Source organism: Pseudomonas fluvialis (assembly GCF_002234375.1).
Classification (GTDB): Bacteria; Pseudomonadota; Gammaproteobacteria; order Pseudomonadales; family Pseudomonadaceae; genus Aquipseudomonas; species Aquipseudomonas fluvialis.
In genome coordinates this window covers 1-115343 of the sequence record NZ_NMQV01000003.1, presented here as the reverse complement: position 1 = coordinate 115343, position 115343 = coordinate 1, and the positions used below count along the sequence as shown (strand labels likewise).

At 63.1% G+C, this 115343-nt stretch carries 103 protein-coding genes, 4 pseudogenes and 1 riboswitch (1 of these 108 running past the window's edge); of the genes and pseudogenes, 50 read left to right on the top strand and 57 right to left on the bottom strand.

The genetic code is table 11. The features are described 5' to 3' along the window. Both metF and rhlE2 read left to right on the top strand, forming a co-directional pair. Positions 1-309, top strand: partial view of a methylenetetrahydrofolate reductase [NAD(P)H] gene (gene metF / locus CFY91_RS02120; protein WP_093984690.1) — the 3' end only. The gene continues 540 nt to the left of window position 1, outside the view; only the last 309 of its 849 coding nucleotides appear in the window; its start codon lies beyond the left edge, outside the window; its stop codon occupies positions 307-309. A gap of 196 nt (positions 310-505) precedes the next feature. Continuing rightward, positions 506-2344: an RNA helicase RhlE2 gene (gene rhlE2 / locus CFY91_RS02115; protein ID WP_093984689.1), complete on the top strand. Its 1839-nt coding sequence runs from the start codon at positions 506-508 to the stop codon at positions 2342-2344. A gap of 67 nt (positions 2345-2411) precedes the next feature. On the opposite strand, the gene CFY91_RS02110 is transcribed toward rhlE2, so the two are convergent. Both CFY91_RS02110 and CFY91_RS02105 read right to left on the bottom strand, forming a co-directional pair. After that, a complete protein-coding gene (locus CFY91_RS02110; RefSeq protein WP_093984688.1) occupies positions 2412-2987 on the bottom strand; it encodes a YceI family protein in 576 nt (191 codons plus the stop codon). 65 nt (positions 2988-3052) lie between these two features. Then, positions 3053-3607 carry a cytochrome b gene (locus tag CFY91_RS02105; RefSeq protein ID WP_093984687.1) on the bottom strand — a complete coding sequence of 185 codons (555 nt, stop codon included), beginning with the start codon at positions 3605-3607 and terminating at the stop codon, positions 3053-3055. 202 nt (positions 3608-3809) lie between these two features. Between CFY91_RS02105 and CFY91_RS02100 the strand changes: the two genes are divergently transcribed. Beyond that, positions 3810-5213: an adenosylmethionine--8-amino-7-oxononanoate transaminase gene (locus CFY91_RS02100; protein WP_093984686.1), complete on the top strand. Its 1404-nt coding sequence runs from the start codon at positions 3810-3812 to the stop codon at positions 5211-5213. A 102-nt stretch (positions 5214-5315) separates the two neighbouring features. Continuing rightward, positions 5316-6035 carry a 16S rRNA (uracil(1498)-N(3))-methyltransferase gene (locus CFY91_RS02095; RefSeq protein WP_093984685.1) on the top strand — a complete coding sequence of 240 codons (720 nt, stop codon included), beginning with the start codon at positions 5316-5318 and terminating at the stop codon, positions 6033-6035. Between the two features lie 49 nt (positions 6036-6084). On the opposite strand, the gene cpdA is transcribed toward CFY91_RS02095, so the two are convergent. The 4 genes from cpdA to thiC all read right to left on the bottom strand — a co-directional run bounded on the left by cpdA (position 6085) and on the right by thiC (position 10044). Further along, positions 6085-6912: a 3',5'-cyclic-AMP phosphodiesterase gene (gene cpdA / locus CFY91_RS02090; RefSeq protein ID WP_229727190.1), complete on the bottom strand. Its 828-nt coding sequence runs from the start codon at positions 6910-6912 to the stop codon at positions 6085-6087. A 112-nt stretch (positions 6913-7024) separates the two neighbouring features. Then, the gene (locus tag CFY91_RS02085; protein ID WP_371870532.1) at positions 7025-7471 is read right to left on the bottom strand and encodes a DUF1249 domain-containing protein; all 447 of its coding nucleotides are present in this window, start codon (positions 7469-7471) and stop codon (positions 7025-7027) included. Then, positions 7468-8088 carry an NUDIX domain-containing protein gene (locus tag CFY91_RS02080; protein WP_093984683.1) on the bottom strand — a complete coding sequence of 207 codons (621 nt, stop codon included), beginning with the start codon at positions 8086-8088 and terminating at the stop codon, positions 7468-7470. Before CFY91_RS02080 ends, CFY91_RS02085 begins: the two co-directional genes overlap by 4 nt. A 72-nt stretch (positions 8089-8160) precedes the next feature. Continuing rightward, positions 8161-10044, bottom strand: coding sequence for a phosphomethylpyrimidine synthase ThiC (gene thiC / locus CFY91_RS02075; protein ID WP_093984682.1), 1884 nt, complete (start codon positions 10042-10044; stop codon positions 8161-8163). Between the two features lie 80 nt (positions 10045-10124). Further along, positions 10125-10231, bottom strand: a riboswitch (TPP riboswitch). A gap of 167 nt (positions 10232-10398) precedes the next feature. Between thiC and CFY91_RS02070 the strand changes: the two genes are divergently transcribed. Beyond that, a complete protein-coding gene (locus tag CFY91_RS02070; protein WP_093984681.1) occupies positions 10399-11841 on the top strand; it encodes a TolC family outer membrane protein in 1443 nt (480 codons plus the stop codon). A gap of 87 nt (positions 11842-11928) precedes the next feature. Here CFY91_RS02070 and waaA read toward each other — a convergent pair whose 3' ends face one another. Further along, positions 11929-13206 (bottom strand): lipid IV(A) 3-deoxy-D-manno-octulosonic acid transferase, encoded by a 1278-nt coding sequence (gene waaA / locus CFY91_RS02065; protein ID WP_093984680.1) that lies wholly within the window; start codon positions 13204-13206, stop codon positions 11929-11931. A gap of 46 nt (positions 13207-13252) precedes the next feature. Between waaA and CFY91_RS02060 the strand changes: the two genes are divergently transcribed. The 4 genes from CFY91_RS02060 (at position 13253) to CFY91_RS02045 (ending at position 16567) form a co-directional block, all read left to right on the top strand. Continuing rightward, the gene (locus CFY91_RS02060; protein ID WP_093984813.1) at positions 13253-13585 is read left to right on the top strand and encodes a DMT family transporter; all 333 of its coding nucleotides are present in this window, start codon (positions 13253-13255) and stop codon (positions 13583-13585) included. A 96-nt stretch (positions 13586-13681) separates the two neighbouring features. Continuing rightward, positions 13682-14857: an NAD(P)/FAD-dependent oxidoreductase gene (locus CFY91_RS02055; RefSeq protein ID WP_093984679.1), complete on the top strand. Its 1176-nt coding sequence runs from the start codon at positions 13682-13684 to the stop codon at positions 14855-14857. Beyond that, positions 14854-15678 (top strand): aldo/keto reductase, encoded by an 825-nt coding sequence (locus CFY91_RS02050; protein WP_093984678.1) that lies wholly within the window; start codon positions 14854-14856, stop codon positions 15676-15678. Before CFY91_RS02055 ends, CFY91_RS02050 begins: the two co-directional genes overlap by 4 nt. Before the next feature lie 31 nt (positions 15679-15709). Continuing rightward, positions 15710-16567, top strand: a complete 858-nt coding sequence (locus CFY91_RS02045) for a metal ABC transporter ATPase (RefSeq protein ID WP_093984677.1) — start codon at positions 15710-15712, stop codon at positions 16565-16567. Positions 16568-16641: 74 nt separating this feature from the next. Here the strand turns inward: CFY91_RS02045 and CFY91_RS02040 are convergent, their stop codons facing one another. Further along, complete coding sequence (locus CFY91_RS02040) at positions 16642-17739, bottom strand: peptidoglycan-binding domain-containing protein (protein ID WP_093984676.1); 1098 nt, start codon at positions 17737-17739, stop codon at positions 16642-16644. A gap of 256 nt (positions 17740-17995) precedes the next feature. Next, positions 17996-19420: a bifunctional D-glycero-beta-D-manno-heptose-7-phosphate kinase/D-glycero-beta-D-manno-heptose 1-phosphate adenylyltransferase HldE gene (gene hldE / locus CFY91_RS02035; protein WP_093984675.1), complete on the bottom strand. Its 1425-nt coding sequence runs from the start codon at positions 19418-19420 to the stop codon at positions 17996-17998. Positions 19421-19740: 320 nt separating this feature from the next. Here hldE and CFY91_RS02030 point away from each other — a divergent pair, with 320 nt between their 5' ends. The 6 genes from CFY91_RS02030 (at position 19741) to CFY91_RS15840 (ending at position 29289) form a co-directional block, all read left to right on the top strand. Beyond that, a complete protein-coding gene (locus CFY91_RS02030; RefSeq protein WP_093984674.1) occupies positions 19741-21288 on the top strand; it encodes a calcium-binding protein in 1548 nt (515 codons plus the stop codon). A 65-nt stretch (positions 21289-21353) separates the two neighbouring features. Continuing rightward, positions 21354-23060, top strand: a complete 1707-nt coding sequence (locus CFY91_RS02025) for a type I secretion system permease/ATPase (RefSeq protein WP_229727191.1) — start codon at positions 21354-21356, stop codon at positions 23058-23060. After that, positions 23057-24355, top strand: coding sequence for an HlyD family type I secretion periplasmic adaptor subunit (locus CFY91_RS02020; RefSeq protein WP_093984672.1), 1299 nt, complete (start codon positions 23057-23059; stop codon positions 24353-24355). The genes CFY91_RS02025 and CFY91_RS02020 overlap by 4 nt, the downstream gene beginning before the upstream one ends. 3 nt (positions 24356-24358) lie before the next feature. Next, positions 24359-25669 (top strand): TolC family protein, encoded by a 1311-nt coding sequence (locus CFY91_RS02015; protein WP_093984671.1) that lies wholly within the window; start codon positions 24359-24361, stop codon positions 25667-25669. A gap of 39 nt (positions 25670-25708) precedes the next feature. Next, a complete protein-coding gene (locus CFY91_RS15970) occupies positions 25709-27214 on the top strand; it encodes a calcium-binding protein (RefSeq protein WP_093984670.1) in 1506 nt (501 codons plus the stop codon). A 134-nt stretch (positions 27215-27348) separates the two neighbouring features. After that, positions 27349-29289: a calcium-binding protein gene (locus CFY91_RS15840; protein ID WP_133063654.1), complete on the top strand. Its 1941-nt coding sequence runs from the start codon at positions 27349-27351 to the stop codon at positions 29287-29289. Between the two features lie 28 nt (positions 29290-29317). Here the strand turns inward: CFY91_RS15840 and CFY91_RS02000 are convergent, their stop codons facing one another. From CFY91_RS02000 to msbA, 4 genes are all read right to left on the bottom strand, one after another. After that, entirely contained in the window at positions 29318-30700 is a 1383-nt protein-coding gene (locus CFY91_RS02000) for a PIG-L deacetylase family protein (protein ID WP_093984668.1), read from the bottom strand. Between the two features lie 45 nt (positions 30701-30745). After that, positions 30746-31642 (bottom strand): GNAT family N-acetyltransferase, encoded by an 897-nt coding sequence (locus CFY91_RS01995; RefSeq protein WP_093984667.1) that lies wholly within the window; start codon positions 31640-31642, stop codon positions 30746-30748. Next, the gene (locus CFY91_RS01990; protein WP_229727192.1) at positions 31635-32321 is read right to left on the bottom strand and encodes a lipopolysaccharide kinase InaA family protein; all 687 of its coding nucleotides are present in this window, start codon (positions 32319-32321) and stop codon (positions 31635-31637) included. Before CFY91_RS01990 ends, CFY91_RS01995 begins: the two co-directional genes overlap by 8 nt. Positions 32322-32413: 92 nt before the next feature. Then, positions 32414-34237, bottom strand: a complete 1824-nt coding sequence (msbA, locus tag CFY91_RS01985) for a lipid A export permease/ATP-binding protein MsbA (RefSeq protein ID WP_093984665.1) — start codon at positions 34235-34237, stop codon at positions 32414-32416. A 35-nt stretch (positions 34238-34272) separates the two neighbouring features. Here msbA and CFY91_RS01980 point away from each other — a divergent pair, with 35 nt between their 5' ends. Then, positions 34273-34875, top strand: coding sequence for a phosphotransferase (locus CFY91_RS01980; RefSeq protein WP_093984664.1), 603 nt, complete (start codon positions 34273-34275; stop codon positions 34873-34875). Here the strand turns inward: CFY91_RS01980 and CFY91_RS01975 are convergent. From CFY91_RS01975 to CFY91_RS16155, 5 genes are all read right to left on the bottom strand, one after another. Beyond that, entirely contained in the window at positions 34857-36017 is a 1161-nt protein-coding gene (locus tag CFY91_RS01975; protein WP_093984663.1) for a hypothetical protein, read from the bottom strand. The two genes, CFY91_RS01980 and CFY91_RS01975, sit on opposite strands and share 19 nt — an antisense overlap. Before the next feature lie 10 nt (positions 36018-36027). Continuing rightward, entirely contained in the window at positions 36028-36834 is an 807-nt protein-coding gene (locus CFY91_RS01970) for a polysaccharide pyruvyl transferase family protein (protein WP_229727193.1), read from the bottom strand. Further along, the gene (locus tag CFY91_RS01965) at positions 36831-37802 is read right to left on the bottom strand and encodes a glycosyltransferase family protein (RefSeq protein WP_093984812.1); all 972 of its coding nucleotides are present in this window, start codon (positions 37800-37802) and stop codon (positions 36831-36833) included. Before CFY91_RS01965 ends, CFY91_RS01970 begins: the two co-directional genes overlap by 4 nt. A 400-nt stretch (positions 37803-38202) precedes the next feature. Beyond that, entirely contained in the window at positions 38203-39393 is a 1191-nt protein-coding gene (locus tag CFY91_RS16160; RefSeq protein ID WP_229727194.1) for an acyltransferase family protein, read from the bottom strand. Between the two features lie 6 nt (positions 39394-39399). Next, positions 39400-40179, bottom strand: coding sequence for an acyltransferase family protein (locus tag CFY91_RS16155; protein ID WP_229727195.1), 780 nt, complete (start codon positions 40177-40179; stop codon positions 39400-39402). A gap of 181 nt (positions 40180-40360) precedes the next feature. On the opposite strand from CFY91_RS16155, the gene rfbB reads away from it, so the two are divergent. The 4 genes from rfbB to rfbD are packed head-to-tail and all read left to right on the top strand — an operon-like array spanning position 40361 to position 43762. Then, on the top strand, positions 40361-41425 hold the full coding sequence (rfbB, locus tag CFY91_RS01955) for a dTDP-glucose 4,6-dehydratase (RefSeq protein ID WP_093984661.1): 1065 nt from the start codon (positions 40361-40363) through the stop codon (positions 41423-41425). Then, positions 41422-42300 (top strand): glucose-1-phosphate thymidylyltransferase RfbA, encoded by an 879-nt coding sequence (gene rfbA, locus CFY91_RS01950; RefSeq protein ID WP_093984660.1) that lies wholly within the window; start codon positions 41422-41424, stop codon positions 42298-42300. The genes rfbB and rfbA overlap by 4 nt, the downstream gene beginning before the upstream one ends. Then, the gene (rfbC, locus tag CFY91_RS01945) at positions 42297-42839 is read left to right on the top strand and encodes a dTDP-4-dehydrorhamnose 3,5-epimerase (protein ID WP_093984659.1); all 543 of its coding nucleotides are present in this window, start codon (positions 42297-42299) and stop codon (positions 42837-42839) included. Before rfbA ends, rfbC begins: the two co-directional genes overlap by 4 nt. Beyond that, positions 42836-43762, top strand: coding sequence for a dTDP-4-dehydrorhamnose reductase (rfbD, locus tag CFY91_RS01940; protein ID WP_093984658.1), 927 nt, complete (start codon positions 42836-42838; stop codon positions 43760-43762). Before rfbC ends, rfbD begins: the two co-directional genes overlap by 4 nt. Here the strand turns inward: rfbD and CFY91_RS15835 are convergent. The 16 genes from CFY91_RS15835 to glnE form a co-directional block, all read right to left on the bottom strand. Beyond that, positions 43741-44208 carry a hypothetical protein gene (locus CFY91_RS15835; RefSeq protein WP_165765288.1) on the bottom strand — a complete coding sequence of 156 codons (468 nt, stop codon included), beginning with the start codon at positions 44206-44208 and terminating at the stop codon, positions 43741-43743. The genes rfbD and CFY91_RS15835 overlap by 22 nt on opposite strands. Positions 44209-44431: 223 nt before the next feature. Beyond that, positions 44432-45547: a hypothetical protein gene (locus CFY91_RS15830; protein WP_133063652.1), complete on the bottom strand. Its 1116-nt coding sequence runs from the start codon at positions 45545-45547 to the stop codon at positions 44432-44434. A gap of 54 nt (positions 45548-45601) precedes the next feature. After that, positions 45602-46489, bottom strand: coding sequence for a polysaccharide pyruvyl transferase family protein (locus tag CFY91_RS15825; RefSeq protein ID WP_133063651.1), 888 nt, complete (start codon positions 46487-46489; stop codon positions 45602-45604). Positions 46490-46499: 10 nt separating this feature from the next. Next, positions 46500-47291: a polysaccharide pyruvyl transferase family protein gene (locus CFY91_RS01925; RefSeq protein ID WP_093984655.1), complete on the bottom strand. Its 792-nt coding sequence runs from the start codon at positions 47289-47291 to the stop codon at positions 46500-46502. After that, complete coding sequence (locus tag CFY91_RS01920; protein WP_093984654.1) at positions 47281-48261, bottom strand: glycosyltransferase family protein; 981 nt, start codon at positions 48259-48261, stop codon at positions 47281-47283. The genes CFY91_RS01925 and CFY91_RS01920 overlap by 11 nt, the downstream gene beginning before the upstream one ends. Before the next feature lies 1 nt (position 48262). Then, on the bottom strand, positions 48263-49171 hold the full coding sequence (locus tag CFY91_RS01915) for a glycosyltransferase family 2 protein (RefSeq protein WP_093984653.1): 909 nt from the start codon (positions 49169-49171) through the stop codon (positions 48263-48265). Then, on the bottom strand, positions 49158-50912 hold the full coding sequence (locus CFY91_RS01910) for a carbamoyltransferase family protein (protein ID WP_093984652.1): 1755 nt from the start codon (positions 50910-50912) through the stop codon (positions 49158-49160). The genes CFY91_RS01915 and CFY91_RS01910 overlap by 14 nt, the downstream gene beginning before the upstream one ends. 12 nt (positions 50913-50924) lie before the next feature. Continuing rightward, a complete protein-coding gene (locus CFY91_RS01905; RefSeq protein WP_093984651.1) occupies positions 50925-52370 on the bottom strand; it encodes a lipopolysaccharide kinase InaA family protein in 1446 nt (481 codons plus the stop codon). Continuing rightward, the gene (locus tag CFY91_RS01900) at positions 52370-53116 is read right to left on the bottom strand and encodes a lipopolysaccharide kinase InaA family protein (protein WP_093984650.1); all 747 of its coding nucleotides are present in this window, start codon (positions 53114-53116) and stop codon (positions 52370-52372) included. Before CFY91_RS01900 ends, CFY91_RS01905 begins: the two co-directional genes overlap by 1 nt. A 49-nt stretch (positions 53117-53165) precedes the next feature. Continuing rightward, positions 53166-53900 (bottom strand): lipopolysaccharide kinase InaA family protein, encoded by a 735-nt coding sequence (locus tag CFY91_RS01895; protein ID WP_093984649.1) that lies wholly within the window; start codon positions 53898-53900, stop codon positions 53166-53168. Next, positions 53900-54706 (bottom strand): lipopolysaccharide core heptose(I) kinase RfaP, encoded by an 807-nt coding sequence (rfaP, locus tag CFY91_RS01890; protein WP_093984648.1) that lies wholly within the window; start codon positions 54704-54706, stop codon positions 53900-53902. The genes CFY91_RS01895 and rfaP overlap by 1 nt, the downstream gene beginning before the upstream one ends. Further along, positions 54703-55827 carry a glycosyltransferase family 4 protein gene (locus CFY91_RS01885; RefSeq protein WP_093984647.1) on the bottom strand — a complete coding sequence of 375 codons (1125 nt, stop codon included), beginning with the start codon at positions 55825-55827 and terminating at the stop codon, positions 54703-54705. The genes rfaP and CFY91_RS01885 overlap by 4 nt, the downstream gene beginning before the upstream one ends. Then, positions 55827-56831 carry a lipopolysaccharide heptosyltransferase I gene (waaC, locus tag CFY91_RS01880; protein WP_093984646.1) on the bottom strand — a complete coding sequence of 335 codons (1005 nt, stop codon included), beginning with the start codon at positions 56829-56831 and terminating at the stop codon, positions 55827-55829. The genes CFY91_RS01885 and waaC overlap by 1 nt, the downstream gene beginning before the upstream one ends. A 7-nt stretch (positions 56832-56838) precedes the next feature. Further along, entirely contained in the window at positions 56839-57873 is a 1035-nt protein-coding gene (waaF, locus tag CFY91_RS01875) for a lipopolysaccharide heptosyltransferase II (protein WP_093984645.1), read from the bottom strand. 59 nt (positions 57874-57932) lie between these two features. Next, positions 57933-58856, bottom strand: coding sequence for a branched-chain amino acid transaminase (locus CFY91_RS01870; protein ID WP_093984644.1), 924 nt, complete (start codon positions 58854-58856; stop codon positions 57933-57935). A 60-nt stretch (positions 58857-58916) separates the two neighbouring features. Beyond that, positions 58917-61844, bottom strand: coding sequence for a bifunctional [glutamate--ammonia ligase]-adenylyl-L-tyrosine phosphorylase/[glutamate--ammonia-ligase] adenylyltransferase (gene glnE, locus CFY91_RS01865; protein WP_093984643.1), 2928 nt, complete (start codon positions 61842-61844; stop codon positions 58917-58919). Between the two features lie 234 nt (positions 61845-62078). On the opposite strand from glnE, the gene aceE reads away from it, so the two are divergent. Beyond that, the gene (aceE, locus tag CFY91_RS01860) at positions 62079-64724 is read left to right on the top strand and encodes a pyruvate dehydrogenase (acetyl-transferring), homodimeric type (protein ID WP_093984642.1); all 2646 of its coding nucleotides are present in this window, start codon (positions 62079-62081) and stop codon (positions 64722-64724) included. Between the two features lie 107 nt (positions 64725-64831). After that, positions 64832-66475, top strand: a complete 1644-nt coding sequence (gene aceF / locus CFY91_RS01855) for a dihydrolipoyllysine-residue acetyltransferase (RefSeq protein ID WP_093984641.1) — start codon at positions 64832-64834, stop codon at positions 66473-66475. A 17-nt stretch (positions 66476-66492) separates the two neighbouring features. On the opposite strand, the gene CFY91_RS01850 is transcribed toward aceF, so the two are convergent. Next, positions 66493-67014, bottom strand: coding sequence for a hypothetical protein (locus tag CFY91_RS01850; protein WP_229727196.1), 522 nt, complete (start codon positions 67012-67014; stop codon positions 66493-66495). Between the two features lie 75 nt (positions 67015-67089). On the opposite strand from CFY91_RS01850, the gene CFY91_RS01845 reads away from it, so the two are divergent. Beyond that, positions 67090-69165 carry a putative bifunctional diguanylate cyclase/phosphodiesterase gene (locus tag CFY91_RS01845; RefSeq protein WP_093984640.1) on the top strand — a complete coding sequence of 692 codons (2076 nt, stop codon included), beginning with the start codon at positions 67090-67092 and terminating at the stop codon, positions 69163-69165. A 42-nt stretch (positions 69166-69207) separates the two neighbouring features. Then, positions 69208-69765 (top strand): annotated as a pseudogene (gene msrA / locus CFY91_RS01840) (peptide-methionine (S)-S-oxide reductase MsrA); the annotation flags it as partial. A 6-nt stretch (positions 69766-69771) separates the two neighbouring features. Here msrA and serB read toward each other — a convergent pair. After that, entirely contained in the window at positions 69772-70986 is a 1215-nt protein-coding gene (gene serB / locus CFY91_RS01835; protein ID WP_093984638.1) for a phosphoserine phosphatase SerB, read from the bottom strand. A gap of 207 nt (positions 70987-71193) precedes the next feature. Between serB and CFY91_RS01830 the strand changes: the two genes are divergently transcribed. Then, positions 71194-72678, top strand: coding sequence for a HAMP domain-containing protein (locus CFY91_RS01830; protein WP_093984637.1), 1485 nt, complete (start codon positions 71194-71196; stop codon positions 72676-72678). Between the two features lie 6 nt (positions 72679-72684). Here the strand turns inward: CFY91_RS01830 and CFY91_RS01825 are convergent, their stop codons facing one another. Next, complete coding sequence (locus tag CFY91_RS01825; RefSeq protein WP_093984636.1) at positions 72685-73173, bottom strand: 2-thiouracil desulfurase family protein; 489 nt, start codon at positions 73171-73173, stop codon at positions 72685-72687. A 96-nt stretch (positions 73174-73269) separates the two neighbouring features. On the opposite strand from CFY91_RS01825, the gene CFY91_RS01820 reads away from it, so the two are divergent. Beyond that, positions 73270-74022: a hypothetical protein gene (locus CFY91_RS01820; RefSeq protein WP_093984635.1), complete on the top strand. Its 753-nt coding sequence runs from the start codon at positions 73270-73272 to the stop codon at positions 74020-74022. On the opposite strand, the gene bipL is transcribed toward CFY91_RS01820, so the two are convergent. Then, a complete protein-coding gene (gene bipL / locus CFY91_RS01815) occupies positions 73979-74944 on the bottom strand; it encodes a phospholipase BipL (RefSeq protein ID WP_093984634.1) in 966 nt (321 codons plus the stop codon). The genes CFY91_RS01820 and bipL overlap by 44 nt on opposite strands. 112 nt (positions 74945-75056) lie before the next feature. On the opposite strand from bipL, the gene CFY91_RS01810 reads away from it, so the two are divergent. Then, the gene (locus tag CFY91_RS01810) at positions 75057-75614 is read left to right on the top strand and encodes a DUF6436 domain-containing protein (RefSeq protein ID WP_093984633.1); all 558 of its coding nucleotides are present in this window, start codon (positions 75057-75059) and stop codon (positions 75612-75614) included. 78 nt (positions 75615-75692) lie between these two features. Here the strand turns inward: CFY91_RS01810 and CFY91_RS01805 are convergent, their stop codons facing one another. The 3 genes from CFY91_RS01805 to rpmE all read right to left on the bottom strand — a co-directional run bounded on the left by CFY91_RS01805 (position 75693) and on the right by rpmE (position 78104). Beyond that, positions 75693-76961 (bottom strand): malic enzyme-like NAD(P)-binding protein, encoded by a 1269-nt coding sequence (locus CFY91_RS01805; RefSeq protein ID WP_093984632.1) that lies wholly within the window; start codon positions 76959-76961, stop codon positions 75693-75695. A 112-nt stretch (positions 76962-77073) separates the two neighbouring features. Continuing rightward, the gene (locus tag CFY91_RS01800) at positions 77074-77862 is read right to left on the bottom strand and encodes a thermonuclease family protein (protein ID WP_093984631.1); all 789 of its coding nucleotides are present in this window, start codon (positions 77860-77862) and stop codon (positions 77074-77076) included. A gap of 29 nt (positions 77863-77891) precedes the next feature. Continuing rightward, positions 77892-78104, bottom strand: coding sequence for a 50S ribosomal protein L31 (rpmE, locus tag CFY91_RS01795; protein ID WP_093984630.1), 213 nt, complete (start codon positions 78102-78104; stop codon positions 77892-77894). 163 nt (positions 78105-78267) lie between these two features. Between rpmE and CFY91_RS01790 the strand changes: the two genes are divergently transcribed. The 10 genes from CFY91_RS01790 to CFY91_RS01740 all read left to right on the top strand — a co-directional run bounded on the left by CFY91_RS01790 (position 78268) and on the right by CFY91_RS01740 (position 90851). After that, complete coding sequence (locus CFY91_RS01790; protein ID WP_093984810.1) at positions 78268-80487, top strand: primosomal protein N'; 2220 nt, start codon at positions 78268-78270, stop codon at positions 80485-80487. 109 nt (positions 80488-80596) lie between these two features. Further along, on the top strand, positions 80597-82336 hold the full coding sequence (gene argS / locus CFY91_RS01785; RefSeq protein WP_093984629.1) for an arginine--tRNA ligase: 1740 nt from the start codon (positions 80597-80599) through the stop codon (positions 82334-82336). Between the two features lies 1 nt (position 82337). Next, positions 82338-83027, top strand: coding sequence for an SPOR domain-containing protein (locus CFY91_RS01780; protein ID WP_093984628.1), 690 nt, complete (start codon positions 82338-82340; stop codon positions 83025-83027). An 87-nt stretch (positions 83028-83114) separates the two neighbouring features. Beyond that, positions 83115-83651, top strand: a complete 537-nt coding sequence (gene hslV, locus CFY91_RS01775) for an ATP-dependent protease subunit HslV (protein ID WP_093984627.1) — start codon at positions 83115-83117, stop codon at positions 83649-83651. 23 nt (positions 83652-83674) lie between these two features. Next, positions 83675-85012, top strand: coding sequence for an ATP-dependent protease ATPase subunit HslU (hslU, locus tag CFY91_RS01770; protein WP_093984626.1), 1338 nt, complete (start codon positions 83675-83677; stop codon positions 85010-85012). 73 nt (positions 85013-85085) lie between these two features. After that, positions 85086-85457 (top strand): gamma-butyrobetaine hydroxylase family protein, encoded by a 372-nt coding sequence (locus CFY91_RS01765; RefSeq protein WP_093984625.1) that lies wholly within the window; start codon positions 85086-85088, stop codon positions 85455-85457. 271 nt (positions 85458-85728) lie between these two features. Beyond that, a complete protein-coding gene (gene phaC / locus CFY91_RS01755; RefSeq protein ID WP_093984623.1) occupies positions 85729-87405 on the top strand; it encodes a class II poly(R)-hydroxyalkanoic acid synthase in 1677 nt (558 codons plus the stop codon). 112 nt (positions 87406-87517) lie between these two features. Next, positions 87518-88375 (top strand): poly(3-hydroxyalkanoate) depolymerase, encoded by an 858-nt coding sequence (gene phaZ, locus CFY91_RS01750; RefSeq protein ID WP_093984622.1) that lies wholly within the window; start codon positions 87518-87520, stop codon positions 88373-88375. Between the two features lie 148 nt (positions 88376-88523). After that, positions 88524-90197 carry a class II poly(R)-hydroxyalkanoic acid synthase gene (gene phaC, locus CFY91_RS01745; RefSeq protein WP_093984621.1) on the top strand — a complete coding sequence of 558 codons (1674 nt, stop codon included), beginning with the start codon at positions 88524-88526 and terminating at the stop codon, positions 90195-90197. Between the two features lie 39 nt (positions 90198-90236). Next, positions 90237-90851: a TetR/AcrR family transcriptional regulator gene (locus tag CFY91_RS01740; RefSeq protein ID WP_093984620.1), complete on the top strand. Its 615-nt coding sequence runs from the start codon at positions 90237-90239 to the stop codon at positions 90849-90851. Here the strand turns inward: CFY91_RS01740 and CFY91_RS01735 are convergent. From CFY91_RS01735 to CFY91_RS01725, 3 genes and pseudogenes are all read right to left on the bottom strand, one after another. Beyond that, positions 90769-91562 (bottom strand): annotated as a pseudogene (locus CFY91_RS01735) (phasin family protein). The gene CFY91_RS01740 and the pseudogene CFY91_RS01735 sit on opposite strands and share 83 nt — an antisense overlap. 11 nt (positions 91563-91573) lie before the next feature. After that, positions 91574-92002 carry a phasin family protein gene (locus CFY91_RS01730; RefSeq protein WP_093984618.1) on the bottom strand — a complete coding sequence of 143 codons (429 nt, stop codon included), beginning with the start codon at positions 92000-92002 and terminating at the stop codon, positions 91574-91576. Between the two features lie 110 nt (positions 92003-92112). Further along, on the bottom strand, positions 92113-92388 hold the full coding sequence (locus tag CFY91_RS01725) for a polyhydroxyalkanoic acid system family protein (RefSeq protein WP_093984617.1): 276 nt from the start codon (positions 92386-92388) through the stop codon (positions 92113-92115). A gap of 180 nt (positions 92389-92568) precedes the next feature. On the opposite strand from CFY91_RS01725, the gene ubiE reads away from it, so the two are divergent. From ubiE to CFY91_RS01680, 9 genes are read left to right on the top strand one after another with little or no spacing between them, the layout of a single operon-like run. Then, positions 92569-93339 (top strand): bifunctional demethylmenaquinone methyltransferase/2-methoxy-6-polyprenyl-1,4-benzoquinol methylase UbiE, encoded by a 771-nt coding sequence (gene ubiE, locus CFY91_RS01720; protein WP_093984616.1) that lies wholly within the window; start codon positions 92569-92571, stop codon positions 93337-93339. Then, positions 93339-93956 (top strand): ubiquinone biosynthesis accessory factor UbiJ, encoded by a 618-nt coding sequence (locus tag CFY91_RS01715; RefSeq protein WP_093984615.1) that lies wholly within the window; start codon positions 93339-93341, stop codon positions 93954-93956. Before ubiE ends, CFY91_RS01715 begins: the two co-directional genes overlap by 1 nt. Continuing rightward, positions 93953-95530 carry a ubiquinone biosynthesis regulatory protein kinase UbiB gene (ubiB, locus tag CFY91_RS01710; RefSeq protein ID WP_093984614.1) on the top strand — a complete coding sequence of 526 codons (1578 nt, stop codon included), beginning with the start codon at positions 93953-93955 and terminating at the stop codon, positions 95528-95530. Before CFY91_RS01715 ends, ubiB begins: the two co-directional genes overlap by 4 nt. Before the next feature lie 58 nt (positions 95531-95588). Further along, positions 95589-95990: a phosphoribosyl-AMP cyclohydrolase gene (gene hisI, locus CFY91_RS01705; RefSeq protein ID WP_093984613.1), complete on the top strand. Its 402-nt coding sequence runs from the start codon at positions 95589-95591 to the stop codon at positions 95988-95990. Then, complete coding sequence (locus CFY91_RS01700) at positions 95983-96315, top strand: phosphoribosyl-ATP diphosphatase (protein ID WP_093984612.1); 333 nt, start codon at positions 95983-95985, stop codon at positions 96313-96315. Before hisI ends, CFY91_RS01700 begins: the two co-directional genes overlap by 8 nt. A 28-nt stretch (positions 96316-96343) precedes the next feature. Further along, on the top strand, positions 96344-96574 hold the full coding sequence (gene tatA, locus CFY91_RS01695; RefSeq protein ID WP_093984611.1) for a twin-arginine translocase TatA/TatE family subunit: 231 nt from the start codon (positions 96344-96346) through the stop codon (positions 96572-96574). A gap of 12 nt (positions 96575-96586) precedes the next feature. Further along, positions 96587-96907 (top strand): Sec-independent protein translocase protein TatB, encoded by a 321-nt coding sequence (gene tatB, locus CFY91_RS01690; RefSeq protein ID WP_093984610.1) that lies wholly within the window; start codon positions 96587-96589, stop codon positions 96905-96907. Then, positions 96904-97683 carry a twin-arginine translocase subunit TatC gene (gene tatC / locus CFY91_RS01685; protein ID WP_093984609.1) on the top strand — a complete coding sequence of 260 codons (780 nt, stop codon included), beginning with the start codon at positions 96904-96906 and terminating at the stop codon, positions 97681-97683. Before tatB ends, tatC begins: the two co-directional genes overlap by 4 nt. After that, a complete protein-coding gene (locus CFY91_RS01680; protein ID WP_093984608.1) occupies positions 97680-98387 on the top strand; it encodes a 16S rRNA (uracil(1498)-N(3))-methyltransferase in 708 nt (235 codons plus the stop codon). Before tatC ends, CFY91_RS01680 begins: the two co-directional genes overlap by 4 nt. 63 nt (positions 98388-98450) lie before the next feature. Here the strand turns inward: CFY91_RS01680 and dtd are convergent, their stop codons facing one another. Beyond that, positions 98451-98888: a D-aminoacyl-tRNA deacylase gene (gene dtd / locus CFY91_RS01675; protein ID WP_093984607.1), complete on the bottom strand. Its 438-nt coding sequence runs from the start codon at positions 98886-98888 to the stop codon at positions 98451-98453. Continuing rightward, the gene (gene pip / locus CFY91_RS01670) at positions 98885-99850 is read right to left on the bottom strand and encodes a prolyl aminopeptidase (protein ID WP_093984606.1); all 966 of its coding nucleotides are present in this window, start codon (positions 99848-99850) and stop codon (positions 98885-98887) included. The genes dtd and pip overlap by 4 nt, the downstream gene beginning before the upstream one ends. Positions 99851-99939: 89 nt before the next feature. On the opposite strand from pip, the gene CFY91_RS01665 reads away from it, so the two are divergent. After that, positions 99940-100383 (top strand): hypothetical protein, encoded by a 444-nt coding sequence (locus tag CFY91_RS01665; protein WP_371870533.1) that lies wholly within the window; start codon positions 99940-99942, stop codon positions 100381-100383. A gap of 6 nt (positions 100384-100389) precedes the next feature. On the opposite strand, the gene bamE is transcribed toward CFY91_RS01665, so the two are convergent. The 5 genes from bamE to CFY91_RS01640 form a co-directional block, all read right to left on the bottom strand. Further along, a complete protein-coding gene (bamE, locus tag CFY91_RS01660) occupies positions 100390-100638 on the bottom strand; it encodes an outer membrane protein assembly factor BamE domain-containing protein (RefSeq protein WP_093984604.1) in 249 nt (82 codons plus the stop codon). 66 nt (positions 100639-100704) lie between these two features. After that, positions 100705-102627 (bottom strand): autotransporter domain-containing SGNH/GDSL hydrolase family protein, encoded by a 1923-nt coding sequence (locus CFY91_RS01655; RefSeq protein WP_093984603.1) that lies wholly within the window; start codon positions 102625-102627, stop codon positions 100705-100707. 102 nt (positions 102628-102729) lie between these two features. Continuing rightward, positions 102730-103737, bottom strand: a complete 1008-nt coding sequence (locus CFY91_RS01650) for a class 1 fructose-bisphosphatase (RefSeq protein ID WP_093984602.1) — start codon at positions 103735-103737, stop codon at positions 102730-102732. An 80-nt stretch (positions 103738-103817) separates the two neighbouring features. Continuing rightward, positions 103818-105194, bottom strand: a complete 1377-nt coding sequence (locus tag CFY91_RS01645) for a DUF3999 domain-containing protein (protein ID WP_093984601.1) — start codon at positions 105192-105194, stop codon at positions 103818-103820. Next, complete coding sequence (locus CFY91_RS01640; RefSeq protein WP_093984600.1) at positions 105191-108784, bottom strand: DUF2339 domain-containing protein; 3594 nt, start codon at positions 108782-108784, stop codon at positions 105191-105193. The genes CFY91_RS01645 and CFY91_RS01640 overlap by 4 nt, the downstream gene beginning before the upstream one ends. 187 nt (positions 108785-108971) lie before the next feature. Between CFY91_RS01640 and CFY91_RS01635 the strand changes: the two genes are divergently transcribed. Then, positions 108972-109367 carry a YkgJ family cysteine cluster protein gene (locus CFY91_RS01635; RefSeq protein ID WP_093984599.1) on the top strand — a complete coding sequence of 132 codons (396 nt, stop codon included), beginning with the start codon at positions 108972-108974 and terminating at the stop codon, positions 109365-109367. Positions 109368-109405: 38 nt separating this feature from the next. Here the strand turns inward: CFY91_RS01635 and CFY91_RS01630 are convergent, their stop codons facing one another. Further along, positions 109406-109801 carry a MerR family transcriptional regulator gene (locus CFY91_RS01630; protein ID WP_093984598.1) on the bottom strand — a complete coding sequence of 132 codons (396 nt, stop codon included), beginning with the start codon at positions 109799-109801 and terminating at the stop codon, positions 109406-109408. 76 nt (positions 109802-109877) lie between these two features. Between CFY91_RS01630 and CFY91_RS01625 the strand changes: the two genes are divergently transcribed. Together CFY91_RS01625 and CFY91_RS01620 are read left to right on the top strand one after the other, a co-directional pair. Further along, complete coding sequence (locus CFY91_RS01625; RefSeq protein WP_093984597.1) at positions 109878-111032, top strand: SDR family oxidoreductase; 1155 nt, start codon at positions 109878-109880, stop codon at positions 111030-111032. Continuing rightward, entirely contained in the window at positions 111007-112317 is a 1311-nt protein-coding gene (locus CFY91_RS01620) for a DUF3422 family protein (protein WP_165765287.1), read from the top strand. Before CFY91_RS01625 ends, CFY91_RS01620 begins: the two co-directional genes overlap by 26 nt. A 12-nt stretch (positions 112318-112329) precedes the next feature. Here the strand turns inward: CFY91_RS01620 and CFY91_RS16355 are convergent, their stop codons facing one another. The 5 genes and pseudogenes from CFY91_RS16355 to CFY91_RS01600 all read right to left on the bottom strand — a co-directional run. Beyond that, positions 112330-113088 carry a methyl-accepting chemotaxis protein gene (locus tag CFY91_RS16355; RefSeq protein WP_423812479.1) on the bottom strand — a complete coding sequence of 253 codons (759 nt, stop codon included), beginning with the start codon at positions 113086-113088 and terminating at the stop codon, positions 112330-112332. A gap of 99 nt (positions 113089-113187) precedes the next feature. Continuing rightward, a pseudogene (locus tag CFY91_RS16350) lies at positions 113188-113964 on the bottom strand (HAMP domain-containing protein); the annotation flags it as partial. Positions 113965-114073: 109 nt separating this feature from the next. Beyond that, on the bottom strand, positions 114074-114505 hold the full coding sequence (locus CFY91_RS01610) for a DUF2628 domain-containing protein (protein WP_093984809.1): 432 nt from the start codon (positions 114503-114505) through the stop codon (positions 114074-114076). A 108-nt stretch (positions 114506-114613) separates the two neighbouring features. Continuing rightward, positions 114614-114901 (bottom strand): hypothetical protein, encoded by a 288-nt coding sequence (locus CFY91_RS01605; RefSeq protein ID WP_093984594.1) that lies wholly within the window; start codon positions 114899-114901, stop codon positions 114614-114616. Between the two features lie 86 nt (positions 114902-114987). Further along, positions 114988-115343, bottom strand: a pseudogene (locus CFY91_RS01600) (hypothetical protein); the annotation flags it as partial.

Genomic DNA, 115343 nt, shown 5'->3' with positions numbered 1-115343 from the left:
TACTTCGTCGAGCGTGTGCGCAAGCTGGGCGTGGAACTGCCGATCACCCCCGGCATCATGCCGATCACCAACTACAGCAAGCTGGCGCGCTTCTCCGACGCCTGCGGCGCGGAGATCCCGCGCTGGATCCGCAAGCAGCTGGAAGCCTATGGCGACGACCTGCAAAGCATCCAGGCGTTCGGCGAGCAGGTGGTCAGCGAAATGTGCGAACGCCTGCTGGCCGGTGGCGCACCGGGCCTGCACTTCTATACGCTGAACCAGGCCGAACCCAGCCTGGCGATCTGGAACAACCTTGGCCTGCCGCGCTGACCACCCGACAGCCAGACGACAAGCAGGGCTGCACAAGCGTGCAGCTCTGTTATACTCCGCCAGCCTTTTCCGCCCACGCCCGGATGTTCGCCTGCTTCGCAGGCCAGCAGGACCGGTCGGGATCGCTCACCCAGACGCGATTCAGGCGAGGTACCCAGACCCATCGGGCTACGCCCTAACCTACACAGGATGACTCATGTCCTTTGCCTCCCTCGGCCTTTCCGAGGCCTTGGTCCGCGCCGTCGAGGCCGCAGGCTATAGCCAACCCACGCCCGTCCAGCAGCGTGCCATTCCGGCGGTCCTGCAGGGCCGTGACCTGATGGTGGCGGCACAGACCGGCACCGGCAAAACCGGCGGCTTCGCCCTGCCCGTGCTTGAGCTGCTGTTCCCCGGCGGCCATCCCGACCGCGAACAGCGCCATGGTCCGAAGCAGGCCCGCGTGCTGGTACTGACTCCGACCCGCGAACTGGCGGCACAGGTACATGACAGCTTCAAGCTGTACGCCCGCGACCTCAAGCTGGTCAGCACGTGCATCTTCGGTGGCGTCGGCATGAACCCGCAGATCCAGGCCGTGGCCAAGGGCCTGGATGTGCTGGTGGCCTGCCCCGGCCGGCTGCTCGACCTGGTTGGGCAGAAAGCCGTCGACCTGTCCCATGTGGAAATCCTCGTGCTTGATGAAGCCGACCGCATGCTCGACATGGGCTTCATCCACGATGTGAAGAAGGTCCTCGCCAAGTTACCGGCCAAGCGGCAGAACCTGCTGTTCTCCGCGACCTTCAGCAAAGACATCACCGATCTGGCCAACAAGCTGCTGCATGACCCCGAGCGCATCGAGGTCACCCCGCCGAACACCACGGTGGAGCGCATCGAACAGCGCGTATTCCGCCTGCCGGCCAGCCACAAGCGCGCCCTGCTCGCCCATCTGGTCACCCAGGGCGCCTGGGAACAGGTGCTGGTATTCACCCGTACCAAGCACGGCGCCAACCGCCTGGCCGAGTACCTCGACAAGCATGGCCTGAGTGCGGCCGCCATCCACGGCAACAAGAGCCAGAATGCCCGCACCAAGGCCCTGGCCGACTTCAAGGCCAACCAGATTCGTATCCTGGTGGCGACCGACATCGCCGCCCGCGGCCTGGATATCGACCAGCTGCCGCATGTCGTCAACTTCGAGCTGCCCAATGTCGAAGAAGACTACGTACACCGCATCGGCCGCACCGGCCGGGCCGGACGCAGTGGTGAAGCCATTTCCCTGGTGGCCCCGGACGAGGAAAAGCTGCTCAAGGCCATCGAACGCCTGACCAAGCAGCGCATTGCCGACGGCGATACCCTGGGCTTCGACCCGGACAGTATCGAGGTGGAAAAACCAGAAGTCCGCCCACCCCGCCCGGAGCGCCAGCCACGCGCCAACAAGCCACGTCACGAGCCGGCCAAACCTGCCAAACCGGCCGGCGAGGACAGGAAAGCCGAAGAGAAGGGCGAAGGCGAAGGCAAAGCCAAGCGCAACCGCAAGCGCCGCGGTGGCAAGGGCAAGGACGGCGCCACGGCAAGTCCGCTAAGCCCTGCGGGCAAGGCCGCGTTGCCGGTCATGCCGCCGCCGGATCGTGATCCGGAGGAGTTCCTCGATGACGAATACGACAACTTTGGCAATCGTGCCGACTACGTGCCCACGCCGAGCAAGGCGCCGGCACGCCCCGGACGGCGTAGCAACGCCCAGGGCGGTCAGCCACGCCAGGGGCAAGGCCAGTCAGCCGGCAAGCGCAGCGGCGGACAGCCGGGCGGCCAGGGCAAGCCACGCAACGGCAAGCCGGCCGGCCGGCCTAACGGTCAGCCGCGTCACAACAACGGCCCGCGTCGCGAAGAAACTCGCCCGCTGCGTGAACCAGCCGTTGCCGATCCGCGCAACAGCAAGCAACCGCTGATCATCCGCAAGGGTGAGCGCCTGCCCAGCCTGGAGCAGTTGGAAAGCCTGGAGAACAAGCGCCCGCGTGGCGAGCGTCCCGCCCTGCTGACCCGCAAGAACAGCAGCGACGAGTAAGCAAGACACGCCATAAAAAACGCCGGCAATGCCGGCGTTTTTTATGGGCGCTAAGCTATTGCGCGGCTTACTGGCGGATGCCTTCCACCGAGAGAATCAGCTCGACTTCCTGAGAGGCCGGGCCAAGATCCTTGGTGATACCGAAATCCTTCAGGGCAATACGTGTCGAACCCTCGAAGCCGGCACGATAGCCGCCCCAGGGGTCCTGCCCCTCACCCAGCAGGCGAGCCTGGATCACCACCGGCTTGGTCACGCCATTCAACGTCAGGTCGCCGGTGATATCCGCCGTACCCTCGCCCGTGGACTTGACGGCGGTGGACACGAAGCTGGCCTGCGGATGCTTGTCGACGTTGAGGAAATCCGCACTACGCAAATGCTTGTCGCGCTCGGCATGGTTGGAGTCCAGGCTGGCGGTATTGATGGTCACGTTGACTTTGCTGGCCTCGGGGTTGGCCGCATCGAAGCTGAAGCTGCCGTCAAAGTCCTTGAAGGTGCCGTACAGCCAGCTATAGCCCAGGTGGCTGATCTTGAAGTTGATGAAGGCATGCTGGCCGGGCTTGTCGATCGCATAGTCGGCCGCCAGTGCCTGGCCGGCGAACAGCGCAGCGCCCAGGGTCAGTGCAGCAAGGGATTTCTTCAGCATGGTGAGTCTCCTGTTGTAGTAGGGGATGGTCGCCCTGCGGCGACCGGGTACTGCCAAAACACGTGTCAACGCGAACCACGTCCTAGCATGCGCAGCAGGGTGGCATCGCGATCCAGCCAGTGGTGCTTGAGTGCCGCCAGGGCATGCACCGCCACCAGCGCCATCAGCCCCCAGGCCAGGTATTCATGGACCTGTCCGGCCAGGTCTTCCTGGCGCGGCAGGCCAGTCAGGGTCGCCGGCACACTGAACAGGCCAAACACCTCGATGGGCCGGCCATCGGCGGTGGAAATCAGGTAGCCCGAGCCCATCAGGGCAAACAGCAGCAGGTACAGCAGGGCATGCCCGGCCTTGGCGGCCAGCCGGGTCAGCCGATCATGACTGGCCAGCGCAGCGGGCTGCGCGGCAACCAGGCGCCAGCCCAGGCGCAACAGCATGACGGCGAACAGCAGGATGCCCACACTCTTGTGCAGATCCGGCGCAGTGCGATACCAGCTGCTGTAGTAGTCCAGGCCGACCATCCACAAACCCAAGCCGAACAGGCCGAATACCGCCAGAGCCACCAGCCAGTGCAACAACACACTGACCAGCCCGTAACGGGATGCCGAATTAGCCCATTGCATGGTTGTTTCTCCACAATTGCCGAGTTGTGCGCCGCACCTGGCAAGACCGGGCCGCGCTGTCGATGGATGTCTAGCCTAGCGGTTAAACCATCGAATAAAAGGGGAAAAATTAACTGAAACATATCTATCAGGCTGATCAGTCCAGCCTTGCATCCACAGGCATGCAGCCCCTAGGCTCTCTATCCCTGCCAAGGAGAAGCCCATGAACGCAAATACACCGTGGATGCAGCGCGACCTGGCCGTGCTCTGGCACCCCTGCACGCAGATGAAAGACCACGAGCGCCTGCCGCTGGTTCCGATCCGCCGTGGCGAGGGGGTCTGGCTGGAAGATTTCGACGGCAAGCGCTACCTGGATGCGGTCAGCTCCTGGTGGGTCAATGTGTTCGGCCATGCCAACCCGCGCATCAACGCACGCATCCGCGAGCAGCTGGACAGCCTGGAGCATGTGATGCTGGCCGGCTTCACCCATCAGCCGGTGATCGAACTGTCCGAGCGCCTGGTGCAGATCACCCCGCCCGGGCTGGCCAAGGTGTTTTACGCCGACAACGGCTCGTCGGGCATCGAGGTGGCGCTGAAGATGAGCCACCACTACTGGCTGAATAGCGGCCAGCCGCAGAAGAAACGCTTCGTCACCCTCACCAACAGCTACCACGGTGAAACCGTGGCGGCGATGTCGGTGGGCGACGTGGCGCTGTTCACCGACACTTACAAGGCGCTGCTGCTCGACACCCTCAAGGTAGCCAGCCCGGATTGCTACCTGCGCCCCGAGGGCATGGGCTGGGAAGAGCACTCGCGGAATATGTTCGCCGCCATGGAACAGACCCTGGCCGAGCACAACCATGAAGTCGCCGCCGTCATCGTCGAGCCGCTGATCCAGGGTGCCGGCGGCATGCGCATGTACCACCCGATCTACCTCAAGCTGCTTCGCGAGGCCTGCGACCGCTACGGCGTGCACCTGATCCACGACGAGATCGCCGTCGGCTTCGGCCGCACCGGGACGATGTTCGCCTGCGAGCAGGCCGGCATCACCCCGGACTTCCTGGTGCTGTCCAAGGCGCTGACCGGCGGTTACCTGCCGATGGCCGCGGTGCTCACCACCGACCAGGTGTACGGCGCCTTCTACGACGACTACGCGACCCTGCGCGCCTTCCTGCACTCGCATACCTACACCGGCAACCCGCTGGCCTGTGCCGCCGCCCTGGCGACCCTGGACATCTTCCGCGACGACCAGGTGATTCAGCGCAACCAGGCACTCGCTGCGCATATGGCCAGCGCCACCGCACACCTCAAGGACCACCCGCATGTCGCCGAAGTGCGCCAGACCGGCATGGCCCTAGCCATCGAGATGGTCCAGGACAAGCCGAGCAAGACCGCCTACCCCTGGCAGCAACGCCGTGGCCTGGCGGTATACCAGCACGCCCTGCAGCGCGGCGCCCTGCTGCGCCCGCTGGGCAGCGTGGTGTACTTCCTGCCGCCGTACGTGATCACCCCCGAGCAGATCGATTTCCTCGCCGAGGTAGCCAGCGAGGGCATCGATATCGCCACGCGCGCGTCGTTCAGCGTCGCGGTAGACAATCGTTATCCCGATCATCGCGATCCGGGCTAGTTTTCAACGGCCGAGAAAAGCACTGGAGGCTGGACGAAAAGCACGGCGAACTGCACCATGCCCCACTTTCGTTCAGCCTCCCGCCTTCAGCAGCTTTTTCCCATGCGCCTATCCCGTTTCTTCATCGATGCCCGACTGTCCCTGGGCCAACACACGCTACCCGAGGCCCAGGCCCACTACATCGGCCGCGTACTGCGGCATGCCGTGGGCGATGCCCTGCAGCTGTTCGATGGCAGCGGCCAGGAATATCGCGGAGCATTGATCGAAGTGAGCAAGAAGGCTGTGCGGGTTGAACTCAGCGAACAGCTGGCCGGCCTGCCCGAATCGCCTCTGCACATTCACCTGGGCCAGGGCCTGTCGCGCGGCGAACGCATGGACTGGGCGATCCAGAAAGCCACTGAGCTGGGCGTCGCGGCGATCACGCCGATCGTCAGCGAACGCTGCGAAGTGCGCCTGAAGGATGAACGCGCCGACAAGCGCCTGGCGCACTGGCGCCAGGTAGCGATCAGCGCCTGCGAGCAGTGTGGCCGCTCAGTCGTCCCGCAGATCCACGCCCCGCAACTGCTGGCTGACTGGCTGGCCCAGCAAAACGCCGACCTCAGGCTGGTCCTGCATCCACAGGCCGAGGCGCTGACCAGCCACCCGAGCCCGGGCAGCCTGGCCTTTTTGATCGGCCCGGAAGGCGGGCTGACAGACAGCGAGGTCAGCCAGGCGCAGGCGGCCGGTTTTCTCGGCGCACGCCTCGGCCCACGGGTACTGCGCACGGAAACCGCGCCGGTGGTCGCACTCAGCGTGGCGCAGCAGCTGTGGGGGGATTTCTGAGCGCTATCGCCTGCGCAACGGCATGCCCAGCAGGGCAGCGAGAAGCCGCTTAATAGCCCTTGACGCTGTAATCGATCTCGAAGTCGATGCCGGTAACCCGTGACACCCCGGTATCCAGGCGGCCATCGTCATGCAGGCGCAACCAGCGATAGCCGGGCGCCTCGTGATCCACCTGGAAATCCTCGCTACCCGGCGCGAACTGCACACAGGTCGAGGGCGAGGCCAGCAGGCGCATACCGTGCAGTTGCTGGTCGAACTCCTGGTGCACATGCCCCCACAGCAAGGCCTTGACCTGGCTGCGCCCGGCCAGGCGTGCAAACAAGGCCTGCGGGTTACGGATGCCGATAGGCTCCATCCAGCGGCAGCCGATGGATACCGGATGATGATGGAAACTCACCAGCACATGTCGTGCGCCGGCGCTATCCAGCGCCTGATCGAGCAGGCTTAGCTGCTCTTCGGCGAAATAACCGGGTACGGCACCGACGATCGAAGAGTCGAGCAGAATGATGCGCCACTGGCCGATGTCCAGCACGCTGTCGAGCAACGCCGTACCGGCGCACGCCGCCTGCATGGCCGCCGGCTCGTCATGGTTGCCGGGAAACCAGCGCACCTGAGGTGCCAGGCTGTCGGTGAGCTGGCGAAAACGCTGGTAGGAGGCCAGCGAGCCATCCTGGGAAAGATCCCCCGTAGCCAGTACCAGGTCGATGCGCGGCTGCTCCTGCTCGACCAGCGCGATCACCCGCTGCAGGCTATTGCAGGTATCCATGCCCAACAGCCGGCCATCCGCCTCGGCGAACAGGTGACTGTCGGACAGCTGCACCAGCAACACCGAGCTATCGGCAGAGGGGGCGGCAGAGGGGGTGGCAGCACTCGGCAAGGGGCCATCTCCAGGGAAAGTGCTCGGAATTATGGTGTCTGCGCCACGGCAGGGTAAAGCCGGCAACTGGAAACAGATCACAGTTAACGGCGCTGAAATCTTGCCACGTTGTTCAGATTAGCGCTTCTGCGGCATGCCCGTGCGCCTGGCAATGGCTCAGCCATTCACCGAGAAAGCGATTGACCTGCAGTTTCTCATCCGGCAAGTACATGGCCGGATTGGGATAAGGGTAGCTGCCGTGCAGGCGTTGCCTGTCATCCTCGCCCACCACTTCGGCCATCCGTGCGTCATGGTAGGCCCGCACCTGCAGGCAGGCCTGCGGCAACCAGGCCAGTGGCTGCACCTGCCACAGGCGCAGGGTGGTGGTGTAGGGGCAGTTTTCCAGCACAGCAATATGCAGCTGGCCGAACGACTGTTCGCCCTGACTCAGCAGCAGGTTGCGCTGCGCCAGGCCATCGCGCATGTCCGGCAATAAGCGCAGCAGACGCAGATAGTTAAGCTCGCAGATCGCCTGCAGGCCACTCAGATCGACGCGGTAGCGCTCGCGCAGCAGGCTCATGCCCAGGCCTCGCGTACGCGCTGGCGATTCAGCGCCAGCCAGTGCAAGGCCATAATGCTCGCCGCGTTGTCGATGCGCCCGTCCTCTACGGCGGCCAGGGCTTCATCCAGCGACCACACCGCCACACGGATGTCCTCGCCCTCCTCGGCCAGGCCATGCACACCGCCGGCGCCGCGACTGTCACAACGACCGACAAACAGGTGCACCCGCTCATCCGAACCGCCTGGCGACGGGTAGTACTGGCACACCGGCCACAGCTCAGCCAGCGTCAGGTTGGCCTCTTCCAGCGCCTCACGGCGCGCCACCGCCTGTGGCTGCTCGTCCTTGTCGATCAACCCGGCCACCAGCTCGATCAGCCAGGGGTTGACGCTCTTGTCCAGGGCACCGACGCGGAACTGCTCGACCAGCACCACGCAATCGCGCGGCGCATCGTAGGGCAGCACGCAAACCGCATCCGGGCGCACGAACAACTCGCGACTGAGCAGCGGCCCCTGTTCACCATTGAACAGACGATGCCGCAGCTGCAAACGATCCACACGGTAAAAGCCGCGGAAGCACTGCTCCCGCTGCACGACCTCACAGGCATCAACCGCCTGGCTAGGATGGAACTCGGACATAAGCCTGCACACCACACACTGACAATGCAGGCAGAGTAGCCGCACTCGCTGCCTGCATGCCAGTCGCCTGGCTTACACCTGCCGGTAGATCACCGCGCCTTCTTCCTTGAAGCGCTCGGACTGCTCGGCAAAGCCAGCCTCAATGGCCTTCTGCTCGTCGGTCAGGCCGTGCTCGGCGGCGTACTCGCGCACCTCCTGGGTGATCTTCATCGAGCAGAACTTCGGTCCGCACATGGAGCAGAAGTGCGCGACCTTGGCCGACTCCTTGGGCAGCGTCTCGTCGTGGAAGGCGCGCGCGGTATCCGGGTCGAGGCCAAGGTTGAACTGGTCTTCCCAGCGGAACTCGAAGCGCGCCTTGCTCAGTGCGTTGTCGCGGATCTGCGCGCCCGGATGGCCCTTGGCCAGGTCGGCGGCGTGCGCGGCGATCTTGTAGGTGATGATGCCGGTCTTCACGTCATCCTTGTTCGGCAGGCCCAGGTGCTCCTTCGGGGTCACGTAGCAGAGCATGGCGCAGCCGAACCAGCCGATCATCGCCGCGCCGATGCCCGAGGTGATGTGGTCGTAGCCGGGGGCGATGTCAGTGGTCAGCGGGCCGAGGGTGTAGAACGGCGCTTCGTCGCAGCATTCCAGCTGCTTGTCCATGTTCTCCTTGATCAGCTGCATCGGCACGTGGCCGGGGCCTTCGATCATGGTCTGCACGTCATGCTTCCAGGCGATCTTGGTCAGCTCGCCGAGGGTTTCCAGTTCGCCGAACTGCGCGGCATCGTTGGCGTCGGCGATCGAACCCGGACGCAGGCCGTCGCCCAGCGAGAAGCTGACGTCGTAGGCCTTCATGATTTCGCAAATTTCCTCGAAGTGGGTGTAGAGGAAATTCTCCTTGTGATGCGCCAGGCACCACTTGGCCATGATCGAGCCACCACGGCTGACGATGCCGGTGACGCGCTTGGCGGTCAGCGGCACATAGCGCAGCAGCACGCCGGCGTGGATGGTGAAGTAATCCACGCCCTGCTCGGCCTGTTCAATCAGGGTGTCGCGGAACAGCTCCCAGGTCAGGTCCTCGGCGATGCCGCCGACCTTCTCCAGCGCCTGGTACACCGGCACGGTGCCGATCGGCACCGGCGAGTTGCGGATGATCCACTCGCGGGTCTCGTGGATGTGCTTGCCGGTGGACAGGTCCATGACCGTGTCCGAACCCCAGCGGATGCCCCAGGTCAACTTGGCCACTTCCTCTTCAATGGAAGAACCCAGCGCCGAGTTGCCGATGTTGCCGTTGATCTTCACCAGGAAGTTGCGGCCGATGATCATCGGCTCCAGCTCCACGTGGTTGATGTTCGCCGGGATGATGGCGCGGCCGCGGGCGATTTCGCTGCGCACGAACTCGGCGGTGATCTCTTTCGGGATGCTGGCGCCGAAGCTTTGCCCGCCGTGCTGCTCTTTCAGCAGACCGGCTTCACGCGCTTCCGCCAACTTCATGTTCTCGCGGATGGCGACGTATTCCATCTCGGGCGTGATGATGCCCTTTTTCGCGTAGTGCATCTGGCTGACGTTGTGGCCGGCCTTGGCGCGGCGCGGGTTGCGCACGTGGGCGAAGCGCATGGCCGACAGCTCGGCGTCGTTCAGACGGCGCTGGCCGAACTCAGAGGACAGGCCAGGCAGCTTCTCGGTATCGCCACGATCCTCGATCCAGGCACTGCGCACGTCCGGCAGGCCCTTGCGCACGTCGATGGTCACATTCGGGTCGGTGTAGGGGCCGGAGGTGTCGTAAACGGTCACCGGGGCATTGATCTCGCCGCCGAAGGCGGTGGGGGTGACGTCCAGGCTGATCTCGCGCATCGGCACGCGGATATCCGGGCGCGAACCCTGCACGTAGACCTTCTGCGAACGGGGGAAAGGTTGTACGGACTGCTGGTCGACCTGTGCGCTTTCGCTGAGGTTCTTCTGGTTTTGCACGCTCATCGGCTTCTCCGGGCTGACTGTCGGAGCGAACCTGAAGGCGACGGGCGCACCGGGAGCGGTGCCAGAGGGGGTCGCCACGCGGGCGAGCACATCTTGTTCCCTACGCAGGCCTTAACCTGATCAGGTTCAACGGGATCCGGAACTGTCCGATCTCAGCCCACGACTCTGGGCACCCCGACAAGAACTGCCCGCAGTCTAAACAGCCTGAGCGACGCCAGCAATCGAGCAGACGACAATCGGCGCGGCACAGCACACGCACAATCGCCCAGGCTGCGCAGGCGCGGCAACTGTACCTTGACCGCCCCTGCTACCGGCCTTAGCCTTGCCCGGTTATCACGCACTCCAGGACTGACCATGTTGCGCAGACTTTCACTGGCTGTTGCCATCGCCGCCATCTCCCATGGTGCCTGGGCCGAACCGGCGCAGACATCCAACCGGGCCGACCTGCTGACCATCTATCAGGACGCCCTGGCCAACAACGCCGATCTCGCCGCCGCCCAGGCCGAGTATCAGGCCCAGCGCGAAGTGGTGCCGCAGGCCCGCGCCGGGCTGCTGCCACAGGTCAATGCCGGGGCCAATGTCAGCGATACACGCAGCGAAGTGGACAGCTCGCTGGGTACGCAAAGCGGCTCACGCAGTGGCATCGCCTACCAGGCCAGCCTCAGCCAGCCGATTTTCCGTGCCGACCGCTGGTTCCAGCTGCAGGCCGCCCAGGCCAGCAGCGAGCAGGCGGCCCTGCAGTTCTCGGCCACCTCGCAGGGGCTGATCCTGCAAAGCGCCGAGGCCTACTTCGGCGTGCTGCGTGCCCAGGACAACCTGGCCACCACCAAGGCCGAAGAAGCCGCCTTCAAGCGCCAGCTGGACCAGGCCAACGAGCGCTTCGACGTGGGCCTGTCGGACAAGACCGACGTACTGGAAGCGCAGGCCGGCTACGACAACGCCCGCGCCAACCGGCTGATCGCCGAGCGCAACGTGGCCGATGCCTTCCAGTCGCTGACCACGCTGACTGATCGACTGTACGAAGGCCTGGAAGGGGTCAAGCACAGCCTGCCGGTGGTCGAGCCCGTGCCCAACGACGCACAGGCCTGGGTCGATACTGCCGCGCAACAGAACCTCAACCTGCAGGCCAGCAACTTTGCCGTGCAGGCCGCCGAGGAAACCCTGCGCCAGCGCAAAGCCGGGCACGCCCCCACGCTGGACGCCGTGGCGCAGTACCAGAAAGGCGACAACGACCTGCTGGGCTTTCGCAACAGTGCCGGCCAGCCGCTGCGCTACGGCCCGGATGCCGAGCAGCAGAGCATCGGCCTGCAGCTGAACATCCCGCTGTACAGCGGTGGCCTGACCAGCTCCCAGGTGCGCGAGTCCTACCAGCGCCTCAACCAGGCCGAGCAAAGCCGGGAAAGCCTGCGCCGTCAGGTGGTGCAAAACACCCGCAACTTCCACCGTGCGGTGAATACCGACGTGGAGCAGGTCAAGGCCCGCCGGCAGACCATCATCTCCACGCAGAGCGCGCTGGAAGCCACGCAGATCGGCTATCAGGTCGGTACACGCAATATCGTCGACGTGCTCGATGCGCAGCGTCAGCTGTTCAGTGCGGTGCGCAACTACAACAACGCGCGTTACGACTACCTGCTCAACAACCTGCGCCTCAAGCAGGCCGCCGGCACGCTCAGCCCGGCCGACCTGGAAGCGCTGGATAGTTTCCTCAATCCGCTCTACGACCCGGACAAGGACTTCCTCCCGGAAGACCTGGCCAAGGCCGCCGAGGCGACCCTGCAGGGCAACCCGCAGTTCTGAGCTAAAGCACAAGCGGCTGTTTTCAGCCGCTACCACAGAAACGCCCCTGCCCGCTAACGGCCAGGGGCGTTTTGCTGATACGCGGGATCAAGGCAGCAAGCGTTGTATGCCACCCAACAGACGCGCCAGCGCACCCTGGTTGCGACGCAACACCGCCAGCCCGGCCTCACTCATGGCCTGCCAGTCATCACGGCTCTGCCACAACTGGGCCACCTCGCGGGCCAGGCTGTCGGCATCCTGCACCTCGCGCAGGGCACCGGCCTCGCGCAGCTGGCTAGAGATTTCCAGGAAATTGAACAGATGCGGGCCACTGAGCACCGGCTTGCCCAGTGCGGCAGGCTCCAGCAGGTTGTGCCCACCGTTGGCCACCAGGCTGCCACCAACCAGCGCCACATCGGCCAGGGCATAAAGGAACAGCAGCTCGCCCATGGTATCGCCCAGCAACAGCGCATCCGTTGCCTGGGGCTGCACGCCCGCCGAGCGCCGGCAGGTGGCAAAACCCTGGCGCTGGCACAGCTCGTAAACGCTGTTGAAGCGCTCCGGGTGACGCGGCACGAGAATCAGCAAGGCCTGTGGCCAGCGCGCCAGCAACTGGCGATGCGCGGCCAGGGCAATCTCGTCTTCGCCGGCATGGGTACTGGCAGCAATCCATACCGGCCGCGCGCCCCAGTCGGCCCGGCAGGCTGTGGCACGCGCCAGCAACTGGGCATCTACCTGCAGGTCGAACTTGATCGAGCCGGTCACCTGCACGGCTTCGGGGCGCGCACCGAGCTGCAGGAAGCGCTGCGCCTCGGCAGCGCTTTGCACGGCAATCAGTTGCAAACGCGCCAACATTGGTGCAGTGAGCCGGGCAAAGCGTGCATAGCCACGTGCCGAGCGCTCGGACAGGCGGGCATTGGCCAGCACCACGGGGATGGCGCGACGTTCGCAGGCGGCAATGAAGTTGGGCCACAACTCGGTTTCCATGATCACCGCCAGGCGCGGACGGAGCTGGCGCAGGAAGCGCGCCGCCGTCCACGGCAGGTCATAGGGCAGGTAGCAGTGCTGGATGCGTCCGGCATACTGCTCGGCAGGAAACAGCGCACGAATGCGCTCGGAACCGGTAGGCGTCATGCAGGTGATGGTGATCGGCAGCTGCGGATAACGCGCCAGCAGTTCACGTACCAACGGCGCCGCCGCGATGCTTTCGCCCACCGACACGGCATGCAGCCAGATGCCGTCAGGCTGCAGCGGCGCCAGCCCCAAGGCAAAACGCTCAGCCACCCGCCGTGCGTAGGCCGGCGCACGCCAGGCCCGCCAGGCCAGGCGCAGCAGGATCAGTGGCAGGGCGACATGAAACAGTAAGGTATACAGGGCACGATTCATGGTTGCGCAGCTTACCATGCCGGTGCTGCCGCGGTTTGGAGTCCCCATGCAAGGCTATGTATTTCTCGCCCTGGCGATCATCGCCGAGGTCATTGCCACCACAGCCCTCAAGTCGGTGGACGGACTGAACAAGCCACTGCCTCTGCTCCTGGTGGTGGTCGGCTATGCCTTGGCCTTCGCCATGCTGGCCCTGGTCATGCGCAGTATTCCCGTAGGAGTCGCCTACGCACTCTGGTCAGGCCTGGGCATTGTGCTGATCAGCCTGGCTGCCTGGCTGATCTACGGCCAACGCCTGGATACAGCCACACTGCTGGGCATGGCACTGATCATCAGCGGCGTGGCCGTTATCCAGCTGTTCTCGACGCATAACGGGCACTGACCCGGCGCCTCGACAGAGCAGCGCAGCACCCAGCCTGCAGCGTGCAACGACGCCCCAAGGTTATACTGCCCGCCCGTTTTCCGGAGAGGCCTACGCATGTCCCACCCCCTCAGCACCGATGTCCTGATCGTCGGCGGCGGCGTCGCCGGCCTCTGGCTGAACGCCCGCCTGCGCCGGGAAGGCTTCTCCACCCTGCTGCTCGAGCGCGGTACGCTCGGCGGTGGGCAGAGCGTCAAGTCGCAGGGGATCATCCACGGCGGCGCCAAGTACGCCCTGCATGGCGCCCTGACCGGTGCCTCCGAGGCCATCGCCGACATGCCCAGGCGCTGGCGCGAGGCGCTGGATAGCCAGGGCGAGCTGGACCTGGCCGGCGTGCGCCTGCTCTCCGAGGCTCACTACCTGTGGTCACCCGGCACCCTGGCCGGCAACCTGACCAGCTTCTTCGCCAGCAAGGCGGTGCGCGGCCGGGTCGACCAGGTCAAGGGCGAGGCACTACCTCCGGCGCTGCAACATCCCAAATTCAAGGGCAAGGTCTACCGCTTGGCCGAGCTGGTGCTGGACGTGCCCAGCCTGATCGCGCGCCTGGCCGAGCTGGCCGAAGGCAGCCTGCTGGCCGCCGGCGAGATCATCCCGCTGCACGAGGGCGGCGAGCTGGTCGGCCTGAACGTCGACGGCCGCGCCATTCGCGCCCAACGCATCGTGCTCACCGCAGGCTCCGGCAACGCCGGGCTGCTCGCCGCGCTGGGCGTGGCCGAGCCGCGCCAGCAGCTGCGCCCGCTGCACATGGTGATGGCCAAGGGGCCGGCCCTCAAACCGCTGTACGCGCACTGCCTGGGCGGCGGGCCCAAGCCACGGGTGACCGTGACCAGCCATCCGGCCGCCGACGGCCAGTGGGTCTGGTACCTCGGCGGCGACCTGGCCGAGGCCGATGGCGTGGCCCGCGACGAGGCTGCGCAGATCCGCGCCGCACAGAAGGAGCTGGGCGAGCTGCTGCCCTGGGTCGACCAGAGCGCCACCCGCTGGGCCACCCTGCGCGTCGATCGCGCCGAGCCGGCGCAGTCCGGCCTGGTGCGCCCGGACAATGCCTTCCTCGCCGAGCAGGGCCGCCTGCTGGTGGGCTGGCCGACCAAGCTGGCACTGTCGCCGGACCTGGCTGATCGGGTACTGACCAAGCTGACCCGCGACGGCATCTGCCCGGGCACGCATGCGCCGCTGCCCGCACTGCCCTGCCCGCCCGTGGCACAGCCGGCCTGGGAGGAGCTGCTGGCATGAACCAAGCAACCTTGCACGACCTCTGGCGTCCGCTGGGCAGCACCGGCCTGCACGTCTCACCGTTGGGCCTGGGCACCGTCAAGCTGGGCCGTGACCAAGGCGTGAAATACCCCAACGGCTTCAGCATCCCCGATGACGCCGCTGCCCGCGCCCTGCTCGACCAGGCCCGCGAACTGGGCATCAATCTGCTCGACACCGCGCCGGCCTATGGTGTCAGCGAGGAACGTCTCGGCCCGCTGCTGCGCGGCCAGCGCCACGCCTGGGTGATCGTCAGCAAGGTCGGCGAGGAGTTCGAGCTGGGCCAGTCGCGCTTCGACTTCAGCCCGGCGCACACGCGTTACTCCGTGGAACGCAGCCTGCAGCGCCTGCAAACCGAACACATCGAGCTGGTCCTGGTGCACTCGGACGGCAACGACCTGGCCATCCTGCACGACAGCGGCGTCTACGAGACCCTCGCCGAACTCAAGCGCGAGGGCAAGATCGGCGCCTTCGGCCTGTCCGGCAAAACCGTCGAGGGTGGGCTGCTGGCGCTGGAGCAAGGCGACTGCGCCATGGTCACCTACAACCTCAACGAACAAGCCGAGAAGCCAGTGCTCGACTATGCTGCAGCCCACGGCAAGGCCATCCTGATCAAGAAGGCCTTGGCCAGCGGCCATGTCTGCCTGCAGCCGGGCAGTGACCCGCTGCGCGCCAGCTTCAAGCTGGTGTTTGCCCATCCTGGGGTGAGCAGTGCGATCGTTGGAACCATCAACCCGCAACATCTGTCGCATAACGTAGCGCTGCTGAGCCAGCTGCTCCGTTCCATGCCCACCGCGGACTGAGGGTTCGCCGGGCCACGCCGAGGACCCGCCCATGTCGACCGTACTCGCCCGCAAGGATCCCCAGCACTTCAAGACTCAGGCCCTTCACGTCGAGGCCGACGCACACGCCCTGCATTACCAGGGCCTGCCCCTGCCGCTCAACTTCCAGCAAATGCTCGCACGCCGCCGACCTCTCGCCGCGCCCAAGGACAGCCGACAATTCGTCCTGGAATTGGCCAACCTTGGGGTTTCCGTACGCTTGACCCTGGCCTGGCAGGGACAGGACTACCAGGTGCTGGTTCGCCAGCGGCGCAGCGACCGCGGCGATTGTGTCCTGAAACTGATCTCTGGCTACGTGCCTGCCCACGAGTTACAGCTGCCACTGCTCAGCGCAGTCACCGAAGTGGCCGAAGAATGCCTGGTACAGAGCCCAGCAGGCTGGCTACAGGGACGCTATCTGGATACCTGGCTGGCGACCCCCTACCCCACGCTGCGCTATTGCCATCAGTACTTCCAGCTGCGCCCGCAATGTGGTGCGGCGCTAGCGGTGTACTGCCAGGGCCAACCCCTCATGGAGCGCCCGCAGGCTTACGTGCACCTACCCAGCGCCTCGCTGCAACTGGTCTACGACTTGCGCCTGCAGCTGCCGGACAACCTTCGCCAGATAAGCCTGCAGCATGCCGATGAACGCCTGGAGGGCGATGCGCTGGTCGCCCGCCTGGAACCTCAGCATGAGCTGTTTCTCCTCGCGCCCGAGCAGAATCGCCTGTTCACCCTTGAACAGGGCGAGCTTCGGCCGTTCCAGCACACCCAAGCCCTCTGGCTTTCCGAAGCCTTTGCCACGCGCGATGGCTGGCTAGTGCATGACGAGCGCATCGCCTGGCACGATTGGCTACGCCGCGCCGCCTGAACAAAAAAGCCCATGCCGAAATGCGCAACGCCGCAGAATGCTGCGGCGTTGTAAGTAGGCGTAGCCGTGAGCGCTTACTGCTGCACCACACCCAGGTGCTGCAGGCTTTCATAGGTCAAGGCGCCGTAAGCGAGGCCATGGCGACGCTGGTATTCCAGCAGGGCCGCCACGGTGCGCGGACCCAGCTTGCCATCGGCCGCCCCGGGATTGAGTCCGGCAGACTGCAGGGCGTTCTGCATGGAAACAATCATCGGTGCATTCAGGTCGGCATCGCACACGGCACGTACGGTTACCATCTGCGGCTCGCCGGTGTACTCGGTAGCCGTCAACTGACGTACTTCGGCGGGAACTTGCTGCTCATCCACCTTCTCGGCCTGCGCCACCACCTGCACCGGTAGTTCGGCTGTCTCGTTGGCTACCGGCACCTCAACCACACGGGCCGGGGTTTCCAGCACCCAGCGGGTCACTTCCTTGAAAACCGCAGGTTCAACCACTTCACGCTTCGTTTCCGGCTTGACCAGGGTCTTTTTCATGACGGTAGCCGTCTTGGCCGGGATCAGCCGGGCACACAGGGTACGCGCCGTGTTCTCGCGGGCGAAGGTCACGCCGGCAGTCTTGCAGGCTTCCAGCTCGGTACGGGCGGCTTCGACCTCGACGACTTCCTTCTTCATTTCGAAGACAGCCGGCTCGACGATGGTACGGACAATTTCCGGACGTACCTCGACGCGCTCCTTGACCTGGCGGTAAACCGGCGGCTCGACCTTGTACATGGTCACGCCATCCTTGGTCACCACCTGCTTGCGCTCCTGGCTAAGCTGCGTCGGCGTCACCTGGATTTTGTTCACAGAATCCTTGGTGACTACCTCAAGCGGCTTCTGTACCGGCTTGGGGCGGACCACCGACTGTACCCAGCACTGGTTAGCCGACACTACGAAGGCCGCTGGCTGGCTGGCTTGGCTAGTGTTTTCTGCCGCGGCTGGAGTCGCTTCGTCAAGCTGCGCCAACACAGGCTCCGCAGCCACCTGCGGTGCCGCCTCAGCATTCTGCTGGGCCTGTTGCTCAGCCCACTGGCTGTAGTGCACCGAGTCCACTTCGCTGTCCGGCGTGGTTGAGGCACAACCGGAAATTCCCAGCAGCAGACCAGGCAGCAGGTAATAACCAAGCTTCATCATGTTGCTCCTTGTTTTTAATCTAAATCTCAAGACGCACGAGGTAAGTAAATGAATACCCGATAATTTTTCTTATAGCGCCAGAACCCGGCCAGCGTTTTACTCATCTGTACGTAACGGAATACGTTTAAACCAAACCTGAGCAACAAAATCATCAAGGCCTTTCAACATGCCGACAGCCCCTCTCCACCGGCAACGTGCCAGCAGAGTACAGGTAAGGCAGCCCCCCAGCAACACGCCCCCCCCTGCGTCTCAGGCGTCAGGCTTCTCCGCGGATCTTCTCCACAATGGCCGTGGTGGAGCTATTCTCCACCAAGCCAAGCACACGCACTTCGCCGCCATAGGCACGCACGATATCGGCGCCGACCACCCCCTCGATGCCGTAGTCACCGCCCTTGACCAGAACATCCGGACGCACCCTACGCAGTAGCGTCTCCGGCGTGTCCTCACTGAAGCTCACTACCCAATCCACCGCGCCCAGGCCGGCGAGTACCGCCATGCGCCGATCAACACTGTTGATCGGCCGGCCTGGCCCCTTGAGACGACTGACCGAGGCATCGTCATTGACCGCCAGTACCAGGCGATCTCCCTGAGCACGCGCCTGCTCCAGATAGGCAACATGGCCGGCATGCAGGATATCGAAGCAACCATTGGTAAAGACGATCTTCTCGCCATGCGCACGCGCATCTTCCAGGGCCACCAGTAACTGCTCGACCCCCACCACCCCGCGCTCCGAACCCTGTTCACGCTGCACCGCACGGCGCAGTTCCGGAGCGCTAATGGCTGCCGTGCCCAGTTTGCCAACGACGATACCAGCCGCCAGGTTGGCCAGGCCGACTGCATTGGGCAGCGACTCACCCGCTGCCAGGGAGGCCGCCAAGGTCGAAATCACCGTATCACCGGCGCCCGTCACGTCGAACACTTCACGGGCACGGGCGGGCAGGTGCAACGGAGCCTGTTCGGGACGCAGCAGCGTCATGCCATGCTCGCCGCGGGTAATCAACAGCGCCCCCAGTGCCAGCTCATTCATCAATGCCGCGCCCTTACGCACCAGCTCGGCTTCATCGGCACAACGGCCAACGATGGTCTCGAACTCGTGGAGGTTGGGCGTAATCAGGCTGGCGCCCCGGTAGATGGAAAAATCCGTCCCCTTGGGATCAGCCAGCACCGTGATGCCGCGGGCACGTGCCAGACTGATCAGCGCCTGATGATTGGGCAATGCGCCCTTACCGTAGTCGGAGAGAATCAGTACAGCGACGCCATCCAGCAGCGCTTCGACCTGAGCCGCCAGCGCCTGCGCATCGGTCGCGAAAGGCTCTTCGAAATCCATACGCAGCAACTGCTGGTGGCGACTCAACACACGCAGTTTGACGATGGTCGGCTGCTCCTCGACCTGCTGGAAATGGCAGGCCACCCCTGCCGACTGCAGGCTGCGTTGCAAAGAGCCGGCCGCCTCATCACGCCCGGTCACCCCGACCAGACGAACCTGTCCGCCCAACGCGGCAATATTCAATGCCACGTTGGCCGCACCGCCTGGCCGATCTTCGATCTGCTCGACCTTGACCACAGGCACCGGGGCTTCGGGGGAAATGCGCGAAGTACCGCCATGCCAGTAACGGTCGAGCATGACATCACCAACCACCAGCACGGCAGCCTGATCGTAACGGGGCATGGACAGCTTCATGGGGACTCCACAGGTAAAAATCGGCGCCGATCATAGCACGGGCCATGGCCGCCAGCCCGCTGCCTGGGCGCATCACGCGGATACGCCCGCAGCGCCCGGTGATACGGGCATTTCTGCCAGGTAGATGATGATTGCCAAGCTTTGGGGACTTGGCTACGCTGGGTAAATCGCCAGCATAGCGACACGACAGGGATGTTTCGTGCCAGCCACCTCACGCCCCCGCCGGTCCTCTGCCCAGCCTGCGCTCGCGCCATACACGTGCGACTGCTGATTTGCCAACGCAAGACCAATGCCCCGCAAGGGCTTATACGAGGTGAAACATGGCTGTTATCAAAACGTCCAACACGATGGATCTGGCCGGGGAAGTGGCCCGCGCCATCAGCAATGCCTTCCTGGAAACCCAGGAGGTCTCCTACGAAGCACAGTTCTTCGTCAACAACCGCAACCAGCCAGACGACAGCTATACCGATGAGGCCGGCGGTACGGCGACGATCAAGACCACGCAAAGTGCCAACTTGATCGAGCAGACCACGACCTACAAGAACTTCCAAGGCGAATCCGACACCAAGGAAACCGGAACAGGCAAATACAGCTTCTCGGGCAACAATGTCGGCAGCGACATCAACAACGCCACCGGCTTCAATTTTTCTGAAAACGTCACCTCGGTCGGCGTCGACTATGAAGGCAAGTACACCGACAACGAGAAAGCTACCGCACAGATCGCTTTCGAGAACGACAGTCTGGTTATCAAGCAGGCCGACTACAGCGCCGCGGAAAGCTGGAATGAGCTGTGGGAAGGCACTCGCGACACCGGAAAGGATTCCTTCAAGTACAACTTCAGTGGTCGTGCTGTCTACAACCAGCAGGACTATGACGGCTGGATAGCCTTCGAGCATGAAAGCACCCAGGCAAACCGCATTTCCTCGAGCTGGTCAGAGAGCGGCAAGGAAGATGGCCTGAGCTACAGCGAGAAAGGCAGCTTTCTACTGGAAAGCACTGCAGGCGTTACCTACGACTCCAGCAGCAACACCTTCACCGGCCTCATCAACAAGCTGAACATCAGCAACAAGGAGACCGAAAAGGAAGGCGGTTACAGCTACACCGAAGAGCATTCCTTCCAGTCCAGCGGCCCGATCGATAGCAGCTACCTACCCTGGGTACCTGACGACGACTATGACGACGACATGCTGATGCCGATGGTCATGGACAACGAGAACAGCGTTGAATCCTTTATGGAGTACCTGCTTTCCGGCAACGACACCATCACCGGCACCAGCAAGGAGCAGAACTACCTCTACGGTGGTGCCGGCAATGATCTGATCACCGGCAACAAAGGTAACGACTATCTCAATGGCGGCGAAGGCAACGATACGCTCAAAGGTGGCGCCGGCAATGACGTATTGTTCGGCGGCAGCGGTAATGACAGCCTCGATGGCGGCGCCGGCAATGACGTACTGATCGGCTATACCGGCATCGATAACTTCAAAGGCGGCGCCGGAGCCGACAGCTTTGTGTTCTACGACGATGACCTGACCCTGAACCAGGCCAACCTGGATACCGTGAGCGACTTCAAAATCAAACAGGGCGACAAACTGGCGTTTGATTTTGACTTCACCGCCGAAGATGTCACCATTGCCCTTGGCAAGACTGATCGCAAAGCCAGCTACGATGAGCTGCTGAGCGCCGCCAACGACAGTGGTGCGAAAATCTTTGTCGGTTATACCGCTGCCGATAAGAAGAATGGTTATGCCTTCGTCGACACTGACGATAACGGCAGCATGGACATGGCTATCAAGTTGACCGGCATCACCAGCAGCAACAAGATTGATACCGCCAGCTTTATCGATGTCAGCCAGGTAGGCGCCTAAACCGGCAACACGATGCTGAACGCGGCCCCTATACTGGGGCCGCCTTTATTTACAGGCCCATGTCCTTGCGCAGTACATCCACCCCCCCGCTGCTTGACGCGCTGCGTCGCTGCAAAAAAAGCTTCTTCGCCATCGGCCTGTTCAGCTGCTTCATCAACCTGCTGATGCTGGTGCCGTCCTTCTACATGTTGCAGGTCTACGACCGCGTCGTCAGCACCGGCAGCAAAGCCACCCTGCTCATGCTGACGCTGCTCATGATAGCGTTGCTGTTAAGCATGGGCGCCCTGGAATGGGTACGCTCCCGAATCATGGTGCGGGTCAGCAACCAGCTCGACGTCCAGCTTGCAGATCGGCTTTACGATGCTAGCTTCCGCCTGGCACTGCTCAGCGGCGGACGCCAGTCCAGCGCACAACCGCTTACTGACCTGACCGCCTTGCGACAGTTCTTGAGCAGCAATGGCTTGTTCGCCTTCTTCGATACACCCTGGATTCCCATCTACCTCGCGGTGATGTTTGCCTTCCATCCCTGGTTCGGCTGGCTGGGACTAGGCTGCGCACTCTGCCTGGGCCTTCTCGCCGTGCTCAACGAGCGCTGGACAAAAGCGCTGCTCCAGCAGGCCAACCAGGAAAACCTGCAAGCCAGCCAGTTCACCGAGAAAAACCTGCGTAATGCTGAAGTCGTCGCCGCCATGGGCATGCTGGGCAATCTTCGCCAGCGCTGGCGCGCCTTCAACCAGCGGGTACTGCTCAGCCAGAGCCTAGCCAGTGACCGTGCCGGCTTGCTGAGTGCCATTTCCAAAACCTTTCGCCAGGTCACTCAGTCGCTGGTACTCGGCGTCGGTGCCTACCTGGCCATCGATCAACAGATCAGCCCCGGTATGATGATCGCCGGTTCGATATTGCTCGGGCGCGCGCTGGCCCCTGTCGATCAGCTCATTGGTTCCTGGAAAAGCGTGGTTGCAGCACGGGGCCAATATCATCGGCTCAATGAACTGCTGGAGGAGATCGCCGCCGAACCCGCGCGCATGCCACTCCCCGCTCCGCGCGGAGAAGTACAGGTGGAAAACCTGCTGCTGGCCCCACCGGGTAGCCAGCAACTGACCATTCGCAACCTGAGTTTTCGCCTGGCGGCCGGCAGTAGCCTGGCCATTATGGGACCAAGCGGCGCAGGCAAATCCAGCCTGGCACGTGCGCTCCTCGGTATATGGACACCTCGTGGTGGTTCGGTAAGGCTTGATGATGTGGAAATCAGCCAGTGGACCCGCGAGGAACTGGGTCCCTACCTGGGCTACCTGCCGCAAGACATCGAGCTATTCGAAGGCAGTATTGCGCAGAACATTGCCCGCTTCGGCGAGGTAAACCCGCAGTGGGTGGTGGATGCCGCCCGTCTGGCCGGAGTACATGAGCTGATCCTGCAGCTCCCGGAAGGTTATGACACCCTGATCGGCGCCAATGGCGGCGGCCTATCCGGCGGGCAACGACAACGTATTGCGCTGGCCCGCGCAGTGTATGGCCAACCCCGCCTGGTGGTACTGGACGAGCCCAACTCCAACCTGGATGAGCGTGGCGAACAGATGCTGCTGGCCACCCTGCAGCAGTTGCGCAAGAACGGCTGTACCTGCATCGTCATCAGCCACAAATCCAGCATCCTGCAAGTTATCGAACGCTTGCTGGTGCTCAATAACGCCGAACTGGTTGCCTACGGCCCTACCGCCAAGGTGCTGCAACACCTGCAGGCAGGCAGCAAGCCAGGTGCGGAGGCCAATTCGTGAGCGCAACCGATCTCTCCTCGATACTCGACGACCGACACGCTCGACGTATCGGGTATGGCGTGCTGTTCCTGGTATTTGGCGTATTTGGCAGTTGGGCCAGTATCGCCCCGCTGGACAGTGCCGCACTGGCCCCGGGGGTCGTCACGATCAAGAGCTACCGCAAGACCGTACAGCACCTGGAGGGCGGCATTGTCAGCGCCCTGCATGTGCGTGATGGCGAGCAGGTCAGCCAGGGCACCGTACTGGTCAGCCTGGACACCTCGCAACTGCAGGCCGAGCGTGAAGTGTTGCGCAATCAGCAGGTAGCCACCGCAGCCCTGGAAGCACGACTGCTCGCCGAGCTGCAACAAGCCGACACACTGAGCGTACCCGCCAGCGCGGAAAACCAGCCACGCGTCGCAGAAGCCTGGCAGACCGAGCAGGCCCTGCTGCAAGCGCGGCAAAGAGCCCGTGAAGGTGAAATTCAGATACTCCAGCAGTCCATCGGCCAGCTGGAAGAACAGATCCAGGGACTGCAGGCGATCATTCGCAACAAGCAGACACTGGTGCAGTCGCACAGCGAAGAGGCAGCAGACCTGCGCGCATTACTCAAGGAAGGTTTCACGGATCGTCAACGCCTGCGCGAGCAGGAACGCCAGCTGGAGCGACTATCCGCGGAAATCGCCGAACACCGCTCGGCGATTGCCCAGGCTCGCCAGCGCAGCGGCGAATTGCGCCTGCAGATCCTGCAGATCGACAAGACGTTCAGCCACGAAGTGACCACACAGCTGGTTGCCGCGCAAACCCAGGCGTTCGACATCGGCGAGCGCCTGCGCAGCGTCGAAGAGCGCCTGCAGCGCAGTGAAATCCGCGCGCCGGCGTCCGGCATGGTCCTCGGCATGAACGTGCATACGCTGGGCGCCGTGATTGGCGCAGGGCAGCCGATTCTGGAAATCGTACCGGACAATGCAGACCTGATCATCGAGGCTCGCGTCAGTCCCAGCGACATTGATCGCGTCGCCGCCGGCAAGCCTGCCGACATACGCTTCAGCGCATTCAACAGCGCCACGACGCCTGTGATTGAGGGCGTGGTAGAGCAAATTTCGGCCGATAGCTTGCTCGACCAGAGCACTGGGCAGAGCTATTACCTGGCACGCATTACCCTTACCCGCAAGGGCATTGCAGACCTCGGTCAACAAAGCCTCCTGCCAGGCATGCCCGCCGAAGTACTGATCAACACTGGCTCGCGCACCCTGTTGAGCTACCTGCTGCAGCCTGCCAGCAACTGGATGGCTCGCTCGCTGAACGAGGACTGAAGCATGTCCGCCTACCTGCGTATCGGCACCCTGTTCAGTGTCCTGTTTCTCAACTGCGCGCTTGCCGACACACCCAGCGACTTGTGGAGTCTCTATGTCGAGGCCAGCCGAGAGGACCCCGTGCTGCAGCGCGAGCAGGCCTTTCATCAGGCCTCGCAACAGCGCGAGCAGGAAGCACGTGGACGCCTGCTGCCCCAGCTGAGCCTGAGCAACACCTACAGCCGCAGCCATCAACAGTATGAACAGGGCCGGCTGCTCTACAACGGCAGCAGTCACGGCATCAACCTGCGCCAGCCACTCTATGACCCTGCCGTCTGGCGCAGCTATGAACGCTTCCGCGAACTCACCGAGCAACAGCACCTGGCGATCGACGATACGCAGAAACAGACCGCCCTGCAGATTGCCGAGTTGTATTTCGCCATCCTCGCCGCCGAGGATGAGCGCGACCTGACCGAGGCCGAACTGCAGGCCACCCAGCGTAACCAGCAGCGCATCCAGGCTCTCTTCAAGCGACAGATGGCCATGCTCACCGATGTGCTGGATGCCGACGCCCGGGTAGCCGAGCTGCAGGCCAATCTGCTGGACGCCGTGAATGCCGCACAGACCAGTCGCGATGCCATGGCAGAACGCATCGGCCGCCCCGTCGAGGAACCACTCAAGCGGCTGGGTACACAACCGGACTTCAACCAACTGCGTCGCCACGAAGTCGACTGGGTCGCCAAGGCGCTGCAGCTCAACCCCGCACTGCGCAGCCAGGAGCACGGTATTGCCGCGGCAGAACATGCCGTCCGCGAAGCCAAGGCCGGCCATTTGCCGCAAGTCAGCCTCAACCTCACGGCACAGCGCAGTGACCTGGGCTACGAAGGCAATCCCTCGCCAGAAAGCACCAACCTGATTGCCGCCGTAGGCATCCAGCTGCCGCTCTATAGCGGCGGCTCGACCCGTGCCCGCAGTGCTGCCCTGCAGGCCGAACAGCAGGCGGCCAGTCATGACTACGAACGACTGCGTCGCGAGATCATTCGACAGACCCGCAATGCACAGCTCAAGGTAGAAACCGCCCCGGCGCGCATTCAGGCTGCCACACAAGCCCTGCAGGCGGCGATCAAGTCACGCCAGGCCGCCGAGCGCGCCTTCGAACTGGGTGTTTTCAATGCCGTCGATGTCCTCGAGCGCGTGCGTGATGAGTTCCGCAGCCGACGCGATTTGCTACGCAGCCAGTACAACTACATTACCCAGTTGCTTCTGTTGTATCGCTGGAGCGGCACGCTGAGCGAACAGGACCTGCGTACAGTCTCCAAACTGTTGCACGAGTAACTATTAATAACCAATTACCACCAGCACAGGGACACTCTGATGGCCACAATCAAGACCGACAACACAATAGAACTCATGTACCGCCTGATTGAGGAACTGACTGCAAGCCCCCATCTGGCCATGGAGCAACCCATGGAGCATCTGGCAGATCATTTACTGCGTCTGCGCGAACAACTGCATATCGACACAGTGACCGAAGTAGGCAATGGCACACACAGCAGCCGGCTAATTGAGAATACGACCAGCAGTACGCTTACCGATCATTTTAAAAATGTACCAAATAGCTATGACTGGTTCGGAGACAGTGACTACCCCGACGACGCAGTCATTTCCGGAAAAATGCTGGAAAAATTTCTTGGTGGTAATAGCACTGCCTTGAACAGCATTCACAGCTACCAACAAACATACTCAAACAAATTAACTCATAAAAACCCTATTGAACAACAAAGCGTGCAACTCTCCGCAAGCCTCACATCAAAAAGCAATCTAAAAATCAATGATGACACGGTCACAGCAAGCAGTGGGAGCAGCAAATTCCGCTTTAATGAAAAAGGCTCGGACGGGGGGCAGAAATACAGTCACTCAGGAACAGTTAACAAAGCCATGACGGGCGAGCATATTTACCGATTTTATGGCACAGATCTCCAACAGGATTCCCTAAAGACAACCGCCCTCACGATCGACTACAAACAAACCATCAAAGGCCTCTCTGCAAGCAAAGTTCACAGCGAGCAGAGCAAGCTGGAAATCAACAGTGGCAATGGCTTTTTTTGGGATCTCGTAAGCAACCCGGCGCCTGGTGCAACAGGTTCCTATTATTATGGACAACTGGACAACATAAACTTTAGCTACCGCATGACTGACAAAATGCTCAGCGGCGAGACCCTAAGCATCCAACACAGCTATCAATCCAGCAAGAGTTTGGATGCTACACTGCTCAACCTGGTAGGAACCGATTCATTTTATGCTCTCATTGAGGAATTACTGTCCGGAAACGACACACTGAGCGGCACTAGCAAGACTGGAAATACACTGTATGGCGGCGCCGGCAATGACAAGCTGCTCGGTAACAAAGGGCATGACATATTGAATGGCGGCGACGGTAACGACAGCCTTGATGGCCGCGCCGGGGATGATCTAATAATTGGCGGGCGCGGTATCGACACGCTAAAAGGAGGCGCGGGGGCAGACACATTCTTATTCCATGCCGGAGACTCCTCAGTCATTCAGACAGAACTAGACACTGTCAGCGACTTCAAAATACAACAAGGCGACAGACTGGCATTCGACTTCTCATTCACCCCCGATGAAGTCGTTATTGCGCTGAACAAGGGTGATGGCAAAGCCAGCTATGCAGAGCTGTTGGCAGCAGCTAACGACAGCACTGCTCGAATATTTGTCGGCCACACAACCACCGACAAAAAAAATAGCTATGTCTTTGTCGATACTGACGGCCTTAATGGAGCAGACATGGCAATAAAGCTGAACGGCATCACCAGTATGAACAAAATCTCCGAAGAGAGCTTCATTGCCTGGCTCTCTTAACGACCCCTAGGGATTATCTGAGAATCCCTTCCCCAAAAACACAGTCAGTAACCATGCGAACAGCAAGGCAGTGACTTCGAGAAACAGCGGCTTGTTCAGAATTTTCTTAGCGATCAACTGTCAAGGAGGCCAAGTTGGCACATGTAAAATTGAAACTCAGCGAAGGCGCACTGAACCACCTTATTGCCAACGCGGCGGAAACAGAAAGCCTGTCCGAGTCGGCGAGTACGCTATTGAGCGTCAATGCCATGTTCAACGAGGCATATTACTACTTTGACACCTACCGAAGCACAAGCAGCAAAACCACCCTACGCTTTGAAGATGGTGCAACCCGCACCTACAACGGGACCATCACAACAATCGGACAGGATTATTATTACGAGTACGGCACAGCACTTGCCAACTCAGTCATACTGGCTATCCCTTCGGGCGTCAGGGAAAGCATAACCGGAAGCCTGAACTACAGCTATATAACCGACAACCATGACTACTTAGAGATCAATTACCAAGGCGGAACAATTAAAGACTACAGAGTCGACATCTTTGGAAAATCAAGGGATGCCGAATATGGAAATATCACTGCCGGCTTGGCAGGCGAGATCAACTCCACCGCATACGGCATACTAAGTGGCACGCTTACAAAACTGTACAGTACCGCGCAGAAAATCGAAAAAAGCAACCTCATTGAAGGCACGTTCAACATCAGTGGAAGCATCGTGGGCGGCGTTCAGGTCAGTGGAACACTAAGCAAGTTCCGTACAGACTTCCACGACAAGAGCTTTTTCGAAATCCAGGACTCCCGATACCTGGATAGCCATAGCACAATCAACATTCAAACCCTCCGCCAGCAAGATTTTTGGAGCGGCGACGATACCTTTGAAATTGAACTTTCAAACAAAGCCACGCAGACACTGCGCATCAACTCAGGTGATGGCAATGATCATCTCACACTGAAAGGTGGCCGCGGCCTACTGGTGGTCGACGCCGGAAATGGTGATGACGTTATCCGCCTACTGGACAGAGACCCTGTAATCAAAGGGGGCGCAGGCATTGACACAGTCGAAACAGCTTTTAGCTACTCCATTGAAACCTTGGGTGATATCGAAAACCTGACGCTTTACGGCAGCAAGAAAGCGGACGCCACCGGCAATAGCTTGAACAACATCCTACACGGTAACTCTGCCGCCAACATACTGGATGGCAGGACTGGCGCAGATCAAATGTTCGGCGGAGCCGGTAATGATATTTATATAGTCGACAATATCGGTGACGAGACCATTGAGCTTGCCAATCAGGGCATCGATACCGTGAAAGCCTGGCTAAGCTGGACCCTGGGCGAACATCTGGAAAACCTGGAACTGCTGGGCAGCGCCCATATCGACGCAACAGGCAACAGTGCGGCTAATAAAATTACTGGCAATGCCGGTAACAATATTCTGGATGGCGCGGGCGGCATAGATACACTGATCGGCGGACAAGGCGATGACACCTATATCGTCGATCTCGCTCTTAAAGGACAAGGCAACACAGCTGTCGTGGTCTTGGAAGACAAGATCAGCGAATTGGCCAACCAAGGCATTGACACGCTGCAACTGCGTGGCGAGTTTGCACTCAGCCAGGCCACAACATTGCGTCTGGCCAATAACCTGGAGAACCTGGATGCCAGTGCTACTGGCCTCACCCGCCTTAACTTGACCGGCAATGCTGCCGATAACATCATCATTGGCAACAATGCTGACAACATCATTATCGGCGGCATAGGCGCCGACACGATGACTGGCGGCGGCGGCAAGGACACCTTCCGTTTTACCTCGCTCAAAGAGCTTGGCCTGGCAGAGCGGCAAGATGTGATCATGGACTTCACCAGAAGCGAAGATCTGCTCGATTTCAAAGCGTTGAAAGGCTACAGCTTTGTCGGTGAAGAGGCCTTTTCTGGTGTAAAACAACTGCGCTACGAAACCGATGGCAGTGATCTGATTCTCTACGGCAATGCTGGTGGGGATCAGCAGCCTGAGTTTTCCATCAAGCTTGTCGGCATTACCAACCTAAGCGCAGCCGATCTATTACTGGCCTAAATCCCCTTGGCTGAAGCCACACAAGGCTTCAGCCAAGGGGCCTCACCCAGAACAGCTCATGGCGGCGCACCGCCTTGCGGAAGAATTCGTTCTCCCCCGTGGCGGGCCAGCGTCGCCCGGCCAGCGCCTGCTGAATCCACCGCCGCAGGCGTCTCTTCAGGGGCAGCGCGCCCTGCAGGTCATGTTGCAAACCAAGCGCCATGGCTTTGTCCAGCTGTTGCTCGGCGCTCAGCAGCGGGCTCCACAGGCGGTCCCCCGGCAGTGGGGTGAAAACTGGCGGCAAGGCAATGCCATACCCCGCAGGGCCCATCGGCCAGCGATCGTTGTCGTGCAGGTGGTTGGCATAGAGCAACAGCGTGTCCGGTTGCCAGGTACTTTGCGCGCAGGCTTCGAGCACGGCACGGGTGCTAGCGACATGATCAGGGTGCGGGTCCAGCTCCGGATGCGGAGCCAGCAGTACCTCGGGGCGATAATGCTCGATCACCGCGACCAGATCGGCAATTAGGTTATCCCAGGTCGGCTGGCCATCCTTGTCGCCTGGTAGAGACAAAGGGTTGTGCCGGCGCACGCTACGCACGTCAGCCTCAGCGGACTCCCGCGAGCCGAACGGCGTTTGCGGTTGCTCGGCCATGGCACTCAGCTGCAGGCAGTAGTAGCCGAGCTGCACACAGCGCGTTTGCTCTACGCCCCCCCAGAGCGGGGCCGCCAGGCTGTCCCAGCTGCGCAGGCGGCCCTTCAGACGTGCTGCTGCCGCCCTATCCAACCCCAGGCGCTGATAGGCTTCGGCTTCGATCTCGCCCTGGGTGAGCGTGACGATGGCCGCCTCCGCGCAACGGCTGTACTGGCCGAAAGCGGCCAGCTCGGCATCGTCGGCATGGGGGGCAATGATCAACAGGCGTTGCTCGGCAAAATCCGGATTGCGCATGGCATGCACGCGCAACGCCCCCTCGATGCGACAGAAGCGCGGCGCAATAGCCAGGTCTGCCACAGGCAGGCCGGAAAGGTTGAGGTAACGCCGCCCGGCCACACCACGTTCGAAATCCTGGCGATCACTGCCGAGGCGCACATAGGGATCGAGCCAGCGCCCCAGCCAGGTAGCCGTCAAACGCAACTCAAGCAGCACAGTGTCATATCCCTGCAGTGCCGCTTCGACGTGCAGTCGTCCACCCTCGATATGCGCAGGAATACTCAGGCAGTCCTCGGGAAAGTCATAGCGATAATCGTCACCGGGCGCATAGAACAGGTGGTCGGCAAACCAAGCCTCGTGAGCGACCCAGCCCAATACCAACAGCAGCGGTGGCAGCCAGACAGCCAGCAGGCTGCTCAGCGCCAGCAGCAACAAAGCCAGCAGCAACACCAGGCGTTTGTTGCGGCGATGGTGTTTCAACAGGACTTGTTTACGACGGGTCATGATCGGCACGCGGCATGGCAAGGGGTTCTCAGAGCGCTCAAAACATCAGGTCTGGTAGCAGGCGACACGATGACACCAGCGATCCTTGTACTCCCGATCAGCGCGACCAAAGGAATAGCGCAACGGCTTACCCAGCGCCCGGGCCTCCGCCCAGGCATCCTGCGTATTGACGAAGCTGAGCACGCTACCCGGACTAAAGTCGCGCTGCTGCGGGTCGACGCCACCATTGATGTACTCCAGGCTGATCCAGCGCGGCGCCTCGACCCGGTAAAGGATCTGGATGGCCACCGGCTGGTCATTGAGGTAGATCAGCGAGCCGGTCATGAACTCGCGCAACAGGTCAAAGACCTCCGCCAGGTGTTCCTGGCCGGTTGCCGCAAACCCCCAGCGCCGCTGGAATAGCTCGCTGTACACGCTGGCCTGCTCGCTGGCCGTCAAGCTCAGCATGGGCCGGATCAGCCCACCGGCCTCCTCCAGCAGGCGCTGCTCGCGACGCTGGTTGTAACGAAACTTCTTGCTGTACTGTTCCGGCTCGCGCGCCAGGGCCAAACCTTCAGGCTGCGCCTGCAGGGTAGTGATCCCCGGTGCCATCAACTCGGACAGATAACGCGCACGATGCCGCAAGGCTACCTGCGCACCTGGCGCGAGGGGCAGGATCAGCTCGGCATTACCCAGATCGAACAGGCCACGTTTTCCCTGTTTTTTCAGAACATCCTTGGACAACGCCAGATGGCGCCCCCATGTGGCAATGGCAGCCTGCAACTGGCCGTTCTCGACCCAGGCCAGGTAGCGCACCGGTATGCCGGCAAAGGCAGCCAGGCGCTCCACCACCTGCGGATGCGTGGCAACACTGCCACCAAACTGGGCCCAGGCATCGGCATAGGTGCCGGCATCGCAGGGTTCCCAGCCTCGTTCTCGACGAAATCGCAGCAGATCAAGCATTTACATCCAGTCCCGCATCTCTGAGTGCAGCCGGCAAGCGCGGCAAAGGGCCGTAACTGTAGCGATATCCACGCAAAAATGCTTGCCACATGGCACCTCGCCAACCGCAGCGCCGCCATAGCTGCTGCAGATCGTGGCGGGCGGCTTGCGCACGAGTCAGGCGACGCCGACTTTTCTCCAGATCGATCAGTGCGACGTTTGGCGGACCATCGGCCAGGCTGACAAACAGGTGCTTGGGATACAGACAACCGTGCTGGCGACGCGCGCCATTCAGGCGCCCCACGGCGCGCCCCAGGCATTCGAGAATCTGCGCATGTCGCTCCGTTCCCCAGCCGCGTTCACGCTGCTCGGCATAGCATTGCTCCAGGCTGGCAAAACCCGTCAGGTCAGCGGTCACTAGCCAGGCATGCCACTGGCCGGCCTGTCGCGCACACTGCGCCAGCAGAAGGGGGGGAACCGGCACGCCAAGACGCAAACAGTCATACAGCGCATCACGCTCACGCATCAGGGTTGGGTAGCCCAGCGGATGACGCCAACTGTGATAGAGATGACCGACCTGCTGCTTGCGGTAAAGCAGGCGACCGTCATCCAGCTGAACACGCTGTACACCACTCAGACCACCACGCCGCTGGTTGGGTGGCTCGACCCAGTCCCCCGGACAGAGCAACCACTGTTGCATTTGCGCTGTATGAACCGGCACATGCTGCATACACCACCCCACCCCGGCCTGCGTGAAAATCCCTGTTCAACGCAGACTAGCAGCATGGCGGTCTAGGCGGGAGAGGCGGCGCTGTCGCCATCCTCGGCAAACTGGCGCGCATGCAGGCGTGCATAGTGCCCGCCCAAGGCCAGTAGTTGCGCATGATTGCCCTGCTCGACGATCTGCCCCTGATCCATAACCAGAATCAGATCGGCTTTCTCGATGGTCGACAGTCGATGGGCGATCACCAGGGTGGTACGCCCCTGCATGACCTTGTCCAGTGCCGCCTGGATATGCCGCTCGGACTCAGTATCCAGCGCCGAGGTGGCTTCATCGAGGATCAGCAGGGGCGCATCCTTGAGCAAGGCCCTGGCAATCGCCAAGCGCTGACGCTGGCCACCGGAAAGCAGCACGCCATTCTCCCCCACCAGGGTGTCGTAACCCTGTGGCATCTGCTCGATGAACTCGGCGGCGTAGGCATCGCTGGCCGCACGCTGCACAGCCTCCAAGGGTGCGCCAGCCAGGTCGCCATAGGCAATATTGTTGCGCACGCTGTCATTGAATAGCGTCACGTGCTGGGTAACCAGCGCGATATGCCGACGCAGGTTACGCAGCGTGTAATCCTCGACATCCACCCCGTCGAGGAGAATCTGCCCCTGATCATGGTGGTAGAAACGCGGGATCAGGTTGGCCAGCGTCGACTTACCGCTACCGGAACGCCCGACCAGCGCCACCATCTGCCCTGCCTCGGCGGTAAAGCTGATGTTGTGCAAGACCTGCTTGTCAGTGCCTGGATAGGCAAAACTCAGCTCGCGAACTTCGACACGCCCACTGACTCGCTCGCGCTCCTGGCTGCCATGATCGACTTCTGGTTGCTCATCCAGTTGCTCGAAGATACTTTCCGCGGCAGCGACACCTTTCTGCACCGTCGAGCTGACTTCCGAGAGCTGGCGAATGGGCTTGGGCAACAGACCTGCCAGGGTAATGTAGGCCACCAGGTCACCCGCACTGGCATCACCACGCAACAACAGCACGAGGAACATCAGCACCGCCATGGCGCTGTAGATCACCAACTGCAGGCTGGGCGTATAGACCGCATTGGTCTTGACCATCTTCAGTTGCTTGCGACGGTTTTCCTCACTGGCGTCATGAAAACGCTGTTGCTCGTAAGCCTCGCCACCGAAGCTGCGCACCACGCGATAGCCCTGGATGGTCTCGGAGGCGACATGCGTGACATCGCCCATGGCTACCTGGATCTTCTTGCTCTGCTTGCGAAACTTGCGGCTGGTGCTGACCACCATCAAACCGATCAGCGGCAGGATGGCCACCATGACCAACGTCAGCTTCCAGTTCATCCACAACAACGTGGCAAACAGAAAAACTACCGACATGCCTTCGCGCACCACCACCTTGATGGCATCGGTCGCGGCACCGGTGACCATGGTGACGTTGTAGGTAATCCGCGAAATCAGGTGCCCAGAGTTGTGGTTGTCAAAATAGCGGTTGGGCAAGGTCAGCAGATTGTTGAACAGCGCGATGCGCAAATCCTGCACCAAGCCCAGGGAAACCTTGGCCAAAAAATAGTTACCGAGGAAAGAACCCACACCCTGCCACACGGCGATCAGTACGATCAGCAGCGGCACTGCCTGCAGCAGCTTGAGCTGCGCCAGCCAGGGGGCATGCTCCAGCAACCAGGGCACATTGGCAAACAGACTGGCCTCCGGATTGGACAGGCCATCGACAAAGTACTTGAGCATGTAGCCCAGCATCGGCTGGGTAGATGCAAAGATCAGGAAGCCGAGAATACTGAGGGCAAAGACCCCCCAGTAGGGAACAACATAACGCAGCAACCGCAAATACACCTTCAGGCTGGATTGCTGGGTAGAATTGGCCATACGGCAAGCCCCACAAGACTGGCTAGAGGAAAACGATGCGGATTGTAACAGCGCAACAACTGGAAAGCTGGCTGGCCCATGGCAAGGTACTGGAAAAGGATGGCCGGGGACCCAAGGTAGTCGCGCTGGACAACGGCCTGTTCCTGAAGATTTTCCATACCCGTCGCCACCCGCTGCTGGCCCGCTTGCAACCTGCGGCACGACGCTTCGCCAACAATGCCCGCCGCCTGCAGGCCCAGGAAATTGCCGTACCGCGGGTTGTCGAGCTGTTCTGGATCGACCGCGACCAGGGCCTCAGCGGCTGCCTCTACGAACCGCTGCCCGGGCAGTCCGTCGAACAGCTGTTCATCGACGACCCGCAGCAGGTCATGCCACTGCTCGATTCGCTGGCCCGCTTCATTCGTCACCTACATCGCCAGGGCGTCTACTTTCGTTCGCTGCACTTGGGCAACATTCTGCAGTTGCCTAGTGGTAACTACGGCCTGATCGACATCCTCGACCTACAACACAAGCGTCGGCCGCTGAACAGCTGGCAGATCAAGCGCAACTTCCAGCACCTGCGTCACTATCTCAAACGCAAGCAGCTGGTCGACTTCCCGCTCGACGAACTGTTGCAGCGCTACGAACGCAGCGCCTGATCACGACGCTGCAGGTAACGCTGGAGCGCCTGCGGCTGGCCGGCAATGATGGCCATGAAGGTAGGTAACCAGAAATAGATCCACAGTGGCTGCGGTGAGGTCAGCACACCGTTGGTCGTCGTCAGCAGGCTACCCCAACCAAACAGCGACAAGAGTAGCCAGGGCGCGCCAGGCGATCGCGCATAACGCAGATAGAGCAGCGCAAAGATCAGAAACAGCAACGCGCCCACCAGGCCATTGCGGTAGAGCATGGCCAGGTAGCCACTGTGCGGGTGATGAAAATGGCCCAGCAACAGTGCACCGTCATTGCCACAGCCCCACCACAGGCTGCACTCGCCCAACCAACGCTGTAGCGCGGCCTGCCAGATATCCAGTCGGTAGCTCAGGCCGCGCTGCAACAACAGGTCATCCACGCCACTGAGCACGGCAAGCAGCAACAGCCCCAGACCAAGCACCAACCCGAGCAAGAACAGGCGCTTGTAGAGCAGAAAACCAGCAAAGAACACGGCATAGCCCAGCAACGTCGAGCGCGACTGAAAAATGCTCGCACAGAGCACCAGCAGCACACTCAGCACGAACAGCCCCAGCAACATCAGCCAGGTCGAGCGCTGCTGCAGACGCTCGGCTATGTGGAACAGCCACAGGTACAACAGGGCAAAACCCAGCAGCAGGGAGAAGTACACCGGGTTCAGTGATTCGCCAAGAAAACGCCCATAACGAATCCATTGGCCACTATGCGTCCATATCCACAGCCAGTCGGTCAGTGCAAACAACAACAAACCCAGGCTGCACAAGGCAAACAGCAATAAAGGCGCATGCAGCGCCCAATAGCGTGCCGACAGGAACAGGCAGGCCACAAAGAACAGCATCAGGTACAACGCCTTCTTCAGGCCGGCCGGGTCACCGGCATCCAGCGCCACCATCAGCGCCAACAGACCAAACAGCCAGGCGAACGGGCGCAGCTCGACCAGCGCACGGGGACGTGCCAACAGCCACAGCAGCATCGGCACAGCCAAGCCGATATAGAAGATATTGTTGACCGCCTTGGATGAGAGCGGCAGGTAGAATGCCAGACAGAACAGGCCCAGCAACAAAGCCAGGGACAAACGCCCCAGCCGCGCAAAATTCAGCGCAGAAACCATCGGAAACGCCTCAAATACAGGGAAAGGCCTTGATCAGGCCATCTTGCAGGCTGGCCAGACCAGGACGCTGGTAGTCACCAATCAGCGCACCAGGGTCATACTGAGCCAATTGCCCAAGCATCTCACGCGCCAACGGCTGTGGCTCATCCAGCGCAAAGGCCGAGTAGTAATCGACAAACTTGAAGTCGGAAATCAGCCCACTGGAAAGACGCAGGCGACGATTGGGTATCGCAAAGGCATCCGCCACGATCAACCCGTGCATGCTTGAGGAAAATACGAAATCGCAGGCCTGGATGGCACGCAGTACCTCATCCACCGGCCAGAACACATCGATCAGGCAAACGCCTGGCAGGCAGGCAATCTCGCGCAGCGCCGCATCCTGCTGATCGACATAATGCGGAATCAGGCCAATCCGGTAGCGCTTGGGCACGTGCCCACGCCCCGCCCACCAGGCAGCAGCCAACAGGCCTGGGTCGCCCAGCGCGGGATGCATACGCAGTCCTTCGACCTGCTCCAGACTTTTTTGCCCACGCAGCGCGTGGTAGTAGTGGCGGCCCGAGAAGTGCCGGTCTTCGGCATCCGTGCCCGTGCCCCAGACATGCAGACGTCGCGGCCAGCCAAAGCGCCGCGCCTTGTGTTCGCGCGGCAGGATGGAACCAATGGCCATCATGTCTGCCTTGTGCACGGGGGCGTAACGCACGGACTTGCCGGACAGCATCTCCACCAGCAGGGGGGATAAAAAGTCGCCAAAATTGCGCTGTGCCGGATCATCCCGGCCACGCCCGCGACACCAGTAGAGCTTGATGGCTGCGCTCACCAGCCGCCACCATAGCGCAGGCGCAGATGCACGCGCTGCCAGCGTGTCAGCCCTGGCCATTCACGCATCGGAGCCTGAATGGCTGCAGCCAGATCAGTGCCGATTCGTGCGAAGCCGAAACGCTGCTCGGCAAAGCGCTGGCCTGCCCGGGCAATCCGCTCGGCCAGTTGTGTGTCGCTACGCAGCCGGGCAATCTTCTCCAGCGCTTCATCGGCGCTGCGGTACAGCAGGACATTTTCGCCATCGACAAAACCCAGCGCCGCGTCTTCCTCGTCGCCCTGACTACAGGCAACCAACGCACAGCCACAGGCCATGGCCTCGAAATTCTTGATCATGTACTCGCCCATACCTACGTCGGCACTGACGAAGATGCGCGTACGATTGAGCAACTGCAGATACTCCTCACGCGTCTCGGTTCGCCCTATCCGCAACGGCACAACCGCAGCGATTGCCGAAAGCATGCTGCGTCGCTCGGCGTAGGTGTGCCCCTTAAGGCTACCCAGGAACGCACACTCGATATCACGGGGCTGCTGCTGGTTAACGAAGAATTGCTCGTCGTACCCCTTGGAGACAAACCGGCTATCAACCCCTTCCGCCGCTAGCCGGCGCTGCACACCTAGACTGGAAGCAAGCACCCTGGCCCAGGGTAGCTGGCGATAGAAGCGCGAATACTGGCGGTAATACTTGCTGCTGGGCATATAGTTCTGGCAAGCATCGTGTTCCAGGAATACCAGCCCCGGGATAGCACGCAGCAGGGCTAACTGGCCACGCAAACGCTTGAGGCGGGAAAAAATCACCACCCGCTGGTAACTGCCAATATCCACGCGCCGGAATACCTGTGCCAGGTGCTGCTGCTCATGCTTGCACAGGCGCACAACCTCGCAACTGGCACAGCTGTCACGCACCACCTCGTACAAATGATCGAGGTTGACACGCTGATCGTCCATGACGAATAGGATGACTTTCAAGAACACTCCTCAGCAGATAAACACCCGCGCAGATCCCTCGAGTCCCGCGGGCAGCAGGCTGGCCTGAGCAAACGTCGCCGAGCATAACGCAGAACGGCCCCCAACAAGGCATCGCCCCCCGCTCGAACTACCGTTTTGCCAACCCGGACGCAAGCCCAGCGCGCCCAGTGAGCGCAGCGCCCCTAGAGCATGCGGCGGTCCCAGCGAATACCGCGCTTGATCACCACCGCCGGCACGCCACCCACCACACAATGCCCCTCATCGAAAGCGCGGCTGACCAGGGAACGCGTAGCCACCACGGTTTCCGGAGCTACAGCCAGTTACCCGCGCGCACGCTGCGCCGGTTCTTATAGGCCACGTTATGCAGCCAAAGTTTCAGCTATTGCCCCATTGCCGACTCCTAGCGTTCAGTAGCCGGCTCCACAGCCGGCTGGGCAAATATCGGGGCAAACAGCGGCGTCAGCAAGCGGTTGCCGCTTTCGCTCAGGTGGTCCATATCCACATAGCGCGGCACACCCGCGACGCTGCCGTGACAGACCTGTTCATCGCAAAGATAGGGCAGCGGGTCGAGCAACTGGACACCGCACTGGCTGGCCGCCTCGTCCTGCAGCGCCCAGACAAAGGCATGCCGCTGACGATAATCCTCGCGACTGATCGACACATCCGCCGGCAAGCCGCGCATCAGCGCACGCCCCACCGCCTTGGGCACATGCACCGGCATCTCCGGCACCGGGCGCAGCAGGTAGACCGGACGCTGGCGAGCCAGAGTACACAGGGTATCCAGGTAATGCTGGCGGAACTCGGCCTGGAAGGCAGGATCATCTCCCGAGCGCTCAACAGAAAAATAAAATGATGGCCGCGACTTCTCCGCAGACTGCGGAAAAATATAATTGCTTGTCCGATTGATAATTATCAGCGGCAAGCGGGGATCGGCATCCGCCAACTCCTGCGGCACCTCGCGCAACAGTTGCTGGCAGTCTTCGCGCTCCCCCTTGCCTGCCCAGCGAACGCCTTTGACGAACAGGCAGGCACTCTCGGCGCGGAAGTACAGGCCATCCTCGGCCTCCGGCAGTGCGGCAACAATGGCATTGACGATGGCATCGGCATGGCTATCACCGACTACCAGCGCCCGTACCCGCTCGCCACCAAATACACAACGTGCATCCGCCTTCAGGCATTCGTCCTGGCGGGGATTCTTGTTGTGACGCTGCGCTTCCACCTGCGCCAGGCTTTCCGGCAGACGATCGGGAAAGCCACTGCGACGCACCGCCTGCGCCGACAACGCCACCACCAGCAAAGCCAACAACAGCCAGCCCAGACAGGCCCAGCGGCTTCGCGTGGCCAGCCAGCGACGACTCGGCCCTTCGACCAGACGATAAGAAAGATCGCCAAGCAGCAGCGACAGCACAATGCCTGCCGCCACCCAGTACCCCAGGTGCTGGCGGTCGAAATACACCAGGCCTGCGACCAGTGGCCAGTGCCACAGGTAGATGGAATAGGAGCGCGTGCCCAGCCACTGCGCCAGGCGCGAGGCCGTCCACAAGGACTCGCGACGCGCCAGCAGGACAGCCGCTACCCCCAGGGTGGGCAACAGCGCCTAGGCACCGGGCCAGGCGCGCCCGGCATCCAGCAGGGTCATGCTGAACACGATCGCCAGCAAACCGCTCAGCTCCATGCCACGCGCCAGGGCCGTTGATGGACTCCAGCGCTGGCTCACGAGGAACACGCAGCCGCCCAGCAACAGCTCCCAGGCGCGCGGCGCCAGGAGATAGAACGCCTTGTCCGGCGTCTCCAGGGTCCACCACACGCCCAGCGCCAGCGACACCAGCAGGGCTAGCACATGCACCGCCAACAGAGCGCGCCAGCTGGCAAAGAAGCGATGAAACGCCAACAGCGCCAACGGATACAGCAGGTAGAACTGCCATTCGACGGCCAGCGACCAGGTATGCAGCAGCCATTTCTCATGGGACGCCGCATCGAAATAGCCGGCCTCGGACAGATACTGCAGGTTCGCGGTAAACAGCACGCTTTCGCGCGCATGCCGCCCAAGCACCTGATAATCGCTGGGGATCAGCAACCACCAGCCCACCAGCAACACCGCAGCCACCAGCACCAGCAAAGCCGGGAGGATGCGCCGGGCGCGCGCCAGATAGAAGTCGGCCAGGTTGAAGCGCTGGCGTTGCAGGCCGCCTACGACGATACCCGCCATGAGGAAACCGGAGATGACGAAGAATACGTCGACCCCAGAAAATCCCCCGGAAAAACCTGGAATCGCGAAGTGATAGAGCACCACGGCAAGTACCGCCCAGGCGCGCAAGCCATTGATATCTGCACGGAAGCCCGCCTGCACCCGCGTGGTTGACGCACTCTTGGACATGATCCCACCGCTCCTGTCGCCCCAGCCGCCCTGCGGGCAGCCGGCCATTCCTGCAAAAGGGGGCGATATTAGCACTTTGCCCAACGCTGCCGTGCAGAGCGCTGCCGTGCAGAGCGCGGGTAAAATCATTAGACTTTGTCGCCTGGCGCTTCGCCGGCGCCATGAAGACAAGCGTTTCCCCATGAAGATTCTCGTCACCGGCGGCGCCGGCTTTATTGGTTCTGCAGTGGTTCGCCATCTGCTACAGAACACCCCGCACCAGGTGGTCAACCTCGACAAACTCACCTATGCCGGCAACCTGCAGTCGCTACCCGGAGCCAGCGAGCACCCGGCCTATCGCTTCGAGCAGGTCGACATCTGCGATGCCGAGGGTGTCGCGCGCGTACTGGCCGAACACCGCCCGGATGCAGTGATGCACCTGGCTGCCGAATCGCATGTGGATCGCTCCATTGACGGCCCGGCGGCGTTTATCCAGACCAATATCGTCGGCACCTACACTTTGCTGGAAGCCTGCCGGCAGTACTGGCTCGGCCTGTGCGAGGAAGCGCGGAGCCGCTTCCGCTTCCATCATATTTCCACCGACGAGGTATACGGCGACCTGGAAGGCACCACGGAGCTGTTCACCGAACAGACACCCTACTCCCCCAGCTCGCCCTATTCCGCCTCCAAGGCCAGCTCCGACCACCTGGTACGCGCCTGGCAGCGTACCTACGGGCTGCCGGTACTGATCACCAACTGTTCGAACAACTACGGTCCGTATCACTTCCCGGAAAAACTGATTCCACACATGATCCTCAACGCCCTGGCCGGAAAACCCCTGCCGGTGTACGGCGACGGCGCGCAGATTCGCGATTGGTTGTATGTCGAGGACCATGCGCGCGCCCTGGTTGAAGTGCTCACCCGTGGCCAGCCCGGCGCCACCTACAACATCGGCGGCCATAACGAGAAGCGCAATCTGCAAGTGGTGGAAACCCTCTGCACCCTGCTCGATGAACTGGTCACGGAAAAACCGGCCGGCATCAGCCGCTTTGCCGAGCTGATCACCTTCGTACAGGATCGCCCGGGGCATGACCGGCGCTACGCCATCGATGCCGGCAAGATTGAACGCGAGCTGGGCTGGCTACCCCAGGAAACCTTCGAGAGCGGTCTGCGCAAGACCGTGCAGTGGTATCTGGACAACCGCAGCTGGTGGCAAAACGTTCTCAGCGGCACCTATCAACTGAATCGTCTGGGAGAACAGGCATGAAAGGCATCATCCTCGCCGGCGGCTCCGGCACCCGCCTGCATCCCATCACCCGCGGCGTCTCCAAGCAGTTGCTGCCGATCTACGACAAGCCGATGGTCTACTACCCGCTGTCGGTGCTTATGCTTGCCGGCATCCGCGAGATCCTGCTGATTTCCACCCCCGACGACCTCCCCGGCTACCGCAAACTGCTCGGTGATGGCAGCGAGTTCGGCATCCAGCTCAACTACGCCGAACAACCCTCGCCGGACGGACTGGCCCAGGCCTTCCTCATCGGCGAACAGTTCATTGGCGACAGCAGTGTGTGCCTGATCCTCGGCGACAATATCTTCTATGGCTACGGCTTCAGCGCCATGCTCCGCGAAGCGGCCAGTCGCACCCGCGGCGCTACGGTATTCGGCTACCACGTCAGCGACCCGGAGCGTTTTGGCGTGGTGGCCTTTGACGCCCAGGGCAAGGCGCTGTCCATCGAGGAAAAGCCGGCGCAACCCAAATCCAACTACGCGGTGACCGGCCTGTATTTCTACGACAACGACGTGGTGCAGATCGCCAAGCAGGTCAAGCCCTCGGCGCGTGGCGAACTGGAAATCACCGACATCAACAATGCCTACCTGCAGCGCGGCGACCTGAATGTAAGCCTGCTGGGCCGCGGCTTTGCCTGGCTGGATACCGGCACCCACGACTCGTTGATGGAGGCCAGCCACTTCGTACAGACCATCGAAGCCCGCCAGGGGCTGAAGGTCGCCTGCCTGGAGGAAATCGCCTATCAACAGGGCTGGCTGAGCCGCGAGCAACTACAGCGCCAGGCCTCCGCACTGGGCAAGACTAGCTATGGCCAGTACCTGCTGCGCCTAGCTAGCCAGGAGCCGCGCTCATGAAGGTGCTGGAAACCGTACTGCCCGGCGTGCTGATCATCGAACCGAAGGTATTCGCTGATGCCCGGGGGTTTTTCCTGGAGAGCTACCAGGCCGAGCGCTACAGGCAGCTGGGCATCGCGCACACCTTCGTGCAGGACAATCACTCGCGCTCGGCACGTGGCGTGTTGCGCGGCTTGCATTTCCAACGCAGTCGCCCGCAAGGCAAGCTGGTCAGCGTCAGTCGCGGCTCGGTCTACGACGTAACCGTGGACATCAACCCGGCCTCGCCGACCTGCGGCCAGTTCGTCGCCGTCGAACTGAACGACGAGAACCATCGCCAGCTGTGGATACCGCCGGGCTACGCCCATGGCTTTTGCGTGCTCAGCGACATCGCCGACGTCCAGTACAAGTGCACCGACTACTACATCCCGGAGGATGAAGGCGGCCTGCTGTGGAACGATCCGCAGGTCAACATCCCCTGGCCCATCGAACAACCGCTGCTCTCGGCCAAGGATCAGCGTAATCCGACGCTGGCTCAGCTGCTGGATGGCAACGCATGAGCGCGTGCACTCTCGTCACCGGTGCGCAGGGCCAGGTCGGTCATGCGCTGATGGGCCAGGCGCCGGAGCACCTACAGGTAACCGGCCTGGCTTCTACCGAACTGGACATCCGTGATCCGCAGGCCGTTGAGCAGTGCATCGCCCGCCTGCAGCCGCGCCTGATCATCAACGCGGCAGCCTATACCGCCGTGGACAAGGCCGAGAGCGACGCGGCGCAGGCCTACGCGGTGAACGCCGAGGGCGTGGCCAACCTGGCCCGCAGTGCGGCACGCCATGGCGCCGGCGTACTGCATATTTCCACCGACTATGTGTTCGCCGGCGACAGTCCGCAGCCCTACCGCGAAGACGCCCCGACAGCCCCTATCAATGTGTATGGCGCCAGCAAGCTGGCCGGCGAACAGCTGTTGCGCGAACTTTGCCCGCAGAGCCTTATCCTGCGTACCAGCTGGGTGTTCGGCAGTCATGGCAACAACTTCGTCAAGACCATGCTGCGCCTCGCCAGGGAGCGCGACGAATTGTCGGTGGTGGATGACCAGCTGGGCTGCCCAACCTCGGCCAACAGCATCGCCGCCGCACTCTGGTCGCTGAGTGCCAGCTACCTTGCCCAAGGCAGCCTGCCCTGGGGCATCTACCACTTCTCCGGCCAACCGGCCTGCAGCTGGCATGCCTTTGCTCTGGAAATTTTCCGCCAGGCCCAGGCCTGCGGCCTGTTGCAGAAAGCCCCGCAGGTTCACCCGATTGCCACGCAACAATACCCCACGCCGGCCAGGCGCCCGCCCTGCTCGGTACTCGCCCCCAGCGCCCTGCCGGAGCTTCACGTGATAGGCAGCGACTGGCGCCAGCAGCTAGGCCCAACGCTTATCGAGTTGAGCACACCACCACAGCCTTCACCACTCAATACTTACTCATTTCGAGACAATTGAAAGCGCATCAATGCCCGATCAAATGCAGCCAGATAACCTTGACGGATAGTTTCTTTCTCCGCCTTAAAGTCCAATGATTTTGGCTTCCAGTCAATCTTCATAGAGCGCAAACGATTAAGGACAAGGCGATCAAGCCTAGATTCACCAACATACTGAATCCCAATTAGATCCCCAATTATTCCAACCCTGTAATCTTCTTTTTTATTCTTATCATACAAAAAGACAACTGGAATACCCATTGCAATGCAAGGCATCGCACAATGTATCTTCGAGGTAATAACAAGCGAAGCCGTTCTACTGTATGTATCTAGCAGATGCTGTGAGATTTCTTCTTTTAGGCCTGGCGTTAAATCAGGCAAACGCAATTTAGCCTGATCCACCACAACCGCACGCCGACGAATGCTACGCGGCACTGCAGATTCTGCACCCTTGCTCAAGCCAACCATATAAATGCGACCTTTCTCGGGCTCACGCTCCCTACGAGGAAGGGTCAGTGTCACGCACTTGCTATAAAAAGCCAATGATAAAAAACTACCGCCAGCACCGCCCAAGCACGCAAACCATTTATATCAAGACGAAAACCAACAGGTAAATTTTCTTTTGACATCACATTCAACTCATATTTTTTGGACACCAGGGAAATAAAACCGAGATAACACACCAAAACAACTACATATTCAACCCAATTTTCTTCTTGATCTTATAAATCTTACGGCGCAATTTATTTTCAAAAGACGACCGCCCCAAGACAACGCGCCACGATTCACATATATCAGAACCAGACTTTCCACGCCGCTCCATCAGTGCAATGTTTTCTTTAACAAAAGCAACAATTGAGTCATCATAAATCAGCTGCTTGAGGACCAAAGAAGAAGTCAACGACTCACCAAAAGTCCGTGCCCGCTCCAAGGCATCGCACGCATAGAGGCTAGTCATTGTTCTCACACACTTCTCACAACGCCCGCAATTCAAATCCAACTGGTTCTTCTCGCCACAAACTCGCAAATTATCTAGAGCCACTGAGAAACCAGATATAAACTCAATTTTTTGCGCACGAAAAGCCTCACAGCCATCATGAACAAACTCAATAGACTCATCGGAATATAGAACATCTGTTTCTGGATGCGAGCTCCAAGGAAACAGATCACTTTCATGAAAACTGGAGGGAACATAGATACGCTTGAACTCTGAAGTCAACAATCGACCTATACAACCTAGACCCAGGCCATGCCCATGAACACCCCAGCGCCCCCAATCACGCAAAACTCGCCGGCTATTTGTTTCGATCTCAAGGAATCGTACGCCAGTTGCCTGCTCTATCCTACGACCCATTTCACTAACAGCGCGACGCTTGGCTGTCTCCTCCAAAGGCAGATCAAAGCCATGAACATAAATAAGGTCAGTTATCTCATCTTTATGTTTTAAAAAAGTATAAAAAGAATCTACACCACCAGTAAAAAACGAAGCCACACGCCCGCCCACTGCCGGCTCAGGAACCCTCAACTGCTCAGCCTGTACTGAAACCTGATGAAACCCATCAGCAGAAAACCATTTAGAGAAAATACTTGAAAGAGAGCACATATTCGCCATGAACGTAGGCGAACAAACACCCTCAACATGTATATCCTGATTATTCTTCATAGCAGCCAGCATCACCAAGGGAACTAAGGCCTCTGCTGAACCAGAAACCCCCCGACCCTGAAAATATATATCATAATGCTCACCACCTACATCCACAGAAAAGTCTGAACGCCCTTCAGAAAAAACACCAGGCTTAATATTCACAAAACACCCCACCCATACAAACTCAAAACTAACAACCACAACAAAAAATTAATACTATAAACCAAACCTAGCAACCGCCCTTTCAAAAGCAGATAAGTAGCCCTCCCTAATCCTCAGCTTCTCACTCTCAAACTCCAAGGGTTGCGGATTCCAATCAAACTTCAAACCACGCAATCTATTTAAAAAAATCCTATCCAGCCTTGTTTCACCAACATACTGAATCCCAATCAGATCCTTTATAATGCCAACACGATAATCATCCACCTTCTTTTTGTCATACAAAAAAACCACAGGAATGCCCATTGCAATACAGGGCATCGCACAATGTATTTTCGAAGTAATAACAAGCGAAGCCGTTCTACTGTATGTATCCAGCAGATGCTGTGAAATCTCTTCCTTTAGGCCTGGTGTTAAATCAGGCAAACGCAATTTGGCCTGATCCACCACAACCGCACGCCTACGTATACTACGAGGCACTGCAGATTCTGCACCTTTGCTCAAGCCAACCATATAAATGCGACCATTCTCTGGCTCACACTCCCTACGCGGGAGGGTGAGCGTTACACACTTGCTATAAAAAGCCTCAACGCCATACCGCTGAAGTATCTCCATAGTCCCGCGATCTCTGCAACCAATCGGCTCATGCTTTTTCAGATAAGCAATGCCCTCTGGTGAGCAGATACGAGCCACTGAACCTGGAGTCATATGAAAAGCAAAGAATATTGGAGTCAGTTCTGGGGCTGGCGGCCACTCACACCCTCCCAGAAAATAGCCATTCATTGATAACACACCAGGCTCCGCCGGCTGCCTAAGTTTTTCTCGAGAAATTCCACCATCCACATGCGGCAGAAGCTTCTTAGCTGCAATCGACTGAATATCATCCCCAAGGTTGGCCCAGTCTTCGAAAGACTTTCCGGAATACTCAATTGTGTAAATTTTCATTATTCTGTCTCTAGATTTTGGGGAAGTGCTTGATTAGGCCGTCCTGGATACCTGCTAGACCTGGCCTGCTATAACCATCCGCTATCCACTCTGGCGCAGCGGCCAATGACGCAAGCTTGTCTGACGTCAATGGCTGAGGAGCCGAAAGATTAAACGCCGAATAATAATCATCGAACTTGAGCTCATCTATGAGGCCACGCGAGAGTCGCACCCTGAGATTTGGAACACCATAAGCATCCGCCACGACCAAACCATGCAAACTGGATGAAACAATAAACTCACAGGCTGCAATCTGATGCAGAACATCTCGCGGCTCATCGAAAACATTGATCGAATGGACTCCATCTGTCGCGGCAAAAGCAATCGCTTCAGGCCTGTCGCGGTCAACGTAATGAGCCACAAAGCCAATCTTGTATTTTTTCTGAATCGGGCGTTTAACAAGCATCTCTGCCAAGAGTCCAGGGTCTCCAAATGCCGATATCACTGGTTGACCAATAACTCGCTGGGCAGTCTCTTTACCTCGTACAGCATGGTAGTAGTGTCGCGAACTAAAACGCTCATCCGGCTGCCCACAACCGGACCCCCAGACATGAATCTTCCGCTTAAAACCATAGCGCTTGGCCTTATATTCATTAGCTAGAATCGTGCCGATCGCCATCATTTCTGCCTCTTTCAGAGGCGCATATTTAACAGAACAACCAGACACTGCTTCCACGATCAAAGGGGACAAATAGTCTCCAAAATTCCGCTGACCAGCATCGCTTCGACCACTGCCACGATGCCAATATAACTTAATTGCCATGTTGGCCTCCTATCTGAAACTTCAGTCCAAGCAACCGCTGCCATAAACTCATTCTTTTCAGGGCGGGATCGCTCGGGAGAACCAGCAAACTAAACAGTGACTGCGATTGAGCAGAATAATCAAACCGCTGCTTTGCTTCCATTTGGCCGGCACAGGCCAACGCATCTGAAAGCCCCGTATCTGTCATAAGCATTTCAACAAAAAGCTCGAACTGCTCCTGTCCTTCGTACAAAAGCCAATGTATTCCAGACTCGAGCCCTAGAGCTTCCTCTTCCCCACACCCTTGCTTGAACGCAAGCAGCACACAACCGCAAGCCATCGCCTCGAAATTTTTGGCCATATACTCACCAAGCCCAATATCAGCACTAACGAAGACCTTGATCCTGTTGAGTAATTTACGATATTCATCACCTGGTTCGGCGCGGAGAATCTGCAGTCCGAACTCTTTTTCGGCACGCTGCAGAAACTCTCGGCGCTGCTTATAGGTATCGCTATCCAGCCGCCCAACAAAGCCCAACGGGATATCACGCTCCAAGCCCATGTTATAGAGCTTTGAACTATCAAAGCCTTTCGGCAGAAAATGGGCATCTACGCCCATTTCTTGGAATTTTCGACACACCTGAAAGCCCGTCAAAACAATCCGTGCGTTCGGCAATTTCAGGTAAAACGTTGAAAAAGCGCCTTCCCACTTAGAGCCCTCAATAAACTCCTGACAGGCATCCTCCTCGTAAATCAATAACCCGCTGATGCGCGAGAGCACTCGCCGCTGTCGCACTAAATAGCGAAATAACAGATCACAGATAACACGATCATATAAAGAAAAATCAAAGCGACTCAGGACAGCACCAAGACTCTTCTGCTCTTGCTTACTAAAATAGTGAATTTCTACGTCAGCAAACTCTCGCAAACCTTCCCACAAAAGGTGGTTATCAGGCTGACGCGGTGCTGTGGTCAGCACAAGAATGCGCATGTCAGCCCCCGAACAGCAGGCGCAAGGCCTTGCGCAGGTAGCTCCAGCGCAAGGCCTGCAGGGGATTCAGGCGCAGCGCACGGGCGTAGAAATGACGCGCCTCGCCACGCGAGCCGGCATTTTGTGCGGCACGAAACAGCGAAAGGTAGCGCTGCGCGGTATAGCGCCGGCGCAATGACTGGCAATCCGCCGGCAGGCTGGAAAACACCGCTTCCACCATGCCCAGCGCATACTCTTCGGCCTTGTCGCGGTTATGTCGCAGGCTATCGGCATGTTTGTAAATGCGCGCCAGCGGCGTGGCAAGCACCGCCACCGGAGCACTGACCAGCAGAAAGGCAAACACCGCGATATCCTCACCGCTGCGCAACTGCACCGGGTAAGGACGCTGCAACAGCAGGTCGCGACGAAACAGCGAACAACCATGCGAGATGCTGATGCGTTTCTGCAGCAGGTAGCGGCGAATCAGCGCGCGCGGCCCGGCCGACGGAACCGCAGGCGGTACCCGCAGACGTTCGCGGCCATTGGGGTATACCGAAATCTGCGCGCCCAGCACCATGCCCAGCGCCGGCTGGACCAGCACCTGCTCACGCAGAGCGGCCAGGGCCCCCGGCAGCAGTTCGTCATCCGCATCCAGCAGCAGCACGTAGCGGCCTGCGGCGGCGGCGATACCTCGATTACGCGCTGCCGCCGCGCCGCCGTTGACCTGGCTGATCACCTGCAGTGCAGCATGACGCGCCTGATAATCGGCGAGCACGGCGGCCGTATTGTCCGTCGAGCCATCGTCCACCACGATCAGCTCGACGTCGTCGCTCAGTTGTCCGAGCACCGAATCCAGGGCACGCGGCAACAAATGGGCATAGTTGTATGCCGGGATGACAACGCTGATCAGCAACGCCTCAGAGCGAGTCATACCAACCCTTGCCTTCCTTGACCACGAGAATGTCTTCCATGATCAGGTACTGCAGGTCGGAGCCGTAGAACATGTTCAGCGCATCGGTCGGCGAGCAGACCATCGGCTCACCACGGCGGTTCAGCGAGGTATTCAGCGACACGCCATTGCCGGTGAGCTTCTCCAGCTCGACCATCAGGTCGTACCAGCGCGGGTTGTACTGACGCTCGAGCACCTGGGCGCGCGAGGTGCCGTCTTCGTGCACGACTTCACTGACGCGGGTTTTCCATTCTTCGTTGACCTCGAAGGTGAAGGTCATGAACGGGCTCGGGTGGTCGACCTTGAGCATCTGCGGCGCCACTGTGTCGAGCATCGACGGGCAGAAGGGCCGCCAGCGCTCGCGGAACTTGATCTGCTCGTTGATCCGGTCGGCCACGCCGGGAATGCTTGGGCAACCGATGATCGAGCGACCGCCCAGGGCACGCGGGCCGAACTCCAGGCGCCCCTGGAACCAGGCCACCGGGTTGCCGTCGACCATGATTTTGGCGATGCGCTGCTCGACGTTGTCGATCTGCTTGAATACCGGCTTGTTCGGGTGGCGGGCGCAGGCGGCGATGATGTCTTCGTTGGAATAGGCCGGGCCAAGATAGACATGCTCCATCTTTTCCACCGGCACGCCACGCTGCACGGATACATAGGCCGCGGCGCCGACTGCGGTACCGGCATCGCCGGCAGCCGGTTGCACGAACAGCTCCTTGACCTCGTCGCGGGCGATGATCTTCTGGTTCAGCTTGACGTTCAGCGCGCAGCCGCCGGCAAAGGCAATCTTGCCGGTCTGCCTGATGATGTCACCCAGGTAGTAATCCATCATTTCCAGGGCCAGCTTCTCGAACAGCGCCTGCATGGCCGCGGCGTAATGGATGTAGGGATCATCGGCGATGTCGCCTTCGCGCTTGGGACCCAGCCATTCGATCAGCTTGGGCGAGAAGTAATAGCCCTTGCCCTTTTCCTTGTAGCGGCGAAAACCGATGACGTTGGCGTACTCAGTGTTGATGATCAGCTCGCCGTTCTCGAACGTGGCCAGGCGCGAGAAGTCATACTTGGCGGCGTCACCGTAGGGCGCCATGCCCATCACCTTGAACTCGCCGTCGAGCATCTCGAAACCGAGGAACTCAGTGATCGCGCCGTACAGACCACCCAGCGAGTCCGGATCGTAGAACTCCTTGATCTTGTGGATCTGGCCGTTCTCGCCGTAGCCGAAGAAGGTGGTGGCGTACTCGCCCTTGCCGTCGATGCCGAGAATTGCCGTCTTTTCCTTGAAGCCCGAGCAGTGATAGGCGCTGGAGGCATGCGCCAAGTGGTGCTCGACCGGCTGAATCTTCACCTTCTTCAGGTCGAAGCCCAGCTGCTGCAGGCACCACTCGATGCGCTTCTTGTAGCGGTAATAGCGACGGTTGCCCATCAGGATGGCGTCCAGCGCACGGTCCGGGGCGTACCAGTAGCGTTTGGCGTACTGCCAGCGGGCCTTCTCGAAAATGCTGATCGGCGCGAAGGGAATCGCCACCACGTCAACATCCGCCGGCTTGATCCCGGCCTGCTCCAGGCAGAACTTGGCGGCCTCGTAGGGCATGCGGTTCTTCGCGTGCTTGTCGCGTACCAGGCGCTCTTCTTCGACGGCCGCAATCAGCTTGCCGTCGATGTACAGGGCGGCGGACGGGTCGTGACTGAGGGCGCCGGACAGGCCGAGAATAGTCAGTGCCACAGGGATAAGCCTCTAATTCGGGCAGGTGCCGGGCACCTGCGGTAAACGTTGGTCGAGCAACTGGTGCAGCGCACAATCCGCTGGCCAGTTACGCAGAAAACGGGCGCGATCCCGGGCGTAAGCCCTGGCAAAACTGCGCGCACTGCGGTGCTGACGCATGGCATCAAGATCAATCAGCGACCAGGCAGCCTGCGCGTCATCCCAGAACAGGTTGTGCCCCTTCAAGTCACCGTGGCTGATGCGCTCGCGCAGCAGGGCTGCGAACAGTCGATCCAGTGCCAGCAGCTCGTTTTCCGGGGGTACCGCCTGCCGATAGGCCGCGAAACGCGCGATTATATCCTGCCCGCCGCAATAGTCGGTAATCAGGTAGGCACGCCCGCGCAACCAACACCAGCGGCGCTCCAGTACAGCCAGCGGTTTTGGCGTATGCAGGCCCAGCAGTTGCAGGCGATGCCCTTCGCGCCAGCTGTGCCAGGCACGACTGGCACGCCAGAAACGTTTGCAGGCATGCCAGGCGTTCTTGATGTTGTAGCGTTTGACCACCAGCGGCTGGCCGTCCAGCTCAACCCGCGCCACGGTGGCCGCACCGCCGGTTTTGTAGATATGCCCGGCTTCGATGGCCTGATCAAGGTCATTGAGCAGCGGCTGCAGCGCTGCCTGCGCCTCGCGGCGCACCACACGCAGGCCAAACGCGCCGACGCGCGCACTGAACAGGCTGCAATCACGGCCGACCTTCTTCAGATAATCGCGCAGCCGCCAGCGCCGCACCTTGGCAATCTCGCCCTGCAGCAATTCCAACGGCAAGGCGTGTTCGCCATTGACCAGCAGGTAATGCACCAGCAACTCCTCGAGAAACTCATCCAGTTCAGCCGGCAACTGGGCAAAGAACACCCCGAGATTCTCCAGCACCCGCGCTTGCGACAGCGGCTGGCCGGCGTTTTCAACCTGCACGCCACCGCCATCGATCACCCACAGGCGATCGGCCTGACGCAACAGGTTGTCCAGGTGCAGATCGGCCTGCCACAAGCCTTTGCCGTGCATTCGGGCAATGCAGCCCAGGGCCTCGCCAAGCACCGCCTGCTGCGCCGCACTGAGCAGTGGCTGGTGCGCCACGGCCTGCCAGCGCGCCCACAGGCTTTCGGCCTCTTCCAGGTAGTCGAACAGCAACCAGCCGCCCTGCCCTTCGCGGAAACCCTGCGCGAGCAGGGCCGGCGTGTTCAGGCCCTGTTCGGCCAGCATCCGGGCTCCGGCCAGCTCCCGCTGAAAATGCCGCTCGGCCTTACCGCCGACCAGCAGCTTGGCCAGCACCCGGCGCCCCTGCCAGTCGGCTACGCCGACATAGCGCTGCCCCGGCAATACGCGCAACAGCTGCTGCATCTGCAACGCTTCATCAGCCACCTCTAGATGCAGCGGTAGCACAGGGGCGCGTCCTGCCGTTACCAATTGCGACAGCTGCATCAACGTCCCTCCTTGTCGGCCAGTCGGGCACGCAAATAGGTCAGCCACTGCGGCATGCTGAGCGGATCATCCAGATAGGCCTGCAGCAGTACACGCCATTCGTCGCCTCCCCACTGGCGCGACGCACGACGCAGCAGCGGTTCGAGATCCTTGATGCGATCGCGACGACCCAGCAACAGCGGGCGGGTCTTTTCCAGGTCGATCAGGCAGGCGGCGAAGCGTTCACCCTGCGCCTGCAGGAAGATGTGCTTGGGATAGAAGCAGCCATGTAGCTGACCGGCACCATGCAGGCGACGCGCCAGTTCGCCACAGGCACGCAGGATGGCCTGCTGCTGCGCTACGGCCAACTGGCTCCAGCAGGCCAGGTAGTCACCCAGCTCCTGCCAGCCATCCAGGGCACGGGTCAGCAGCACCGCGCGCTGTTCGCCCGGCACACGGCGCGCGGCAAAAAAAGCCGCCTGCAGTGCGGGAATCCCCAACTCGGCATAGCGCTGGATATTGCGGAACTCGCGGGCAAAGGTTGGCTCGCCACAGGGGTGGCGCAAGCTGCGGGTCAGGTGATTGCTCTGCCGCTTGAGGTAGTAGGCACGCTCGCCCAGCTCCAGGCGATACACGCTGCTCCAGCCGCCACGCTCAGTATTCGGCTCGTCCACCGCCTCCAGCTGCAACGCCCAGAGCGCCTCGAAACTGTTCAGGCCGTGCTGTTCAAGCAGGGCGCGGTCTGCCGCGGCAATAAAGTCGCTCATAGCCACAGGCTCCCCGGCGGAGGGGTGACGGCGGACCCGCATGGAGTTTTCATTCACGCCCCTCGAAAAAGCGCAGCACCTGGCGAATCCGCCGTTTGTCGACCTGATTCAGGCGCTGGCGGCCACGATACTGCAGATAAAAGCGCAGTCGCTGCGTGCGTGACAGTACCTGCTTGGCCACTTTGTCCAGACAGGCCAGGTCCTTGGCCATGCGGTAGCGCAACAAGGGTCCCCACCAGAAGCTACCGGTCGGGCAGTCGATGAAGAACAGCTCGGCGCGTTCGTTGACCAGCAGATTGCGCCACTTCAGGTCGTTATGGGTGAAATGGTGGTCATGCAGGGTACGAGTAGCTCGCGCCAGTTGACGACTGACATGGTCCACCCAGGCGGCATCGCGCAGGCGCGCATCGCCATGCCAGGCCATCATCGCCAGGTCGCAGGTATTCTCCAGCTCACGCGTGATCAGCGCGCCGCGCAGGAAGGCCCCGGCGCGACGCTCCAGGCCGTAGGCAACGATTTCCGCGGTGGGAATTCCCCACTTGGCGAAATACTTGAGGTTCTGCCACTCGGCCTTGACCCGTGGCCGGCCGATGAAGCGCCGCAAGCCCTTGCCCGCGCCCCAGTAGCGCTTGACGTAATAGCGCACGCCGTCCCGCTCGATGCGAATGACCTCGGAGAGCGGGTCCGAGGTGAGCCGCTCGCCCGACAGGGCAAACACCGCCTCCAGGCTGGCAAACTCTGCAGCACGCGCGGCGTAGGCCGGATTGAGAGTCCAGCCGGCCATCAGAGCGCATCCCCGTAACGCTGCTTGCGCTCATAGAGTTTGGCGGCCTTGCGCTCCAGCCAGGCCAGCAGCCGCGCTTCGTCGCGCAGGATGTCGCGCAGCGGGCGCTGAAAGTACCCCTGCAAAAAGCGCAGCTTGTCGCGGCGGGTCAGGCCGATGTCCAGCGCGGAGAAATACAGCGCGGCCAGGTCCTTGTCGCGCCAGCGGCGCGGGGTGGCGGCGCGGGTCTGCGCGCGGTGCAGATCGATCAGCGAGAGGCGGAAGTCATCTGCTGTCACCGGCCGGTCGGTGTGCAACAGGAAATGGCAGATGTAGCAGTCGCGGTGGTTGACCCCGGCGCGGTGCATGTTGCCGACCATCTTCGCCACCTCGCCGATCAGCGCACGCTTGAGACGTGGCTCGGGCGGCTGCTCGCGCCAGTTCAGGCTGAACTGTTCCAGATCGGTGGTCGGCGCCAGCTCCTCGGTGATGATGAAGGAATGCTGCCGGGCAGGATTGGCACCGCGCTCGCCATAGGCCACGGCGGTCATGCTCGGCACACCAGCCTGCTGCAGGCGGGCGATGGCCTGCCATTCCTGAGCGGCGCCGAGCACCGGCAGCTTGGCGGTGAGCAGGTTCTTGATGATCTCGCCCCAGCCGATGCCGCGGTGAATCTTCACGAAGTAGCCGCGCCCTTGCACCTCGGTGCGTAGCGTGCGGCGGCCTTCCAGTTCGCGGTAGACCTGACCCTGCAGTGCCTCGACGGCGGTGAAGGCGTCCTGGCCGGCCCACAGGCTTTTGAACGGCTCGGCAAGCATCAGCTTCACGGGCGTTTCTCCGCGAGAATCACATCGGCAGCCTTCTGCGGCATCGAGTAAAGGTCGGCGCAATCGGCAAAGGCCAGGCCATTGCGCCCCCAGAAGGCGCGGCGCTCATCGTCGGCGAGCATGTCGGCCAGCCACTGGTTGAGCTGCTGCTGGTCGAAGGGGCTGGGCAGCACACGTCCGGCATCCGCCTCGGCAATGTAGTGGGCATAACCGCACACGTCGGTAACCAGCACCGGCAGGCCGGAGACCAGCGCCTCGAGCAGCACGGTGCCGGTGTTCTCGTTGTAGGCCGGATGGATCAGCAGATCGGCGCCAAGCAGGAAACGCGGAATGTCGCTGCGCCCCTTGAGGATCTGCACCTGATCGGACACGCCCAGCGCCTTGGCCTGCAACTGAAAAGAACGCGGATCGTCCTGGCCGATGGCGATCAGCCGGGTACGCTTTTTCAGCGCGTGCGGCAACGCGGCCAGCGCCTTGAGGCTGCGGTCCAGCCCCTTGGTCTTGAAGCCGGAACCGATCTGCACCAGCAGCAGCTCATCGTCCGCCAGCTGGAACTCGCGACGGAACTCGGCGCGGATCTCCGCGGCGTTGGCCGGGGCACGGCGATCCTGGGCAATGCCCGGCGGCAGCAGGTGAAAGCGCTGGCGCGGCGTCTGGTAGTGCTTGATGAACAGCGGCTGCTGCACCTCGGAGATCATCAGGATCTCGGTCTTCGACTGCGGCGCGAACACCGCGCGCTCGTAATCGGCGAAGTGCTTGTAGCGGCCCCAGCGCTTGTAGATAGGCGCGCGCAGGGTCTGCGCCTTGTCCTCGTAGCAGCCGTCGGCAGCGTAGTAGACGTCCAGGCCCGGCATCTTGTTGAAACCGACCACCCGGTCCACCGGATCACGGGCCAGGTCCGCCGCCAGCCAGGCGCTGAACTTCTCGTTGCGGTGATGATTGAAGAACGCCTTGATCGGCGCCACCCGCACGTCGAAGCCGGCGGGCACCTCGCCCTCCCAGATCGGCGTGTAGACGCGGATGGCGTGGCCGCGCGCCTGACACTCCAGGGCGATGCGCATGAAGTCGCGCTGCAGCCCACCGAAGGGGAAATACTTGTAGAGCACGAAGGCCAGTTGCATCAGCGAGTCTCCAGACTGGCCAGCAGACGGTCCAGCTCGGGCGCCACGCGCGCCGCGTCCAGGCCGTCAAAACAGGGTTTGTCGCGGTCGCCGCCACCGGCCAGCGGCCCCGTGGCGCACAGGTGGACCTGCCCGCGACCGTAGGCGCCGACCTTGATCGGCAGGGTCGGGCCGTAGAGGGAAATGCTCGGCACATCCAGCGCGGCGGCCAGGTGGCCGAGGCCGGTGTCCACCGCCACGCAGGCGCGCGCGCCGGCGATCACCGCTGCTACGCCGCGCAGGTTCAGCTTGGGTAGCACCTGCGCATGGGCAAGGCCTTCGACCAGACGCTCGGCACGGGCCTTCTCGGCCTCGTTGCCCCAGGGCAGGCGCACGGCCATGCCACGGGCATCCAGGTGTTCGGCCAGGGCGCGCCAGTCGGCTTCCGGCCAGTGCTTGCTGGCCCAGGTGGTGCCGTGCAGAAACAGCACATAAGGCTCGCCGGCCGGTGCGCCGGCCATGGCCGCGCGATCCAGTCCGTAATCCCCCACCGACGCCGGCACCTGGTAGCCCAGCGCCTGCGCCAGCAGCTGGCGGGTGCGCTCAACGGCGTGCTGGCCCCAGGCCACGGCATAGCGGCGATCGTAGAAGCGGCTGGCCAGCGGCTCGCGTGCCGAGGCGCGGTCCAGGCCGGCCACGGGCGCTACGCAGTAGCGGCTCAGCCAGGCGCTTTTCAGCAGGCCCTGGGCATCGATCACCAGGTCATAGCGGCCCTCGCGCAGGCGGCGCTTGAAGCCCGCCCACTCGCCGCTTTTCCAGGTGGCAAGCAGATTCTTGCGCCAGCGACGAATGGCCACCGGGATCACCTCGGCCACGGCCGGGTGCCAGGCAGGGATCTCCGCAAAACCCTCCTCCACCACCCAGTCGAACTGGATGCCGGGAATCGCCGCCGCCGCATCGGTGAGCGCCGGCAGGGTATGGATGACATCGCCCAGCGACGAGGTCTTGATCAGCAGCACACGCATCGGCGGGCTATTCCACCTCAAGCGGATCGGCAACCAGGCGCTGCAGCGCCTCGATCACCGGGCGCGGCTTGAGTTCGCGCAAGCAGTCGTAATGCCCGAAGCGGCAGGTGCGCTCGAAGCACGGGCTGCACTCCAGGCCCAGGCGGACGATCTCCACCTGATCGGCCAGCGGCGGGGTGAACTGCGGCGAGGTGGAGCCGTACACCGCCACCAGCGGACGGTTGAGTGCGGCGGCCACGTGCATCAGCCCGGAGTCGTTGGACACCACGGCGCCGGCGCAGGACAGCAGGTCGATGGCTTCGGCCAGCGAGGTCTCGCCGGCCAGGTTCACCGACTCCTCGCGCAGGCCGGGAATCAGCCGAGCACGAATCTCCTCGCAGCCCGGATGATCGTTCTTCGAGCCGAACAGCCAGACCTGCCAGCCGGCGCGGATTTTCAGCTCGGCGACCTTGGCGTAATGCTCGGCCGGCCAGCGTTTGGCTTCACCGAACTCGGCGCCGGGGCACAGCGCCAGCACCGGACGATCCAGGCTCAGGCCGAACTTGGCCAGGGCGGCCTCGCGACTGGCATTGTCGATAACCAAGCGCGGCTGCGGATAGGGCTTGGGCAGCGCTGCATCGGGTTCATAGGCCAGCGCCATAAAGCGCTCGATCATCAGCGGCAGGCGTTGCTTGTCCAGGTTGCGGACATCGTTGAGCAGGCCGTAGCGCATCTCGCCCTTCCAGCCGGTGCGCTTGGGGATACCGGCAAAGAACGGCACCAACGCGGACTTCAGCGAGTTGGGCAGGAGGATCGCCTGCTCGTACTGGCCGGCCAGGGACTTGCCGATCTTGCGCCGGGTGGCCAGCTCCAGCACGCCATGACCGAGTGGGAAGCTCAGCGCATTGCGCACCTCGGGCATGCGTTCGAGGATCGGCCGGCTCCAGTCGGGGGCCAACACATCGATCTGGCAGTCGGGATGACGCTGTTTGAGGCAGGTGAACAGCGTCTGCGCCATCACCATGTCGCCTACCCAGCTAGGGCCGATGATCAGAATATTCATGCCAATTCCAGAAATGCGCAGGGAGGCGCGATGCCTCCCTGTCTCGACCTAATGACCGCTTATTTAACCAGGGTGCGCCATTCGGCGTGGCCGCTGGTCTTGCCAGTGACCAGGTCGAAGTAGGCCTTCTGCAGCTTCTCGGTGACCGGGCCGCGACGTCCGGCACCGATTTTCCGGCCATCCACTTCACGGATCGGCGTCACTTCGGCGGCCGTGCCGGTGAAGAAGGCCTCGTCGGCGATATACACCTCGTCACGGGTGATGCGCTTCTCCACCACCTTGATGCCATGCTCGGCAGCCAGGGTCAGAATGGTGCTGCGCGTGATGCCGTTCAGGCAGGAGGTCACTTCCGGGGTGTACACCACGCCGTCCTTGACCAGGAAGATGTTCTCGCCCGAACCCTCGGCCACATAACCTTCCGGGTCAAGCAGCATGGCCTCGTCGGCGCCGCCGGAAATGGCTTCCTGCAGGGCCAGCATGGAGTTGATGTAGTTGCCGTTGGCCTTGGCGCGGGTCATGGCGATGTTGACGTGGTGGCGAGTGTAGGAACTGGTGCGCACCTTGATACCGCTCTGCAGGGCTTCCTCGCCCATGTAGGCGCCCCAGTGCCAGGCGGCGACGATCACATGCACCTTGAGGCCCGAGGCGCGCAGGCCCATGCCTTCGCTGCCGAAGAACACCATCGGGCGCAGGTAGGCGCTTTCCAGGCCGTTCTCACGCACCGCGGCGCGCTGCGCCTCGTTGATCTCTTCCTTGGAGAAAGGGATCTGCATGTTGAAGATGTGCGCCGAGTCGAACAGGCGGTCGGTGTGCGCCTGCAGGCGGAAGATCGCCGTGCCGTCCGGGGTGTTGTAGGCGCGCACGCCCTCGAACACGCCCATGCCGTAGTGCAGGGTGTGGGTCAGCACATGGGTGGTGGCGTCGCGCCACGGCACCAGTTCGCCGTCGTACCAGATCACGCCATCACGGTCGGACATCGACATCTTGCCTACTCCTCGGTTACTCATGGATTCTCGGCCCGGGCAGCCTGCCCGGCAGCCCCGTCAGTTCAGCCCCAGCGCCTGCCAGATGTGCCGCACCTTGCGGCGCTCGGCAAGCAGCTGGTCGGCACTCACCTCGCCGGCCTGTTTCTGCAGGGCCAGGCGATGCGCGGTGGCGCGGTAGGCCTTGTAGATTTCCTGCAGCGCCGTAACGTCCTCGGCGCTGAGCAACGCCGCCTCGCGCAAGCCATCCAGAATGCGGATGTTGTCGGTGTAACGCAGCAGCTGCGGGTGTTCGTGGGACCAGGCCAGGGCCGCGTATTGCACCATAAATTCGATATCGACGATACCGCCGGCGTCCTGCTTGAGGTTGAAGCGCTGCGCCGGGTCTTCGGCCAGCTCGCCGAGGCCGGCCTGGGTCGCACGCGTCCCCAGGTTGTCGCGCATCTTGCCGCGCATTTCGCTGACTTCGCGGCGCAGCTGATCAAGGTCACGCGCCCGACCCAATACCTCGGCGCGTATCGCCGCAAAACCGGCGGCGACCCGCGGACAGCCCACCAGCACACGGGCACGCACCAGGGCCTGGTGCTCCCAGGTCCAGGCTTCCTGCTGCTGGTAGCGGGCGAAGGCGCTCAGCGAGCTGACCAGCAGGCCGGACTCGCCGGAGGGACGCAGACGCATATCCACCTCATAGAGCGGCCCGGAGGTGGTCAGGGTATTGAGCATGTGAATGATGCGCTGGCCCATGCGGGCAAAGAACTGCGCACCATCCAGCGGCTTGGCGCCGTCGGTTTCCGCCTGCGGGTCGGCATCATGGATAAACACCAGATCGAGGTCGGAGCCATGCCCCAACTCGATGCCGCCGACCTTGCCATAGCCGACGATGATGAAGTCGCCATCGCACAGGCTGCCGTCGCTGCGCCGCGGCACGCCATGCTTGCTGGTCAGTTGCCGCCAGGCCAGCTGCAGCACCTGCTGGAGAATCGCCTCGGCCAGCCAGGTGAGGTAGTCGGAGACTTTCATCAGCGGCAGGCTGCCGGCAATCTCCGACGCCGCCACGCGCAGACGGTGGGCCAGCTTGAAGTGGCGCAAGGCCTCCATCTGCTGTTCCAGATCATCTTCGGGAATGCGCATCAGCCGTTCGCGCAGCTCGGCCACCAGCTCTTCGCCTTGCGGCGGGCTGAATAGCCGTCCCTCGTTGAGCAGCTCGTCGAGCAGCAGTGGGAAACGCGCGATCTGCTCGGCGATCCACGGACTGGCGGCACACAGGCTGAGCAGGCGCTGCAGGGCACCCGGGTTTTCGCTGAGCAACACCAGATAGGCCGAGCGCCGTGCCACCTTTTCCACCAGCGGCATGACCCGCTCCAGTACCAGGTCAGGATCAGGCTGGCTCACTGCTTGCGCCAACAGGCGCGGCATGAAGGCATCCAGACGCTCGCGCCCCAGGCGCTGCATGGCACGCACCTGGCCGCCATGACGCAGATCGAGCAGGCGTTTGTAGGCCTGTGCCGGATTCTGCAAGCCCGCCTCGGCCAGTTGCTCCTCGGCGGCAGCGCTGTCCAGCGCTTCGCTCCACAGCGGCAACCACTCGCCGCCGGGCGTTTCCTGCTCGGCATCGACGTCCTCGTCGGGGTCGGCAATGACCCGGCGAAAATGGTGATCGACCCGTGCCCGCCAGCGCATCAGCTCAGCATGAAAGGCCGCCCAGTCGGCAAAACCCATGATCTGCGCCACCCGCGCCTGTTCCTGGGGATCCTCGGGAAGCATCTGCGTCTGCCGGTCGGCGATGCCCTGCAGAGCATGTTCGGTGTAACGCAGGAAGTGATAGCCCTCGCGCAGTTCGTTGACCACCTCGCCAGGCAGGTAACCTTGCCCGTCCAGGGTATCCAGCACCTTGAGCAACGAGCGCTGCTGCAGGCTGAGGTCACGGCCACCATGGATAAGCTGGAAAGCCTGGGCAATAAACTCGACCTCCCGAATGCCTCCCGCCCCCAACTTGATGTTCTCGCTCATACCCTTGCGGCGCACTTCCTGCTGGATCAGCTGCTTCATGGCGCGTAGCGCCTCGATGGCAGAAAAATCCAGGTAACGGCGGTAGACGAACGGCCGCAGCATCTCCAGCAACTGGCGACCGGCCTGCTGGTCGCCGCCGATGACCCGTGCCTTGATCATCGCGTAGCGTTCCCAATCACGCCCCTGGTCCTGGTAGTACTGCTCCAGGGCATTGAAGCTAAGCACCAGGGCACCACTGTCGCCATAGGGGCGCAAGCGCATGTCGACGCGAAACACGAAGCCATCCACGGTAATCGCATCCAGCGCCTTGATGAGCTTCTGCCCCAGGCGGGTAAAGAATTCCTGGTTGTCCTGTGCACGCCGTGCGCCCTGGGTTTCCCCGCCTTCGGGATAGCCGAAGATCAGGTCGATATCCGAAGACAGGTTGAGCTCGAAGGCACCCAGCTTGCCCATCCCGAGGATCACCAGATGCTGCGGCTCGCCGGAGCGCCGCCCGATGGGCGTGCCGAACTGCGCACAATGCTGGCGGTACAGCCAGGCATACGCCTGGTCGACGCAGGCGTCGGCCAGTGCCGACAGCTCCAGGCAGGTCTGCTGCAGACTGGCCTGGCGGCTGATGTCACGCCAGATGATGCGCAGCTGCTGACGGTTGCGAAAGCGCCGCAACTGACGGGCCAGGGTGTCCTCGTCGGCACAGTCCTGCAGGGCCTGCTGCAACGCCTCACGCAACTCCCCAGGCCCCAGCGGGCGCTCCAGCTCGCCACTGGCAGCCAGTGCCAGAAAGTCTGCCGGAGCGCGGAGGATCTGCTGGTGTACGAAATCGCTGCAGGCCAGCAGCCGGGGCAACTGTTCACGACGCTGCGCCGGCCAGTCGGCCAGCGCCTGCGCCCCCCCCAGCGCCTGCAACACGCTCGGCTCGGCGCGTTCGGCCAGCCCATGCAGGGCGGGAGACAGGTCCAGCAGTGACGGCAAGCTCATGGTCTATCCTTTTGGCTCAGGCGGTTCTGTCGGGCCTGTCAAGCGGGCAGACAGAAAATTGTAGTTTTACTACTAAAAGATGTGCCGCGGGGGGCTGATCAAGGCGTCGCAATGTAGTAAAACTACAAGCCTCTGGTAGCACCGCTATCCCGATGAATTCCAGTTGCCCGCCCACAAGGCCAGGCGACGTCACTAAGGCCCGATTCTGTGTGCCTTTAAGCCCTGGAGCAAGCCATGCAAGACCTCGATCCCGTCGAAACCCAGGAATGGCTGGACGCCCTTGAGTCGGTCGTCGACAAGGAAGGCGAAAGCCGCGCGCACTACCTGCTGACCCGCATGGGCGAACTGGCCACGCGCAGCGGCACCCAGCTGCCCTATGCGATCACCACGCCCTACCGCAACAGCATCCCGGTGGCGCAGGAGGCACGCATGCCAGGCGACCTGTTCATGGAACGGCGGATTCGCTCGCTGGTGCGCTGGAATGCCCTGGCCATGGTGATGCGCACCAACCAGCAGGACCCTGACCTGGGCGGGCACATCGGCACCTTCGCCTCCAGCGCTACGCTGTATGACGTGGGCTTCAACTACTTCTTCCAGGCGCCCTGCGAAGAACACGGCGGCGACCTGATCTTCTTCCAGGGCCATGCCTCGCCCGGGGTCTACGCGCGCGCCTTCATGGAAGGGCGAATCAGCGAGGAGCAGCTCAACAACTTCCGCCGCGAAACCGACGGCCAGGGCCTCCCCTCCTACCCGCATCCCTGGCTGATGCCCGATTTCTGGCAGTTCCCCACGGTATCCATGGGGCTCGGCCCCCTGCAGGCCATCTACCAGGCGCGTTTCATGAAGTATCTGGAGCATCGTGGCTTCATCCCGGCCGGCAAACAGAAGGTCTGGTGTTTCATGGGCGACGGCGAGTGCGACGAACCGGAATCGCTGGGCGCGATTGCCCTAGCCGGGCGCGAGAAACTGGACAACCTGATCTTCGTCATCAACTGCAACCTGCAGCGTCTGGACGGCCCGGTACGCGGCAACGGCAAGATCATCCAGGAGCTGGAAGGGGTGTTCCGCGGTGCCGAATGGAACGTCAAGAAAGTCATCTGGGGACGGTTCTGGGACCCGCTGTTTGCCAAGGACCACGACGGCATCCTGCAGCGCCGCATGGATGAGGTGGTCGATGGCGACTACCAGAACTACAAGGCCAAGGACGGCGCCTTCGTCCGCGAGCACTTCTTCAACAGCCCCGAACTCAAGGAGATGGTCAAGGACCTCTCCGACCAGGAAGTCTGGAACCTCAACCGCGGCGGCCACGATCCGTACAAGGTCTACGCCGCCTACCACGCGGCGGTTAACCACAAGGGTCAACCGACCGTGGTGCTGGCCAAGACCATCAAGGGCTACGGCATCGGCGCCGGCGAAGCGCAGAACACCGCGCATAACGTCAAGAAGGTGGATATCGCCAGCCTGAAGAAATTCCGCGACCGCTTCGACATCCCGGTCAGCGATGCCGACCTGGAGAAGCTGCCGTTCTACCGCCCGGCCGAAGGCAGCGCCGAGGCGCGCTATCTGCAGGAACGGCGCGCCCGGCTGGGCGGCGTGGTGCCGCAGCGCCGCCAGCAAAGCTTCCGTGTACCGATACCGCCACTGGACACCCTCAAGGCCATCCTCGACGGCACCGGCGAGCGGGAAATCTCCACCACCATGGCCTTCGTGCGCATCCTCTCGCAGTTGCTCAAGGACAAGCAGCTCGGTCCGCGCATTGTGCCCATCGTCCCGGACGAAGCGCGTACCTTCGGCATGGAAGGGCTGTTCCGCCAACTGGGCATCTACTCCTCGGTCGGCCAGCTGTACGAGCCGGTCGACAAGGACCAGGTGATGTTCTACCGCGAAGACAAGAAAGGGCAGATCCTCGAAGAAGGCATCAACGAAGCGGGCGCCATGTCCAGCTGGATTGCCGCCGGCACCGCCTACTCCACGCACAACCAGCCGATGTTGCCGTTCTATGTGTTCTATTCGATGTTCGGCTTCCAGCGCATCGGCGACCTCGCCTGGGCGGCCGGCGACAGCCGCGCACGGGGTTTCCTGATCGGCGGCACCAGCGGGCGCACCACGCTCAACGGCGAGGGCTTGCAGCACGAGGACGGGCATAGCCACATCCTCGCCAGCACCATCCCTAACTGCCACAGCTATGACCCGACCTACGGCTACGAGCTGGCGGTGATCATCCGCGAGGGCGCGCGGCGCATGCTCGAGGAGCAGGACAGCATCTTCTACTACGTCACCGTGATGAACGAAGCCTATGCCCAGCCGGCCATGCCAGAGGGCGTCGAGGACGGCATCATCCGCGGCATGTACCTGCTCGAAGAGGACACGCGCGCCGCCGCCCACCACGTACAGCTGCTCGGTTGCGGTGCGATCCTCCGCGAAGTACGCGAGGCCGCGCAGATTCTTCGCGAGCAATTCAACGTGGCCGCCGACGTATGGAGCGTTACCAGCTTCAACGAACTGCGCCGCGACGGCCTGGCCGTGGAGCGCCACAACCGCCTGCACCCGCTGCAAAGCCCGCAGCTGAGTTACCTGGAGCAATGTCTGAACGGCCGCAAGGGGCCGGTGGTGGCCAGCACCGACTACATGAAGCTGTTCGCCGAGCAAGTGCGCCAGTGGGTGCCGAGCAAGGAATACAAGGTGCTCGGCACCGATGGTTTCGGGCGCAGCGACAGCCGTCGCAAGCTGCGGCATTTCTTCGAGGTGGACCGCTACTGGGTGGCCCTGGCGGCGCTGGAAGCACTGGCTGACCGCGGCGAGATCGACGCCAAGGTGGTGGCCGAAGCCATTGCCCGCTTCGGCCTCGACCCGGACAAGCCCAATCCGCTGGACTGCTGAGCCAGCAGCGCATTGACTGCAGCCGGCACAATACCGGCCGCTCCACCGAACAGCGCAGAGCCCTCTCTGCAACGCACCCGCCCAGGCGGGTGCTGAAGGAGTACAAGATGAGTGAGTTGATTCGCGTACCGGACATCGGCAACGGCGAAGGCGAAGTGATCGAACTGCTGGTCAAGGTTGGCGATGCGATCGAAGCCGACCAGTCGCTACTGACCCTGGAATCGGACAAGGCCAGCATGGAGATTCCCGCCCCGCGCGCCGGGGTGGTCAGTCGCCTGCTGGTCAAGCTCGGCGACCGCCTCAAGGAGGGCGACCCGCTGCTCGAGCTGCAGGCCGCCGACACCCAACCTGCCACGGCAGCCAGCACCACGCAGACCGCAGCACCCGCGGCCCATGACGACCTGACGCCAGCCGCCCAGCCAGTCGCGCCGAGCGAGGGTAACGAGATACTGCAGGACATCCATGTGCCGGACATCGGCGCCGCCGGCAAGGCACGGGTCATCGAACTGCTGGTCAAGGTCGGCGAACAGATCGACGCCGAGCAATCGCTGCTGACCCTGGAATCGGACAAGGCCAGCATGGAAATTCCCTCGCCGGCCGCCGGCGTGGTCGAGGAAATCCTCACCCGTCTGGACAGCGAGGTGGCCAGCGGCGATCTGATCCTGCGCCTGCGCCGCCGAGCGCCCGCTGCCCAGGCCGAAACTGCCGGCAGTGCCGCGCCCATTCACAGCCTGCCGGCCAACGCCGAGCCGACGGTAGCCGCCGAAGTCGGCGCGATTGCCGCCCTGTCGGCCGCCGCCGCCAGCTCGCCCGCCACCCCGCCGCCACGCGCCGGCAGCAAGGTGCACGCCGGCCCGGCAGTACGCCTGCTGGCCCGCGAACTGGGTGTCGAACTGGCCGCGGTCAGCGGCAGCGGTCCCAGGGGGCGCATCCTCAAGGAGGACCTGCAAAACTACGTCAAGGCCATGCTGCACAAGGCCAAGGAAGCGCCAGCCGCTGCAGCGAGTGGTGCGACCGGCATTCCGCCGATCCCGCCAATCGACTTCAGCAAGTTCGGCCCGGTCGAAGAGGTAGCGATGTCCCGCCTGATGCAGGTCGGCGCCGCCAACCTGCACCGCAGCTGGCTCAATGTGCCGCATGTCACCCAGTTCGACAGCGCCGACATCAGCGAGGTGGAGGCCTTCCGCGTGGCACAGAAGGCCACTGCCGAGAAAGCCGGCGTCAAGCTGACCATCCTGCCCATTCTGCTCAAGGCCTGCGCGCATTTGCTGCGCGAGCTGCCGGACTTCAACAGCTCGCTGGCGCCCTCGGGCAAGGCACTGATCCGCAAGGGCTACGTGCACATCGGCTTTGCCGTGGATACCCCGGACGGCCTGCTGGTGCCGGTGATCCGCGATGTTGACCAGAAGAGCCTGCTGCAGCTGGCCGGCGAGGCCGCCGAGCTAGCCGAGAAAGCGCGCAGCAAGAAGCTCTCGGCGGATGCCATGCAGGGTGCCTGCTTCACCATCTCCAGCCTCGGTCATATCGGTGGCAGCGGCTTCACGCCAATCGTCAATGCGCCCGAAGTGGCCATCCTCGGGGTGAGCAAGGCCAGCATGCAGCCGGTGTGGGACGGTGCGGCCTTCCAGCCACGCCTGATGCTGCCGCTGTCACTGTCCTATGACCACCGGGTGATCAACGGCGCTGCCGCCGCGCGCTTCACCCGGCGCCTTGCTGACCTGCTCGGCGACATCCGCACCCTGCTGCTCTGAGGGTGCCGGCGCTGCGGCTACTTCTGCAGGTTGCGCAGCAGGTAGCTCAGCGCCTTGGCCAGCTCCGCCGCACCCTGGTGGTCACGCACGATGCTGAGCAGCGGGCTGCCGTCGCGCGGGTCGAGGATCACACACTGCTGGCCCTGTTGCGGGCATTCGTAGCGAATGAACGGGTCGACGCCAAACACCGGCAAGACCTTGTTGCTGACCTGCAGACTGCCATCGCGGGCCCGACGCTCCTCGCGCACACGCAGCTCGCCGGCTTGCGGGCTGCTCAGCTGGTAACGCAGATCCACGGCATCGGCACGCCCGGGCTGGTAGCCGGCCAATAGCGCATAGCTGTGCAGCAGGCTGTTGCCATGCGCCAGCAGGGCCTGGCGATCATCGCTACTCAGGTAAAGACGCTTCAGCTCGCTCAGGTACTGGGCGGCCTCGGCGGACTCCAAACCTTCGCCAGCCTGCAGCGCGGTGCTGCCCAAGGCGCTCAGGCAGATCCCGGCGAGCAATGTTTTTATCTGTCTTGTCAGTGACTTGTGCATGGTGCACCCTTGTCGTCGCTCAGCTGAGCAGGCCATTGGTAGTTCCTGCCCAGCATACTGGAAGCCCGCCCATCGATGACAAGTCATCCAGAAGCCGCCGGTCGCAAGCTGGCCGATGTTGTGACGCAGTTGCCAGACCCCGCACGCCTGGGCCTGCTGCGTTTCGAACGGCTCAACGAGGCGAGCTGGAAGCTGCTCTACCTCGACCCGGCCTGCCAGGCCCGCCTGGGCCTGCCCGCCAGCCAGCTGTGCGACTTGCTGGAAGCCCCCTACGCCAGTCTCATGCAGCCGGCGCAGCGCCTGCAACTGCACCAGCAGATCCAGCAACAACTGCAGCAGCACGGGCACTATCGGGTGCAGTATCGCCTGCATAGCCCACTGGGTCCGCTGCAACTCTGCGAGCTTGGCCAGCCGCTGCCCGGCCCCGGACGGCAGCGCCTGCAGGGCTACCTGATCTGTCAGGACGACCTTACCCTGCCCAACCCGCAACACGCCGCCCTGCTCGCCGGCTTGCAGCAAAGCGCCTGCGCGATCCTGCTGGTCAGCCCCGAGGGGCGCCTGGACTACGTCAATGCCAGCTTCAGCCAGATCACCCAGTACAGCACCGACGAGGTGCTGGGCCGTTCGATCACCGAGCTGGCCGCCATGGAAAACCTCGCCGAGCGACTGTTCGACAGCCATAGCGGGCTGGCCAGCCACAACAGCTGGCAGGGTGAATTCAAGAGCCGGCGCAAGAACCATGAACCCTATTGGGGACGCCTGAATATCTCCAAGGTATTTGACGCGCAGGGCCAGCTCAGCCATTACCTAGGCATCTACCAGGACATCACCGACGAGAAGCTCCAGCAGCAGCGCGTGGAAAAGCTTGCCTACACCGACACCCTGACCGGGCTGGGCAACCGCGCGTTCTTCATCAACCGTCTCGACCAGCACTTCCAGCGCCAGGCGCCAGGCAATGGCTGCCTGTTGCTGGTGGACATCGACAACTTCAAACGCATCAACGACAGCCTGGGCCACCAGAGCGGCGACAAACTGCTCGCCAGCCTGGCCCGGCGCCTGCGCAACAGCCTGCCCAACCAGACCCCGCTGGCCCGCTTTGCCAGCAACGAGTTCGCCCTGCTGCTGGAAGACTGCAGCCTGCACAGTGGCCAGCAGCAGGCCCGGCAACTGCTGGAAACCCTCGGCAAGCCGCTGTTCGTCGACAACCAGCTGATCAGCATCAGCGGCTCCATCGGCTTGGCCCAGGCCCCCCTGCACGGCAGCAATACGCCGACCCTGCTCAAACATGCCGGTCTGGCCCTGCACAAGGCCAAGGCCAACGGCAAACAGCAACTGCAGGTATTCAGTGAAACGCTGAATGCCGAAGCCCAGGACAAGCTGTTCCTCGACAACAACCTGCGCCTGGCTCTGGAGCGCGATGAGTTGCGCCTGCACTACCAGCCCAAGCTGTGCCTGCACAGCGGTCGCCTGCTCGGCCTGGAAGCCCTGCTGCGCTGGCAGCATCCGCAACGCGGCATGATCAGCCCGGACAGCTTCATCGCCGTGGCCGAGGAAAGCGGGCTGATCATCCCCATCGGCAAATGGGTGATGCGCACCGCCTGCCGCATGGCCCGCCAGCTAGCGGATGCCGGTCTGGGCAGGCTGCACATGGCCATCAACCTGTCTTCACGACAATTTGCCGATCCCGAGCTGTGCCGTTCACTGAGCGACATCCTCGCCGAAGAAGGCCTGCCCGGCAGCCAGCTGGAGCTGGAACTGACCGAGTCGCTACTACTGGAAGCCAGCGAGGCCACTCGCCAGCAGCTGCACCAGCTCAAGCAACTGGGCGTACAGTTGGCCATGGACGACTTCGGCACCGGCTATTCGTCGCTGGGCTACCTGAAGAAGTTTCCCATCGACGTGATCAAGATCGACCGCAGCTTCGTACGTGATGTACCGCACTGTGACGACGATATGGAGATCATTGCCGCGGTGATTGCCATGGCCCACAAGCTACGCTTGCAGGTAGTGGCCGAAGGCATCGAGGATCGCCAGCAGCTGGCCTTCCTGCGCCGCCAGCAGTGCGATATCGGCCAGGGCTACCTGTTCGATCGCCCGCTGCCCGCCGACGAACTCCTACAACGGCTATCCCGTTATCAGCGCCCTGTCTGAGGTGTACCCGCCATGCAACGTCTGATCAGCCCCCCGCACAGCCTGCCCGAACGCCACCGGGTCACCGGCCAGCCCCTGCAGCCGCCCTTCGCCCCGGGCCTGCACTGGGCAATCTTTGCCATGGGCTGCTTCTGGGGGGCTGAGCGGCGCTTCTGGCAACAACCTGGGGTGTACAGCACGGCCGTCGGCTATTGCGGGGGCGATACCGTCCAGCCCAGCTATGAAGCGGTGTGTAGCGGCCTGACCGGCCACAGCGAAGCCGTACTGGTGGTCTTCGACCCACAACAGACCGACTACGCCAGCCTGCTCAAGGTGTTCTGGGAGGCACACGATCCGACCCAGGGCATGCGTCAGGGCAATGACATCGGCAGCCAGTACCGTTCAGCGATCTACTGTCGCGACGCCGCGCAGCTCGCCCAGGCACTGGCCAGCCGCGACACCTACCAGCAGGCGCTGAGCCGCGCCGGTTATCCGGCGATCACCAGCGAGATTGCCCTGGCCGGGCCGTTCTACTACGCCGAGGACTACCATCAGCAGTACCTCGACCGTCACCCGCAGGGTTACTGCGGGTTACGTGGTAGCGGGGTCGCCTACCCCTGACAGGGGTTACTCCAGGCCTTCGCGGTCGCGGTAGCCGAGCAGATAGAGGATGCCATCCAGGCCCAGGGTGGAAATCGCCTGCTTGGCCGACTGCTTGACCAGCGGCTTGGCGCGGAACGCCACGCCCAGGCCGGCCAGGCCCAGCATCGGCAGGTCATTGGCCCCGTCGCCCACGGCAATGGTCTGTTCCAGCTGCAGCCCCTCGCGCTGGGCCAGTTCGCGCAGCAGGTCGGCCTTGCGCTGGGCATCGACGATGGGCTCGATGGCGACGCCGGTGAGCCGGCCGTCGACGATCTCCAGCTCGTTGGCATACACGTAGTCGATACCCAGCAGCGCCTGCAGGCGCTTGGCGAAATAGGTAAAGCCGCCCGACAGGATGGCGGTCTTGTAGCCCAGGCGCTTGAGCTCGGCGAACAGTGTCTCGGCACCCTCGGTCAGCGGCAGGCGCTCGGCAATCTGCTCCAGCACCTCTTCCGGCAGCCCCTTGAGCAGGGCCAGACGCTCCTTGAAGCTGGCTCGGAAGTCCAGCTCGCCGCGCATGGCGCGCTCGGTGATCTCTGCCACCTGCTCACCGACTCCGGCGGCCTTGGCCAGTTCGTCGATCACCTCGGCCTCGATCAGCGTCGAGTCCATGTCGAAGACTGCCAGACGACGGTTGCGGCGGAACAGCGAATCACGCTGGAAGGCGATATCGACATTCAGCTCCTGGGCCACGCGGAGAAACTCGGCACGCAGCGCCGCCGTATCGGCCGGCTCGCCACGCACGGAAAACTCGATGCAGCCCTTACTGCGCTCATCCGGGGTATCCAGCGGCATGCGCCCGGACAGGCGATCGATATGGTCGATGTTCAGACCATAGCGCGCGGTGATCGCACTCACCCGCTGCAGCTGTTCGGCCGTGACCTTGCGGGTCAGCAGGGTCACGATATGCCGCGGCTTGCCCTGGCCATCCACCCACTGCTGGTAATCGCTCTCCGCCACCGGCGTGAAACGCACCTGCTGGTCGAGCTCATAGGCGGTGAACAGCAGGTCCTTGAGTACCGACGAGGCCTGCTCGGTAGCCGGAATTTCCACCAGGATGCCGAACGACAGGGTGTCGTGGATCACCGCCTGGCCGATGTCGAGGATATTCACCCCGCCCTGGGCCAGCACCCCGGTAATCGCTGCGGTCAGCCCGGGACGGTCTTCCCCGGTGATATTGATCAGGACGATCTCGCGCAAGGCACACCTCCGCTGTCAGAAAGAGGCCGGCATTCTACCTGCAAAGTGCCACGCATGCCTCCGCTGCCCGGCCACCCGGACGCTACGCGCAAAACGTGCGCCAGCGCGCAGTCTGCAGGCTGCCTGGTGCGCCGCGCCCGGCGCGCTTTGCCGCATAGAGGGCGCTGGGTATACTGCCGGCTCTTTTCCCTGCCCGAGCTACGCCCTGTGCCCCGGCCGTCATCTGTCAAGCCCGACAACCTGTTCCTGCTGCTGTTCAACGCCCTGCGCCAGCGCCGCGTACCGCTGACCCTGCGTATTGCCAGCCACAGCCTGCTGCTGGTCGCCCTGGCCCTGGTGATCTATGCCTGGGTCATCGGCATGCAGTTCAAGCATGCCATGCAGCAGCAGTCCGACGCCCTGGGACAGAGCCTGATCGTGCAGACCGCCGCCTCGGCCACCGAACTGCTGGTCGCCAACGACATCCTCAGTCTCAACGTCCTGCTCAACAATCTGGTGAGAAACCCACTGGTGGCGCACGCCGCCATCTACAGCGTGGATAATCGCCTGCTCGCCGAGGCCGGCTCACGTCCCGGCCATGGCATGCTCGACCAGCAGAGCGGGCTGTTCACCACGCCTATCACCTTTCAGGAGGTGATCGCCGGCCACCTGCACATCAGCCTGGATATGCGCCAGTTCCAGCAGCCGATGACCATCAGCCTGCAAAGCATGGGCATCCTCAGCCTGATCCTGCTGGCCCTGACCCTGTCACTAAGCCTGCGTCTTGGTCGTCACCTGTCCACCCCGCTGCTGCAGCTGCGCCTGTGGCTGCGCGATCCGGATGACCCGGCGCCCGGCAGCGGCCGTCAGGATGAGATCGGCGATCTGGCCCGTCAGCTCCAGGCGCGCCTGCTACCACCCAAGCCAGCGGCGCCCTCCATGGCCAGCGAAAGCGTGCCGTTGGCAGACGACGCACCGACTCTCGACGACTGGACGGATGAGCCTGCATTCGACGAAGAGCCGCTCTCCGCCGAACGGACTGCGCTAGGCGATACTGACGACTTCCCCGCAACGCCTGACGAACATGATCCGTTCGCCGAGCTGCGTCAGCCGGATGAGCCCGCACCCCTGCCCTCTGTCACGCCCGGTCAGACCGCCGTACTCGCCGTACAGCTGGGCGCGCAGGAGCAACTACGCCACCTGCCACGCCCGCGCCTGGTGCAGTTGCTGGAGCGCTACCGTGACTGCCTGCAACAGGCTGCCACGCTGTACCAGGGGGAACTGCATACCCTCAACGATGGCAGCAGCCTGTTGCTGTTCCACAGCAGCCAGGATGAACAGCAATTCCTCAGCCATGCGCTGTGCTGCGGCGAGCTGCTGCGGGCACTGGGTCATGCACTGCAGATCGAAGTGGCCGACAGCGGCTTCACCCTGCAATTGCAACTGGGCCTGAGCCTGGGCGAAGACCTCAGCGCGCTCGGCCAGGGACAGCTGCTGCTGGCCGCCAGCAGCCAGGCCGCCCTGGCACTTAGCCAGCACAGCCGCAACCTGCTGCTGCTCGACCAGAGCATAGCCAGCCAGGAAGCCCTGCGTAGCCATGCACGCATCCGCAGCATCGCCAGTCCGGCCGGTTGCAGCTGCGTGGAGCGCCTGCTCGATCCCTACCCGGCACTCCTCGAACGCCAGCTGGTGCGCATGCAGGAAGGCCGCTGATTCGCTTCAGTCGGCCTGCAGGGCCAACCAGGCGGCTGCCTGCTCCAGCTCATACTCGTTGAACACCACCACCCCCGCCGCCTGCAGGGCTGCGGCGGTGACCCCGGCACCCTCGACCAGACGGCCCGAGAACTCGCCGGAATAGGTCTGCCGGTTGCCGCAGGACGGGCTGCGCGCCTTGAGCACGGCCATACCGATGCCCTGCTCGCGCACCAATGCCAGCGCCCGTGCGGCGCCTGCCCGGAAGGCATCGCTGACATCCCGGCCATGACAATCACGCACCACCTGCTGCCCGGCCAGCACCGCGCGCCCCTGGCCACCGAGAATTTCTGCCGGCGGCCGCGGCGTCGGCAGGCCGCCGGCCATTTCCGGGCACAGCGCCAGTACGCGCCCTTCGGCCTGCCAGGCCTGCAACTGGGCAAAAGGACCATGAGCGGCACCGTCGTAGCGCACCGCTTCACCGAGTAGGCAGGCGCTCACCAATATCTTCTGCATCACCGACTCCTGCGTCGTCCTGGCGCCTCGACAAGCCGTCTGGCGCTGCGCAGAATAGCGCGCATTATCATCTGGCCGTCGCTCCTGGGAGTTTTCATGCGCCTGCTGCTTGCTGCATTGCTCTGCCTCACACCCCTGCTCGCCAGCGCCGATCCACATGCCGAGCTGTACCGCAGCGCCGGCTGGGCGCAACACCAGGTCAATTTCAGCAAGGCACTACAGGCCGCCCAGCAACGCTACCAGGGCAACCTGCCGGATGCCTTGTACCGCGTGATGGTCGAGTCCAGCAACCGCCGCTTTGCCGCCGATGCCCTGCAGTCGCGCGTTGCGCAACACCTGCGTGAACAGCTGCGTGATCCGCAGGCCGCACAGACGTTCTTTGACTCGCCACTGGGCCGCAAGGTAGTGCGTGCCGAACTGCAGGCCAGTGCCAGCGAGGAAGTCGCCCTCGGGGTGATCCCGCGCAATCAGGCCAGCGCGCCACGCCAGGCACTCGCACAGCGCCTCGGCCAGGCACTGCCGGCCAGTGCCGCCGCCGCCGAAGTCAGCCTGGCCATCGCCGGCATCGCCGCCGACAGCCTGGGTCAGATGATCCCTGGGCTGGCCGACTACCAGATCAGCGATAACCTGCTGGACGGCCCGCGGCAAAAGCTGATTGCGCAAATCGACAGCGACCTGGGCAACAGCCTGCTGTTCATCTATCGCGACCTCAACGACCAGGAATTGGCCGAGTTTGTCACCTTCGCCGAATCCGCAGAGGGCCAGGCCTACTACCAGGCGGCACTCGGTGCCCTGCGCGCCGCCCTCAACCCAGCGCCGGCCAGCCCGGCGCCTGCAGCCGTCGACTGAGAAACCCCAGATACTGCTCACGCAGTGCCGCCTGCTCATTGGCCAGGTGGTGCGAGGCTTGTTCCAGCAGCAAGACTTCCGCCCCCTGGAACTGGCGTTGCAGAACCGCCAGGTTATGCCGCCAATCAACCGTGCGATCCAGCCCACCCTGCACGATCAGCGGCGGGCGCAGTCCACCTGGCGCCGGCCGGGCCAGCTGCTCGATCCGCGCGATCCAGCGCTCCAGCGCCGCCACCCAAGCCACCGGCAAAACCTGTGGCTGCAGCGGGTCCTGGTTATGCACGAAGTCGATGAACGCACTGTCACTGGAGTTGACCGTATAACGGCGCGGCACCGCATCGACGAACGGCGCCAGCAAGCGATAACTGAGCCGTGACCAGTTCCAGGCGCGCGGACGCACCAACGGCGCCAGCAGGATGCTCTGCCCCAGCTCCGGACGCGGCTCGCCAGTGAGCAGGTAATCCAGAAGGATCGCGCCGCCGGTACTCTGTCCCAGCACATGCCAGGGCTTGGGCAAGGCCATCCGTTCGGCCTGGGCAAACAGCGCCTGCAGGGCTGCCTGGTACTCGGCAAAGTCACTGATGCTGGCTCGCTCGCCCGTGGACAGGCCATGCCCGGGCAAATCACAGGCCAGCACCGCAAAGCCCTGACGCAAGGCCCAATCGATGATGTGCCGGTACAAGCCCATGTGGTCGTAGTAACCATGCAGCAGCAACAGGCTGGCCGTCGCCGCGGCTGGCTGCCAGCACTGCACGGCCAGGCGATAGCCGGCGGCCTCGACATGCCCCAGGCGTACCTGCTGTACACCCGCAAACTCCAGGCCATAGAACTGCCGGTAGGCCTGCATCGCCGGCAATTCCACAGCCTGCTCCAGCGGGGGCAGCAGGTCGCGCAATACATCGGGATCAAACGACAACGACATGACGACAGCCTCGCGGGTCAAATAGCCGGAACAGCGCCCGGTGCGACACTACAGGTTCTGCTGCACAGCGCAACATGGCAAGCTATGCAGCCCTCTTGCCAGTGTGGTTGCCATGAAGCCTGCGCGCAAAAATCTCCTGCTGATCCTTGCCGTACTGCTCTGGGTAGCCGCGCTGCTGGCCGCCTTGTGGTGGTACCAGGCACGCTACCTGCGCGCCTTCGACGAGCAGGCAGCCCTATTCGACAGCAGCGCCCTGCAGCTGCCCGGCGCCCTGGCCGGCAACGGGGAAATCCATCTGGTGCATTTCTGGGACCCAGCCTGCCCCTGCAACCGTGGCAACCAGCAGCACCTGGCTGATCTGGTCAAGCGTTTCGCCGTACAGGGCGTGCGTTTCCACCATGTGCAGAAACCCGGTACGCGCGGCCAGCTACCGGCCATGCTGGCAACCCTGCAACCTCTGGAGCTGCCGGGCAGTGCCAGCCTGCCGGCCAGCCCGGCCGTCGCCCTGTGGGATCGCCAGGGCCGCCTGGCCTACTTCGGCCCCTACAGCGAAGGCGCCAGCTGCAACAGCAGCAACAGCTTCATCGACCCGGTTCTCGAGGCACTGGTCGCCGGCCGCCAGGTCAAGGTCGGCAACAACCTAGCGGTTGGTTGCTTCTGTAGCTGGTAACGTCAGAGGCGTGCCAGCACACGGGACGACCACGCATAAAAAAACCCGCCAGCGGCGGGTTTTTCTGCAGCACGACACTCAGCCGTTGAACACGTCATCTACCGACTTGAGCGGATAGTTCTTCGGATACGGCAGGGTTGCTACGCCACTTTCCAGCGCGGCCTTGGCTACGGCATCACACACTTCGGTGATCAGGCGCGGGTCCATCGGCTTGGGAATGATGTACTCGCGACCGAAGGACAGCGCCATGCCGCCATAGGCGTCACAGACTTCCTGCGGTACCGGCAGTTTGGCCAGATCACGCAACGCCAGCGCAGCCGCGATCTTCATCTCTTCGTTGATGCGCGTGGCACGTACGTCCAGAGCGCCGCGGAAGATGAACGGGAAGCCCAGTACGTTGTTGACCTGGTTCGGGTAATCGGAACGGCCGGTAGCCATGATCACATCGGGGCGCGCTTCGCGGGCCAGCTCCGGCTTGATCTCCGGGTCCGGGTTGGAGCAGGCGAAGATGATCGGGTTGTCGGCCATCAGCTTGAGGTCATCCGGGCTCAGCAGGTTGGCACCGGACAGGCCGACGAACACGTCAGCACCGGTCAAGGCATCCTGCAGGGTGCGCTTGTCGGTTTCGCTGGCGAAGACTGCCTTGTACTGGTTGAGATCGTCGCGACCGGCATGGATCACACCCTTGCGGTCGATCATGAAGATGTTCTCGATCTTCGCGCCCATGCTGACCAGCAGCTTCATGCAGGAAATGGCCGCAGCGCCGGCACCCAGGCAGACGATCCTGGCTTCCGGCAGGGTCTTGCCGGCGATTTCCAGGGCATTGAGCATGCCGGCCGCAGTGACGATGGCGGTGCCGTGCTGGTCATCGTGGAACACCGGAATATCGCACTGCTCGATCAGCGTGCGTTCGATCTCAAAGCACTCGGGTGCCTTGATATCTTCCAGGTTGATACCACCGAAGGTGATGGAGATACGGCGAACGGTATCGATGAAGGCCTGCGGGCTTTCTGCCTCGACTTCGATGTCAAACACGTCGATGCCGGCAAAACGCTTGAACAACACGCCCTTACCTTCCATGACCGGCTTGGAGGCCAGCGGGCCGAGATCGCCCAGGCCAAGGATCGCCGTACCATCGGAAATGACAGCCACCAGGTTGCCCTTGCCGGTATAGCGGTAGGCCAGCTCCGGATCACGCGCGATTTCCCGCACCGGCTCGGCAACACCCGGGCTGTAGGCCAGGGCCAGGTCACGTGCGGTGGCGGTGGGCTTGGTGAGCTCGACGCTCAGTTTGCCCGGACGGGGCTGGGCATGATAGTCAAGCGCGGCTGTTTTCAGATCGGACATGTCGGTGGTTTCCGCTTTTTTTGGTTGACGTGCAGGCGGCCGAGCATACGGAAGATACCGTCCACGAACAAGACCGCCCGCCGCGCCACGGCCCGACACGGCAGCCTGCCGCTTAGCGCACCGGCTGCAGCAGCAGCGGGTGCTCCAGCGACAACTGCCAGCGTGCACGACCCGCTGCGACAGAACGTCGCTCGACAACCCAACCACGCACTTCCACGCGCTGTCCCTGCAGCGCGGGCCAGTCGATGGCGGCGAATTCTGCCGCCCGCGGCCTGGCAATACGTACCACCAGCTCGCCCATTTCCAGCCACAGGCCACCCCGGTTACGCTCCACACGCTGCACACGCCCGGCGATCAATGCAAAGCCGCCGCGCTGCAACTGCGCCGGCTGCAGCCACTGCGGCTGACGCCACACCCCCAGGCGCTGCGCACGCGCCTGCCGCTCAGCACGCTGCAGGCAGGCAGCCTGCGCGGTGTTGGGCGCCACCACCACCTGCCAGCCCATGCCGGCAGCCAGCAATTGCGCTTCCAGGCTGCCACCCTGGCGGTCGTAAAGGTGCGCCAGGCTGCGTCCGTAGCGATCCCGCGCCTGCCGACCGGCCTGCAGGTAGAGCCGTTCGCCACTGGCCGCAACCAGCTGCGCAAGGTACTGCCGAGCCGCCTGGGCATGGGGCTGTGCCGGCTGGCCACGGCGCGCCAGCTCCGGCGCATTGATGCCGATCAGCCGTACGCTGCGCCCATCCTGCAGGCGCAAGGTATCACCATCGACCACCCGCTCCACACGCACCTGCGGCAGACCGGCCGGCGGCGGCGGGCAGAAGGCCTGCAGCGCGGGCGAGAAAAGCCAGGCGATAAAAAAGGCGCCCAGCAGGGGCGCCTTTTTTCGCAGCAGGCCAGGCATAAGGTGCACTGTCCTGAGCATGCTTCGGCTTACTTGGTGCCGAACACGCCGAAACGCTGCTTGAAGCGATCGATACGGCCGCCGGTGTCCAGCACCTTCTGCTTACCGGTGTAGAACGGGTGGCACTCGTTGCACACGTCGAGGCTGATGTTCTTGCCCAGGGTGGAACGGGTCTTGATCACGTTGCCGCAGCTGCAGGTGGCTTCGATCTCAACGTAATTCGGGTGGATATCGGCTTTCATGGAGGATTCCTCGGGTAGATTTGTGCCGCCACCCGACCCTATGTCGAGTACCGCACGCAAACAGGCGGGCGATCATACCAGAGCAAAAAGCGGATGCAAGCGCGCCACGGCTTGGCCCGACACGCGGAAATGCTAGGATCGCCGCAGCCTGATGGAGCCCACCGTGCCTGACCTGATTCTGCGCCTCGCCTTGCCTTCGCCGTTGCGGCGCCTGTTCGACTACCTACCGCCGGCCGGGGTCAGCGAACAGTTGCTGCAGCCCGGCGTACGCCTGCGCGTGCCCTTCGGGCGGCGCGAGGTGATCGCCGTACTGATCGAGCGGGCCAGCCACAGCAGCCTGCCCGCCGACAAGCTGCGCCCGGCGCTGGCCCTGCTGGATCGCCAACCGCTGCTGCCGGCCAGCCTGTTTCGCCTGTGTCAGTGGACCGCGCAGTACTACCAGCACAGTCTCGGCGACACCTTCAGCTGGGCACTACCGGTGCTGCTGCGTCAGGGCGAAGCGGCCGAAGCGCGCGTCGAACGTTTCTGGGTCAAGCAGCCGCAGGCCTCCCTCGACGACCCGCGCCTGCTGCGCGCACCGCGCCAGCGCGAGGCGCTGCGTACCCTGGCGCAGCACCCGCATGGCATCGCGCACAGCCTGCTCGGCCAGTTGCAGCTCAATCGCGACAGTCTGCAACTGCTCCTGGAGAAAGGCCTGGTGTGCCTCGAAGAGCGCCGCCAGGCACCCCGCGAGCGCCATGGCAGCTGGCTGGCACAGCCCGCGCTGCCGCTCAACGACGAGCAGCGCCTGGCCGTCAGCGCCGTACAATCGGCTTTCAATCGCTTCCAGCCGTTCCTGCTCGCCGGCATCACCGGCAGCGGCAAGACCGAGGTCTACCTGCAGCTCATCCAGCAATGCCTGGAAGCTGGCAAGCAGGCGCTGGTACTGATCCCCGAGATCAACCTCGGTCCGCAAACCCTGGAGCGTTTCTCGCGGCGCTTCAATGCGCGCCTGGCCCTGCTGCACTCCAACGTCAACGACCGCGAACGTCTGGACGCCTGGCTGGCCGCGCGCGATGGCCAGGCCGACATCATCATTGGTACACGCTCGGCACTGTTCACCCCGCTCAAGCGCCCAGGGCTGATCATCATCGACGAAGAGCACGACGCGTCCTACAAGCAGCAGGAGGGTCTGCGCTACAACGCCCGCGATCTGGCGGTGATGCGCGCGCAACTGGAAAGCGTGCCCATCGTTCTCGGCTCGGCCACGCCCGCCCTGGAAAGCCTGCACAATGCCCATACCGGCCGCTACGCCCTGCTGCGCCTGACCCAGCGGGCCGGCGCGGCACAACCACCGCGCTTCCTGCGCCTGGACATCAAGAGCCTGCCGCTCGACTCGGGCATCTCCGGCCCCCTGCAACAGGCCATGCGCCAGACCCTGGAGCGCGGCCAGCAGGTGCTGGTGTTCCTTAACCGTCGTGGCTTTGCCCCGACCCTGCTGTGCCACGACTGCGGGTGGATCAGCCAGTGCCCGCGCTGCGACGCGCGGATGACCCTGCACCAGCGCTCCGGCGAACTGCGCTGCCACCACTGCGGGCATGCCGAACGCAGCCCGCGCAACTGCCCCAAATGCCGGCAGGTCGACCTGCGCCCGCTGGGTGCCGGTACCGAGCGCGCCGAAGAGCGCCTGACCACGCTGTTCCCCGAGGTGCCGGTGCTGCGCATCGACCGCGACAGCACGGCACGCAAGGGCAGCATGGAGCAGCTGTTGCACAGCATCGGCAAGGGCCAGCCATGCATCCTGGTCGGCACGCAGATGCTCGCCAAGGGCCACCATTTCCCCCGCGTCACCCTGGTCGCCATCCTCGATGCCGATGGCGGTCTGTTCTCCACCGACTTCCGCGCCCCCGAACGCATGGCCCAGCTCATCGTGCAGGTAGCCGGACGCGCCGGGCGGGCGGAAACTCCGGGCACCGTGCTCATCCAGACCCATCTGGCCGAACACCCGCTGCTCGTCCAGCTCACCGAACAGGGCTATTTCGCCTTTGCCGAACAGGCCCTCAGCGAGCGCCGCGCTGCCGGTCTGCCGCCCTTCAGCCACCTGGCCCTGCTGCGCGCCGAGGCCCATCAGCCGGGCCAGGCCGAGGCCTTCCTCGATGACGTGTGCAGCCTGGCCGAACAGTGGCTGGACCAGCTGCAGCTGAGCGGCATCGAACTGCTCGGCCCGGTACCCGCGCCCATGGAGCGCCGCGCCGGGCGCTTTCGCGCGCAACTGCTGTTACAGGGCAGCGCGCGGGCCAGTCTGCACCGGCTGCTCGGCAACCTGCTGGCGCAGGTCGAGTCACTGCCTGCAGCGCGCAGCGTGCGCTGGTCAGTAGACGTCGACCCGCTTGATCTTTTCTAGGCATCCGGCACGCCGCGTCATGCGCTTTTCCTTGTCGGTTATGGCTTGCCGCTTGCCGCTGCTCGTATAATGCGCAGTTTTCGACCAGCCGCGGCCGACCGAGCAGACCATGAAAGACACCATTCGCCACTTGATCCAGCACGCCCTGTCCAGCCTCGTCGCGACCGGCGAGCTGCCGGCCGGACTGACCCCGAGCATCCAGGTGGAAAACACCAAGGACAAAAGCAACGGCGATTTCGCCAGCAACATCGCCCTGATGCTGGCCAAGCCGGCCGGGCTGAAACCGCGCGAGCTGGCGGAAAAGATCGTCGCCGCCCTGCCCGCCGACAGCCAGATCAGCAAGGTGGAGATCGCCGGCCCGGGCTTCCTGAATTTCTTCCAGAACAGCGACGCCCTGGCCCAGCGCCTTGAAGCGGCACTCGCCGACGCCCAGCTTGCCGTGCGCAAGAACGGACCGACGCAGACTGTAGTGATTGACCTGTCCTCGCCCAACCTGGCCAAGGAAATGCACGTTGGCCACCTGCGCTCGACGATCATCGGTGATGCCGTGGCGCGGGTCCTGGAATTCCTCGGCGACACAGTGATCCGCCAGAACCATGTCGGCGACTGGGGCACCCAGTTCGGCATGCTGCTGGCCTTCATGGAGGAAAACCCGGCTGCCGCGGAAAGCGAGCTGTCCGACCTGGAAGGCTTCTATCGCGCCGCCAAACAGCGCTTCGACGCCGCACCGGCGTTTGCCGAACGGGCCCGTGAGCTGGTCGTCCAGCTGCAGGCCGGTGATGCCGAATGCCTGCGCCTGTGGCACCGTTTCAACGACATCTCGCTGTCGCACTGCCAGAAGGTCTACGACCGCCTGGGGGTGAAACTCAGCATGGCCGACGTCAAGGGCGAAAGCGCCTACAACGCCGAACTGCCAGGAATTGTCGAAGCCCTGCGCAGCAAGGGCCTGCTGACCGAAGACAATGGCGCCCAGTGCGTATTCCTCGACGATTTCAAGAACGCCGAAGGCAATCCGCTGCCGGTGATCGTGCAGAAAGCCGGCGGCGGCTACCTCTACGCCACCACCGACCTGGCTGCGATGCGTTATCGCAGCGCAGTGCTCAAGGCGGATCGCGCACTGTACTTCGTCGACCAGCGCCAGGCGCTGCACTTCCAGATGGTCTTCGAGGTGGCGCGCCGCGCCGGCTTCGTACACCCCGGCATGCAGCTGGAACACATGGGCTTCGGCACCATGAACGGCGCCGACGGCCGGCCGTTCAAGACCCGTGACGGCGGCACGGTGAAACTCATCGACCTGCTCAACGAGGCCGAAGAGCGCGCCTATGCGCTGGTCAAGGGCAAAAACCCGCAACTGGACGAGCAAAGCCTGCGCCATATCGCCCGTGCGGTGGGCATCGGCGCGGTGAAATATGCCGATCTGTCCAAACACCGCAGCAGCGACTACCGCTTCAATTTCGAGCTGATGCTCAGCTTCGAAGGCAACACCGCGCCCTACCTGCTCTACGCCTACACGCGCATCACCAGCATCTTCCGCAAGCTGGGCCAGAGCATCGAGCAACTGGACGGGCAGATCAGCCTGCACAGCGAACAGGAGCAGGCACTGGCCGGCAAGCTCGCGCAGTTTGCCGAAGTGCTTGGCAACGTCGCCGACAAGGGCGAGCCGCACCTGCTGTGCGCCTACCTGTACGACCTGGCCGGACTGTTCTCCAGCTTCTACGAACACTGTCCGATCCTCGCCTGCGAAGACCCGCAGCAGCGCAGCAGCCGCCTGCGCCTGGCCGCCCTGTGCGGGCGCACCCTGAAGCAGGGCCTGGAGCTGCTCGGCCTGCAGCCGCTGGAGCGCATGTAACATGGCGGCGCGCAAGAAACCGGCCCCGAAACGCGGCGCCAGCCGCTATCAGGCCCCGGCGAAAAAGCCGGTGCCTGGCTGGGTATGGCTGGCCTGCGGGCTGGTGATCGGCGGTTTCTTCATGTTCCTGTTCAGCCTGGAACCAGGCCGTGACGAGGTGCGCCGCAACAAGCCGGAACAGGCCCGCCAGGCACCGAAAGCGCAGGCACAGAGCAGCGCGCCGAGCGCACGCCCGGAGCCGGTCAAGCCCAAATACGACTTCTACACCCTGCTGCCGGAGTCACCGGTCAGCTCACCCAAGGTCGACGAACCGCCACCACCGGCCACCGTCAGCGCCGAGGAAGCCGCGCGCATCGACCAGGCACGCGCCGAAGCCGCGCTACGCGGCGAAGTACCGCCGCCGCCTCCGCAGGTCGCCAGCGCGCAGACTGCCAGCACGCCACCCGCCGCCCAGCCAGGCAGCCGGTTTTTCCTGCAGGCCGGTTCGTTCCGCAAGCGCGAGGAAGCCGACCGCATGCGCGCGCAGCTGATTCTGCTCGGGCAAAGCGTGCAAATCGAGTCCGGCAAGGTGCGCGAGGAGACCTGGCACCGCGTGCTTATCGGCCCCTATGCCAGCCGCGAACAACTGGCCAGCGCTCAGAAGGCCCTGGCCGCCGATGGCTTCGGCAACCTGCTTCTGCAACAGCGTTAAAGACGCTTTCTTGCTGGCAGCGGCTTGAAGCGGGCGGCATGTCGCCCCATATAGTCCTGCATCAGTCGCCAGCAGGAGCAGCCTCCCTTGACCACCATCGTTTCCGTACGCCGCAATGGCAAAGTCGTCATGGGCGGCGACGGCCAGGTTTCCCTGGGCAACACCGTGATGAAAGGCAACGCCAAGAAAGTCCGCCGCCTTTATCACGGCCAGGTACTGGCCGGCTTTGCCGGAGCCACCGCCGACGCCTTCACACTGTTCGAGCGTTTCGAAGGACAACTGGAAAAACACCAGGGTCACCTGGTGCGTGCTGCCGTGGAACTGGCCAAGGACTGGCGCACCGACCGCAGCCTGAGCCGCCTGGAGGCGATGCTGGCGGTGGCCAACAAGGACGCCTCGCTGATCATCACCGGCAATGGCGACGTGGTCGAACCGGAACACGGTCTGATCGCCATGGGCTCCGGCGGCGGCTTTGCCCAGGCGGCCGCCCTGGCCCTGCTGCAGAAAGGCGATGCGGCCATGAGCGCCCGCGAGATCGCCGAAACCGCGCTGCATATCGCCGGCAGCATCTGCGTGTTCACCAACCAGAATCTCACCCTTGAAGAGCTGGACTCGGCCGTCTGAGCCGAATGCAGCGGAGCCTTGCCATGTCCATGACACCCCGCGAGATCGTTTCCGAGCTCGACCGCCACATCATCGGCCAGGATGACGCCAAGCGCGCCGTGGCCATTGCCCTGCGCAACCGCTGGCGGCGCATGCAGCTGCCTGCCGAGTTGCGCCAGGAAGTCACGCCAAAGAACATCCTGATGATCGGCCCGACCGGGGTCGGCAAGACCGAGATCGCCCGCCGCCTGGCCAAGCTGGCCAATGCGCCCTTCCTCAAGGTAGAGGCCACCAAATTCACCGAGGTCGGCTATGTCGGGCGTGACGTCGAGTCGATCATCCGCGACCTGGCCGACGCCGCACTAAAGATGCTGCGCGAGCAGGAAGTCCAGAAGATGCGCTTTCGCGCCGAAGATGCCGCCGAGGAACGCCTCCTCGACGCCCTGCTGCCGCCCGCGCGCAGCTTTGGCGAAGAAGCTTCCGGCAGCGGCGAGTCGAACACCCGCCAGTTGTTCCGCAAGCGCCTGCGCGAAGGCCAGCTCGATGACAAGGAAATCGACATCGAGGTGGCCGACACCCCGGCCAGCGTGGAAATCATGAGCCCGCCCGGCATGGAGGAAATGACCAGCCAGCTGCAAAACCTGTTCTCCGGGCTCAGCAAGGGCAAGCAAAAAACCCGCAAGCTCAAGGTCAAGGACGCCTTCAAGCTGATCCGTGACGAGGAAGCCGCGCGACTGGTCAACGAGGAAGAACTCAAGGCTCGCGCCCTGGAAGCGGTCGAGCAACACGGTATTGTGTTCATTGACGAAATCGACAAGGTCGCCAAGCGCGGCAATGTTGGCGGTGCCGACGTGTCCCGCGAAGGCGTGCAGCGCGACCTGCTGCCGCTGATCGAAGGCTGCACGGTTAACACCAAGCTGGGCATGGTCAAGACCGACCATATCCTGTTCATCGCTTCGGGGGCTTTCCACCTGAGCAAGCCCAGCGACCTGGTTCCCGAACTGCAGGGCCGCCTGCCGATCCGCGTGGAACTCAAGGCCCTCTCGCCGGATGACTTCAAGCGTATTCTCAGCGAACCGCATGCCTCGCTGACCGAGCAGTATGCGGCGTTGCTGCAGACCGAAGGCCTGCGCATCGAGTTTGCCGAAGAGGGCATCCAGCGCCTGGCCGAGATAGCCTGGCAAGTCAACGAAAAAACCGAGAACATCGGCGCGCGCCGCCTGCACACCCTGCTTGAGCGTCTGCTCGAAGAAGTATCGTTCAGTGCCGCCGACCTGGCCGCGCAGCACAACGAGGCGCCCATTCGCATCGACGCAGCCTATGTGAACAGTCACCTCGGCGAGCTGGCCCAGGACGAAGACCTGTCGCGCTACATCCTCTAACAAAACCACCAGCGCCAAGCCACAAGCACACCGCGGCGACTGTTGGCTTGGCGCTTGGCGTTTGGAGCTGCTCATGCCCATCCCCAGTGCCATCAAGCTGCACAAAGCCTCTCGCATCCTCGAGCTGCGCTACGGCGAGCAGAGCTATCGCCTCGATGCCGAATTCCTGCGCGTCCACTCGCCCTCTGCCGAGGTGCGCGGGCATGGCCGGCCAATCCTGCAATACGGCAAGCAGCACGTTGCCCTGCTGGCGGTGGAGCCAGCTGGCAACTACGCACTCAAGCTGATCTTCGACGACGGCCACGACAGCGGCCTGTACCACTGGGACTACCTGTACCAGTTGGCGACCGAGCATGACAGCCTGTGGCAGCGCTATCTGCAACAGCTGCATGCCGCCGGGCGGCGGCGTGATCCGGACGAAAGTATCGTGCGCCTGCTCGACTGAGCCCTACAGCCTCGCGGTTAGTAGGCTTTTTCTAATCCGCACCGTCATACTCAGTGCCATTCTCTCGCCAGGCAGTGCTTGCGCAATCTCCGAAAGCCGGGTAATCAGGAAAACAGCAGCTTGCATCGACACGGCCATGTACGCGTCATGAAAGTGCGCGAAGCTCGCTTCGCACCCCTGCAATAAGAACCCGAGCCGTACCGGATCTTGCCCTGCGCCTTGCTCAGCCGTGGCCGGTAACCGTCTCAGGACAATGGAGCGTTCGAAGAAGATGACCAACAAGAATAAAGACTTGCCTCTACAAGCCGCAGAAAGCACCCTCGGCCTCAATCCGGTAATCGGCATGCGCGGCAAAGACCTGCTGTCCAGCGCGCGCATGGTGCTGGGCCAGGCCATTCGCCAGCCGATCCACAGCACCAAGCATGTCGCGCACTTTGCCGTGGAACTGAAGAACGTGCTGCTGGGCAGCTCGGAGCTAAGCCCGGAAAGCGACGACCGTCGCTTCAACGACCCGGCCTGGAGCCTGAACCCCCTGTACAAGCGCTACATGCAGACCTACCTGGCCTGGCGCAAGGAACTGCATGAATGGATTGACCACAGCAACCTGCCGGAAAAGGACATCAGTCGCGGCCACTTCGTCATCAACCTGATGACCGAAGCCATGGCGCCGACCAACAGCATGGCCAACCCCGCAGCGGTCAAGCGCTTCTTCGAAACCGGCGGCAAGAGCCTGCTCGACGGCCTGTCGCACCTCGCCAAGGACCTGGTCAACAACGGTGGCATGCCCAGCCAGACCGACATGACCGCCTTCGAGGTCGGCAAGACCCTGGCCACTACGGAAGGCGCCGTGGTGTTTCGCAACGAGGTGCTGGAGCTGATCCAGTACAAGCCGACCAACGAGCAGGTGCACGAGCGTCCGCTGCTGGTGGTACCGCCGCAGATCAACAAGTTCTACGTCTTCGACCTGTCGCCAGAGAAAAGCCTGGCGCGCTTCTGCCTGCGCAGTGGCATCCAGACCTTCATCGTCAGCTGGCGCAACCCGACCAAGGCACAGCGCGAGTGGGGTCTGTCGACCTATATCGATGCGCTCAAGGAAGCCATCGACGCCATCCTGCAAATCACCGGGGCTAGCGACCTGAACATGCTCGGCGCCTGCTCCGGCGGCATCACCACCGCCGCCCTGCTCGGCCACCTGCAGGCCACCGGCGAGAAGAAGGTCAATGCCTTCACCCAGCTGGTCAGCGTGCTCGACTTTACCCTGGACAGCCAGGTGGCCCTGTTTGCCGACGAGCAGACCCTGGAAGCCGCCAAGCGGCGCAGTTACCAGGCCGGCGTGCTGGAAGGCAAGGACATGGCCAAGGTGTTCGCCTGGATGCGTCCCAACGACCTGATCTGGAATTACTGGGTCAACAACTACCTGCTCGGCAACGAACCGCCGGTGTTCGACATCCTCTACTGGAACAATGACACCACGCGCCTGCCGGCCGCCTTCCACGGCGAACTGGTGGAAATGTTCAAGACCAACCCCTTGCTGCGCGCCAATGCCCTGGAAGTGTGCGGTACGCCGATCGACCTCAAGCAAGTCACCTGCGACTTCTTCTGCGTCGCCGGCACTACCGACCACATCACGCCCTGGGAGGCCTGCTATCGCTCGGCGTTGTTGCTGGGCGGCAAGTGTGAGTTCGTACTGTCCAACAGCGGGCATATCCAGAGCATCCTCAACCCGCCGGGCAACCCCAAGGCACGCTACATGACCAACAGCGAACTGCCTGCCGACCCGCAGGCCTGGCTGGCCAGCTGCAGCAAGCACGCCGACTCCTGGTGGCTGCACTGGCAGAGCTGGGTGCAGGAACGCTCCGGCAAGCTGAAGAAAACCAACTTCAACCTGGGCAGCAAGGCCTTCCCGCCCGCCGAAGCCTCTCCCGGCACCTATGTGCACGAGCGCTAAGCGGTCCGGCCCGACCTTCACCCCTTTGCGGCACACCACGCCGCCCGCCCATCCGGCCCGATGCCGGATGGGCGTCGGCACGCCGCAAGCCACTACATAGGGCCTCGCACCGATGTCGCAACCTTTCATTTTTCGTACCATCGAGCTTGGCGGCCAGTCGCTGCGTACTGCGGTACGCCCAGGCGATGGCTCCATGACGCCGCTGCTGATCTTCAACGGCATCGGCGCCAACCTCGAACTGGTCATGCCGTTCGTTCGCGCCCTGGATCCCAATCTGGAGATCATCGCCTTCGACGTGCCTGGCGTGGGTGGCTCCGACACTCCCAGCACGCCTTACCGCTTTCCCGGCCTGGCCAAGCTGGCCGCACGCATGCTCGACTACCTCGACTACGGCCAGGTCAACGTGATTGGCGTGTCCTGGGGGGGGGCACTGGCCCAGCAGTTTGCCCACGACTACCCCGAGCGCTGCAAGAAACTGATTCTTGCCGCGACCGCCGCGGGGGCGATCATGGTTCCCGGCAAACCCAAGGTACTCTGGCGCATGGCCAGCCCGCGCCGCTACATCCAGCCGTCCTACGGCGTACATATCGCCCCGGATATCTATGGTGGGGCGTTCCGCCGCGACCCCAAGCTGGCCCTGGCACACGCCAGCAAGGTGCGCTCGGGTGGCAAACTGGGTTACTACTGGCAGCTGTTCGCCGGCCTGGGCTGGACCAGTTTCCACTGGCTGCACCGCATCAAGCAGCCCACTCTGGTACTGGCCGGCGATGATGATCCAATCATCCCGCTGATCAACATGAAGATGCTGGCCTGGCGCATTCCCAACTCGGAACTGCACGTGATCGACGATGGCCACCTGTTTCTGGTGACCCGCGCGGAAAGCGTGGCACCGATCATCCTGCGCTTCCTTGCCGAGGAAAAACGCCGCGCCATCATTCATCCGCACGCCGCACCAAGCCGTACAAGCTGAACCAGGCCCGTTTGTCGGGCCTTGCTGCTTGACCCGTTCCGGGACAACAGGCAGGGTGTAGATGCCCGCCTCGCCGGGCTACCTGCTGGCCGTGCACACAGGCACAGGCCTTGCAGCTCCCGCACCACGGAACGACAACGGAGCGCCCATGCCCGAACAGCCGCAGAAGCTGTCAACGGACACCACCCTTAGCGTGCAGCAGAGCTTGCTCGGTCTGCCGGGCCGCGACCTGCTGGATACCCTCAAACTCCTGCTGCTGCAGGGGCTGCGCCAGCCAATGACCAGCAGCCATCACCTGCTGCAGCTCAGTGCGCAATTACTCCAGGTCCTGCTCGGCCGCAGCACGCTGCAGGCCGATCCGCAGGATCGTCGCTTCAGCGACCCGACCTGGCGCCACAACCCGCTGTACCGGCGCGCCCTGCAAGCCTACCTGGCCTGGCAACAGCAATTGCATGCCTGGCTGGACGACAACAGCCTGAGCGACGATGACCGGGCCCGCGCGCACTTTGTCCTGCGTCTGCTGGGCGACGCCCTCGCCCCGTCCAACAGCCCGCTCAATCCGCAAGCCATCAAGGAGTTGCTGGACACCGGCGGGCACAGCCTGCTCAAGGGAGCCTGTCAGCTGCTCGCCGACCTGCGTGACAACCATGGCCTGCCGCGCCAGGTCGACGAGCAGGCTTTCAGTGTCGGCGGCAACCTGGCTTGCACACCCGGCCAGGTGGTCTGGCGCAACGAGCAACTGGAGCTGATCCAGTACCATCCGCAGCAGGCACGCCAGTACCAGCGGCCGCTGCTGATCGTGCCGCCGCAGATCAACAAGTACTACATCTTCGACTTGAGTCCACATAACAGCCTGGTGCGCTATGCCCTGCAACAAGGCATCGCGGTATTCATGGTCAGCTGGCGCAATCCGCACCCCGCGCATCGCGAGTGGGGTATGGACGACTATGTCGCCGCCCTCGCCCAGGCCCTGGAAGTGTGCCGCGACATTTGTCAGCAGCAGCCGGTCAACCTGATGGGCGCCTGTGCCGGCGGCCTGTGTATGGCGCTGCTGCAAGGCTACCTGCAGCAGCGCCGACAACTGCGCCGCGTGGCCAGCGCCACCTATCTGGTGACCCTGCTGGACAGCCAGCTGGACAACCCGCTAAGCCTGTTCGCCAGCGAAGCGGCCCTGCAGGAGGCCAAGCGCCGCAGCTATCTGGAAGGCGTGATGGATGGCAAGGAGATGGCCCGGGTGTTCGCCTGGATGCGCCCCAATGACCTGATCTGGCACTACTGGGTGAACAACTACCTGCTCGGCCGGCGCCCTCCGGAATTCGACATTCTCTACTGGAACAGTGACAACACCCGCCTGCCCGCCGCGCTGCATGGCGAGCTGCTGGATTTCTTCCAGTACAACCCGCTGCGTAACGCCGGCACGCTGCAGGTCTGCGGCAAAGCCATCGACCTGCGCAAGGTACGCCTGGACAGTTTCAGCGTGGCCGGCATCAGCGACCACATCACGCCTTGGCAGGCGGTTCATCGCTCCGGCCTGCTGCTCGGCGGGCAACAGCATTTCGTGCTGGCCAACAACGGGCATATCCAGAGCATCCTCAACCCACCGGACAATACCCGGGGCTGGTTCTATAGCGCAGCACATCGCGCTGCATCGCCCGAGGACTGGCAGAGCACCGCGACTCGCCAGCCTGGCAGCTGGTGGCCTGAGTGGATGAGCTGGCTACAGGCACGTAGCGGTGAGCTGCAGGACAGCCCCGAGCAACTGGGCAACGCTCAATATCCGCCACTGCAGGCCGCTCCAGGCAGTTACGTCCATGTTCGCTGAGCCCGCTCAGCACTTCTTGCACGGGAACACAGGCAAGGCATGAAAACCCGCGACCGCATCCTCAACTGCGCCCTCGAACTGTTCAACCGTGATGGCGAGCCGAATGTCACCACGCTGGACATCGCCAACGAGCTGGGCATCAGCCCGGGCAACCTGTACTACCACTTCCACGGCAAGGAACCGCTGACCATGCAGCTGCTGGAACGCTTCCAGGCAGACATGGCGCCGCTGCTCGACCCGCCGCTGGAAGCCCGCCTGGACGTCGAAGACTACTGGCTGTTCCTGCACCTGATCGTCGAGCGCATGGCGCAGTACCGCTTCCTCTTCCAGGACCTCTCCAACCTGGCCAGCCGCCTGCCACGCCTGGCCCAGGGCATGCGCCATTGGCTGAACACGCTCAAGCGCACCCTGGCCAGCCTGCTGGCCCGCCTCAAGGCCGAAGGACTGCTGGTCAGTGAGGCGCAGGCGCTAGGGCAGCTGGTCGAGCAGATCACCCTGACCCTGCTGTTTTCCCTGGATTACCAACGCATCCTCGGCACCCCGGGCAACAGCCAGCTGGTGGTATTCCAAGTCATGATGCTGGCTGCACCACACCTACAGGAGCAACCCCGCCAGCTGGTCGAGCAGCTGGCGCACAGCTACCTGCAGGCCTGAAAAACAAAAGCCCGGCACAAGGCCGGGCTTTTGTCGAGAGCGCCGCGCTTAGGAAGCGCTGCTCGGCGTAGCAGCCGGGGCAGCCGGAGCGGCCACCGGAGCCTCGCTCGGCGCGGCGGCCGGCTTGGCGGCTACCGGCTTGGCAGCGGGTTTCGCGGCGGGCTTGGCAGCGGCCGGTTTGGCAGCGGCCGGCTTCTTCACCGCAGGCTTGGCGGCTACCGGCTTGGCAGCGGCTTTGGCAGCCGGTTTGGCAGCCACTTTGCGCACGGCGGGTTTGGCCGACTCGGCCTTCAGGCCAGTGAGCTTCTCCAGCTGGGCAGTCAGGGTATCAACCTTGTTCTGCAGTGCCTTCACTTCGTTGCGGCTGGGCACACCCAGGCGGGCAATCGCGCTGTTCAGGCGCTTGTCGAAGGCCTCTTCCAGCTCGCTCCACTTGCCCAGGGCCTTGTCCTTGACCTCTTCCACCTTGGACTTGGCGGCATCGACGCTGTGCTTGACCACGCCAACCTGCTTCTCGACTTCCTTCTTGGCCAGTTTTTCAGCCTTGTGGCCGTCTTCGACCAGGGTGTCGAACAGCTTGCTGCCGTCCTTGCTCACCTTGGAGTAGGCACCCAGGCCAGCCAGCCAGATCTGCCGCGAGTATTTTTCGATCTCGCCAACCCAGGAGCTGCTGTCCTTTTCCACTTTCTCGACTTTCTTCTTGCCAGCCATATTCGTTCTCCTTACTTGTTCTTAGCCGCTTGCTCAAGCAGCGCGTTCAGCGCATCAAGCCTAGCAGACAGTGCATCGATGTCCTGGCGCGACGGAATGCCCAGGCGGTTCAGGCCGCTGGCCACGCGCTTGTCGAAAGCCTGCTCGATCTGCTCGAAACGACCTTCCACCTTGCCCTTGGCTTCGGCGACGCTGTTTTTCACTGCATCGATCTGGCTGTTGGCCGCGTCGACCTGCTGGTCAACCAGCTTCTTGCCTTTCTTCTCGACGCCTTCGCCGGCCTTGACCAGGTCCTTGAAGTACTCGACGCCTTCCTGGCCTGCCTTGGCGTAAGCGCCCAGGCCCGCCAGCCAGATTTTCCGCGCATAGGCTTTTACGTCAGCCAGCGCGCCAGCCTTGTCTTGTTCAGCAGTGTCTTTCTTGACGGCAACCTTGCTCATGTTGCACCTCGCATACGTGATGAAGTGGAGTCATCGCCTTTCACAGGCTTGGGGCCAAGGTAGCGAGGAAAATTAGAAATCACACCCTAGAGTGCAAGGTCGCCCGAAGCTCAGCACAACTCGCGATCCAGCACCTCTTCGATTTCACGCTGAATGGTGCCACCCAGCGCGGAGAGCAACAGGCCCAGCTTGAGCTGCACGCTGACCTGATCGGCGCTCACCGCGATCTGCCCGTCGGCACCGCTGCGCTTGAACTCCAGGGTGTCACCGACCCAGCGGTATTTAACCTGGTACTGGCTGGCCAGACGCTCGGCGAGCGCCTGCGCCTTGCCGCGCGCCTGTTCCAGGCCCAGGGTGTGATGGCGTGCAACACTGATACGGGACATCGCCGCTCCTTAATACATACGGTGGAAAGTCTGCCGCACCGGCTGGCTCCGGAGGTGCGGCATGTCGTCACACAACTCTACCAGCCGCACGCTCGCCCGGCATCCGCTGGACAGCCGCGCAGACAAAGGCGCCAAGTGGGGTGTTAGAATGCCCGGCGAACTTTCCCAGGTGAGAGCAAGATGAGCGACGCACGCAAGGCCACAGAGCAGGAACCCACCACCCACTTCGGTTTCCAGAGCGTGCCGGAAAGCCAGAAGGCGCAGAAGGTCGCGGAAGTCTTTCACTCGGTCGCCAGCAAGTACGACCTGATGAACGACGTACTGTCCGGTGGCATGCACCGCCTGTGGAAGCGTTTCACCATCGAACTGTCCGGCGTACGCCCGGGCAACCGGGTACTGGATATTGCCGGTGGCACCGGCGACCTGACCCGCAAGTTCGCCAGCCTGGTCGGCCCCAGCGGTGAAGTGGTGCTGGCCGATATCAATGATTCGATGCTCAAGGTGGGCCGCGACCGCCTGCTCGACAAGGGCGTCGCCGGCAACGTCTGTTTCGTACAGGCCGATGCCGAGAAACTGCCGTTCCCGGACAATCATTTCGATGTGGTGACCATCGCCTTCGGCCTGCGCAACGTGACGCACAAGGACGACGCCCTGCGCTCCATGCTGCGCGTGCTCAAGCCGGGCGGCCGCCTGCTGGTCCTGGAATTCTCCAAACCGTCCAGCGAACTGCTGTCGAAGTTCTACGACACCTATTCGTTCCGCTTCATGCCGCTGGCCGGCAAGCTGATCACCAACGACGCCGACAGCTACCGCTACCTGGCCGAGTCGATCCGCATGCACCCGGATCAGGAAACCCTCAAGGCGATGATGGCCGAGGCCGGCTTCGAGCGCGTTAGCTACCACAACATGACCGGCGGCATCGTCGCCCTGCACCGCGGTATCAAGCCCTGATGCTGCTCAGCGGGCTGTATGCCGGGGTCGAACTCGGCCTGAACCGACTGCTGGCCATGGACAGCACCGCACTGCCACGCCTGGCCCGTCTGAGCGGCCGGGTGATTGCCGTGCAGTGCAGCGCACCGGCCATCCAGCTGTACCTGCTCCCCGGCGCCGACGGCCTGCAACTGGCCACACACTGGGAAGCCGAGGCCGACTGCCGCCTGCAGGGCCCGGCTGCCGTGTTGCTGCGCCTGGCGCTGGCCGACGACAAGACCAGCCTGCTGCACAGCGACCAGCTGACCCTGCAAGGCGACAGCGGCGTGCTGCTGGAGCTGGCGGCCATCCTCCAGGACCTGGAGCTGGACTGGCAGTACGAACTGGCCCGCTGGCTCGGCCCGGTGGCCGGCCCGCTGCTCGCCGGCCATGTGCAGAGCCGCGCCAGCTGGATGAAACAGGGCGCCGGACGCCTGCAGCAGATGTTCGCCGACTACCTGGCCGAAGAAACCCGCACCCTGGTCGGCCGCCGCGAGGCTGAAGCGCGCTTTACCGAACTGGACCAGCTCAACCTGGCCCTCGACCGCCTGGAGGCGCGCCTGCAGCGTCTCGCCCAACGAGCCAAGCCCGACGCATGAAGCTGCTTGCCACCCGCCGCCTGCTGCGCATCCTCCGTGTAGTGATCCGCTACCGCCTCGACGACCTGTTGCTGGCCTTGCCGCTGCCCTGGCCACTGCGCCTGCTCGGCGCCCTGCTGCCGTGGCGCTGGCTGCCGCGCAAACCCCTGGCGCTGAGCCGTGGCGAACGCCTGCGCCTGGCGCTGGAGGACCTCGGGCCGATCTTCATCAAGTTCGGCCAACTGCTCTCCACCCGCCGCGACCTGCTGCCGCTGGATATCGCCGACGAGCTGGCACGCCTGCAGGACCAGGTTCCGCCCTTCCCGCCGGCCCAGGCCATCGCACGTATCGAACAGCAGCTCGGCGCGCCGGTTTCGCAACTGTTCGCCCGTTTCGACGAGCAACCGCTGGCCTCCGCCTCGGTGGCCCAGGTGCACGCCGCACAACTGAAAAGCGGCGAGGAAGTGGTGGTCAAGGTCATCCGCCCCGGCCTCAAGCCGATCATCCGTCAGGACCTGGCCTGGCTGTTCCTGCTTGCCCGCAGCGCCGAGCGACTGTCCGCCGATGCCCGCCGCCTGCGCCCGCTGGAGGTGGTCGAAGATTATGAGAAGACCATCTACGACGAGCTCGACCTGCTCCGCGAAGCCGCCAATGCCAGTCAGCTACGGCGCAATTTCGAAGCCTCGCCGCTGATTTACGTACCGCAGATTCACTGGCCGCTGTGCCGCCACAAGGTGCTGGTGATGGAGCGCATCTACGGCATCCCGGTCACCGACCTGAACGCCTTGGCCGCACAACGCACCGACATGAAGAAACTCGCCGAACGCGGCGTGGAAATCTTCTTCACCCAGGTGTTTCGCGACAGCTTCTTCCATGCCGACATGCACCCCGGCAACATCTTCGTCAGCACCCGCACCCCCTGGGAGCCGCAGTACATCGCCATCGACTGCGGCATCGTCGGCAGCCTCACCGCCGAGGACCAGGACTATCTGGCGCGCAACCTGCTGGCCTTCTTCAAGCGCGACTACCGCAAGGTTGCACAGCTGCACATCGATTCCGGCTGGGTGCCGGCGCACACCCGCGTCAACGAGTTCGAAGCGGCCATTCGTACCGTCTGCGAGCCAATCTTCGAACGCCCGCTGAAAGACATTTCCTTCGGCCAGCTGTTGCTGCGCCTGTTCCAGACCGCCCGGCGCTTCAACATGGAAGTGCAGCCACAGCTGGTACTGCTGCAAAAGACCCTGCTGAATATCGAAGGGCTGGGCCGCCAGCTGTACCCGGACCTCGACCTGTGGAGCACCGCACAGCCATTCCTCGAACGCTGGATGCGCGAGCGCATCAGCCCGCTGCAACTGCTGCGCAACCTGCAGAACCAGGCCGAACAAGTACCGCAACTGTCCCAGATGGCCCGGCAGACCCTGGATCGTCTCAACCACCCGCAGCCCGCCGCGCCGCTTCGCGCCAGCTGGCCGGGCCGCCTGATCGGCGCGGCCCTCCTGCTGGGCGCCGCCAGCCAGGGCCTGCTACTGAGCATGGCCGCCTGGCCGGCCTGGCTGATGCTGGGCGGCGGCCTGTGGCTGCTGCTGCGCCGATAGCCAGCCCGCGCACAGACTGGCAGACTACCCCGACCTTGACCCAGCCACGGAATAGCCCATGAGCGACTGGCTCGACGACATCAACTGGAACAGCGACGGCCTGATCCCGGCCATTGCCCAGGACTATCAGAGCGGCCGCATCCTCATGCTGGCCTGGATGAACCGCGAGGCCCTGACCCTGACCGTGGCTGAGCAACGCGCCATCTACTGGTCGCGCTCGCGTGGCAAACTGTGGCGCAAGGGCGAGGACTCCGGCCACGTGCAGAAACTTCACGAACTGCGCCTGGACTGCGATGCCGACGTGATCATCATGCAGGTCGAGCAACTGGGCGGCATCGCCTGCCACACCGGCCGGCAGAGCTGTTTCTACAAGGTTCTGCGCGAAGGTGCCTGGGTGGCCGTAGACCCGGTGCTCAAGGATCCGCAGGCCATCTATCACGCAGGACATACCCATGAGTGACACCCTCAGCCGCCTGGCCGATGTACTGGAAGCCCGCAAGGGCGCCGCTGCCGACAGCTCCTATGTGGCCAGTCTGTACCACAAGGGTCTCAACAAGATTCTCGAAAAGGTCGGCGAGGAATCGGTGGAAACCATCCTGGCCGCCAAGGATGCCGCGCTCAGCGGCGATTGCAGCGAGCTGATCTACGAAACCGCCGACCTGTGGTTCCACAGCCTGGTCATGCTGGCCGCACTGGGCCAGCACCCGCAGGCGGTGCTCGACGAACTGGAGCGCCGTTTCGGCCTCTCCGGGCACGCGGAAAAAGCCGCCCGGCAACCTTCCTGAATACACCCTACCTCACGGAGATATCCCCATGGGTCTCGGCGGCATCAGTATCTGGCAACTACTCATCATCCTGCTCATCGTCATCATGCTGTTCGGCACCAAGCGCCTGAAAAGCCTTGGCTCCGACCTGGGTGACGCCATCAAGGGCTTCCGCAAGTCGATGAACACCGAAGAAGACAAGCCGGCGGTGGAAGACAAGGCCGGGCAAACCCTGCAGGGCGAAGCACGCAAGGTCGAAGAACCGGCCAAGAAAGACTAAGGGCGCCACGCCATGTTCGATGTCGGATTTGCCGAACTACTGGTAGTCGGCCTGGTGGCCCTGCTGGTGCTCGGTCCGGAGCGCCTGCCGGTGGCCGCACGCATGGCCGGCCTGTGGATCGGGCGCCTCAAGCGTAGCTTCAGCAATCTTAAGGCCGAAGTGGAGCGCGAGATCGGTGCCGACGAAATTCGCCGGCAACTGCATAACGAACGCATCCTGGAAATGGAACGCGAACTGTCGCAAAGCGTACTGCCGCCCACGCCCGGCAGCAGCGCCGCGAGCAAGAGCGCGGCCGATGCATCGACGGCCCCGGACAAGAGCACGCCGCCATGACCGAAAAGCTGACCTCCGACCAGGAAATGCCGCTGGTTGCCCACCTCAGCGAACTGCGTGACCGCCTGCTGCGCTGCGTGGTCGCGGTGCTGCTGATCTTCATCGGCCTGTTCTACTTCGCGCAGGACATCTACGCACTGGTTGCCGCACCACTTCGTGCCTACCTGCCCGAAGGCGCGACGATGATCGCCACCGGGGTTGCCTCGCCGTTCCTCACCCCGTTCAAGCTGACCCTGGTGATCTCGCTGTTCCTCGCCATGCCGGTGGTGCTCCAGCAGATCTGGGGCTTCATCGCACCGGGGCTCTACCAGCACGAGAAACGCATCGCCGTTCCCCTGCTGATCTCTAGCATCCTGCTGTTCTACGCCGGCATGGCCTTCGCCTATTTCGTGGTGTTCCCCATCATGTTCGGCTTCTTCGCCAGCGTGACCCCCGACGGCGTGGCCATGATGACCGATATCGGCCAGTACCTGGACTTCGTCCTGACCCTGTTCTTCGCCTTCGGCGTAGCCTTCGAGATCCCCATCGCCACCTTCCTGCTGATCTGGGCCGGTATCGTCAGCGTGGAAACCCTGGTCAAGAGCCGTCCCTATGTGATCGTTGGCTGCTTCGTGGTCGGCATGTTCCTGACCCCCCCGGATGTATTTTCCCAGGCCTTGCTGGCCATCCCCATGTGGCTGCTGTTCGAAGCCGGACTGATCTTCGGCCGCCTGGTCAGCAAGCGTCCGACTGAGGATAGCGAGCCCAGCGACCAGCCGCCTGCAGCACAGTCGTGAACCTGCTGCTCCTGGAAGACGCCGACTTTCTCGATGCCTGCCATGTACGCCTGCAGGGCCGGCGTCTGCAGCATCTGCGCGAAGTGCATCGCGCCGAGGTCGGCAGCACGCTGCGGGTCGGCCGGATCGGCGGGCTGATGGGCCAGGGCCAGCTGCTGCAGCTGGACGCTCAGCAGGCCGAACTGCGCGTGGCGCTGGATCAGCCGCCACCCGCCAAGCTGCCGGTAACGCTGGTGCTGGCCCTGCCCCGCCCGAAGATGCTCAAGCGCACCCTGCAGACCATTGCGGCCATGGGCGTGCCGCGCCTGGTACTGCTGAACAGTTACCGCGTGGAAAAGAGTTTCTGGCAAACCCCCTTCCTCGACGCGCAGGCGATTCGCGAGCAGTTGCTGCTCGGCCTGGAACAGGCACGCGATACCCTGCTACCTGAGGTGCACATCGAACAGCGCTTCAAGCCCTTTGTCGAAGACCGCCTGCCCGGACTGGCCGCCGGCACTCTGGGCCTGCTTGGCCATCCGGGCGACTACCCGGCCTGCCCGCGCGCGGTGAGCGGCCCGGTCACTCTGGCCATCGGCCCGGAAGGCGGCTGGATTCCCTATGAGGTCACGCTACTGGAGCAGGCCGGCCTGCAGGCCGTGCAGCTTGGCCCGCGCATTCTGCGCGTGGAAACGGCTGTTCCGGCCCTGCTGGCCCGCCTGTTCTGAAGCGCTGCGCACACAGAACACCGCGCTGTTGTTGGCGCAGGCAAATATCAGCGGTAGCAGGACCTACACTTCCAGCAGGAAGGTCACCGGCCCATCGTTGATCAGCTGCACCTGCATGTCTGCCCCAAAGCGGCCACTGGCCACCGGCACGTGCTGCGCACGCGCTTCGCTCAGCAACAGCTCGAACAGTTCCCGGCCCTGCGCCGGCGGCGCCGCCGTGGAAAAGCTCGGGCGCAAGCCGCTGCGCGTATCGGCCGCCAGGGTAAATTGTGAAACCAGCAAAAGGCCGCCCTGCACATCGCGCAGCGACAGGTTCATCTTGCCGTCGGCATCGCTGAACACCCGGTAGTTGAGCAGGCGCTGCAACAGGCGTTGCACGCTGGCCGCATCATCCGCCGGCTGTACGCCAACCAGCGCCAGCAGGCCCTGGCCGATTTCTCCGACGCAGGCGCCGTCTACCTCCACGCGTGCCTCGCGGACGCGCTGGATCAGCGCCCTCATGCATCCTCCAGCGGCAGGTCGAGCAGGCGGCGCGCCAGGCTGTCGGCCGCGCGTACCAGGGCATCGGCGATACCCGGCTCGGAGGCCGCGTGACCGGCATCGCGGATGATCTGCAGCTCGCTGCCCGGCCAGGCCTGGTGCAGCGCCCAGGCGTTATCTAGCGGGCACACCGCATCATAGCGGCCATGCACGATGATCCCCGGCAGGTGGGCAATGCGCGGCATGTCGCGGAGCAGCTGGTCCGGCTCGAGGAAGGCCTGGTTGACGAAGTAGTGACACTCGATGCGGGCAATCGACAGGGCGCGCTCATGGAAGCGTTCGACCAGTTGCGGATTGGGGCGCAGGCTGGCGGTACGCCCTTCCCAGCAGGACCAGGCCTTGGCAGCCTGCATCTGGGCAATTTCATCGCTGCCGGTCAGGCGCTTGTAGTAGGCCTGCATCAGGTCGCCGCGCTCGGCGGGCGGAAGCACCGCCAGGTAATCCTGCCAGTAATCGGGGAACAGGCGGCTGGCACCTTCCTGGTAGAACCAGCGGAAGTCCTCTGGTCGGCAGAGGAAGATACCGCGCAGGATCAGCGCCTGCACCCGCTCGGGGTGGCGCTGCGCATAGGCCAGACTGAGCGTCGAACCCCAGGAGCCGCCGAACAACACCCAGCGCTCGATGCCCAGTTGCTGGCGAATATGCTCCATGTCCTCGACCAGTGCCCAGGTGTCGTTGTGCTCCAGGCAGGCATGCGGGGTCGAACGGCCACAGCCACGCTGGTCAAAGGTCACGATACGGTACAGCGCCGGATCGAAGAAGCGCCGGCTCAGGGCATCGCAACCGGCGCCCGGACCACCATGCACGAACAGTACCGGCAGGCCATCGGCCGAACCACTCTCGTCCACATACAGGATATGCGGCTCCTGCACGGCCAGGGCATGACGCGCATAGGGTTTGATTTCCGGATACAGGCTCTGCATGGTCTACTCCTGATAGGCCTGGCGGCACGCCAGGCAAGTGCCGACTCACGGCAAATACGCTGACCGCCATGATAACGGGGAAACTACCTTTGCACAGGTCACTGATACGTCATGCCAGCCTGGCCATGCTGCTCTGTCTAACCTGGCTGCTCGGCGGCTGCGGGCAAGATGATCGCCTGGCGCAACTGGAAGAGGCCGTCACGCAGTTGCAGGACAACCTGCAACAACGCCGTACCCAGGCCGTGCTGCAGCAGCTGCATGATGAGTTCCAGACACATGCCGGCCAAGACCGCCAATGGGCCCAGCAAACCATGCGCCTGGTGTTCCTGCGCCACCGGCAGATTGCCGTGCTGGCACCCCTGCGCCAGAGCCGCCTCGACCCGACCTACAGCACGCGCGGGCATACCCGCGCCGATGTCGCGCTCAGCGGTGCCGAAGGCCTGCTGCCGGACAGCGCGCGCCTTTATCAGGTCGAGCTGGAGTGGTGGTACGAAGACGGGCGCTGGCAGCTGGCACGCCTGCACTGGGAATAGTCGCCGCTACTTGAGCCCCCTGGCGGAAAACAGCACGACCTTGTCGGCGGCATATTGCACGCTGATGTAGCGCTGTTCGTCACCCCAGCGACAGCTACTCATACCCAGCGCACCACTGCACTCGCGCGGGCTGCCCAGCAGTTGCTCCACCTCGGCACGCGGCATGCCCGGCTTGAGTTGCTGGTAGTTATCCTGGGTCAGCGGATTGCAGCCGGCCAGCAGTAGGGCAGCGACGGCGAGCAGGGAACGGCGCATGGTTAATTCTCCGGGAAAGCAAAACGGGGCAGCTAGGCTACCCCGTTTTCAGTCAGGCCGTATGCCTTACCAGTCCCAGCTGAGCGCCAGGTTGAGGCCGTGCTGGCGGTCCTCAGTACCGCGGAAGTGGTAGCTAGCCGACAGCGCCAGCTCGTTGCCCAGGCGATGGCTAACACCCAGACTGCCCAGGGTTTGCCCATTTTGCGGCATGTAACCCTGCAGTTCGAAGCTGTTGTTGGCCACGCTATTCAGGCCCATGCGCAGCTGCTGAGGATCATCCTTAAATTCGCGTTCACGGGACACTTCGGCAAACAACTGGGTACTTGGCGTGATTTGTCGACTCAATTGCAAACCTAGCCCCAGACGCTGGCTGTCACGCTGCTGATCAGCAAAGTTCAACGCCGTTGAGCGGTTGCCACTTTCACGGTAGCCCTCCACATCAATACGCGCGTAATCGGCGCTGATAAACGGACTCACCTGCCAACCAGTACCTTCATTGGCCAAGTCGTAACCAATGCGCGCAGACAAGGCATAGAGTTTGCCATCGCTATCGCCTTTCTCGCTGCGTTTGGCGATGCCCAAGGCGAACTGCCGCTCAAGGTTCTGATAGTCGAGATGGCCAACACTAACGCTGCCATTGGCCCACAGACGATCCTGCCGGAACTGAGCGAAACCACTCAGCAAATAACTGCGCAGGTCATACTCGGACTTGCTATCTGTTTCCAGTTGCTGCGACTGCAGCCCGAGAGCAAGGCCAACACGCCACTGGTCAGTCAGTCGGTAGCTGCTACCCAGGGTCAACCCCAAGCCATCACTGTCACCGGCCGCTACACCAGCATTACGTTCGAATTCACGACGCATACCGTTAGCACTCACGAAGCTGCGCCATTGACCGCTCGTCTGCCACTGATCCTGCAACTGACTATGCAATTGTTGCTGATGACTGATGAGACTGGACAGCGCCATTTCCGGCAGCAGGCTGACTTCCCAGGGTGCGGAGATGATCGAATAGATATAGTCCGCACTGATCTGCTGCACAGCACCTGTTGGGTGAACACCGTCATTGAACATGAGACGGTTAGGGTTGGGCGTTACTCCACTAATTCCCCAAGTAGGATCGGCCAAGCAGCTGGATCCACTGAAACAAACATCGGTTTGTACCACTAGGGGATCAAAACCAAACGTCGCCAGATCGCCTTGCACTTCAGACAGCAGTCCACGGAAATTCAAGCGAATGACATTACCGCCCAATGCAGCCAACTGACGACCCAACTCGTCATTAAACAGCCCGGATGCCGTCGACCAGGCCGCTCGACTACCACTGGCAAACCCCGCCGGAGTCATGCCCACATCTGGAAGATCAGAAACGATGATGGTGCGTGCACCGGCCGCCTGCAGTGCTGCAACGCCTGTAACCAAATTGGCAGCCGCCGTGGCGGCGCTCGCTTGGTCAATTACGACTGACTGCAGCACATCGTTGCCGCCGCCATTGATGTAATACAGCGCATTGGGATCGGCGCTACCAAACTGCGCCAGGTAGCCCTGCCGCGTTCGCAAGACTGTTCCAGCACCTACCTGTCCCACCGGAACAATCGTTTCAGAGGTTGTAGTAATCGAGGCCAGCACCTGCTCGGTTCGGTAACCACCTACGGCGTAGTTGGTACCGTCAGGATTACCTGTCAGTACCTGAGGCAATGCAGGTGTAGAAGCAAAGGCTTGCAAGCCAAGCTGGGCGGCCAAGCGTTGCGTGACAACCAAGTCAAAGTACTCGGTATTGTTCGCCAGATAGTTGGGGCCTGTGCGGTTGGTAAACCGGTTCCCACCTGTAGGATTACCAGCCAAAAGGGGACTGCCGAAATCCGGAAACTGCCCACTATCACTCAATGAGTCACCAAAAACGATGAACTGCGAGTAGGGCATTGCCGAGCTGGTAAGGGGCAAACTAGCTAGGGCGATGGCGGCGACCAGGGCTTTGTAAGGCTTGAACATGAGCACTCCGGGTTCTTGTTTTTATAAGAGCCACGAAGCCTAAAAGAGCCCGAGCAAGCTGACGCTCCCCCAAATGGGTGAGCGTCAGGTCAGCCGCTATTATCAGCCGCGATGGTAGGCGCTGATGCGCAGCACTTCTTCCTTGGAACCAAGGAACACCGCCACCCGCTGGTGCAGCGAGGTTGGCTGGATGTCGAGAATACGCTGCGTACCGTTGGTGGCAGCACCACCGGCCTGCTCGATGATCATCGACATCGGGTTGGCCTCATACATCAGGCGCAGCTTGCCGGGCTTTTCCGGCTCACGGGCATCACGCGGGTACATGAAGATACCGCCGCGGGTGAGGATACGGTGCACATCGGCGACCATCGAGGCGATCCAGCGCATGTTGTAGTTCTTGCCCAGCGGACCGGTCTCACCGGCCAGCAACTCATCGACATAGCGCTGCACCGGCGCCTCCCAGTGGCGCTGGTTGGACATGTTGATGGCGAACTCCTTGGTCGACTCCGGCACACGGATGTTGTCGTGGGTCAGCACGAAACTGCCCAGCTCACGATCCAGGGTGAAGCCCTTGACGCCGTCACCGAGGGTCAGCATCAGCATGGTCTGCGGGCCGTAGATGGCATAACCGGCGGCCACCTGCTCGGTGCCCGGCTGGAGGAAAGCCTCCTCGCCAAGATCACCCGTCTCGCCGTTACGGTCCGGGCAGCGCAGCACCGAGAAGATGGTGCCCACCGAGACGTTGACGTCGATGTTGCTGGAGCCGTCCAGCGGATCGAAGACCAGCAGGTAGGCACCCTTCGGATACTTGCCGGGAATCTGGTAGGCGTTGTCCATTTCCTCGGACGCCATACCGGCCAGGTGGCCGCCCCACTCGTTGGCTTCGAGGAGGATCTCGTTGGAGATCACGTCGAGCTTCTTCTGTACCTCACCCTGCACGTTCTCGCTGTCCAGGCTACCCAGCACGCCACCCAGCGCCCCCTTGGAGACCTGATGGCTGATCGCCTTGCAGGCCCGCGCCACGACTTCGATAAGGAAACGCAGATCAGCCGGGGTATGGTGGCTGCGGGTCTGCTCGATCAGATAGCGGCTGAGGGTGACGCGCGACATGGAAGGCTCCAGGGAATGAAAAAACCGCGGCAGTTTAACCCGGAATGCCGCCGGCCGCCTCTGCCGGCGACCGACGCGCTTCAGGCGCTTGGCGGCCCCGGCGTACGCCCCTTGTCACGTAGCAGACTCCAGGCCATGCCACCCAGCAGGGCCACCCCGAGCAGCAGTATGATCCACAGCGCCAGGCGTTGCCCCGCGCCACCCAGACGCTCGCTGGCCTGTTCGCTGGCCACTTCGGCAAGGTGCTGCGGCATGTCGGTCAAGCGCGCCTCGCCCGTCTGCGCCGCCAGTGGCTGGCTGCGCCCGCCGAGCAGCGTACTCAGCGGCAGGCTGGCCGGCTCGGCCTGCGCCTGGCCCAGCGCCAGCTGGTAAGGCCCTGCACCGCGCACCAGGAACAACAGCTCGCGCCCCGGCAAAGCCAGCTGCAACTGCGCCGGCTGGTTGCCCAGACCACCGCCACGCGCATCGATGTGCAGACGCAGTTGCTGTACGCTGCGCCCCGGCAAGGCCAGCTCGTCGTTGCGACTTTCCGCCTGCTCGCCCGGCACGCGGTACAACACCCCGGCCGCCAGCCCCTGCCAGTGCGGCTGGCCCTCGCGGCGGCTCTGCACGCGCAACGGCAGGAGCATGTTCGGCTGTTCCAGAGCCAGACGCAGGCGGCTGACCGGCAGGGCGCGCGGCAACTCCCAGTGGTACTCCCCGGAGTCCAGGCGTTGTCCCGTCAGTACGTCGGACCAGGCCAGCTCGGCGGCGCGCCACTCGGCAGTGGCGCTGTGCACCACGGCATTGCTCAACGGCACTGCCGGGGCATCCCGCCAGAGCAGACGCAGGTAGCGGGCACGCTGCCCCGGCAAGCGCACGTGGCGCTGCTCGATACGCTCACCCGCCGTCGTCAGGCGAACCAGCTGCCCTTCGCCCAGCGCGCGCCAGTGTTGCAAATCGTCGCTGGCCTCGATGCTGAAACGCTGGAAGCCATCCTCGGCCTGCCAGTCCAGTTCCAGCTCGATCAGCGGTTGCTCGATAGCGCTGACATCCAGCAACCAGCCGCGCAGCACCTCGGACTCAGCGTGCGCCGGACTGTCGAGCAGCTCCACCAGGGTACCGTCCGTGGCGCGCTGCACGCGAATCCGCGCCGCGCTGGCCGCCTGCTGCGCCGGACCCTGCAAGGCGAACAGCGGCACGCTGCGGCTGCTGCGCTGCTCGGCCTGCTGACCACTGCTGTGCTGCAGGCTGAAGGCCAACGGCTCGCCAGCCGCGTTGAAGACCCGCAGGTCGCGCAGATCGTCATGACTGGCCGCCTGCTGCACGGCAAAGGGCAGCGTCAGGCGATACCAGGGGCCATCGCCCTGCAGGGTCAGCGGCAGCCGGTAGCGATAATCTTCCGGGGCCTCGGCCCGGGCCTGAACCTGCAACAGACTGGCACACAGCCCGAACATGATGGCAAACGACAGCTTCATCCCTGTACTCCTTGCGCAGGGGCCTCATCCTGGCGCGGCGGCAGCGGGGCAAAGTAGCCCACCACCAGCAGCAGGACGCCAACCCCGATAAACGACACGATACGCTCCAGGCCACCGCGGTTGCCCAGCTCGACAAAGAACAGCTTGGCCACCACCACGCCAATCAGCAGCCCGCCCAACAGCCACCACTGCCGGCGCACGCGCAGGTGACCGGCAATCATCAGGCCCAGCGCAATGCTGGTCCACACCAGCGACAGCCCGGCCTGCACCAGCATCGAGCGCAACAATTCCGGCTGGGCGTACGGCACATCCCCCCAGTGATGGGCACTGCGAAACACCATGGCCGTGGCCAGGGCGAACAGCGACAGCCCCAGCACGCCCTGCACGCCCTGGCGGTACAGGGCTGCCGGCCAGTTCCATGCCTGCCCGGCCTGCCAGGCCCACAGCGCTGCACCACTCAGCGCCAGCAACAGGCCCAGTTCCAGAGGATTGAGCAGCGGCAGGTACGGCAGAGGATCGGCATTACCGCCGCTGAAGGCATTGGCCAGCCAGAACCACACCAGCAACAACCCGGCCAGCGGCGCCGCCGCCCACAGGCGATACTCGCAGGGATAGCTGGCCAGCGGCCAGGGCAGGCGCGAGGCACGGGCCACCCACAGCAGGTAGAGGCTCGGTAGCAGCGCCCAGCCCAGCCAGCGCCAGGCGTTGTATTGTTCGGCCAACTGCATCAGCAGGTAGCGCAGCTGCAGCGTCGGCACCAGCAACAGCAGCCACAGACCCAGCACATGCGCAGCACTGCACGCGCCACCCGGCAATTGCGTGGCCAGCTGACGCAGGTTGCGCATATGCACCACGCCGACCGCCAGCCAGGCCAGCCAGCCCCAGGCGGCAGCCGGCTGGTACAGCGCATGCGCCGCGCCCGCCAGGATGGCCCAGGCTGCCGGCACCAGCAGCAGGCTGGCCAGGCCCAGCTCGGCCCAGCGCAGGCGCCCGGCCAACCAGCCGGCCAGCGCCGCACAGGCCGCCGCCAGGGCGAGCAACGCGCTGCTTTGTGCTGCACCACTAAACAGCCGGTCAATCTCGCTGACCCAGGCGAACACCCACCAGGCCAGGCCCCAGGCCAGCAACAGCCAGGACAGCTGCAGCAGGCTGACGCGCCACTCGGCGGCCTGTCCGTGCTGATTTTCCCGCCACAAGCGCCAGGCCCCCAGCAGCGCCGCCAGACCCAGCAGCGCCGGCGTCCAGAAGCCGGCGTGGGCCAGCGCTGCCGCTTCAGCCTGACCGGCCACCTGCCAGAGCGGCGCGGCAAGGAAGAAACTGCAACCCGCCACGCCCTGCAGCAGCAGGGCAAATACAAAGGCCGCGCGCTGCTGCAGACGCAGGGCCAGCCAGAGAATCACCAGACCGTTGCCAGCCCAAACCGCACAGGCCGTACGCCAGGGCAAGACGAACAACACCGCCAGGTTGATCAGCAACAGGCCGGCCAGCAGCACCAGCGCCAGACCGCGCAACAGCCGACGGTCCTCACGCACCAGGGCATCACGCGAGGCCAGCAGCATGCTGCCAATCAGCGCCAGGCCGATCAGCAGGCTGAGCAACAAGCCGCTCCAGCCCGAAGCCAGCATGCCCTGGCCGCTGCTGGCCCCATCCAGCTGGCCGACGAACAACACGCCACCCAGCAACTGCACGGCAAACGCTGCGCAGAGGAAGACTCGGGCGCGCAGGCGCAGGCCCAGCAGCAGGGTCAGCAGGCCGCCCAGTGCCCAGGCCATGGCGGTGAAATCGGCGGATAACAGGAGTGGCGCGATCAGGTAGGCACACAGCAGGCCGGCCAGCGCCAGCCAGGGCTGCAAACGCGCCTCCCAAGGCCACAGCGGCAGCGCAGCCTGGTGACGACGCAACAACCCATAGCTGCATAGCCAGGCGCCGGCCAGCATGGCGGCGCCCAGCGCCGAACCGGCCAACACGGTCTGGCTGGCCAGGCCGAGGGTAGACAGATAGGCCAGGCTGGCCGCCAGTTGCAGCAGCAGGGCAAACAACCGGGCCAGACGGCGCTGCTGACGCAGGCCGAGCCAGTAGATACCGGCGCCCTCGACCGCCCAGGCCGCCGAAGTCCACTGCGCATCCAGGCCCAGCGGAATGGCCAGGCTGGCAAAGATCACCCCCAGCGCCAGGCAGGTTTCGGTGAGCAACAGCGCCCGCGCTCCGGCCCGCTGGCGCAGCCAAAGCGCCAGCAGCAGGTAGAAGCCGCCGAGTGCCAGGGCACTGAAGGCCACGGCAAACTCGATATGCCGCACCAGGCCCACCTGCAGGGCAAAGCCCACCAGAGGCGGGCCGAACATTGCCGTGGCATCCACATAATCGGTACGCCCCAGCGACCAGCGCAACAGCGCCTCACGCTCCTGCGGGGCTTCGCCGGCCTGGCGCAGGCTACGCCGGGTGAACAGCAGGCCGATCAGCACATAGATCAGGAAAAACGCCACCAGGAAGGGTTCACTGCTCCACAACAGCTCCGGCTGGTAGGAGCGCCAGCCCCAGGCCAGGCCGATACCGAAAGTGCCGACAAAACCGACCAAGTTGAGCAGTCGCCAGGCCTTGAACCAGGCCACCGAAAGAATCCCGGCATTGAGCAGGAGGAAATAGCTGAACAACGCGACATGATTGCCGCTGCCGCTGGAGGTAAGGATTGGCGCGGCAAAGCCGCCCAATGCCGCCGCCACCGCCAGGCCCTGGGCATTCTGTGCCACCGCGAGCACACAGGCAGAGGCCGTCACCAGCACCAGCAGGGCAAAGGCCGGCTGGCTATCGAGCAGCGGATGCAGACGCAAGGCGGCAAAGATGGTCAGGTACAACACCGCCACCCCGGTGCCTTGCAGCAACAAGGCATAGCCGGGGCGCCGCAAGCGCAGCCACCAGCCGAGGCCGAGCAGGGCCAGGGCGCTGGCGGCCACTGCGCTGTAACGCAGCGCCACGGGCACCACCATGCCCTCCGTGGCATAGCGCAACAGGAAGGCCAGGCCGAGGAACAGCAGCAGCAGGCCGACACGCAGCACCGTGTTGCCACCCAGTAACCAGTCACGGGCCCAGCCCCAGGCCTGCACCAGGAAACCCGGCTCGCGCGGCGCGGCAACCGGCGCGGGAGCACGCGGCGCAGCAGGTTCAGGGGCTGCCGGGGCGGCGCGCCAGATACGCTCTGGCAGCGGCTGGCTGTTGGCCGGGCTGACGGGTTCGGCTGCCGGGCTAATCTCATCGAGACTGAACTGCAGCGCCTCGTCAGCCGGCACCGCGGCAGTTTCAGGCGCAGACGCAGCCGGCATGGGCGGCTCGGCAACCTGCGACGCCGGCTGCGCGGGCCTGGCGGCCTGTGCTAGCGGCTCGGCTGGCGCTGCTGCGTCCTGTTCCAGACGCTTCAGGCGCTGGCCAAGCTGCTGCAGCTCCTTGTGCAGCGCGCTGTTGGCGGCCTGCAGCTGACGCTGTTGCAAGGCTTGCGCCAGCCCAAGGCCGAACAGGATGCCAAACAGCCCGGCGGAAAATGACTCGCCGATACTGGCACCCAGCACCAGTCCTATCAGCATGAAAATCCATTGCATCGCGTGGCACTCCCCTGTCCCTGCCGGCGGCGAGTATATCCAGCCGCCTGTCGACAACCCACAGACGCTTGCCAGAGACGTGACGGACACAACGCTGTCCAGCAAGCCGCGCCTGACGGAGCGTACTGGGCAGCCCGGCAGCGGCTGGTTATGATGCGCGCCCCTCACCACCGCCACGACCCACGCCATGAAACCCCTGCTGATTCTCGGCGCCGACCTCGATCGCACCGAAACCTGGATTCGCTACGAGAAAAGCATGTGCCACAGCTGCATCTCCAGCTGCTGCACCATGCCGGTCGAGGCACGCCTCAGCGACCTGATCCGCCTCGGCCTGGTCGATGAATTCGAACGCGGCGAGCCGCTGAAAAACATCGCCAAACGCCTGCAGAAGGATGGCGTGATCGAGCGTTTTCACCAGAAAAGCGGCATCTTCACGCTCACCCGCATGAGCAACAACGACTGCCTCTACCTGGACCGCAAGACCCGCCTGTGCACCGTCTATGACAAGCGTCCGGACACCTGTCGCAACCACCCGCGCATCGGCCCGCGCCCCGGCTACTGCGCCTACAAGCCCAACCTCTAGCCGGCGGTAAAAAGCCCCAGGCCCTCCCGGCGCAGGTCTCAGCGGCGCCGCTGCAGTTCAGGCGCCAGCGGCAGGCCATGCGCCAACGCACTGTCGCGCAGACGATCACGTTCAGCACGTAGGTAATTGCGCAAACGACGCAACTGGCGCAAGCGCTGCTCCACCTCCTGCAGCTTGCCCTGCAGCAACAACGCCCCCTGCGCGCAATCCAGGCGTGCCTCTCGGCGCAAGCGCAGCAGTTCGCCGATTTCCTCCAGGCTAAAGCCCATGCCCTGCGTCTCGCGGATGAACGCCAGCTGCTCCAGCACCTGCGGCGGATAGATCCGGTAGTTATTGGCCGCCCGCTGCGGTGCGGCGATCAGCCCGCGAGCCTCATAGAAGCGCAGGGTATGGCGACTCAGCCCGGAGGCCCTCTCCACGTCGGCAACTCGCATCAGACACTCCTTAACTGTCGATCTGACTCGACAGTTTAGGCTCCCCGGCGATGCTTCCCAACACAGGAAAACGCACATGGCCAATCTTCTCATCAGCGGCGCCAGTGGCTTCATCGGCAGCTGGCTGACCGCCACCCTCAGCCGCCAGGGACACTCGCTCTACCTGCTGCTGCGGCAACCCGGGCAACTGCCGGCACTGCGCGCACAGTGCCAGGCACGCGGCGGCAACCCCGCGCACCTGCACGCACTCGCCGGTGATTTGCAGCACCCCGGGCTGGGGCTTGATGAGCCCCCGTTGCTCGCACGCGGCATCAGCCAGATCATCCATCTCGGCGCGCAGTTTGCCTGGGGCCTGCCGCGCGAGCAGGCCGAACGCTGCAATGTCGCCGGCAGCCTGGCCCTGACCCAGCTGGCCAGCCGCCTGCAGGCCCGCCTGCTATTGGTCGGCGGCTTCATGCTGGGCAACCCGGCACACCTGGCCGAACTGGGCATCGATCCGCAGCACCCCGCACACAGCGACTGGGACAGGCTGTACCGGCGCGCCGGCACCTATGAGGCCAGCAAGCTACAAGCCCACTACCAGAGCTGCGCCCTGGCCCGCCAGCTGCAAGTGCCCTACAACGTGGTCCACCCCGGCACCCTGTGCGGCCACAGCCAGAGCGGCCATCTCAATCCCAGCCAGCCACTCTACGAACTACTCGACAACCTGGCCCAGGGGCGCCTGCATGGCATACCCGGCAGCCCGGCACATTGGCTGCCACTGATCAGCGTCGACCTGCTCGTCGCGCTATTGGCCAGCCTGGTCGAGCGACCACTGGCCAACGGCAGCGAGCTGCTCGCCCTTGACCCGCACAGCCCCAGCCTGGGCGAACTGCTCGCCCTGCTCGCCGAGGAGCTTGACGTAGCGGCGCCCAGCCGATACGTCCCCATGGGCCTGCTCGCCGCACTGCTCCGCCTGCCCGGCGCCGAGCGTTTACTGCATAGCCGCCGGGAAAGCCTGGCCTTCATACGTCGCGAGCGCTACGACTGCACCCCACTACAGGCCGAGCTGCAGGCCCGCCAACTGGTCTGGCCTGACCTGCGCCAGACATTGCGTGCCAGCGCCCGGCACTACCGCGACAGCAGGTCGCAGGCAGCACAGTGCAGCGACACAGGCAGCCGGCATGGCAGAATGCGCGACCCCGACGCCGCGACCGACAGCCCCCATGAGCGATTTGACCCTACCGCGTAGCGCTGCACTGCGTTTCCATCCCGAGCGCGAAGCACTGTTCAACGAGCTGCATACGCGGCCCTTCCCCGTGCTGGCCACCCCTTCGCGCCTGTCGCACCTGGTGCTGCTGGCCGACCCGGCGCAGCCTGGCGCGGAATACCAGCACCTGCTGCGCCTCTGCGAACGCCACGCCGTCCTGCCACCCAGCGCGCAATCCTCCTGCTACTACCAGGACTTCGGTGGCTTCGAACTGCGCTGGGAGCGCCATACCGAGTTCTCCACCTATACCCTGCTGAGCAAGCAAAGCGACAGCGAACCCTTCCTCGCCAACGCCCTCCGCTTGCTGCCGGCCGACTGGCTCAACGAGCTGCCCGGCCAACTACTCAGCTGCAACCATCTGGAAATACACCCTGCTCCGGCCAGCGAATCCAGCCCGGACGACATGCGCCGGCACTTTGAGGGACAACGCCTGATCAGCGCCGAAGTCAGCGATGGCCAGGCCCGCCTGTGGAGTGCCTATCGCATCCACAGCGACGGCTGCGGACGCCTGCTGATCCATAACCGCAGCCTCAACCCCTGCCAGACTGGCCGTCTGGTGCGCAGCCTGCTGGAGATGGAAACCTACCGCATGATGCTGCTTCTGGCGCTGCCGCAGGCCAAGGCCATGGCTCCGCAGCTCAAGGCCATGGAGCGCCAGCTGGCTACGGCCATCCAGCAGATCAACCAGATCCAGAACCTGGCCGACGAACGTCACCTGCTCGGCGAGCTGGGCAGCCTGGCGGCCGGTATCGAGCAACTGATCGCCACCCACAACTACCGCTTTTCAGCCACCCGCGCCTATCACGAACTGATCAGCAACCGTCTGGCCGAACTGCACGAGCGGCCCTGCCCTGGCCTGCAGACCTTCAGCGAGTTCCTGCAGCGCCGCCTGACGCCGGCCTGGCGGACCAGCGAAGCCGCCGAGCAAAGCCTGAATGACCTGGCGCGCCGTGTGCAGCGGGCCAGCGAGCTGCTGCGCACGCGGATCGACCTGACCATCGAAACGCAGAATCAGCAGCTGATGCAGGCCATGGACAAACGCAGCCATACCCAACTGCGCCTGCAACAGACCGTCGAAGGCCTGTCGGTGGCCGCCATCAGCTACTACCTGGTCGGCCTGTGCAAGTATCTTGCGGAATCAGCCAAGAGCCTGGGGCTGCTGGCCGACAGCCAGCTGGCCACCGGCCTCGCCGTGCCACTATGCATCGGCCTGGTCTGGTTCAGCCTGCGCCGCCTCAAGCGCCGTCTCAAACTCGGCGAAGGCTGAGCCCCCCACCGACTAGACGCGGAAACGCGCCACCAGGCGCGTCAACTGCTCGGCGGTGACCGTCAGTTGCTGGCTGGCCTGCGCACTGTCATCGGACATCTGCGCGGCACGGTTGGACAAGGTATTGATGTCGCTGATATTGCGGGCGATCTCCTCGGTCACACTGCTCTGCTGCTCACAGGCCGTGGCGATCTGTGCAGCCATGTCGCTGATGCGTTGCACCGCCTCATTGGTAGACACCAGTGCCTGGTCGACTCCCGCGGCTTGCTCCACCCCGGCACGCGCCTGCTGACTACCCGCCTGCATGACGCGCACCGCCTGCTGAACACCGCCCTGCAGGCGCTCGATGCGCGACTGGATGTCCTTGGTCGAATCCTGCGTGCGTGCCGCCAGGGCGCGCACTTCGTCAGCCACCACAGCAAAGCCACGCCCCTGCTCACCGGCGCGCGCCGCCTCGATGGCGGCGTTGAGCGCCAACAAATTGGTTTGTTCGGCAATCCCCCGAATCACCTCCAGCACCGCACCAATGCTCGCCGTTTCCGCTTCCAGCTCGTGGATACTGGCCTGGGCCTGCTCCACTTCGCGAGCCATGGCGCGCATGGCCTGGATAGTCGCATTGACCGCCTGGGCACCCGCTTGCGACTGCTCACCCGCCTGACGGGACGCCTCGGCGGCCGCCTGCGCATTGCGCGCCACCTCATGCACCGCGGCGCTCATCTGCGTGGCGGCGGTGGTGACCTGGTCTACCGCCAGGTGTTCCTCCTGAATCACCTGGCGGCTCTCCGCCGCCGCCGCCGACAGGCCGCTGGCCGCGCGCGACAGCTCACCAGTCACCGCGCCTACTTCGCCAATCAGCGGCTGCAGCTTGTCGAGAAAGCGGTTGAACGCACGCCCCAGAAGACCCAGCTCATCGGCGGAGGCAACCTCGACACGCGCCCGCAAATCACCGTCCCCATCGGCAATTTGCTCGATCCGCTGCAACAGACGGTGCATGGGCCGGGTGACCAGCAGCGGGAACCCCAGCACCAGTACAAGGCAGCCCAACAGGCCCAGCGCCACCAGCAGTGACTGCTGCCACTGCACGGTCTTGCCCCGCTCGATGGCCGCCCGGCCTTCCGCTGCCGCCGCCTGGTCTTCCAGCTCACCCAGCTTGTCGATGGCATCGCGCATGGCCTCGAACTGCGCTTCGCTTTGCGCAAAGCTCAGGGCGCTGGCTGCCTGCACATCGCTCTGCGACAGCTGCAAGACCTGCCGGGACGTCTCCTGCCAACGGGTAAAATCCCGGTCAAATGCGGCCACCAGGCGCAACGCATCGTCGCCTGGACGCAAGTCGGCATACTGATGCACGCGTGCATAGGCCTGCTGCAGGTTTTCTGCATGGCTATCGCGCAGCGCCTGAAGATGTGCCGCGCTACCTGCACCAAGCAGGCTGCGCTCGGCCACAAAGGCCTGGTACAAGTCACGGTCGGCGTTCAGCAACAGACTGATGGCCGGCAGGTAACGCTCGGTCAGCCGCGTGCTCGACTCCACCTCCTGGCTGATGCCGCGCACACCCAGCCCTCCGGTCAACAGCAGCAAAACGGCCAGGCCGATGATCGGCAGGGCAATCTTCCAGCGAAACGCGAGATCAGCAAACAGGCGCAACATGGCAAGCTCCAGCAACACGACATGACAGGTGTTGCCTGAGCATAGCTGCTACTCGGCAGCGCTGCCTGCTGCCGGACGTGGCAGAGCGTCGCGGCGCGGGCCGCGCGCACTACCACCAGCCGTTATCGTCCAGACAGGCTTTCTTGTAGTAATCGATATTCGCACGCACCGCGAAAACCGCAGCAGCGCCATAACCCAAGGCGTTGGCCAGTGCATCCAGGCCGAAATACTCCAACGTCAGGCTCAGCGGAATGAGCACCGCCAGGCAGGCGGCAAACAGGCTAAGCGCCTTTTTCCACATGCCCTTGGCCAGGTAGTAGAAAGGCCCGAAGAGGAACCCCAGAATGTTGAAACTCACCTTGAAGCGCTCGCCGCCGCTCAAGGCCTGCAGATTCGGCAAACGCGGGCCACCGGCCTTGACCAGCAAGTGGAAGGTGCGTTTCCAACCGTCAGACACCGTCAGCGCATCAATGACCTGGGTCTCGTTCTGCCGGTTGGACAATTCCGCCTGGGGCGGGGCATACACATTGGCTTGGCTCACGCGTTTCTCCTTGCAGCGCAGCGGGGTGGACAAGGCCGGCATCACCGGCACGACGCATTCTGCGCGAGGCGCAGCAGACAAACCGGGCATGGCTCGCGAAACACGCCACTACAAATCCAGGCCACCCACATCGCCGCGCAGCAACCGCGCCACGCCACGCAGCAGCCCCAGCACGGCACGTACAGGCAACTCGATGAGCAGATCGAGGACATCCAGCCAGTCGGCCACCTCGCCCAGGCTGCGCCGCCTCGGCTTCACCCAGTACGCCGCCAGCAGGCAAGCCACTGCCAGCCCCAGCTGCAGCGCGCTGAACGGGCAGAACAGCAGATTCACCAACAGATACAGCCCGCTGGCAAACAGCCCCAAGGCCAGCAGCAAACGACCGTCATCCCACATGCCTGCGCCTCCATGAATCGCAATATGCCGACATCCCTGATCGTCAGGGCAGCCTCGATGGCCCGCTACTAGGCGGTTTACAAGCCCTAGCCCAAACTGAAGATCGGCCCATACATCGACACAGCCAGCAATACCAGGCTGGCCAGCAGGCCCAGCACGCCCGTCAGGCAGGGCACCCAGCCACGGCGTCGCGCCGCCGGCCAGCAGAGGAACACCACGACAAAACCCAGCGGCCACAGCCAGAGCAACAAGTAGTAGTTCAGCGCAAGCGCAGTAAGCAGGGGCAGGTGCTCGCCGAAGGCCTCGAAAATCGGCCAAAACGACGGCACCACCAGCGTCGGCAGCAGCGCCGCCAACAGCGAACACAGCAACCCCACAGCCAACGGAATCGCCACGGAGCGGGCCCTGAGCGGAGCAAGCTGCTCAGGGCCCGCTCCGTGGC

Excerpts from the sequence above, each read along its gene's own strand:
- waaC (WP_093984646.1), bottom strand. The coding sequence starts at position 56,831 with ATGCGTGTGCTGCTGATCAAGACCTCGTCGCTGGGCGATGTCATCCAT.
- tatB (WP_093984610.1), top strand. The coding sequence starts at position 96,587 with ATGTTCGATGTCGGATTTGCCGAACTACTGGTAGTCGGCCTGGTGGCC.
- CFY91_RS01995 (WP_093984667.1), bottom strand. The coding sequence starts at position 31,642 with ATGCTTGATCTGCTGCGATTTCGTCGAGAACGAGGCTGGGAACCCTGC.
- CFY91_RS01850 (WP_229727196.1), bottom strand. The coding sequence starts at position 67,014 with ATGCACAAGTCACTGACAAGACAGATAAAAACATTGCTCGCCGGGATC.
- CFY91_RS01885 (WP_093984647.1), bottom strand. The coding sequence starts at position 55,827 with ATGCAACTGGCCTTCGTGCTCTACAAGTATTTCCCCTTCGGTGGGCTG.
- waaA (WP_093984680.1), bottom strand. The coding sequence starts at position 13,206 with ATGAATCGTGCCCTGTATACCTTACTGTTTCATGTCGCCCTGCCACTG.
- CFY91_RS15970 (WP_093984670.1), top strand. The coding sequence starts at position 25,709 with ATGGCCACAATCAAGACCGACAACACAATAGAACTCATGTACCGCCTG.
- CFY91_RS02100 (WP_093984686.1), top strand. The coding sequence starts at position 3,810 with ATGAACGCAAATACACCGTGGATGCAGCGCGACCTGGCCGTGCTCTGG.
- ubiE (WP_093984616.1), top strand. The coding sequence starts at position 92,569 with ATGAGCGACGCACGCAAGGCCACAGAGCAGGAACCCACCACCCACTTC.
- CFY91_RS01630 (WP_093984598.1), bottom strand. The coding sequence starts at position 109,801 with ATGCGAGTTGCCGACGTGGAGAGGGCCTCCGGGCTGAGTCGCCATACC.
- waaF (WP_093984645.1), bottom strand. The coding sequence starts at position 57,873 with ATGAATATTCTGATCATCGGCCCTAGCTGGGTAGGCGACATGGTGATG.
- rhlE2 (WP_093984689.1), top strand. The coding sequence starts at position 506 with ATGTCCTTTGCCTCCCTCGGCCTTTCCGAGGCCTTGGTCCGCGCCGTC.
- CFY91_RS02060 (WP_093984813.1), top strand. The coding sequence starts at position 13,253 with ATGCAAGGCTATGTATTTCTCGCCCTGGCGATCATCGCCGAGGTCATT.
- CFY91_RS01650 (WP_093984602.1), bottom strand. The coding sequence starts at position 103,737 with ATGTCGCGCGTCACCCTCAGCCGCTATCTGATCGAGCAGACCCGCAGC.
- CFY91_RS02095 (WP_093984685.1), top strand. The coding sequence starts at position 5,316 with ATGCGCCTATCCCGTTTCTTCATCGATGCCCGACTGTCCCTGGGCCAA.
- rfbB (WP_093984661.1), top strand. The coding sequence starts at position 40,361 with ATGAAGATTCTCGTCACCGGCGGCGCCGGCTTTATTGGTTCTGCAGTG.
- CFY91_RS01625 (WP_093984597.1), top strand. The coding sequence starts at position 109,878 with ATGGCCAATCTTCTCATCAGCGGCGCCAGTGGCTTCATCGGCAGCTGG.
- CFY91_RS15835 (WP_165765288.1), bottom strand. The coding sequence starts at position 44,208 with ATGGTTGGCTTGAGCAAGGGTGCAGAATCTGCAGTGCCGCGTAGCATT.
- CFY91_RS01925 (WP_093984655.1), bottom strand. The coding sequence starts at position 47,291 with ATGGCAATTAAGTTATATTGGCATCGTGGCAGTGGTCGAAGCGATGCT.
- CFY91_RS01825 (WP_093984636.1), bottom strand. The coding sequence starts at position 73,173 with ATGCAGAAGATATTGGTGAGCGCCTGCCTACTCGGTGAAGCGGTGCGC.
- CFY91_RS01605 (WP_093984594.1), bottom strand. The coding sequence starts at position 114,901 with ATGTGGGATGACGGTCGTTTGCTGCTGGCCTTGGGGCTGTTTGCCAGC.
- rfbD (WP_093984658.1), top strand. The coding sequence starts at position 42,836 with ATGAGCGCGTGCACTCTCGTCACCGGTGCGCAGGGCCAGGTCGGTCAT.
- CFY91_RS01740 (WP_093984620.1), top strand. The coding sequence starts at position 90,237 with ATGAAAACCCGCGACCGCATCCTCAACTGCGCCCTCGAACTGTTCAAC.
- rpmE (WP_093984630.1), bottom strand. The coding sequence starts at position 78,104 with ATGAAAGCCGATATCCACCCGAATTACGTTGAGATCGAAGCCACCTGC.
- CFY91_RS02045 (WP_093984677.1), top strand. The coding sequence starts at position 15,710 with ATGTCGACCGTACTCGCCCGCAAGGATCCCCAGCACTTCAAGACTCAG.
- hldE (WP_093984675.1), bottom strand. The coding sequence starts at position 19,420 with ATGAAGCTGTCCATGCCCCGTTACGATCAGGCTGCCGTGCTGGTGGTT.
- glnE (WP_093984643.1), bottom strand. The coding sequence starts at position 61,844 with ATGAGCTTGCCGTCACTGCTGGACCTGTCTCCCGCCCTGCATGGGCTG.
- CFY91_RS01845 (WP_093984640.1), top strand. The coding sequence starts at position 67,090 with ATGACAAGTCATCCAGAAGCCGCCGGTCGCAAGCTGGCCGATGTTGTG.
- CFY91_RS01635 (WP_093984599.1), top strand. The coding sequence starts at position 108,972 with ATGAAACCCCTGCTGATTCTCGGCGCCGACCTCGATCGCACCGAAACC.
- CFY91_RS02055 (WP_093984679.1), top strand. The coding sequence starts at position 13,682 with ATGTCCCACCCCCTCAGCACCGATGTCCTGATCGTCGGCGGCGGCGTC.
- pip (WP_093984606.1), bottom strand. The coding sequence starts at position 99,850 with ATGCAGAGCCTGTATCCGGAAATCAAACCCTATGCGCGTCATGCCCTG.
- CFY91_RS02000 (WP_093984668.1), bottom strand. The coding sequence starts at position 30,700 with ATGACCCGTCGTAAACAAGTCCTGTTGAAACACCATCGCCGCAACAAA.
- CFY91_RS01870 (WP_093984644.1), bottom strand. The coding sequence starts at position 58,856 with ATGTCGATGTCCGACCGTGATGGCGTGATCTGGTACGACGGCGAACTG.
- aceE (WP_093984642.1), top strand. The coding sequence starts at position 62,079 with ATGCAAGACCTCGATCCCGTCGAAACCCAGGAATGGCTGGACGCCCTT.
- CFY91_RS01765 (WP_093984625.1), top strand. The coding sequence starts at position 85,086 with ATGCCCATCCCCAGTGCCATCAAGCTGCACAAAGCCTCTCGCATCCTC.
- aceF (WP_093984641.1), top strand. The coding sequence starts at position 64,832 with ATGAGTGAGTTGATTCGCGTACCGGACATCGGCAACGGCGAAGGCGAA.
- thiC (WP_093984682.1), bottom strand. The coding sequence starts at position 10,044 with ATGAGCGTGCAAAACCAGAAGAACCTCAGCGAAAGCGCACAGGTCGAC.
- CFY91_RS01645 (WP_093984601.1), bottom strand. The coding sequence starts at position 105,194 with ATGAAGCTGTCGTTTGCCATCATGTTCGGGCTGTGTGCCAGTCTGTTG.
- CFY91_RS01700 (WP_093984612.1), top strand. The coding sequence starts at position 95,983 with ATGAGTGACACCCTCAGCCGCCTGGCCGATGTACTGGAAGCCCGCAAG.
- CFY91_RS01640 (WP_093984600.1), bottom strand. The coding sequence starts at position 108,784 with ATGCAATGGATTTTCATGCTGATAGGACTGGTGCTGGGTGCCAGTATC.
- tatA (WP_093984611.1), top strand. The coding sequence starts at position 96,344 with ATGGGTCTCGGCGGCATCAGTATCTGGCAACTACTCATCATCCTGCTC.
- CFY91_RS02070 (WP_093984681.1), top strand. The coding sequence starts at position 10,399 with ATGTTGCGCAGACTTTCACTGGCTGTTGCCATCGCCGCCATCTCCCAT.
- ubiB (WP_093984614.1), top strand. The coding sequence starts at position 93,953 with ATGAAGCTGCTTGCCACCCGCCGCCTGCTGCGCATCCTCCGTGTAGTG.
- CFY91_RS01980 (WP_093984664.1), top strand. The coding sequence starts at position 34,273 with ATGCGGATTGTAACAGCGCAACAACTGGAAAGCTGGCTGGCCCATGGC.
- CFY91_RS02050 (WP_093984678.1), top strand. The coding sequence starts at position 14,854 with ATGAACCAAGCAACCTTGCACGACCTCTGGCGTCCGCTGGGCAGCACC.
- CFY91_RS02110 (WP_093984688.1), bottom strand. The coding sequence starts at position 2,987 with ATGCTGAAGAAATCCCTTGCTGCACTGACCCTGGGCGCTGCGCTGTTC.
- CFY91_RS01820 (WP_093984635.1), top strand. The coding sequence starts at position 73,270 with ATGCGCCTGCTGCTTGCTGCATTGCTCTGCCTCACACCCCTGCTCGCC.
- bamE (WP_093984604.1), bottom strand. The coding sequence starts at position 100,638 with ATGCGCCGTTCCCTGCTCGCCGTCGCTGCCCTACTGCTGGCCGGCTGC.
- CFY91_RS02015 (WP_093984671.1), top strand. The coding sequence starts at position 24,359 with ATGTCCGCCTACCTGCGTATCGGCACCCTGTTCAGTGTCCTGTTTCTC.
- CFY91_RS01730 (WP_093984618.1), bottom strand. The coding sequence starts at position 92,002 with ATGAGCAAGGTTGCCGTCAAGAAAGACACTGCTGAACAAGACAAGGCT.
- rfbC (WP_093984659.1), top strand. The coding sequence starts at position 42,297 with ATGAAGGTGCTGGAAACCGTACTGCCCGGCGTGCTGATCATCGAACCG.
- CFY91_RS01920 (WP_093984654.1), bottom strand. The coding sequence starts at position 48,261 with ATGCGCATTCTTGTGCTGACCACAGCACCGCGTCAGCCTGATAACCAC.
- hslU (WP_093984626.1), top strand. The coding sequence starts at position 83,675 with ATGTCCATGACACCCCGCGAGATCGTTTCCGAGCTCGACCGCCACATC.
- CFY91_RS01620 (WP_165765287.1), top strand. The coding sequence starts at position 111,007 with ATGAGCGATTTGACCCTACCGCGTAGCGCTGCACTGCGTTTCCATCCC.
- CFY91_RS16155 (WP_229727195.1), bottom strand. The coding sequence starts at position 40,179 with ATGTCCAAGAGTGCGTCAACCACGCGGGTGCAGGCGGGCTTCCGTGCA.
- bipL (WP_093984634.1), bottom strand. The coding sequence starts at position 74,944 with ATGTCGTTGTCGTTTGATCCCGATGTATTGCGCGACCTGCTGCCCCCG.
- phaC (WP_093984621.1), top strand. The coding sequence starts at position 88,524 with ATGCCCGAACAGCCGCAGAAGCTGTCAACGGACACCACCCTTAGCGTG.
- CFY91_RS01655 (WP_093984603.1), bottom strand. The coding sequence starts at position 102,627 with ATGTTCAAGCCTTACAAAGCCCTGGTCGCCGCCATCGCCCTAGCTAGT.
- CFY91_RS02085 (WP_371870532.1), bottom strand. The coding sequence starts at position 7,471 with ATGAGCCTGCTGCGCGAGCGCTACCGCGTCGATCTGAGTGGCCTGCAG.
- msbA (WP_093984665.1), bottom strand. The coding sequence starts at position 34,237 with ATGGCCAATTCTACCCAGCAATCCAGCCTGAAGGTGTATTTGCGGTTG.
- hisI (WP_093984613.1), top strand. The coding sequence starts at position 95,589 with ATGAGCGACTGGCTCGACGACATCAACTGGAACAGCGACGGCCTGATC.
- CFY91_RS02030 (WP_093984674.1), top strand. The coding sequence starts at position 19,741 with ATGGCTGTTATCAAAACGTCCAACACGATGGATCTGGCCGGGGAAGTG.
- CFY91_RS01895 (WP_093984649.1), bottom strand. The coding sequence starts at position 53,900 with ATGGCCGGCTGGACTCTCAATCCGGCCTACGCCGCGCGTGCTGCAGAG.
- phaZ (WP_093984622.1), top strand. The coding sequence starts at position 87,518 with ATGTCGCAACCTTTCATTTTTCGTACCATCGAGCTTGGCGGCCAGTCG.
- CFY91_RS01810 (WP_093984633.1), top strand. The coding sequence starts at position 75,057 with ATGAAGCCTGCGCGCAAAAATCTCCTGCTGATCCTTGCCGTACTGCTC.
- tatC (WP_093984609.1), top strand. The coding sequence starts at position 96,904 with ATGACCGAAAAGCTGACCTCCGACCAGGAAATGCCGCTGGTTGCCCAC.
- phaC (WP_093984623.1), top strand. The coding sequence starts at position 85,729 with ATGACCAACAAGAATAAAGACTTGCCTCTACAAGCCGCAGAAAGCACC.
- CFY91_RS15825 (WP_133063651.1), bottom strand. The coding sequence starts at position 46,489 with ATGAAAATTTACACAATTGAGTATTCCGGAAAGTCTTTCGAAGACTGG.
- argS (WP_093984629.1), top strand. The coding sequence starts at position 80,597 with ATGAAAGACACCATTCGCCACTTGATCCAGCACGCCCTGTCCAGCCTC.
- CFY91_RS01800 (WP_093984631.1), bottom strand. The coding sequence starts at position 77,862 with ATGCCTGGCCTGCTGCGAAAAAAGGCGCCCCTGCTGGGCGCCTTTTTT.
- CFY91_RS01780 (WP_093984628.1), top strand. The coding sequence starts at position 82,338 with ATGGCGGCGCGCAAGAAACCGGCCCCGAAACGCGGCGCCAGCCGCTAT.
- CFY91_RS01915 (WP_093984653.1), bottom strand. The coding sequence starts at position 49,171 with ATGACTCGCTCTGAGGCGTTGCTGATCAGCGTTGTCATCCCGGCATAC.
- CFY91_RS02105 (WP_093984687.1), bottom strand. The coding sequence starts at position 3,607 with ATGCAATGGGCTAATTCGGCATCCCGTTACGGGCTGGTCAGTGTGTTG.
- CFY91_RS01990 (WP_229727192.1), bottom strand. The coding sequence starts at position 32,321 with ATGCAACAGTGGTTGCTCTGTCCGGGGGACTGGGTCGAGCCACCCAAC.
- CFY91_RS01900 (WP_093984650.1), bottom strand. The coding sequence starts at position 53,116 with ATGAGCGACTTTATTGCCGCGGCAGACCGCGCCCTGCTTGAACAGCAC.
- CFY91_RS01975 (WP_093984663.1), bottom strand. The coding sequence starts at position 36,017 with ATGGTTTCTGCGCTGAATTTTGCGCGGCTGGGGCGTTTGTCCCTGGCT.
- CFY91_RS01725 (WP_093984617.1), bottom strand. The coding sequence starts at position 92,388 with ATGTCCCGTATCAGTGTTGCACGCCATCACACCCTGGGCCTGGAACAG.
- CFY91_RS01805 (WP_093984632.1), bottom strand. The coding sequence starts at position 76,961 with ATGTCCGATCTGAAAACAGCCGCGCTTGACTATCATGCCCAGCCCCGT.
- CFY91_RS01905 (WP_093984651.1), bottom strand. The coding sequence starts at position 52,370 with ATGCAGCTGTCGCAATTGGTAACGGCAGGACGCGCCCCTGTGCTACCG.
- CFY91_RS02040 (WP_093984676.1), bottom strand. The coding sequence starts at position 17,739 with ATGATGAAGCTTGGTTATTACCTGCTGCCTGGTCTGCTGCTGGGAATT.
- dtd (WP_093984607.1), bottom strand. The coding sequence starts at position 98,888 with ATGAGGGCGCTGATCCAGCGCGTCCGCGAGGCACGCGTGGAGGTAGAC.
- CFY91_RS01715 (WP_093984615.1), top strand. The coding sequence starts at position 93,339 with ATGCTGCTCAGCGGGCTGTATGCCGGGGTCGAACTCGGCCTGAACCGA.
- CFY91_RS02080 (WP_093984683.1), bottom strand. The coding sequence starts at position 8,088 with ATGTCCGAGTTCCATCCTAGCCAGGCGGTTGATGCCTGTGAGGTCGTG.
- rfbA (WP_093984660.1), top strand. The coding sequence starts at position 41,422 with ATGAAAGGCATCATCCTCGCCGGCGGCTCCGGCACCCGCCTGCATCCC.